Source organism: Colwellia sp. 12G3, from assembly GCF_002836775.1.
Taxonomy (GTDB): Bacteria; Pseudomonadota; Gammaproteobacteria; order Enterobacterales; family Alteromonadaceae; genus Colwellia.
Window position 1 is genome coordinate 1 of the sequence record NZ_PJAQ01000009.1, and the last position, 115343, is coordinate 115343.

The 115343-nt window shown below is 37.4% G+C and carries 93 protein-coding genes, 5 tRNA genes and 4 pseudogenes; 76 read left to right on the forward strand and 26 right to left on the reverse strand.

Features of this window, described 5'->3' with window-relative positions:
- Window positions 1-178 precede the first annotated feature (178 nt).
- The 19 genes and pseudogenes from CXF71_RS03310 to CXF71_RS03400 form a co-directional block, all read left to right on the forward strand.
- Window positions 179-1711 (forward strand): oligosaccharide flippase family protein, encoded by a 1533-nt coding sequence (locus tag CXF71_RS03310; RefSeq protein ID WP_232771367.1) that lies wholly within the window; start codon window positions 179-181, stop codon window positions 1709-1711.
- Window positions 1708-2766 carry an NAD-dependent epimerase/dehydratase family protein gene (locus CXF71_RS03315; RefSeq protein ID WP_101231569.1) on the forward strand — a complete coding sequence of 353 codons (1059 nt, stop codon included), beginning with the start codon at window positions 1708-1710 and terminating at the stop codon, window positions 2764-2766. The genes CXF71_RS03310 and CXF71_RS03315 overlap by 4 nt, the downstream gene beginning before the upstream one ends.
- A 291-nt stretch (window positions 2767-3057) precedes the next feature.
- The gene (locus CXF71_RS03320; RefSeq protein WP_101231570.1) at window positions 3058-4290 is read left to right on the forward strand and encodes a glycosyltransferase; all 1233 of its coding nucleotides are present in this window, start codon (window positions 3058-3060) and stop codon (window positions 4288-4290) included.
- Between the two features lie 77 nt (window positions 4291-4367).
- Window positions 4368-5246 carry a glycosyltransferase family 2 protein gene (locus CXF71_RS03325; protein WP_101231571.1) on the forward strand — a complete coding sequence of 293 codons (879 nt, stop codon included), beginning with the start codon at window positions 4368-4370 and terminating at the stop codon, window positions 5244-5246.
- Window positions 5243-6394, forward strand: coding sequence for a hypothetical protein (locus CXF71_RS03330; RefSeq protein WP_101231572.1), 1152 nt, complete (start codon window positions 5243-5245; stop codon window positions 6392-6394). Before CXF71_RS03325 ends, CXF71_RS03330 begins: the two co-directional genes overlap by 4 nt.
- 1 nt (window position 6395) lies before the next feature.
- Window positions 6396-7571, forward strand: a complete 1176-nt coding sequence (locus CXF71_RS03335; protein ID WP_101231573.1) for a glycosyltransferase — start codon at window positions 6396-6398, stop codon at window positions 7569-7571.
- The gene (locus tag CXF71_RS03340; RefSeq protein ID WP_101231574.1) at window positions 7561-8088 is read left to right on the forward strand and encodes an acyltransferase; all 528 of its coding nucleotides are present in this window, start codon (window positions 7561-7563) and stop codon (window positions 8086-8088) included. The genes CXF71_RS03335 and CXF71_RS03340 overlap by 11 nt, the downstream gene beginning before the upstream one ends.
- A 20-nt stretch (window positions 8089-8108) precedes the next feature.
- The gene (locus CXF71_RS03345) at window positions 8109-9395 is read left to right on the forward strand and encodes a phenylacetate--CoA ligase family protein (RefSeq protein ID WP_101231575.1); all 1287 of its coding nucleotides are present in this window, start codon (window positions 8109-8111) and stop codon (window positions 9393-9395) included.
- A 53-nt stretch (window positions 9396-9448) separates the two neighbouring features.
- Complete coding sequence (locus CXF71_RS03350; protein ID WP_101231576.1) at window positions 9449-10219, forward strand: glycosyltransferase family 2 protein; 771 nt, start codon at window positions 9449-9451, stop codon at window positions 10217-10219.
- A 9-nt stretch (window positions 10220-10228) separates the two neighbouring features.
- Window positions 10229-11143 (forward strand): NAD-dependent epimerase/dehydratase family protein, encoded by a 915-nt coding sequence (locus CXF71_RS03355; RefSeq protein ID WP_101231577.1) that lies wholly within the window; start codon window positions 10229-10231, stop codon window positions 11141-11143.
- Between the two features lie 33 nt (window positions 11144-11176).
- Entirely contained in the window at window positions 11177-11743 is a 567-nt protein-coding gene (locus tag CXF71_RS03360; RefSeq protein ID WP_101231578.1) for a sugar transferase, read from the forward strand.
- Between the two features lie 2 nt (window positions 11744-11745).
- Entirely contained in the window at window positions 11746-12912 is a 1167-nt protein-coding gene (locus CXF71_RS03365) for a nucleotide sugar dehydrogenase (RefSeq protein ID WP_101231579.1), read from the forward strand.
- A gap of 62 nt (window positions 12913-12974) precedes the next feature.
- Window positions 12975-13409 (forward strand): annotated as a pseudogene (locus CXF71_RS03370) (SDR family NAD(P)-dependent oxidoreductase); the annotation flags it as partial.
- A 405-nt stretch (window positions 13410-13814) separates the two neighbouring features.
- Window positions 13815-14714: a UTP--glucose-1-phosphate uridylyltransferase GalU gene (galU, locus tag CXF71_RS03375; protein WP_101231580.1), complete on the forward strand. Its 900-nt coding sequence runs from the start codon at window positions 13815-13817 to the stop codon at window positions 14712-14714.
- A gap of 569 nt (window positions 14715-15283) precedes the next feature.
- Window positions 15284-15592 (forward strand): annotated as a pseudogene (locus CXF71_RS03380) (UTP--glucose-1-phosphate uridylyltransferase); the annotation flags it as partial.
- Between the two features lie 321 nt (window positions 15593-15913).
- Entirely contained in the window at window positions 15914-16249 is a 336-nt protein-coding gene (locus tag CXF71_RS03385) for a helix-turn-helix domain-containing protein (protein ID WP_101231581.1), read from the forward strand.
- The gene (locus tag CXF71_RS03390; protein ID WP_101231582.1) at window positions 16243-17562 is read left to right on the forward strand and encodes a type II toxin-antitoxin system HipA family toxin; all 1320 of its coding nucleotides are present in this window, start codon (window positions 16243-16245) and stop codon (window positions 17560-17562) included. Before CXF71_RS03385 ends, CXF71_RS03390 begins: the two co-directional genes overlap by 7 nt.
- 1012 nt (window positions 17563-18574) lie before the next feature.
- Entirely contained in the window at window positions 18575-20515 is a 1941-nt protein-coding gene (locus CXF71_RS03395; RefSeq protein WP_101231583.1) for a nucleoside-diphosphate sugar epimerase/dehydratase, read from the forward strand.
- A 329-nt stretch (window positions 20516-20844) separates the two neighbouring features.
- A pseudogene (locus CXF71_RS03400) lies at window positions 20845-21233 on the forward strand (UTP--glucose-1-phosphate uridylyltransferase); the annotation flags it as partial.
- Window positions 21234-21375: 142 nt separating this feature from the next.
- Here the strand turns inward: CXF71_RS03400 and CXF71_RS03405 are convergent.
- The 3 genes from CXF71_RS03405 to CXF71_RS03415 form a co-directional block, all read right to left on the reverse strand.
- Complete coding sequence (locus tag CXF71_RS03405) at window positions 21376-21762, reverse strand: hypothetical protein (protein ID WP_157826687.1); 387 nt, start codon at window positions 21760-21762, stop codon at window positions 21376-21378.
- 384 nt (window positions 21763-22146) lie between these two features.
- Complete coding sequence (locus CXF71_RS03410) at window positions 22147-22455, reverse strand: type II toxin-antitoxin system RelE/ParE family toxin (protein ID WP_101231585.1); 309 nt, start codon at window positions 22453-22455, stop codon at window positions 22147-22149.
- Window positions 22456-22716 (reverse strand): type II toxin-antitoxin system Phd/YefM family antitoxin, encoded by a 261-nt coding sequence (locus CXF71_RS03415; RefSeq protein ID WP_101231586.1) that lies wholly within the window; start codon window positions 22714-22716, stop codon window positions 22456-22458.
- Window positions 22717-23948: 1232 nt separating this feature from the next.
- Between CXF71_RS03415 and CXF71_RS03420 the strand changes: the two genes are divergently transcribed.
- The 6 genes from CXF71_RS03420 (at window position 23949) to hepT (ending at window position 29573) form a co-directional block, all read left to right on the forward strand.
- On the forward strand, window positions 23949-25073 hold the full coding sequence (locus tag CXF71_RS03420; RefSeq protein WP_101231587.1) for an ISAs1 family transposase: 1125 nt from the start codon (window positions 23949-23951) through the stop codon (window positions 25071-25073).
- Between the two features lie 172 nt (window positions 25074-25245).
- Window positions 25246-26148: a UTP--glucose-1-phosphate uridylyltransferase GalU gene (galU, locus tag CXF71_RS03425; protein ID WP_101231588.1), complete on the forward strand. Its 903-nt coding sequence runs from the start codon at window positions 25246-25248 to the stop codon at window positions 26146-26148.
- Window positions 26149-26951: 803 nt separating this feature from the next.
- Complete coding sequence (pgi, locus tag CXF71_RS03430) at window positions 26952-28601, forward strand: glucose-6-phosphate isomerase (RefSeq protein ID WP_101231589.1); 1650 nt, start codon at window positions 26952-26954, stop codon at window positions 28599-28601.
- Between the two features lie 230 nt (window positions 28602-28831).
- Window positions 28832-29218 carry a type VII toxin-antitoxin system MntA family adenylyltransferase antitoxin gene (gene mntA / locus CXF71_RS03435; protein ID WP_101231590.1) on the forward strand — a complete coding sequence of 129 codons (387 nt, stop codon included), beginning with the start codon at window positions 28832-28834 and terminating at the stop codon, window positions 29216-29218.
- A gap of 1 nt (window position 29219) precedes the next feature.
- Complete coding sequence (locus CXF71_RS21795; protein ID WP_269800795.1) at window positions 29220-29372, forward strand: hypothetical protein; 153 nt, start codon at window positions 29220-29222, stop codon at window positions 29370-29372.
- An 18-nt stretch (window positions 29373-29390) separates the two neighbouring features.
- Entirely contained in the window at window positions 29391-29573 is a 183-nt protein-coding gene (gene hepT / locus CXF71_RS21800) for a type VII toxin-antitoxin system HepT family RNase toxin (RefSeq protein ID WP_269800796.1), read from the forward strand.
- A 419-nt stretch (window positions 29574-29992) separates the two neighbouring features.
- On the opposite strand, the gene CXF71_RS03445 is transcribed toward hepT, so the two are convergent.
- The 4 genes from CXF71_RS03445 to cmoA all read right to left on the reverse strand — a co-directional run bounded on the left by CXF71_RS03445 (window position 29993) and on the right by cmoA (window position 34619).
- Window positions 29993-31114, reverse strand: coding sequence for a patatin-like phospholipase family protein (locus tag CXF71_RS03445; RefSeq protein WP_101231591.1), 1122 nt, complete (start codon window positions 31112-31114; stop codon window positions 29993-29995).
- A 62-nt stretch (window positions 31115-31176) separates the two neighbouring features.
- A complete protein-coding gene (locus CXF71_RS03450; RefSeq protein WP_101231592.1) occupies window positions 31177-32535 on the reverse strand; it encodes an anti-phage deoxyguanosine triphosphatase in 1359 nt (452 codons plus the stop codon).
- A 298-nt stretch (window positions 32536-32833) separates the two neighbouring features.
- Window positions 32834-33802, reverse strand: coding sequence for a tRNA 5-methoxyuridine(34)/uridine 5-oxyacetic acid(34) synthase CmoB (gene cmoB, locus CXF71_RS03455; protein ID WP_101231593.1), 969 nt, complete (start codon window positions 33800-33802; stop codon window positions 32834-32836).
- Window positions 33803-33884: 82 nt separating this feature from the next.
- The gene (gene cmoA, locus CXF71_RS03460; RefSeq protein WP_101231594.1) at window positions 33885-34619 is read right to left on the reverse strand and encodes a carboxy-S-adenosyl-L-methionine synthase CmoA; all 735 of its coding nucleotides are present in this window, start codon (window positions 34617-34619) and stop codon (window positions 33885-33887) included.
- A gap of 95 nt (window positions 34620-34714) precedes the next feature.
- Between cmoA and CXF71_RS03465 the strand changes: the two genes are divergently transcribed.
- From CXF71_RS03465 to ruvB, 5 genes are all read left to right on the forward strand, one after another.
- Complete coding sequence (locus tag CXF71_RS03465; protein ID WP_101231595.1) at window positions 34715-37615, forward strand: transporter substrate-binding domain-containing protein; 2901 nt, start codon at window positions 34715-34717, stop codon at window positions 37613-37615.
- 149 nt (window positions 37616-37764) lie between these two features.
- Window positions 37765-39570 carry an aspartate--tRNA ligase gene (gene aspS, locus CXF71_RS03470; RefSeq protein WP_101231596.1) on the forward strand — a complete coding sequence of 602 codons (1806 nt, stop codon included), beginning with the start codon at window positions 37765-37767 and terminating at the stop codon, window positions 39568-39570.
- A 157-nt stretch (window positions 39571-39727) separates the two neighbouring features.
- The gene (gene ruvC, locus CXF71_RS03475; protein WP_101231597.1) at window positions 39728-40255 is read left to right on the forward strand and encodes a crossover junction endodeoxyribonuclease RuvC; all 528 of its coding nucleotides are present in this window, start codon (window positions 39728-39730) and stop codon (window positions 40253-40255) included.
- Between the two features lie 127 nt (window positions 40256-40382).
- Window positions 40383-41018 (forward strand): Holliday junction branch migration protein RuvA, encoded by a 636-nt coding sequence (gene ruvA, locus CXF71_RS03480; RefSeq protein WP_101231598.1) that lies wholly within the window; start codon window positions 40383-40385, stop codon window positions 41016-41018.
- Between the two features lie 137 nt (window positions 41019-41155).
- Window positions 41156-42169, forward strand: coding sequence for a Holliday junction branch migration DNA helicase RuvB (gene ruvB, locus CXF71_RS03485; RefSeq protein ID WP_101231599.1), 1014 nt, complete (start codon window positions 41156-41158; stop codon window positions 42167-42169).
- 307 nt (window positions 42170-42476) lie between these two features.
- On the opposite strand, the gene CXF71_RS03490 is transcribed toward ruvB, so the two are convergent.
- Window positions 42477-42986 carry a DUF2062 domain-containing protein gene (locus CXF71_RS03490; RefSeq protein WP_101231600.1) on the reverse strand — a complete coding sequence of 170 codons (510 nt, stop codon included), beginning with the start codon at window positions 42984-42986 and terminating at the stop codon, window positions 42477-42479.
- Window positions 42987-43121: 135 nt separating this feature from the next.
- Between CXF71_RS03490 and CXF71_RS03495 the strand changes: the two genes are divergently transcribed.
- The 5 genes from CXF71_RS03495 (at window position 43122) to kdsB (ending at window position 49943) form a co-directional block, all read left to right on the forward strand.
- On the forward strand, window positions 43122-45746 hold the full coding sequence (locus tag CXF71_RS03495) for a DNA internalization-related competence protein ComEC/Rec2 (protein WP_101231601.1): 2625 nt from the start codon (window positions 43122-43124) through the stop codon (window positions 45744-45746).
- Window positions 45747-45960: 214 nt separating this feature from the next.
- Window positions 45961-47772, forward strand: a complete 1812-nt coding sequence (msbA, locus tag CXF71_RS03500; RefSeq protein ID WP_101231602.1) for a lipid A export permease/ATP-binding protein MsbA — start codon at window positions 45961-45963, stop codon at window positions 47770-47772.
- A gap of 11 nt (window positions 47773-47783) precedes the next feature.
- Entirely contained in the window at window positions 47784-48815 is a 1032-nt protein-coding gene (lpxK, locus tag CXF71_RS03505; RefSeq protein WP_101231603.1) for a tetraacyldisaccharide 4'-kinase, read from the forward strand.
- 73 nt (window positions 48816-48888) lie between these two features.
- A complete protein-coding gene (locus CXF71_RS03510; RefSeq protein WP_101231604.1) occupies window positions 48889-49086 on the forward strand; it encodes a Trm112 family protein in 198 nt (65 codons plus the stop codon).
- A gap of 2 nt (window positions 49087-49088) precedes the next feature.
- Entirely contained in the window at window positions 49089-49943 is an 855-nt protein-coding gene (kdsB, locus tag CXF71_RS03515) for a 3-deoxy-manno-octulosonate cytidylyltransferase (protein ID WP_101231605.1), read from the forward strand.
- Between the two features lie 216 nt (window positions 49944-50159).
- On the opposite strand, the gene CXF71_RS03520 is transcribed toward kdsB, so the two are convergent.
- On the reverse strand, window positions 50160-55202 hold the full coding sequence (locus CXF71_RS03520) for a diguanylate cyclase (protein WP_101231606.1): 5043 nt from the start codon (window positions 55200-55202) through the stop codon (window positions 50160-50162).
- 421 nt (window positions 55203-55623) lie between these two features.
- Window positions 55624-56220: a ubiquinone anaerobic biosynthesis accessory factor UbiT gene (gene ubiT / locus CXF71_RS03525; protein ID WP_232771368.1), complete on the reverse strand. Its 597-nt coding sequence runs from the start codon at window positions 56218-56220 to the stop codon at window positions 55624-55626.
- Between the two features lie 166 nt (window positions 56221-56386).
- Here ubiT and ubiU point away from each other — a divergent pair, with 166 nt between their 5' ends.
- From ubiU to CXF71_RS03545, 4 genes are all read left to right on the forward strand, one after another.
- Window positions 56387-57382, forward strand: coding sequence for a ubiquinone anaerobic biosynthesis protein UbiU (gene ubiU / locus CXF71_RS03530; protein ID WP_101231607.1), 996 nt, complete (start codon window positions 56387-56389; stop codon window positions 57380-57382).
- Between the two features lie 153 nt (window positions 57383-57535).
- Window positions 57536-58417: a U32 family peptidase gene (locus tag CXF71_RS03535; RefSeq protein WP_101231608.1), complete on the forward strand. Its 882-nt coding sequence runs from the start codon at window positions 57536-57538 to the stop codon at window positions 58415-58417.
- Window positions 58418-58471: 54 nt separating this feature from the next.
- The gene (locus tag CXF71_RS03540; protein WP_101231609.1) at window positions 58472-59623 is read left to right on the forward strand and encodes a cupin domain-containing protein; all 1152 of its coding nucleotides are present in this window, start codon (window positions 58472-58474) and stop codon (window positions 59621-59623) included.
- Window positions 59624-59863: 240 nt separating this feature from the next.
- Window positions 59864-60595, forward strand: coding sequence for a pseudouridine synthase (locus tag CXF71_RS03545; RefSeq protein ID WP_101231610.1), 732 nt, complete (start codon window positions 59864-59866; stop codon window positions 60593-60595).
- A gap of 79 nt (window positions 60596-60674) precedes the next feature.
- Here CXF71_RS03545 and CXF71_RS03550 read toward each other — a convergent pair whose 3' ends face one another.
- The 3 genes from CXF71_RS03550 to mfd form a co-directional block, all read right to left on the reverse strand.
- Window positions 60675-60962, reverse strand: coding sequence for a DUF1244 domain-containing protein (locus CXF71_RS03550; RefSeq protein ID WP_101231611.1), 288 nt, complete (start codon window positions 60960-60962; stop codon window positions 60675-60677).
- 77 nt (window positions 60963-61039) lie between these two features.
- Window positions 61040-62773: a CsiV family protein gene (locus CXF71_RS03555; protein WP_101231612.1), complete on the reverse strand. Its 1734-nt coding sequence runs from the start codon at window positions 62771-62773 to the stop codon at window positions 61040-61042.
- A 147-nt stretch (window positions 62774-62920) separates the two neighbouring features.
- Window positions 62921-66562: a transcription-repair coupling factor gene (gene mfd / locus CXF71_RS03560; protein WP_101231613.1), complete on the reverse strand. Its 3642-nt coding sequence runs from the start codon at window positions 66560-66562 to the stop codon at window positions 62921-62923.
- Window positions 66563-66732: 170 nt separating this feature from the next.
- Between mfd and CXF71_RS03565 the strand changes: the two genes are divergently transcribed.
- The 8 genes from CXF71_RS03565 (at window position 66733) to galE (ending at window position 75794) form a co-directional block, all read left to right on the forward strand.
- Window positions 66733-67254 (forward strand): TlpA family protein disulfide reductase, encoded by a 522-nt coding sequence (locus CXF71_RS03565; protein WP_101231614.1) that lies wholly within the window; start codon window positions 66733-66735, stop codon window positions 67252-67254.
- A 195-nt stretch (window positions 67255-67449) separates the two neighbouring features.
- The gene (locus CXF71_RS03570) at window positions 67450-67788 is read left to right on the forward strand and encodes a ComEA family DNA-binding protein (protein WP_101231615.1); all 339 of its coding nucleotides are present in this window, start codon (window positions 67450-67452) and stop codon (window positions 67786-67788) included.
- A 483-nt stretch (window positions 67789-68271) separates the two neighbouring features.
- Window positions 68272-69171: a sulfate adenylyltransferase subunit CysD gene (cysD, locus tag CXF71_RS03575; protein WP_101231616.1), complete on the forward strand. Its 900-nt coding sequence runs from the start codon at window positions 68272-68274 to the stop codon at window positions 69169-69171.
- 71 nt (window positions 69172-69242) lie between these two features.
- Complete coding sequence (cysN, locus tag CXF71_RS03580) at window positions 69243-70643, forward strand: sulfate adenylyltransferase subunit CysN (protein WP_101231617.1); 1401 nt, start codon at window positions 69243-69245, stop codon at window positions 70641-70643.
- 418 nt (window positions 70644-71061) lie between these two features.
- Entirely contained in the window at window positions 71062-72804 is a 1743-nt protein-coding gene (locus tag CXF71_RS03585; RefSeq protein WP_101231618.1) for an SLC13 family permease, read from the forward strand.
- 104 nt (window positions 72805-72908) lie between these two features.
- Window positions 72909-73538 (forward strand): adenylyl-sulfate kinase, encoded by a 630-nt coding sequence (cysC, locus tag CXF71_RS03590; protein WP_442871914.1) that lies wholly within the window; start codon window positions 72909-72911, stop codon window positions 73536-73538.
- 87 nt (window positions 73539-73625) lie between these two features.
- Window positions 73626-74618 carry an acetyltransferase gene (locus CXF71_RS03595; protein ID WP_101231619.1) on the forward strand — a complete coding sequence of 331 codons (993 nt, stop codon included), beginning with the start codon at window positions 73626-73628 and terminating at the stop codon, window positions 74616-74618.
- Between the two features lie 150 nt (window positions 74619-74768).
- Window positions 74769-75794: a UDP-glucose 4-epimerase GalE gene (gene galE, locus CXF71_RS03600; protein ID WP_101231620.1), complete on the forward strand. Its 1026-nt coding sequence runs from the start codon at window positions 74769-74771 to the stop codon at window positions 75792-75794.
- Window positions 75795-75854: 60 nt separating this feature from the next.
- On the opposite strand, the gene rrtA is transcribed toward galE, so the two are convergent.
- Window positions 75855-76478 carry a rhombosortase gene (gene rrtA / locus CXF71_RS03605; RefSeq protein WP_101231621.1) on the reverse strand — a complete coding sequence of 208 codons (624 nt, stop codon included), beginning with the start codon at window positions 76476-76478 and terminating at the stop codon, window positions 75855-75857.
- A gap of 134 nt (window positions 76479-76612) precedes the next feature.
- On the opposite strand from rrtA, the gene CXF71_RS03610 reads away from it, so the two are divergent.
- The 10 genes from CXF71_RS03610 to CXF71_RS03660 all read left to right on the forward strand — a co-directional run bounded on the left by CXF71_RS03610 (window position 76613) and on the right by CXF71_RS03660 (window position 91971).
- A complete protein-coding gene (locus CXF71_RS03610; RefSeq protein ID WP_101231622.1) occupies window positions 76613-77269 on the forward strand; it encodes a tRNA-uridine aminocarboxypropyltransferase in 657 nt (218 codons plus the stop codon).
- 290 nt (window positions 77270-77559) lie between these two features.
- Window positions 77560-79320, forward strand: a complete 1761-nt coding sequence (gene ggt / locus CXF71_RS03620; protein WP_101231623.1) for a gamma-glutamyltransferase — start codon at window positions 77560-77562, stop codon at window positions 79318-79320.
- Between the two features lie 194 nt (window positions 79321-79514).
- Entirely contained in the window at window positions 79515-81137 is a 1623-nt protein-coding gene (locus tag CXF71_RS03625) for a methyl-accepting chemotaxis protein (protein ID WP_101231624.1), read from the forward strand.
- Window positions 81138-81292: 155 nt separating this feature from the next.
- Entirely contained in the window at window positions 81293-81898 is a 606-nt protein-coding gene (locus CXF71_RS03630) for a hypothetical protein (RefSeq protein WP_101231625.1), read from the forward strand.
- A gap of 183 nt (window positions 81899-82081) precedes the next feature.
- Window positions 82082-86251 (forward strand): thrombospondin type 3 repeat-containing protein, encoded by a 4170-nt coding sequence (locus CXF71_RS03635; protein WP_101231626.1) that lies wholly within the window; start codon window positions 82082-82084, stop codon window positions 86249-86251.
- A 304-nt stretch (window positions 86252-86555) separates the two neighbouring features.
- Window positions 86556-87605, forward strand: coding sequence for a 3-oxoacyl-ACP synthase III (locus CXF71_RS03640; RefSeq protein ID WP_101231627.1), 1050 nt, complete (start codon window positions 86556-86558; stop codon window positions 87603-87605).
- 2 nt (window positions 87606-87607) lie between these two features.
- Window positions 87608-88549 (forward strand): alpha/beta fold hydrolase, encoded by a 942-nt coding sequence (locus CXF71_RS03645; protein WP_442871913.1) that lies wholly within the window; start codon window positions 87608-87610, stop codon window positions 88547-88549.
- A 69-nt stretch (window positions 88550-88618) separates the two neighbouring features.
- Window positions 88619-90346 (forward strand): olefin beta-lactone synthetase, encoded by a 1728-nt coding sequence (gene oleC, locus CXF71_RS03650; RefSeq protein ID WP_101231628.1) that lies wholly within the window; start codon window positions 88619-88621, stop codon window positions 90344-90346.
- 36 nt (window positions 90347-90382) lie between these two features.
- Complete coding sequence (gene oleD / locus CXF71_RS03655) at window positions 90383-91516, forward strand: 2-alkyl-3-oxoalkanoate reductase (RefSeq protein WP_101231629.1); 1134 nt, start codon at window positions 90383-90385, stop codon at window positions 91514-91516.
- A gap of 53 nt (window positions 91517-91569) precedes the next feature.
- A complete protein-coding gene (locus CXF71_RS03660) occupies window positions 91570-91971 on the forward strand; it encodes a thioesterase family protein (RefSeq protein ID WP_101231630.1) in 402 nt (133 codons plus the stop codon).
- 58 nt (window positions 91972-92029) lie between these two features.
- Here CXF71_RS03660 and CXF71_RS03665 read toward each other — a convergent pair whose 3' ends face one another.
- Entirely contained in the window at window positions 92030-92782 is a 753-nt protein-coding gene (locus CXF71_RS03665) for an SDR family oxidoreductase (RefSeq protein WP_101231631.1), read from the reverse strand.
- Between the two features lie 178 nt (window positions 92783-92960).
- Between CXF71_RS03665 and CXF71_RS03670 the strand changes: the two genes are divergently transcribed.
- Entirely contained in the window at window positions 92961-93641 is a 681-nt protein-coding gene (locus CXF71_RS03670) for a hypothetical protein (RefSeq protein WP_101231632.1), read from the forward strand.
- Between the two features lie 168 nt (window positions 93642-93809).
- Here the strand turns inward: CXF71_RS03670 and CXF71_RS03675 are convergent, their stop codons facing one another.
- The 4 genes from CXF71_RS03675 to CXF71_RS03690 all read right to left on the reverse strand — a co-directional run bounded on the left by CXF71_RS03675 (window position 93810) and on the right by CXF71_RS03690 (window position 95263).
- Window positions 93810-94106 carry a hypothetical protein gene (locus CXF71_RS03675; RefSeq protein ID WP_101231633.1) on the reverse strand — a complete coding sequence of 99 codons (297 nt, stop codon included), beginning with the start codon at window positions 94104-94106 and terminating at the stop codon, window positions 93810-93812.
- 124 nt (window positions 94107-94230) lie between these two features.
- Window positions 94231-94563 (reverse strand): hypothetical protein, encoded by a 333-nt coding sequence (locus CXF71_RS03680; RefSeq protein ID WP_157826688.1) that lies wholly within the window; start codon window positions 94561-94563, stop codon window positions 94231-94233.
- Window positions 94564-94650: 87 nt separating this feature from the next.
- Window positions 94651-94935 (reverse strand): hypothetical protein, encoded by a 285-nt coding sequence (locus CXF71_RS03685; RefSeq protein WP_101231635.1) that lies wholly within the window; start codon window positions 94933-94935, stop codon window positions 94651-94653.
- A gap of 115 nt (window positions 94936-95050) precedes the next feature.
- Window positions 95051-95263, reverse strand: a complete 213-nt coding sequence (locus CXF71_RS03690) for a GDCCVxC domain-containing (seleno)protein (RefSeq protein WP_101231636.1) — start codon at window positions 95261-95263, stop codon at window positions 95051-95053.
- A 164-nt stretch (window positions 95264-95427) separates the two neighbouring features.
- On the opposite strand from CXF71_RS03690, the pseudogene CXF71_RS03695 reads away from it, so the two are divergent.
- Window positions 95428-95835 (forward strand): annotated as a pseudogene (locus CXF71_RS03695) (tetratricopeptide repeat protein); the annotation flags it as partial.
- A gap of 753 nt (window positions 95836-96588) precedes the next feature.
- On the opposite strand, the gene trxC reads toward CXF71_RS03695, so the two are convergent.
- The gene (gene trxC, locus CXF71_RS03700) at window positions 96589-97023 is read right to left on the reverse strand and encodes a thioredoxin TrxC (protein ID WP_101231638.1); all 435 of its coding nucleotides are present in this window, start codon (window positions 97021-97023) and stop codon (window positions 96589-96591) included.
- A gap of 345 nt (window positions 97024-97368) precedes the next feature.
- Here trxC and CXF71_RS03705 point away from each other — a divergent pair, with 345 nt between their 5' ends.
- The 4 genes from CXF71_RS03705 (at window position 97369) to CXF71_RS03720 (ending at window position 100309) form a co-directional block, all read left to right on the forward strand.
- Window positions 97369-98043: a hypothetical protein gene (locus tag CXF71_RS03705; RefSeq protein ID WP_101231639.1), complete on the forward strand. Its 675-nt coding sequence runs from the start codon at window positions 97369-97371 to the stop codon at window positions 98041-98043.
- 345 nt (window positions 98044-98388) lie between these two features.
- Window positions 98389-98574: a hypothetical protein gene (locus CXF71_RS03710; RefSeq protein WP_101231640.1), complete on the forward strand. Its 186-nt coding sequence runs from the start codon at window positions 98389-98391 to the stop codon at window positions 98572-98574.
- Between the two features lie 646 nt (window positions 98575-99220).
- Window positions 99221-99934: a hypothetical protein gene (locus CXF71_RS03715; RefSeq protein WP_101231641.1), complete on the forward strand. Its 714-nt coding sequence runs from the start codon at window positions 99221-99223 to the stop codon at window positions 99932-99934.
- A 171-nt stretch (window positions 99935-100105) separates the two neighbouring features.
- Window positions 100106-100309 (forward strand): hypothetical protein, encoded by a 204-nt coding sequence (locus CXF71_RS03720; RefSeq protein ID WP_101231642.1) that lies wholly within the window; start codon window positions 100106-100108, stop codon window positions 100307-100309.
- Between the two features lie 40 nt (window positions 100310-100349).
- On the opposite strand, the gene CXF71_RS03725 is transcribed toward CXF71_RS03720, so the two are convergent.
- Window positions 100350-100661, reverse strand: coding sequence for a hypothetical protein (locus CXF71_RS03725; protein WP_101231643.1), 312 nt, complete (start codon window positions 100659-100661; stop codon window positions 100350-100352).
- 215 nt (window positions 100662-100876) lie between these two features.
- Between CXF71_RS03725 and CXF71_RS03730 the strand changes: the two genes are divergently transcribed.
- From CXF71_RS03730 to CXF71_RS03740, 3 genes are all read left to right on the forward strand, one after another.
- A complete protein-coding gene (locus CXF71_RS03730; RefSeq protein WP_101231644.1) occupies window positions 100877-101311 on the forward strand; it encodes a CBS domain-containing protein in 435 nt (144 codons plus the stop codon).
- A 139-nt stretch (window positions 101312-101450) separates the two neighbouring features.
- Window positions 101451-105596, forward strand: coding sequence for an ATP-dependent RNA helicase HrpA (hrpA, locus tag CXF71_RS03735; RefSeq protein WP_101231645.1), 4146 nt, complete (start codon window positions 101451-101453; stop codon window positions 105594-105596).
- Window positions 105597-106050: 454 nt separating this feature from the next.
- Window positions 106051-106350: a PilZ domain-containing protein gene (locus CXF71_RS03740; protein WP_101231646.1), complete on the forward strand. Its 300-nt coding sequence runs from the start codon at window positions 106051-106053 to the stop codon at window positions 106348-106350.
- 118 nt (window positions 106351-106468) lie between these two features.
- Here the strand turns inward: CXF71_RS03740 and CXF71_RS03745 are convergent, their stop codons facing one another.
- Window positions 106469-107659, reverse strand: a complete 1191-nt coding sequence (locus CXF71_RS03745) for a class I SAM-dependent methyltransferase (protein WP_101231647.1) — start codon at window positions 107657-107659, stop codon at window positions 106469-106471.
- A 152-nt stretch (window positions 107660-107811) separates the two neighbouring features.
- On the opposite strand from CXF71_RS03745, the gene CXF71_RS03750 reads away from it, so the two are divergent.
- On the forward strand, window positions 107812-108081 hold the full coding sequence (locus CXF71_RS03750; RefSeq protein WP_101231701.1) for an acylphosphatase: 270 nt from the start codon (window positions 107812-107814) through the stop codon (window positions 108079-108081).
- Between the two features lie 54 nt (window positions 108082-108135).
- On the opposite strand, the gene CXF71_RS03755 is transcribed toward CXF71_RS03750, so the two are convergent.
- From CXF71_RS03755 to CXF71_RS03770, 4 genes are all read right to left on the reverse strand, one after another.
- Window positions 108136-108345: a DUF1653 domain-containing protein gene (locus CXF71_RS03755; RefSeq protein ID WP_101231648.1), complete on the reverse strand. Its 210-nt coding sequence runs from the start codon at window positions 108343-108345 to the stop codon at window positions 108136-108138.
- A gap of 35 nt (window positions 108346-108380) precedes the next feature.
- A complete protein-coding gene (locus tag CXF71_RS03760; protein ID WP_101231649.1) occupies window positions 108381-108827 on the reverse strand; it encodes a hypothetical protein in 447 nt (148 codons plus the stop codon).
- A gap of 145 nt (window positions 108828-108972) precedes the next feature.
- Window positions 108973-109953, reverse strand: a complete 981-nt coding sequence (cysK, locus tag CXF71_RS03765; protein ID WP_101231650.1) for a cysteine synthase A — start codon at window positions 109951-109953, stop codon at window positions 108973-108975.
- 144 nt (window positions 109954-110097) lie between these two features.
- A complete protein-coding gene (locus CXF71_RS03770) occupies window positions 110098-110520 on the reverse strand; it encodes an META domain-containing protein (RefSeq protein WP_101231651.1) in 423 nt (140 codons plus the stop codon).
- A 313-nt stretch (window positions 110521-110833) separates the two neighbouring features.
- Here CXF71_RS03770 and CXF71_RS03775 point away from each other — a divergent pair, with 313 nt between their 5' ends.
- The 9 genes from CXF71_RS03775 to CXF71_RS03815 all read left to right on the forward strand — a co-directional run bounded on the left by CXF71_RS03775 (window position 110834) and on the right by CXF71_RS03815 (window position 115113).
- Window positions 110834-111568: a DUF599 domain-containing protein gene (locus tag CXF71_RS03775; protein ID WP_101231652.1), complete on the forward strand. Its 735-nt coding sequence runs from the start codon at window positions 110834-110836 to the stop codon at window positions 111566-111568.
- A complete protein-coding gene (locus CXF71_RS03780; protein WP_157826689.1) occupies window positions 111561-112049 on the forward strand; it encodes a DUF2919 family protein in 489 nt (162 codons plus the stop codon). The genes CXF71_RS03775 and CXF71_RS03780 overlap by 8 nt, the downstream gene beginning before the upstream one ends.
- A 63-nt stretch (window positions 112050-112112) precedes the next feature.
- Window positions 112113-112883 (forward strand): DNA polymerase III subunit epsilon, encoded by a 771-nt coding sequence (gene dnaQ / locus CXF71_RS03785; protein WP_101231654.1) that lies wholly within the window; start codon window positions 112113-112115, stop codon window positions 112881-112883.
- Window positions 112874-114238 carry a TIGR03503 family protein gene (locus tag CXF71_RS03790; RefSeq protein WP_101231655.1) on the forward strand — a complete coding sequence of 455 codons (1365 nt, stop codon included), beginning with the start codon at window positions 112874-112876 and terminating at the stop codon, window positions 114236-114238. Before dnaQ ends, CXF71_RS03790 begins: the two co-directional genes overlap by 10 nt.
- Window positions 114239-114414: 176 nt before the next feature.
- Window positions 114415-114491 (forward strand) — tRNA-Asp (locus tag CXF71_RS03795).
- A gap of 65 nt (window positions 114492-114556) precedes the next feature.
- Window positions 114557-114633: transfer RNA gene (locus CXF71_RS03800), tRNA-Asp, on the forward strand.
- Window positions 114634-114699: 66 nt separating this feature from the next.
- A tRNA-Asp gene (locus CXF71_RS03805) sits at window positions 114700-114776 on the forward strand.
- Between the two features lie 66 nt (window positions 114777-114842).
- Window positions 114843-114919: transfer RNA gene (locus tag CXF71_RS03810), tRNA-Asp, on the forward strand.
- A 117-nt stretch (window positions 114920-115036) separates the two neighbouring features.
- Window positions 115037-115113 (forward strand) — tRNA-Asp (locus tag CXF71_RS03815).
- The last annotated feature ends 230 nt before the right edge of the window (window positions 115114-115343 follow it).

Sequence of the window (115343 nt, forward strand, 5' to 3'; positions counted from 1 at the left end):
ATATATAGGGAATTTAGGTAGACGACCAAGAATAGGGGCAAATTTAAGGTGCGAGATCTTTTTATTGAGATTTGAAATATTCGTAATCTCGCCTCTAGTTTTAGGTCGATAACTATAAAAAATAAAGTTAATAGAGTGGAAATGAAAGGTCTTAGCTTTCACTTTCATGTGAGTGAAAATGATAAGTAAAAAAATATTTAAAAACACATTAATGCTTTATTCTAGGCAGATATTGTTAATTTTCATCAGTTTATACACTGTTCGTGTGGTTTTAAATGTCCTGGGTATAGAAGAGTATGGCGTATTTAATGTAGTAGCAGGCATCGTTACGTTATGCTCTTTTTTAACTAGCAGTATGTCGTCTGCTACGCAGCGTTTCTTTTCATTCGCCTTAGGGAAAAAGGATGAAAATTTACTCAAATCTACTTTTAGTGTGAATTTAGTTATATATGCGGGTATTGGACTTCTGGTCGTTGCACTACTAGAAGGAGGCGGACTTTGGTTTGTAAAGAACCATTTGAATATCCCCCTTGAAAGAACCGATTCAGCTGTTGTACTGTATCATTATACTGTCCTGTCGTTTCTTTTTTCTGTTATTACGGCCCCCTTTAGAGCCATAATTATTGCTCATGAAGATATGCACTATTTTGCGCTAGTATCAATAATTGAAGCACTTATGAAACTGGCTGTTGTATTTGTATTATTATACCTGCCTTGGGACAAGCTGGAACTGTATGGCTTACTGCTCCTTTTTGTTTCTATAATTAATGCAATTATACATCTTCTAATTTGTATGTATAAATATTCTGAATGCCAATTTAGAATATTCTACTGGGATAAATCTTTAGTAAAAGAAATATTTTCATTTACGAGCTGGACGTTATTTGGTCAAGTTTCTACGGTCGCAAGATTCCAGGCAGTGACGATTCTTTTAAATCAATTTTTCAATCCTAGCGTTGTTGCTGCACGCGCGATTTCTGTAATAGTGTCATCTCAAGTAAATTTGTTTTCCAATAATTTCAACACAGGGTTGTATCCTTCAATAATTAAAAGCTACGCAAATAAAAATGAAAAAGAACTTTTTTCACTCTTATTTAATGGCTCAAAACTAACGTTTTTTCTTATGTGGGTATTTGTTTTGCCCTTGCTTGTTGAAATGAACACGGTTTTAACATTGTGGTTGAATATAGTACCTGAACAAGCAGTATTATTTACCAAGTTAGCACTGATTGAATCGTTGATCTTTTCTATTAGCCTTCCAATTTCAACCGCAGCGCGCGCGCCAGGTAAGATAAAACGTTATGAGTTAACTCTAGGAGTTATGCAATTAGGGATATTTGCTATCTCTTATCTGGTTCTAGAAATGGGATACCCTGCATTTAGTGTGTTCGTTGTGGCTATTACCATGAATATATTTATGTTTGCTGCTCGCTTAAGCATGGTTTCTAAGATGATTGGTTTATCGATAAGGGCTTTTATCCAAAGAGTGTGCATCCCAGTTGTACTTGTGATCATTACATCAGCCTTACCAGCACTAACCATAAGTTATATGTTACCTAAGGGAATTATATATTCAATTTTAAACGTTGCTAGTTGTATTCTAATATCTTCTGTAAGTATGTATTACATTGGCCTAGAACCTGTGTGGCGTAAAAAGATCCGTAATATGATTATTAATAAAGTTAAAGTATCTGCGGAGGTTATAAGATGAAAATTCTTATTTTAGGTGGTACAGGGGCGATGGGAGCACACTTAGTTAAAGTTCTGGCTGGTAATGGGCATTCTGTTTATGTTACTTCTAGGTCTATGCATAAACCTCAATCTCAAATAAGCTACATTTTAGGTAATGCTCAAGACTATGCGTTTTTAAAGGGAATATTAAAAAGGCGTTGGGATGTGATCGTTGATTTCATGCTTTATTCCACATCGAGCTTTGAAAGGCGTTTAGATTGTTTATTGGATGCAACCGAGCAGTATGTTTATATAAGTTCTTCAAGGGTTTATGCAAACTCGGAAGAGCTAATTACAGAGGATTCTCCTCGTTTGTTAGATGTTACAACGGATAGTGTGTACCTTTCTACAGAAGAATATGCTTTATCAAAAGCTCGTCAAGAAAATCTGCTTTTTAATTCTCGTAAAAGTAATTGGACAATAATTAGACCTTATATTACGTATAGTGAAGAAAAGTTGCAATTAGGCGGGTTACAAATAGAGGCTTGGTTATATAGAGCATTGCATAATAGACCAATTGCATTTTCTGTCGATATCAATAGCAAGGTTACTACTTTGACCTACGGCTTAGATGTAGCGAAAGGTATTAGTGCTATTATTGGGGAAAAGAACGCATTAGGTGAAGCTTTTCATATTACCAGTCAAGATTCAGTTATATGGAAGGATGTATTAAGTACATATATAAATGTGTTGGGTGCTCATTTCGGTAAAAAACCAGAAGTGATATTACAAAGTATGGAACAATTTAGTGCATGGAATACAGGGAAGTATCAGATAAAATATGACAGACTATTTAATCGAAGGTTTGACAATAGCAAAATCGAAAAATATGTTGACACCTCTGATTTTGTTGATACTGCTACTGGGCTGAGAATGTGTTTAGAGAGTTTTTTAGAATCGCCTAAATTTATATGGTTAGATTGGCGAAAAGAAGCTATTAAAGATCGGCAGTTAAATGTGAGAGCACCTTTAACGGAATTGCCTGGTCTAAAGCAAAAGATAAAATATTTTATTTTTAGAAATACTCCTATTTAAATAGGTTGTAATTAAGAGTCTTATGAATAACTCGTATACAAAGGAAATTAACGCGTAAGTGATTATATCCTTGCTAAAATTTCACGAAATTAGAAAGATTATTATGTCACCTAGAGTTACGAATATTTCATTCCCAAGTCAATATTTATTGTATGTAGGGTCCACATTACTATTATCTGCCAGTTTTTACTGTTTTGGCAGCTATAAATTTAAAGGTTATTTAGTTTCTTTGCCGAATCTATTTTCATTTTTAAATTTTTCACTGCTCGTAAATAACAAAAGAGACCAATAATGCGTATCGCCGTTTTCTCTAATAGTTTTCCCGTTCTTTCTGAAACCTTTATTATCAACCAGATTGTTGGTTTAATAAAGTTGGGTGTTGAAGTTGATATTATCACTAACGAAATTTTACCGCATGACGTTATGCATAGTTCAGTTAAGGATTATTCCCTACTAGAGCAGGTGAAATGCATTGGGATCAACTCTAAGATAAGCAGGTTAAAAAAGATAAGATTAACAGCTTTTAATATTATGGGACTAATTTTCAAAGGAAAATTAGAGTCTGTTTTAAATGTTGTGTTTGATAAGTACCTGACAATAAATCAAAAGTTTAATTTGATATCTGCATTAAAAGTAATAAAAAACGAAACAATAAAATACGATAATGTTATTTGTCATTTTGGTGTTAATGGTTATTACGTATGTAAGATGCGAGATTTAGGGTTGATTTCAGGTCCAATATCTACGGTGTTCCATGGATTTGAAATTAGTCACTATGCCACTGTTACTCGATATTTACCCCAGTATAAACAGTTGTTTGTTAAAGGCGATTTAATGCTTCCTATTAGTGAGTTATGGGAAGGGAAATTGATAGAGTGGGGCTGCGAGGCGTTAAAAATTAAAGTCCATAGAATGGGGATTGATGTCAATGACTTTGAGTTGAGAGATTCATTGTCTACTTTTTCATTGCCATTGAAAATAATTCAGGTAGGCCGTTTAACGGAAAAAAAGGCCGTTTTAGATTCAATCAAAGCTGTTGCAATATCCTCAAAAGAATTCCCTGTAGAGCTTAATGTTATAGGTGAAGGTGAATTATTTGTACAAGCCAAAGACCTTATAGAATCATTAGGTGCTGAAAAATATATTCATTTACTTGGACAACAGCCTCAGAACGTTGTAAAGCAGTACCTTAATGAAGCCGATGTGTTTCTTTTACCTAGTGTAAGATCTAAAAGTGGGGATATGGAAGGTATACCTGTTGCTCTTATGGAAGCTATGGCAAAAGGTTTAATTGTAGTTTCAACTTATCATTCAGGTATACCTGAGCTTATAGAAAATGAAATTTCAGGTTATCTGGTAAAAGAGCATGATATTAATGAACTAGTGACCTGTTTAGCCAAAATTCAAGCCTTACCTCAAGATAAAATAACAGAAATTCGTATTAGTGCACGCTCCATTTGTCTTGAAAAATATAATAATGATACTTTAAATTACAATGTTTTTGGCTTATTTAAAGCACCTTAACTAACTGGATTTATAAATAAATAGTCTTATATATTAGGTATATCTAATGTGTTTTTTAAAATTAAGTGAAATTTCCTATGCCTAAATCTTTAATAAGTGTCATTATTCCCTTTTATTCTCAAACTTCCGGTTTATTGTTAAAAGCGGTTAATAGCGCCTTATTACAAAGTATACCAGTGGAGGTTATTGTCATTGACGATGCCTCGCCTATTTCAGCCGAGAGTGAATTATTCTCACTCAACGGAGATCCAAGGGTTAATATTATAAAACATGAAGTCAATCGCCATGGCGGTATTGCTCGTAATACCGGTATTGATAATGCGTCTGCTGAGTTTGTAGCTTTTTTGGATTATGATGATCTATGGTATTCAGATAAACTTGAAAAGCAGCTGAAACTTTTCAATGAAAAATCGACAAATTTAACTGAATCAGATAAGTTAGTTATCTATTCTCGCTGTAAGGTTATTGATGGAAAACGTGAGTTTGTTAGGCCCATTAGAGCTATTTTGAAAGATGAAACGGTTGGAGAGTACCTTTTTTGTGCAAAGCAAATTATTCAGACGAGTGGAATATTTCTGAAAACAGTAACTGCTAAATTAGTTAGGTTTGATGATTTGAAGCGCCATCAGGATTATCAGTTTTGTTTATCTTTAGAAGCACAAGGCTGTTTATTTTTTATGTTGGAAGAACCCAGTTATGAGTTTATACAAATCCCGAAACTTAATGACTACATATTTTCAATGGAGTGGTTAAATCTGTATGACAGTTGTCTTAATAATAAAGCAGAACAAGGTTTTAAATCTTTAGTGTTAATACGATCAATGGTTTCTCATAGGCATTTTAAAAAGGCTTTTATTTATTCACTCCAAAATAAATTATTTTTAGCATATTTTAAGATTTGTAGTATCAAACTAATAAAAAAAATATTGTTTTATATAAGTTTGGTTAAAAGATGACGGGAATGGTATTTGTATTTTCTTTTGTAATCTTAATGCATCTAATGGCAATATTTACGACTCAGTATTTTGGTTTTACTAAGCAATTATCCTACGAAGTCGTTGTTTACTCCAGCATAGATGTTTTTCTTAGTTGTTTAGTTGTTTTTTTTGTTTTAATTCGCTTTAAAGGTTTTTTTAAAGATGCGGAGTCTAGTTATAAAAGGACATACTCTCAATTTTTCGAAGGCCACCTGGTTTTACTTTTAGTTTTAGTTCTAATTGCTGCTTATCAAGCGTATTCATCAATTGGCCTAATCTTATCAGGGATCGCACGTCATCAACTTTTACAAGAATATGACCGTGGTGGTTTACTGTATATGTTTACAAGTGGTTTTTTTAAAATGCTTGTTCCAATAGTATTTTATTTTGCAAGTAGTAAAAAAGTTAAGTTTTTGGCTGTTATTGGTTTGATTTTTGTTGTTGCGATTACCGCCTCAAGGTCTGAATTAAAATACGTAATTAATTTCTACATTATTTTGATGCTTTTCTCGTCCAGTAGAAATCAAATCGCTAGGGTTTTTGCCGTAGTTGTTGTTATGATATTTTTTGCCATATTATCGACTATATTTCTACAAAATAGGCCTATATCAGATGGTTTTTTTGCCGTAGTGGACATGGCTATTTCAGTATTTCAATATAGAGCTTATTCCTATTATCTTGCTGAAATCCCACTTCAGATAACAGATCCGATTTATAAAGTTATGTATCCATTTTTTGGCTATATTTCAGAAATTTTTATTAGGTTTTCATTTGGTAGTATTAACGCTATTGATTCTGAGTTTGTTGGCTATCTTCATTATCTAGGATCTAGCCCCACAACAGGCAGACCATATTTAGCAAATGTTCTATACCCATGGTGGAGTTGGTTTGTTGGAGTTTTTGGTATAACAGGTTTAATAATTAAAGCTATCTATTGTTATTTATTATTAGCATTTCTTGCGAGTCAGAAAATGTTGTTTACTATAATTATCTTAATTGCTTTTGTCTTGCTTGGTACTGGTGGAGCACACCCTCTTCTGACACTAACCCATGTTTTAGCTATATTTTCTTGTGTTATCATAGATTTGATTGTTCTGTTGAGTCATAAATATAAATTAAAGGTTTAAAATGAAAATCATTGCATTCGTTGGAGAAACATTCAGCGATTATAAAAATAAACAATATACAAAACCAACTTCAATCGCGTTTCTTCAGGATGCTTTTGGCGTTGTAAATGTATGTGCGGCTTCTCCGTCTATTAAAGTTACGGATAAGCCTGAAAGTTACAGTACAGTAGTTGATGATTCAAAGTTTTATACTTTTCCTCGTTATAATTCAACAAAACAATTTTTCATAAACTGCCTAACGCAAAGAGGGTTTTACAGTAATTATGTAGCTCTTGCCGATAAGGTTATCAAGGAAAATGATGGTGAATTATTTTGGATAAGAACACCGTCAATTGGCAGTATAGTTTTCGGGCTAAGGGCTCTAAAAGCTGATCAAAAAGTATTACATCATATGTGCGCCGATGCTTCTAATACTTGGAAAGATGACAAATATAAAGGTGTAAATAAAGTAGTCGCTTTTTTAACCTCTCGATTTATTCGTATTTTACTAAAAAAAATATGCTCTCACAAAAATACCATTAACTTTTGTACGGGTGATGTATTAGAACGTTTTAGTCGAAAATATTCTAAAAACACTTATCAATTTGTCGATGTTATGGTTAAAAGTTTAAATGTGGAACCAGAAATAAAAGATGAAAGTTCCGAATGTTTGAATTTACTTTTTGTTGGTCGCATGGTTGAGGATAAAGGGATTTTTGACTTAATTGAAGCTGTAAAAATACATCGAGGAAAAGTTGGTTTAACTCTAGTTGGTGATGGACCTGATTTAAATAGAGCCAGAGAATTAGTTGGTAAATACTCTTTAGAAAAATATATAACGTTCACTGGGCAATTACCACATGAATCATTAGGGCCGTTATTTGCTAACGCTGATTTAATAACCGTTCCTTCTAATAATAATTATGAGGGTTTTCCTCGGGTGATAATGGAAGCCTGGTCATATCATAAACCCGTTATCGTATCTAATGTTGGTGGAATTAACGCGTTAGTAGAGAACAATAAAAATGGCTTGATTATTTCTCCCGGTTCGGTTTCTGATTTAAGCAATTCAATTGCAATTTGCCTAGAAAACAGTGAAATGTTTGAAACAATTAAACTTGGAGCCCAAAATATGGCACAAGTTTCAACTCAAGCTTATTGGATTAAAAAAATGAAAGAGGCTTTAAATGACAGTTAAAAATAACCACTTGTTTTGTTTATTATATTCCTGGTTAATTAAGTTAATTACTGCTTTCCTTCCCGACCAGAAACACATTATGAGATTTAGAGGTTGGCTATATTCATTTGCGATGAAAAAATGTGGAAATAACTTTCAAGTCTCAGCAGGTACTAAAATTTTTTGCCTTCAAAATTTAGAAGTTGGAGATAACGTATTTATTGCTACAAATGTGGTTATAAATGCCGGAACTTCAATAACTTTAGAGGATGAAGTGATGCTAGGAATCGCTTCGATACTCGTCTCAGGGAATCATACCTTAAATAATGGTTCGTATCGTTTTGGAGCGATGCAGCGATCACCTATTGTAGTGGGAAAAGGGAGCTGGATCGGAGCAAATGTAACTCTTATAGCTGGTTGTAATGTTCCTCCTGCATCACTCATAGCAGCCAACTCTGTTGTCGTTGGAAAGCTTATCGAGTCTGGTGTTTATGCTGGGATACCCTCTAAGTTGATAAAAACAAATGTCATTGGTTAATATTGGGATATACACAGCACATGCTAAATAAATTGATTTTTAATTTAGGGATATTGATTCGAAACCCTACATATACAAAAGCATTCAAAGACTTAAAGTCAACAGAATTTAGTTCGGTTGAAGACTTGAATCAAATACAATTAATTAAAATAAAAAAATTTCTTTCTTTTGTAAACGAAAATAGTAAATTTTATAAAAAAAAATTTAAAGAGGCTGCAATTGATGTTACTCAAATAACATCATTAAGTGATATACAATGCTTGCCTATAGTAAGTAAAAAAGAATTAATTGATTTTAATGATGATATTCATACAACACCTAAAGTAAAATTTAAAAAAACTTTTTTCTCTGAAACATCAGGCTCTAGTGGTGAAGCCCTTACTTTCTATAAAAATGAGGAGTGGGATTCTTACAACCGTGCTTCTATTGCTAGAGGAATGAGTTGGTATAATGTAAACCCTTGGGAATATAATGGTTATTTTTGGGGATATTCATTTTCACTTATTCAAAAAGTTAAAATTCAAATTTTTGACATGCTTCTTAATCGCTTTAGAATGTTTTCTTATTCAGATAAAGAGTTAGATCGCTTTATTAAAAAGCTAAGGAAAGCATCATATCTTCATGGTTACAGCTCTATGATTTATGAAACGGCCCGTTTAGTCAATGCAAAGGCTATTTCACTTAACAATTTAAAGTTGATTAAAGGAACATCAGAAAAGATTTACGACCATTATCATGAAGAAACTAAAAAAGCTTTTGGTAAAAAAATTGTCAGTGAGTACGGCTCTGCAGAAAGTGGAATTATCGCTTTTGAGTGCCCTAATGGCGAAATGCATATCAATGAAGAAACTTGTATTGTTGAGGAAGTTGACGGTGAGATATTAGTTACTAATTTATTGTCATATTCGTTCCCTATAATTAGATATAAATTGGGTGACTTTATCCAGTTAAGTCGAAAAAAATGTGGCTGTGGTAGAAATCACCGAATTTTATCTAGTGTTTTAGGGCGTGTAGGTAAAAATATTATTGGTAAAGATGGGGAAGTTTTTCCATCTCTTACTTTGTATTATATATTCAAAACATTAGCGTTAGAGTATGATATAAAGCTTAATTATAAGGCTGCTCAGTATAACTCGGGTGATTTAAATATTAAAATAGACTCTCAAGTAAATGATGAAACTCATAACTTAATTATGAAGGTATCAGCTAAATACTTTGGGCAGGCATTAACCGTAGTCATTCAAGATAATGAGGTAATTCATTCGAAGGATAAAAAGCTCAAGGATTTTGAGTCATTTATCGAATAGTATGGATAATCACCAAATAAATATATTGCTAATAGAAAATAATTGGATATTTAATGAGTAGTAAAGAAACAACAATAATCACCCCTATTTATAACGCCGAAGATTTTTTAGCCGACAGTTTAGATTCAATCCTTAACCAATCCTATCAAAATTGGGAGGCTATATTAATAAACGACAATTCGACAGATGGTTCTCTTGATATTGCTAAACGCTATGAACGCTTAGACTCTCGGTTTAAAGTAATCAATAAAAATGAAAGTGGTGGCGCAGCGAAGGCCAGAAACTTAGGCATTGAATTAGCGCAAGGGCGGTTTATTGCTTTTTTAGACAGCGATGATATATGGCATCCTAATAAGTTAGAAAAACAAATTTCATTTATGAAAAATAATAATGTCGATTTTAGCTTTACTGCATACAATTTTATCAGTGAAAAAGGCGTTCTTGGTGATTTTGTTGCCGTACCCAATGAAGTATCATATAAAACTCTGCTCAGAGGAAACATTATTGCTTGCTTGACCGCTGTTTATGATACAAAAAAACTTGGTAAAGTGTATATGCCGGATATTTTGAAAAGACAAGATTTTGCCCTTTGGTTAAAAATTACAAAGTCAGGTGTAAATGCTATTGGGATTAACGAGTCATTGGCTCACTATCGACTACGAACCGGTAGTTTATCTAGTACTAAGTTTAATACGATGATGCATACTTGGGGGGTATATAGAAATGTTGAAAAATTAAGTGTTTTGTCATCATTGAAATATATTTCCAGTCATCTAGCTGGCGCAATAATAAAAAGGATTAAAAATAAACTACGCAAAACGTAGGTATTTAATATGAATATTTTAATTACAGGAGCATCAGGCTTCGTTGGTAGTTCACTGTTAAAGCATATAAAGTTTGCAAATATAACCGCTATTTCTCGAACTAAACAGGTAAATAGTGAAAATGTACACTGGGAACAGTTGTCATTAAAGGGTTTAATAAAATCTGAATTATTGCTCACTAATAAATATGATACTGTTATTCACTTGGCGGCTAAAGCACATGCACTTAAAGAACATGTATCACTAGCCGAGTATCGAGAAGTAAACCGTGATCAAACTATTACCCTGGCGGAAAGGTTAGCTATTAATGGTATGAAAAGGTTCGTTTTTATTAGCTCTATAGGTGTTAATGGGTCGCATACTCCAATAGGCAGTCCATTTACAGAACATACGAAAGAACATCCGCATTCCGATTATGCTATATCAAAATTTGAAACTGAAGAAGAATTAAAAAAACTTGCTGAAAATATGAATTTTGAACTGGTTATAATTAGACCTCCTTTAGTTTATGGTGAAAACGCACCTGGCAATTTTAAAAACCTGCTTAACCTAATATTAAAAGGTTTACCTTTACCATTTGGGCTGGTAAGTAACTCACGCAGTTTTGTTTCAGTAAATAATTTATGTGATTTTATTGCCTTAGTGACTATTCATTCTAAAGCTGCAAATGAATTGTTTTTAATTTCTGATGATGAAAATATCTCTACCAAAAAACTAATTAAGACTATTTGGCAAGCAAGAAATATTAAATCATTTTTAATTCCTATCCCAATTTTTATTTTTAGACTTATATTCAAAGCCATTAGCCGTGAGTCAATGTCAATTCAGTTATTTGATAACTTAGAAGTTGATAATTCTAAAGCTAAAATTTTATTGGGCTGGGTTCCTAAAGAAACAATGTTTGATGTTTTTAAACAATCTTAACGTTACATTATATTAAATAACTAAGAAATAAATATGACCCTTTTACTAATTCGACTATTAGATTTCCTTTTTGCCTTCTTTGGACTTTTATTTGGTTTTCCTGTTTTAATTATATTAACCATTATTGGTTACTTTGATACCGGCTCTCCTATATTTATACAAGAGAGAGTAGGGCGTAATAAGAAGCCTTTTAATTTGATAAAGTTTAGAACCATGTCTGTTGGTACTGCTTCTGTTGCAAGTCACTTAGCATCAAGTGCATCAATAACCAAGTTTGGTAACTTTCTACGTAAAACCAAACTTGATGAATTACCACAGCTTTGGAATGTAGTTAAAGGCGAAATGAGTTTAGTTGGCCCTCGCCCTAACTTGTTTAACCAAGAAGAGTTAATTAAGGAACGTGCCTCTCGTGGTGTATATAATGTTCGCCCAGGTGTTACTGGTCTTGCTCAAGTAAATGAAATTGACATGTCTACCCCAGAGTTACTTGCTAAAACTGATGAAAAAATGATCTCAACATTATCGTTGCTGGGCTACTTTAAATATATTTTACAAACTGTCACTGGAAAAGGAAGTGGCGATAGGGTTATAAAGGATTAATTATGAAAATAGCAATAGCAGGAACAGGATACGTCGGCTTATCAAATGCCATGTTATTAGCGCAACACAATGAAGTTGTTGCTGTTGATATTATCCCTGAAAAGATCGATTTACTAAATACGGGTCAATCACCAATTGAAGATACAGAAATATCTGATTTTTTAACTAATCGTGACTTGAATTTTAAAGCAACGTTAGATAAAGAAGCTGCTTATGCGGGTGCTGATTATGTAATTATTGCAACACCAACAGACTACGACCCTGAAACTAATTACTTTAATACCTCTTCAGTCGAGTCGGTAATTAAAGATGTGATGGCTATTAACCCCTCGGCATGTATGGTGATTAAATCAACGGTGCCTGTTGGGTATACTGCACGTATTAGAGAAGAGTTAGGCTGTGAAGGGTTAATTTTTTCCCCTGAATTTTTGCGTGAAGGCAAAGCACTTCACGATAACCTTTATCCGTCACGTATTATAGTGGGTGAAGATTCAGATCGAGCACGTAAATTCGCAGAGCTTTTGGTTGAAGGTGCTTGGAAGAGCGATATCGATGTTTTGTTTATCCGCTCTACGGAAGCTGAAGCGGTTAAGTTATTTTCGAATACCTACTTAGCGATGCGAGTATCCTACTTTAATGAACTTGATACTTATGCTGAAGTCCATGATTTAGATTCTCGTCATATTATTGATGGCGTGAGTTTAGATCCCCGTATAGGGAATCATTACAACAACCCTTCATTTGGCTATGGCGGTTATTGCTTGCCAAAAGATACTAAGCAGCTACGGGCAAACTATAAAGATGTGCCTAATAGTATTATTCGTGCCATTGTAGATGCTAATAGCACTCGAAAAGATTTTGTTTCTGACTCAATTATTTCAAGAAACCCTAAAGTTGTTGGTATTTATCGTTTAATTATGAAAGCAGGCTCAGATAACTTTAGAGCATCATCCATTCAAGGCATTATGAAGCGTATTAAAGCTAAAGGTATTGAAGTGGTTATATATGAGCCAGTAATGGAAGAAGATGAATTCTATCATTCAAAAGTCATTAAAGATTTATCTGAATTTAAAGCAATGTCAGACGTAATTGTTTCTAACCGTATGGTTGATGATTTAAATGATGTTGTAGATAAAGTTTATACCCGTGATTTATTCGGTAGCGATTAACATATCAAAAGAAATTTCGAGTAAAATCCCGCTTACGATATGTGTCTTGAATGACATTTATAATGAAATATTTAGTGACCGGTGCTGCTGGCTTTATTGGTAGTGCTGTTATTGAGCGTTTGTACGCAGCAGGACATGATGTAATTGGTATCGATAATATCAATAACTACTACGATGTAGCGTAAAAAGATGCGCGATCAACGCGAATAGATCATGACGCTTCTAGTTTTATCAAAATGGATATTGCTGATCGTGAGATTATGGTTCAGTTATTTAAAGCCCAACAGTTTGATAAAGTAGTACACTTGGCTGCCCAAGCAGGTTTACGTTATTCTATTGAAAATCCGATGGCTTATGCAGATAGTAACTTAATTGGTCACTTAAATATCTTGGAAGGTTGCCGTAACAACCAGGTAAAACATTTAATTTATGCCTATTCAAGTTCAGTTTATGGCCTTAATAATAAAGTACCTTTTTCGACTAAAGATACGGTTGACCTAGTTAATATAGCCGACTTGTCGCTTAAAATGATTCGACTTTCAGACTTGCCGGTATTGGATAAGAAAAATATAGATGGCGATATTGAAATAAAATTCACGGGTTTAGGCCCAAGTTAGAAACTATTTGAAGAATTCTTAATTAGTGATGATATTAGTCAAAAAGACCATCACCTTATAATGTCTCCGCATGAAATGTGTTTTCCATGGTCTGAACTTGAAACATATTAATTAAACTTGATGATGCCTGTAATCAGTTTTCACATGAAGAAATTAGACTATTATTATTACAAGTCCCTACAGGGTTTGTTCCAAAAGATGGTGTTTTCGATTTAGTTTGGCAAGCCAAAGAAAGTGCTTTAAAAAATTAGTGTAAGTATAAATAAACATAACTCTAGGATGAAAATGAATAAGAAAATAACCAAAGCAGTAATCCCTGTAGCAGGATTAGGTACTAGGATGTTACCCGCTACAAAAGCTATCCCAAAAGAAATGTTACCTATTGTTGATAAACCAATGATTCAATACATTGTTGATGAATGTGTTGCAGCAGGTATCAAAGAAATTGTATTGGTAACTCATTCTTCTAAAAATGCGATAGAAAATCATTTTGATAAATCTTTTGAACTTGAAACGACTTTAGAAAAACGGGTTAAACGACAACTGCTTGAAGAAATTCAAGCTATTTGTCCTAAAGGCGTAACTATTATACATGTACGCCAAGGTGAAGCTAAAGGCTTAGGTCATGCGGTTTTAAAAGCGCGTCCTATTATTGGAGAGTCTCCTTTTGTCGTAGTTTTACCTGATGTGATTTTAGATGATTCTTCAGCAGATTTAAAAACTGAAAATTTAGCGGCAATGTTAACGCGTTATAATGAAGTTGGTCATAGTCAAATCATGGTTGAGCCTGTGCCAATGGATATGGTCAGCAGTTATGGTGTTGCCGATTGTGAAGGTCATGAGTTAGCGGCTGGTGAGTCTAAGACGATGACTGCTGTTGTTGAAAAACCACCTGTTGATGAAGCGCCTTCTAATTTAGCTGTTGTTGGTCGTTATGTATTGTCAGAGAAAATCTGGGATATGCTTGAGTTTACGCCGCCTGGTGCAGGTGATGAAATTCAGTTGACTGATGCGATTGCTACTTTAATGAAGATTGAAACCGTAGAGGCATTTCATATGACGGGTAAGTCACATGATTGTGGTTCAAAGTTGGGTTATATGAAGGCTAATATTGAGTATGGTTTACGTCATGCTGATTTGGCTGATGATTTTAGGGCGTATTTGAATGAGATAATTAAAGCTTAAAGCTTAGGGGTTTGGTGTTAAGGGATATTTTACCACCGAGGTCACTGAGGCTGACAGATCTCCACGAATAATAATAACAGGACTTGGGCTCTAGAATCAGTTGTCTCAATGCTTCTATAACGTTAAGCCAGTGCTTTGTTAATAATTTATGGTATTTATCTTTATAGGCTCTTAACCCGATAAATTGATTTGATAGGACGTGGTTGGCTTAATTTTTCAAGGCAGGTGTTACCTCTTAAAGTCAATTTCCGCTTCTGTTTTGTTTTCATCGAATAGTTAAATTTTGACTTCCTGTAAAAGATTTACAACTGTCGTCACTGTCCTGTTTGATTTGCGTGAAAATCCAGATGGAAAATGTGTCTCATTGGAGGGTATTTTGTGGGAAAATTGTCTCATGGAAATAATGGTTGATTAAAGTCTTTTGTTATCAGTGGCTTACTGTGGTGTTAAAACAAGCCAATATGAGGGGCTATTGGCATATGAGTAAGCGCTTAATGACAATATACCTAAAAGTTGTTGAATTCGTTGACTGGTATGGAGCGTTTTACAAAAAGTAGATGGTAACTGCTGTGGTGGAGAAACCTCCCGTTGATGAAGCGCCTTCTAACTTAGCTGTGGTAGGTTGATATGTGTTATCAGAGAAAATTTGGGACATGTTAGAGTTTACCCCGCCTGGTGCTGGTGCTGAAATTCAATTGACTGATGCGATTGCGATGCTTAATGAAGATTGAAACGGTTAGGCGTTTCATATGACGGGTAAGTCACATGATTGTGGTTCTAAGTTGGTTTTCATGAAGGCTAATGTTACCTATGGTTTACGTCATCCTGAATTGGCTGATGACTTTAAAGTATCTTTATCAGAATTGATGGCTGCGTGATTTAATGTTTTTATAACACTTTTATGCGCATAAAAGTGTTATTTTTATTCGCTTTGTTGCGCATAAAAGTGTGGATGGTGAGCTGTCATAATGGTAATAAAATAGTGTCGTTTAGACGCTATTTTTATTGATTCGGTTTATACTGATGTTTAATTGTCGCTAATCATGCCTTTAAGGAGTTTAAGTGGGTAATATTGACTTAAACATCCCTTAAAGGGTTTTAACGGGGTGTTTCTTGATGTTTTTCAAGTGATGTGTAATACTCCCTTAAAGGGTTACATGTATGACATATCCACTTTAAAGCATTCTTTAGGAGTTCTTATGGTATTTGATGCCGTCACACCTCATGCCATTGCAACTGAATTAGGCGATAGAATTAAAGTTGCTCGACTTAATGCTGACTTAACACAAAAAGAGTTAGCTGAAAAAGCTGGACTATCACTTAAGGCAGTAACGAATAGCGAGAAAGGAACGTCAACACTTGAATCCTTCATTGCTATTTTGGTGGCGCTTGAACTGACGGAACAACTTAATTCGTTTATACCTAAGCAAGAGATATCACCTGTTCAACTTGCTAAGCTGCAAGGCAAAGAACGTAAACGAGCAACAGGCACTAGTAAAGCACTCACTAAACCTAAGGATACGCCATCATGGTAAAAGAAGTCATAACCGTAAAATATAAACATCATGATGTCGGCGCTGTAAGTTATGACACAGAAAATCAAATTGGTTCGTTCGAATATTTTCCTAGTTTTATTATAACAGGTATTGAGCTTTCGCCAATAAAAATGCCTTTGAGTAAAAAAATCTACTCCTTTCCAGAGTTAGATTATCCAACATTCAAAGGTCTTCCGGGACTAATTGCAGACTCATTGCCAGATGACTTTGGTAACGCTGTAATGAACGCGTGGATAGCAAGTAAAGGTAAATCGACAAACGATATTACTCCGCTACAGCGATTACAGTATACAGGCATGAGAGGTATGGGCGCATTAACCTACGCACCAGCCACTAGACGTAAAAACCTGAATGCCTCACAACCTATACATATAGAATCACTTGTTTCTATTGCTCAAGAAGTCTTAGATAAACGTGAGCAGTTTAGCGTCAACTTGAACAAGGGCGATCAAGAAAATGCTGAAGCCATGATGTCACTTATGTCTGTAGGAATGAGTGCTGGTGGTGCAAGGCCAAAAGCTGTACTGGCATTTAACAAGGATTTTAACAAAGTTCGCTCCGGCCAAACTGACGCACCTGATGGGTTTACTCATTACCTAATGAAGTTTGATGGTGTAAGCGAACACAATAAAAACAAAGAAACATTTGGTGACCCATTAGGTTATGGCGCAATGGAGTATGTATATCATTTGATGGCAAAAGAATGTGGTATCGATATGATGCCATGTCGTTTGCTTAATGAAGGTGATCGCCGACACTTTATAACACAAAGGTTTGATCGAAACGGTAATGATAAAGTACATGTACAGACTCTCAACGGACTAGAGCATGTCAGTTACAAAAAAGTAGGCTCGTATTCTTATGCCGAGTTACTTGGTACAGCGCGAAAGCTAAATTTGAGTCCTAAGGATGCTATTCAGCTATTTAAACGAATGGTATTTAATGTTGTGTCTAGAAATCACGATGACCATGCTAAGAATTTTGGGTTTATTCTTGACCACGAAAATAATTGGCAATTGGCTCCTGCTTACGATTTAGCCTATAGCTACAAACCTGATAGCCTTTGGGTCAGCAAACATTGGATGACACTCAGTGGCAAGCAAGACAACTTTACTAGAGCTGATTTTCATAGCTTTGAAAAACTCAGTCCTGTTTTCAGTAAGCGAAAGATAGACGATATTTTAGATAATAATATTGAAGTAGTTTCAACGTGGAACAAGCTCGCCTTGGAACAAGACGTACCTCAAACCTTAATAAGAGAGATAAGCCAAAATTTAAGGCTTTTCATCTAAACGCGATTAGTGAACTACCCAGTGATCTTTAATCGATGGGGAGTTCACCAATCACTGATTGGTTAAGCTCTAATATAGCTGGTTATATGGGAGACCTAAGACCTTTAATATATATTTTTTCAAATTCGACAACTAAAATTGATTTATAAGTGAACTACCCCGCGACTAAAGATCACGGGGCTTCTGCAAACCTAAAACTAGGCTGCTTCTTTTTTCTCAGATCCCACACCAAACTTTGATTGCTCAAATACTTTCGTTTTATGAGGTGATTTCTGCTGAAATTTGGGCAGCGCCCTAGCTAATATCCCATTATCTTAATTAAAGCAATATTGTTGTACATAACCAATTCATTGCTATAATCACTTGCAATTAAAGTTATCTAAATTCATGGGATTACATTTTATTATATAAATTAAGTCATATGAGCTGTCGGATTTACGTTCCAACCTTGGATTGTAGGTTGGCAACTAAAACTGAACCACTATTTGTGATGCGCTAATTAATAGTAGATATTCTGTGGACTTGATTAATATTGAGTTGTAGGGAAATATGTTGGGTCAATCTTACTTGCCAATATACGCTAAAGTGGCTCAGTTTAGCGTGCCAATGTAACTGGTCATGTTGCTTACTCTAGGTCTGCTGTATGACGGCAACACAACGTCAGTACCGTATAAACAGTGACATCAGCTAACGTTGCCAAGCAGTGCTTCATGTCCATTTTTTTAGTATTGGCCGTAACAAGGGCTGTTATACAGTAAGGGTATAGCTAACAGCAGGTGCTGTTAGTATACCCTTACTATTGTTTTACCGTGTTCGGTTGTTTAACTAGTGATTTATAAATTTTTGGACTACATTTTAAAACGTATAAACCAAGTTAAAATACAGTAAAGATCGTAGATTCGTATATTTATATGTATAATGCATACTTTTGTTGCCTTTACTTGCCTTTACTATTAATCGGCAAGTGGGATGATATAACTTCACCATGATCATTTGGATTTAATAAAATAATATGATTTTTTCTCCTTCCCCAATAGATGCCTTATTTAGAGCCCCTCGTTTAATTAAACGTGTTATTAGTGTTTTTGCTGATTTATGTTTTGTTGGTATTGCCTTTTGGGCAGCGATTATGGTGAGGGTAGATTCCTTTTCTATTTTTAGTAATTCACAATTTTGGTTGTTACTTTTTTCTTTAATGCCTATCACCGTGCTTATTAACATAAAGCTTGGGCTCTATCGTGCTGTTATCCGCTTTATAGGTACCAAAGCTGCTACATCAATTGGGATCGCTGTTGTATTTTCTACCGTTATCTTAATTTTATTATCTTACTATTTACATGTTCCTTTACCTAGAACCGTACCTATTGTGTTTGCTGCTTTTTTGATGATATTGATCGGTGGCAGTCGATTTGTTTTTAGGGCATTGTTATCTAATAAAAGTAAAACCAAAGAGCGCGTTATTATTTATGGTGCTGGCTCTTCAGGTCGTCAACTAGCACGTTCATTAATTCAAGGTAATGAATACCTTCCTGTTGCTTTTATTGATGATGATGTACGTATTCAAAAAAGTGTTGTCTACGGTATTACTGTGTTTAATCGTAGTGACATAGATGCATTAATTATTAAATATTCTGTTAACAGAATTTTATTAGCAATGCCTAGAGAAAGCAAAAAACGTATTGCTAGAGTATTAGATAAGTTAGAGAATTTATCCGTTGAAATATTATCTATTCCTGGCTCTGCTGATTTAGTGAGTGGTAGTGCTAAAATTGATGAGCTACATGAAGTATCAATCGATGACTTACTTGGCCGTGATCCGGTTCAGCCTAACCAGGATTTATTACAAGCAGATATTCGCAATAAAGTTATAATGATAACAGGGGCTGGGGGGTCTATCGGCTCAGAACTTTGCCGTCAAATTTTACAACAGCATCCTAAAAAAATTGTGTTACTGGAATTATCTGAATTTGCTTTATATAAAATTAACGGTGAATTACAGATAATGGCTAAAAAATTAGATTATGATCTAATTATTGTGCCTTTATTAGGCTCTGTTCAGCAAAAAAATAGATTGTTAACTGTTATGCGTACCTTCGCTGTGCAAACCATTTATCATGCTGCAGCCTATAAACATGTACCTGTAGTTGAACATAATGTTATTGAAGGTGTTCGAAATAATATATTCGGCACCTTATTTGTCGCTGAGGCCGCAATTGAAGCACAAGTAGAAACGTTTGTTTTAATCTCTACCGATAAAGCCGTTCGCCCAACTAACGTAATGGGTACAACAAAACGCATGGCTGAACTGGTTTTGCAGGCATTAGCAGATCAAATAGCTAAAACTAAAGGTAAAACTCGTTTTTGTATGGTGCGTTTTGGCAATGTATTAGGATCATCTGGTTCGGTAGTGCCCTTGTTTAGAGAACAAATTAAGAGTGGTGGCCCTATTACGGTAACTCATCCTGAAATTATACGTTATTTTATGACTATTCCTGAAGCCTCACAGTTGGTTATTCAAGCGGGATCTATGGGGAAAGGCGGCGATGTCTTTGTTTTAGATATGGGTGACCCGGTTAATATTTCAGATTTAGCCACTAAGATGATCCACCTGTCGGGATTAACCGTTTTAGATAAGCTTAACCCCGAAGGTGAAATTGCTATTGAATATACCGGTTTACGGCAGGGTGAAAAGTTATTTGAAGAATTATTAATTGGTGATGATATAACTCAAACTGATCATCGTAGAATTATGTCAGCCCATGAGAGCTGGTTACCTTGGCCTGAACTTCAACAAATATTAGTTAAACTTGATGAAGCTTGCCACCAGTTTGACCATGAAGAAATCAGACGATTATTGCTACAAGCACCCACTGGTTTTGTACCCAAAGATGGTATTTGTGACTTGGTTTGGAATGCTAAAGACACAGAAAAAGACAATTATAAAGTTGTTTAATGGTATGTTAATTGCGTTATTAATTACCTTGTTAACAGGAAAGGGCAATCTAATAAAGTCTTTTCCCTGAATGTTTATGTTGGTTTACTTCAACCCTGATTAGGACTTTCAGGGATGGCAAATACCCTAGACCCGAGAATGTGTGTTTTAAGTACTGTAAGCTCAGGGGTTGGACCTATTTTACATTGTAATAACGTCAAATTTTGCTAAGTAGTTGATTTTTGTTAAACGTTGCCTTCCTCTCTAGTGAACGGAACTTCCCCATTTTTCCTTTGTTACATCGTTTTAGCTATAAAAAACATGACATGCTTTGATTAAATACATTAAGGATGAAAATGTCAAAAATAATTAGAAAAGCAGTAATCCCCATAGCAGGCTTAGGCACACGTATGTTACCTGTAACTAAAGCCATCCCAAAAGAAATGCTCCTATTGTAGATAAGCCTATGATCCAATACATAGTGAATGAATGTGTTGCAGCAGGTATTAAAGAAATTGTCTTAGTTACCCATTCGTCTAAAAATGCTATCGAAAATCACTTTGATAAGTCATTTGAATTGGAAACCACCTTAGAAAACCGTGTGAAACGTCAATTACTTGATGAAATTCAAGCGATTTGTCCGAAAGACGTTACTATTTTACATGTTCGTCAAGGAGAAGCGAAAGGATTAGGGCATGCGGTGTTAAAAGCTCGTCCTATCATCGGTAATGAACCTTTTTGTTGTTGTGATATAAAGCTGATTGTCAGGTTGAAGGTCTAACCTAACCTAACTTGACCTGATGTAGGCATAGTGCTTTTTAGTTTTTCGATATCTAGTATTGTAAGCGCAAGTTTTACTGGAGTATCAATTGGCTCTGTCATCATAATCGATACTTCGTGCGGGCTTTCGTCACTATACAGATAACATGCACGTGCATTTTTTCCATCAACTCAATAGTAACCGACTGGTAGTTTTGCCTGGGTAATGGCTCGTTTGTGATTTGAGTTAATAGGTGGTTAAAGGCCTCTTGCTCAAACGCCGTGCTTGTCTCATCCTGAAGCATTTGTTCAGATAAATCCGATAGGTATTCTCCCCCTGAAAAATCTTCTTTGCAATAACGCGTTAATGGATCATCTATTATCTCAATAGCCTTAAAACTCACTTCCTCATCCGTTATCGTGATGGTTAACGATGAGCTGTGTTTTTTACACAGGGTTGTTATGTCCAATAAGCGTAAGTTGTTCAATAAAAATGTCGCAGGCATCATTGTACCTTCTACTATGATTGGAAACTCTTTTTGAAGTACAGTGGCATTTTGGTTTAAGGTGACGGTGAGGTACGTTTGGTTAACATGCAACAACGTCAACTGATCTGTTGATTTTCAGTATTAAGTGGTATCAATAGTGCTACGTCTAGAATAAATAAATTTACCAATAATAAAAATCTAGCTTTTGCTAGATTTTTTCATTTTTAGCGCTGTATTTAAAACTCCGATAAGTTGTTTAAAGAAGCAGCAGTACATGAAGTTTTCGTCAAACGTCAGTTGCTTGATGAGGTGCCTTAACGAATAGCGTGCACGTCTAGTAAAATGACTAAGAAAGATGAGTAATCGCTTTCTATTCATATGTAACGGGTAAATTTATAGACTTAATTATTGATGTTTTCGGTTAGCTATATGTTTTTCTGGCACCATATTTTTATGTAAAACAGCAAATACGATTAAATAATTATTATCTAACGTGTAATAAATAATATGGCTAACATAGGGGAAGCTAAAAGTTGTTAGTGAAATATCGGTTCTTTGAATTCCTATAGAAGGACTGTCAGATAATAACTGTAATGTTTTCTTCAGCTCTTGTAGATACTTTGTCGATTGTTCTCTTTCCCACGTTTTTAAGGTATATTTTCTGATGTTAAGTAAATCTGCGCGAGCATCTTGTGTAAACTTATATAAAAGCATTTAATCTAATTTTCCTGCTATCAAATCAGACATAAATTGTTCACCTTCAACTAAATTACCATTTTCTATATCAAGTTTAGCTCTAGCAGCTCGTTCTTGTAACAAAGTGAATTTAACTTCTTCCATTTGTTGATATTCATCCATTGAAATTACAACAGCAACGGGTTTACCGTTTTTGTTGATCTGAACCGGCTCGCGTTGGGCCTTTAATAGCATATCCCCAAACTGTGTTTTAGCATCATTTGCAGTAAGTGCTTGCATTGTTTATTACTCATTATGGTTAATAACAACAGTATAGTCGAATCGTTCGAAACAATCTATTTGAACTGAGTTAGTAGTGCTAACGATTATATGAATAATATATTAAGTCGACCTATAGCTAAGGATATATAGTTAATTTTCAATAGATTATGTTTGCACAGGAGTTTGACCCTGGGTTCAATGATTTTAAATAATTGATCCCACTTATCTATTATGAAAGTTTTTTGATGAAATAAAATCTAAAATATCGGCTTTAATTCAGCTGTTATGTTTTCTTCTATTGCTCATTGGCTATGTTAACAGTTGGGTTGTGATAAAAGATTATGCGAATTAGTACGGATTTGTTAGTTGTTAAGTGTAGTGCTTACCGGTTGAGATCCTGAATCAAGTTCAGGATGACGATGGTTAGTTATAGTTGTGAAAAGATAATACATCAGGGACTAGACATGTTTGCCCGCGGATTTACGCGGATAAGGTCAAGGGATAGGTCAAGTATTGACCATTAATCGAACCTCTTGGGTCATTTCGTCATACTCGAGTTGTCTTGTCGAGTATCCAGTTTTTGATTTTTAAACGATTAAGTGAATGGATCCCCGACAACAAACTTCGATGTATGGACTCCCTTCCCTTACGGGAGTAACGTAATAAGCGTCAAAACTTTTACCCAGGAGCCCATACATGTTCAATAATAACGTTATCGCCATAGATTTAGCATAAACTTCTTTTCATGCCTGTAATTTAAACAAACATAATTAGCTTACCACCAACAAAGAATTCACTCGTAAGAAACTGCAAGAGTGGCTAATTAAACAGCCTAAATCAATTGTAGCAGTTGAAGCATGTGTTAATTGCGTTATTAATTACCTTGTTAACGGGAAAGGACAAGCTAATCAAGTCTTTTCCCTGAATATTTATGTTGGTTTACTACAACCCTGATTAGGTCTTTCAGGGATGGCAAAAATCCTAGGCCCGAGAATGTGTTTTTTAAGTACTGTAAGCTCAGGGATTGGACCTATTTTACATTGTAATTCCGTCAATTTTTGCTAAGTAGTTGATTTTTTGTTAAAGGTTTCCCTCCAGGGAAACAGCATGAAACACCTTGATATATAAGGGCTAGAATAATATTGCGAGAATAGTAAAAAATAATTTTTATCTATTCATTAATGATTTAAAGATCGACTTGTAGATCGTTTTAGCTGTGTTCAAATGAGTTTCTATTCAAGGAAACTTTTATGACAACACAAAATAACCCATTCCAACATTTTACAGAAATTACTGATTATCGACAAAAAGCAAAAGTTAAACACAAGCTTTCGGATATCATTCTATTAACTATTTGTGCTGTAATTTCAGGTCAGGATGGTTGGAGTGGTATTGAAGATTTTGGTCATGCCCGAAAAGATTTTCTTAAACGATATGGAGGCTATTTATTTGGCATTCCAGATGCAGATACCATAGCGAAGGTTATGGGACGAATAAGCCCTAATGCGCTACAAAGATGCTTTATTAGTTGGATGCAAAGCTGTCATACTTTAACAGATGGCGAGGTAATAGCCATTGATGGTAAAACAGCCAGGGGCTCATACAATAAATCAAAAGCTAAAGGTGCTATCCATATGGTTAATGCGTTTGCTACACGCAATGGCATGAGTATTGGTCAGGTAAAAGTAAATGCAAAAAGCAATGAAATAACTGCTATTCCAGAATTACTTGAACTCCTTGATGTAAGAGGGTGTTTGATTACAATTGATGCGATGGGCTGCCAAAAAAAGATAGCTAAAAAAATTGTAGATAAAGGTGCTGATTACCTTCTTGCGGTTAAAGGAAACCAGGGTAAGTTAGAGGGTAAATTTGATCAATACTTTAAGATTGAAATGCTTCAAAAATTCGATGGCGATAGCTATAGTACACAAGAAAAATCTCATGGTAGAAAAGAAACTCGCTTAGCAATTGTTAATGATGATTTATCCGTTCTTGGAGACTTGGAATATGATTGGCCGGAATTAAAAACAATGGGGATCGTTGTTTCATTTATAGGGGAAAAGGATGTTTTATCAGAAGATGACTTTTCTGTGCGTTACTATATTAGTTCAAAAGCACTGGATACTAAAACATTGCTGAACGCATCCCGTTCTCATTGGGGTGTAGAAGTAATGCATTGGTCACTAGATACAGCATTTCGAGAAGATGCTAGCCGTATTCGAGTAGACGATAGAGCTGAAACCTTCGCAAGGATCCGCCAGTTGGCTTTAAATTTGTTAAAGTCAGAGAAAAGTTTTAAAGGTGGTATCCAGCGTAAGAGAATGAAGGCTGCGATGAGTGAATCTTATTTGAGCAAGGTTCTAGCAGCCCTTTAAAATCAGATGTGTTCATGCTGTTTCCGTAGGTTTCCCTCCTCTCTAGTGAACGGAACTTCCCCATTTTTCCTTTGTTACATCGTTTTTGCTATAAAAAACATGACATGCTTTGATTAAATATTTAAACTATAACTATTGAAATAGTTATAGTTTAAATACATTAAGGATGAAAATGTCAAAAATAATCAGAAAAGCAGTAATCCCCGTAGCAGGCTTAGGCACACGCATGCTACCAGCCACAAAAGCAATTCCCAAAGAAATGCTCCCTATTGTAGATAAGCCTATGATCCAATACATTGTAAATGAGTGTGTTGCAGCAGGTATTAAAGAAATTGTTTTAGTTACCCATTCGTCTAAAAATGCTATCGAAAATCACTTTGATAAGTCATTTGAATTGGAAACCACCTTAGAAAACCGTGTGAAACGTCAATTACTTGATGAAATTCAAGCGATTTGTCCGAAAGATGTAACTATATTGCATGTACGTCAAGGTGAAGCTAAAGGCTTGGGGCATGCGGTGTTAAAAGCTCGTCCTATCATCGGTAATGAACCTTTTGTGGTTGTTCTACCTGATGTCATTTTAGATGATTCTACCGCGGATTTAAAAACTGAAAATTTAGCCGCAATGTTAACTCGCTATCAAGAAGTAGGTGGTTATAGCCAGATAATGGTTGAACCTGTTCCTATGGACAAAGTGAGTAGTTATGGCGTGGTTGATTGTGGTGGATATGATTTAGCTCCCGGTGAGTCTAAAGCGATGACTGCTATTGTAGAAAAGCCTCCGGTTGATGAAGCGCCTTCAAATTTAGCAGTTGTTGGTCGTTATGTCCTATCTGAAAAGATTTGGGATTTATTGAAGTTAACACCACCCGGTGCGGGTGATGAAATTCAATTAACAGATGCTATTGCTATGTTGATGGAAAAAGAAACAGTAGAAGCATTCCATATGACGGGTAAATCACATGATTGTGGTTCTAAATTGGGTTATATGAAGGCAAACGTTGAGTATGGCTTGCGTCACCCTGAATTAGCGGATGATTTTAAGGCATATTTGCAAGAAATAGTTAAAGGTTAGGATTTCTGTTTTTAGGTACTTTGGTATTTTAGACACTAGAGATTTAAGAGATATTTTACCACCGAGGACACAGAGGGACTTCGTCCTGCACCGAGAAGAGACTAGTGATAAAGTGATCTTATTGGATAAGTGATTTAAGGTACTAGAGATTAAGTGATGAGTTATCTCATGGATTCAAGACACTAGTTATTTTCACCACCGAGGACACCGAGGCTTCGCTACATCGAGAAGAAATAAAAGCTTAAGTGATGAGTTAACTTGCTATGTAGCTAGCGTAGGAGTTCATTAATTACGTAATCTTGGAGGTGTTTGATCGAAGATCCATTGTTTTTAGTTTGGCTGTGGTTGGTAGGGATGAAGACACTAGTAAATTTTACCACCGAGGACACCGAGGCTTCGCTACACCGAGAAGAAATAAAAGCTTAAGTGATGATTAACTTGCTATGTAGCTAGCTCAGGAGTTCATTAATTTCGTCATCTTCGAGGTGTTTTATCGAAGATCCATTGTTTTTAGTTTGGCTGTGGTTGGTAGGGATGAAGATACAAGTAATTTCACCACCGAGGACACCGAGGCTTCGCTACACCGAGAAGAAATAAAAGCTTAAGTGATGAGGTAATAGCATGGATTCACGATCAGAGACTTCGAGAATGACACCTCCTGAGTAGATGTTGTGACTAGTAGGGTTATTACCACTGTGGTTAAAAATTCTGCGCACTGCAACTAAAAGATATTAGTAATACAATCAAATGGAAAAGGATTTCTGAGTCATACTCTAAGGTATGTCCTAATAAAAAAATCATCTATGAATATTAAAAAAATCACATCACTAGCACAAAATGCTAAGAGTCGTTCTATCGTTTCATTGTTCGATCATAAAGACAGAGCCAATGACTTTTCTTTGTCTACTCCTTATTTATACCTCGATTATTCCAAGCAAAATATTAATGAAGTTGAGCTTGGAAAATTAGTTGAGATAGCCAATGAGGCTGGTTTATCAGAAAGCATCACGAATCAGTTTAACGGCGATAAGATTAATAATACTGAAGAACGGTCAGTATTACATACGGTTCTTAGAGCGCCTAAAGAGATTAAAAAACGAGTATTAGGTGAAAAGCTTGCCGGTGAGGTTGAAGCGGCAGAACTGCAAATGCTAAATATTGTTAATGATGTACAAAACGGCATTTTAACGAGTCAATCAGGTCAACGTTTTACCGATGTATTAGCTATTGGTATTGGCGGCTCATATTATGGAGTCAAAGTAAGTTTATCTGCTTTAGAGCATTACCGTGACTTAAGTTTAGCTGTTCATGTTATTGCTAATGTCGATGGTGGGGCACTTGAAGAAAAGCTCAAGAAACTGAATCCTGATACTACCCTTGTTGTAGTCATTTCTAAGACATTTACCACACAAGAAACCCTGCTAAATGCAAAAGCAGTCAAGCAGTGGATGTTATCTTGTGCATCTGTAAAAGGCTCACAAGTTCACAATACAGCAGCTATCATTGAAAAACAGTGGTTTGCGGTAAGTAGTAATATTGAAGCAGCAAAAAGTTTTGGCATTAATGAAAAGCATATTCTTCCCATGTGGGATTGGGTTGGCGGGCGTTTTTCACTTTGGTCAACGGTAGGTTTACCACTTGCGCTGGCCATTGGTAATGAAAACTTTAGCAAGTTAAAACAAGGTGCACATGAGATGGATGTGCACTTTAAATCAGCAGACTTTAAAAACAATATGCCGGTCATTATGGCATTACTTGGTATTTGGAATCGTAATGCACTTGAATACCCAACTTTAGCTATTTTACCTTACGCGCATTCATTAAGAGCTTTACCTGGCTATTTACAACAAACCGATATGGAAAGTAATGGTAAATCTGTATCGAGGGAAGGTGATAAATTAACGTGGTTAACTGCTCCGGTGGTGTTTGGTCAAGAAGGTACCAATGGGCAACATGCTTTTATGCAATTGATGCATCAAAGTGATGACATCATTCCTACAGACTTTATTGTTGCTTTAAAAGGTCGAAGCCAATATACCGAGAACCATAAGGTGCTTGTAGCCAATTGTTTTGCTCAAAGTGAAGCTTTAATGCAAGGTAAAACATTAGCACAGGTTAAAACTGAGCTTTTTGATTCCGGTTGCTCTTTGGAAGAAGTAGAACGACTTGCTCCTCATAAAACGATGAAAGGGAATACACCAAGTAATACCTTGGTGATGGAATCACTGACTCCGGAGACAATAGGGTCTTTACTTGCGTTATATGAACATAAAATCTTTGTTCAAGGAGTGATATGGCAAGTGAATTCTTTTGATCAATGGGGCGTTGAATTAGGAAAACAGCTGGGAGCAAGAGTTTTGGCGGCAATGGATGGTGGTGAAAATGATATGTTATCAGCTTCTAGTCAGAGTCTTATTGCTCGGTTTAAAGCTGATTCAACAGTAAGGAATTAAGACACTAGTGATTATTCCCTCCGAGGTCACAAAGGGGCTTCGCGCTTCACCGAGAAGAGATAATTTAATGGGGTCTCGGTCAGATACTTCGCTAGACAGATAAGCCTAAAAAACGCTGAGATGCACTAAACTATGGTTTTTAAATAGTGTCTTTCAGATTGGATTTTTCTTGTATAGATCATTTAGTATATAATGGTCATAGTTCTCTTAATCTCTTATAAGACTTTATAATGGCAATTGATTTTCACTCTCAGCTTATTAATATTTGTAGGCAACATTTTCCTGATATAAAGCTGTTATATTTATTTGGCTCTCATGCAAGTAACCAGGCACATGCCAACAGCGACATCGATTTAGCTGTGTTGTTAACGAAAAAAATATCCACTGTCACTCGCTGGAATATACAGCAAAAACTAGCATTAGAGCTTAATATCGACGTTGATTTAATTGACTTATTGTCAGCTTCAACAGTTATGCAAAATCAAATCATTAATAAAGGGATTTGTTTGTATGATATGGCTGATTATAAAAATACTTTCGAAATGCAAGTGATGTCTATGTATCAGCATTTAAATGACGAACGGTCGTCATTATTAACAGCATTTAAAGGAAGCTAGGATGGATGATGTTTTATTAAATAAGTTATCGACTATTACACGTTGTTTAAAGCGTATTCGTGAAGTTTATGCCGAAGCAGGGGTGAACTTTGTTAATGATTACACACGACAAGACTCGGTTATATTAAACTTGCAGCGTGCTTGCGAAGCTTAAATAGATATTGCTAATTATTTGAATAAAAAAAATCAATTAGGTTTACCACAAAGTAGTATAGATAGTTTTCAGTTACTCTGTTCTGCTGGATTTATTACAGTTTCTGTTGCGACTAACTTAAAGAAAATGATTGGATTGCGTAATATTGCTGTGCATGACTATAAAGAGTTAAATATAGATATTGTTGAAGCGGTAAATTAATAATCATCTTGTTGATTTTGAAATGTTTAGTGATGAAATTAAAAAGGAACTTTAAGTAAAATCCCACCACCGAGGTTTCGCTACACCAAGAAGAGACAAGGACTTAAAGTGACGAGGTAAAATAAACTGAATGCTTTTCAGAAATTAATGGCCGTGCAGGTTTAAGTCACTTCCTCTGTGTAGCGCGAAGCGCCTCGGTGCTCTCGGTGGTAGATATTTAATATCTTTAATCATTTCAAAGCAAAAAAAAACAGCACCATTCACCACCGAGGACACCGAGGCTTCGCTACACCGAGAAGAAATAAGGGATTAAATGCATAGATAAGTTAATGGATTCTCGATCAGAGACTTTGCGAATGACGACTGGTTGTTACGCAATGAGCCTTCCATTAAGTATCTTTGAAATTATAGCGTGACAGCTATGGCTGAAACGCCTTTACCTTTGTTATATCCTGATTTACTACAAATTCATTAAAACATTCTGCTAACTTATCTGTTTCTTCAAGTACCTTTAACCAATACTTAATCCGTGTTGACGCATCAAGTTTAGTGAAATCAGTTCGGTCGGGTATCTTCTTAAAAGGTAATGATTTAATAAACTTTGCAGATGGGGCAAGCAGTACGGTATTTTCATAACTGCTGTTTAGTACTTTACGGTTTGAATTTTTGTCAAACCATCCTGCTTTGGGGACTGAGCTAAAATGAGGATACAGGGTTAATCCCTGATCTATAACGGCACTATCACTATCACTATCACTTTCGCTTTTTCGTTCTAGTGTGTTCGTATCAGAATTACTATTGCCCAATGAAAAATCAAAATGATAATCAATTATACCGCCATCTCGATAGCTACCCTTTGTTGAACCCTCAATATCTTTGATGCCCGACATCACCATAGGTATTGAACCTGAAGCGAGTAGAGCACTTTTGATATTTTCAGGAGTTAAGGTTTGGTAAAAATTACTGAAATTATATGGGTCGTTTATAAGTAAACGGCTTGTTGGGTGTTTAAAAATATAACGTTGATATTGTTTACTGAGCAGTCTTCTATCAACTTTGTTCAGTAAGATGCTATTAATTAAACCAGCGCCTTGCAATATCTTGTTATCAAACGACGTTAAGCCATTACATTTTGCTACTAAAAAATGAGCTTTGAAAATCTTATTGTTGATAACCTCATTAGCTCCATTTTTAGCAAATAAATGCTCAACAATATTCACTGCTTGGGCTGATATTTCTTGTGGACTTGGTTTGGCTGAATATACAGTATTAGCATAGGTGTAAGCTAAGCGCTCAATGGCTTTTACTGGCGTGTTTTGTGTCAATGCAGCAGCGCGAAAGGCACCAGCACTTGAGCCAATTAAGTTAAGTTCTGTGGTTCTATTTTTGAAAAAATCACCGAAAAGGTACTTATCTAAACCAAACAATGTAAACCATTTAGGACCACCACTAGCACCGAGAAAATTAGTGAATAGCTCTTGTTTAAAGCCTTGCTCTTGAATGGTTTTTAAGGCGTTTTTTCCTGCGTATATCTCTAGCATTGCTGCAATAATCTCATTTTATAAGTATGGTTAACTTGCCTAAAGTTGTAACTAAAAATTAGCTAAGTTAACTGATAATCTGACGCGCCGTGGGCATTAAATAGTGACTGATAAAGACGTGTGGCGTAATCATCTGTCATGCCAGCAATATAGTCGGCTATTATTCGATGTGAGTTCTGCTGGTTATTTACAGCTTGTTGCCAGCGTTTAGCGCTATTGCTTGGCAGTAAGCGCATAGGATCGGATGATAACGCTTCAAAAAGTTCCATTACTATTTGTTGCCCTCTATATTCCAAACGCTGAAGACTGGTTAATTTAATAACATAAAAGTATACGAAATCTTTGAATATTTGTAGTACTTGTGATGTTGTTGTCGATAACGTGGCATTGTATCGTAATAATGGCTCGACAAAGTTTATATCATCTTGTTCGTTTAAATCGGTCAATTTGATAGCCGTAATCAAATAGTTGACTAAGCCGCCAATTGCGTCTTTTTGTAAATGATGATGATCACTAAAAAGCTTTGATGTTAAGGTTTCGCTGTATTCTTGCAGCCAAACATCGTCAATTTGTTGTAGTTTTTTTATCACTTCACGGTCAAAATCATTTCGGTTGACTACTTTTGTGACTATGGCGTCTTCAAGATCGTGAATGCCGTAAGCAATATCATCGGCTAGTTCCATAATGGAACAATCAAGTGACTTAAAACGGGTTTTATGATGCTTATTTGTGTCTTGCGCTGTATCTTTTTGACCACTTATACTTTGGAATAAAACACGGTCGTTCGCTGATAGTGGTTCAAGTATCCAGTTAATAATATCTTCATCGTCGGTATATAAGCCTTTTGGCGGATGCCACTCATCGGCTTTAAGTTGTCGAAAGTTACCAACAGTGTTTAGTTTTGTCTTTTTATTAAGCGTTTCTATTAATTGTGGATATTTCATTAAACCAAGTAGTGTTCTTCTGGTTAGATTCATACCAAAGTGTTCACTAAAGGTTTCTAAGCGCGCTACTATACGCAATGTTTGACCGTTACCCTCAAAACCACCATGATCTCGCATCATATAATTCAGAGCTATTTCACCGCCATGTCCGAAGGGGGGGTGGCCAATGTCATGGGCTAAGCAAATGGTTTCTATTAAGCTATCACTACTAGGAAAAAGGGCATCACATAATTCGGGGAATTTATAGCGTAGTTGTGCGGTAATGCCAGAGCCTATTTGTGCAGCCTCTAATGAATGCGTTAAACGCGTACGATAGAAATCACTTTGTCCACTACCCATCACTTGGGTTTTAGATTGCAAGCGACGAAAAGAGGCCGAATGCATTATTCGAGCACGATCTCGTTGGAAAGGATCACGGTGGTCTTGTTGCCTGTTAGTCACTTTTTTAAGTCGTCTTGCTAACCAAACATCATTCATAGCTATCCTTAGTAAAGCTGGCCGAGGTTATATAACTTGTTGAGTTACTATAACTTACATCATTTACTTTGGCTTATGTTTTCTCGGTGTAGCGCAGCCATTTTGTAATGGGACTAGATATCTACCACCGAGAACACCGAGGGACTTCGTCCTACACCGAGCAAGTGAACTAAGACATAAGAAAATTAGGGATTTAATTAAGGTATCCTCAATATTTTTTATATTTTATGATTAATTAATCTTTTGTGTTTTATCGGTGACCTCTGTGACCTCGGTGGTGGATTGTGCTGTTTTAATCTTAAGCATTAGCAATAAATATGGCACGTTTAGGGGCAGGGTAACCTTCTATCGTTTTACTACTATCATTCGGGTCAAGAAAATCTTGCAGAGATTCAGTATCAATCCACTGTGTTTTTCTTTGTTCATCTAAGGCGGTGATGTCAGTATTTACCACTCGCACATTAGTAAATCCACATCGCTCTAACCAAGCACACATGGCTTTTTCACTGGGTAAAAACCAAACATTGCGCATTTTTGCGTAACGCTCACCTGGCACTAATACCGTATTTTCATCACCGTCAACAATGAGTGTCTCTAATACTAATTCACCACCTTTCACCAATTGTGCTTTTAATTGATAAAGAAAGTCGATAGGAGAACGTCTGTGATACAACACACCCATGGCAAACACAGTATCAAACGCTTTTAACTCAGGTAATTGTTCAACACCCAATGGCAGTAAATGTACTTGGCTATCATCAATAAAATGTTTTATTGCATTAAATTGCATTAAAAATAGCTGAGTTGGGTCGATACCCACGACAAATTCAGCTCCTGCGCCGCGCATACGCCATAAGTGATAACCGCTGCCACAACCTATGTCTAAAACATACTTACCAGTGAGGTCGCCGATATGTTCAGCTAAACGATCCCATTTAAAGTCACTACGCCACTCGGTATCGATGTGTAAACCATGAATATGGTAGGGACCTTTACGCCAAGGTTTAAACTTTTTCATTAAATTTTCAAGACGTTTAAATTGCCCCTGATCTAGATCCCCTAATTCGCCAACTTTAACGGTATTCACTATATCAGTGGCTGAATTAGCATTTACGATAGGTAATGCATCAAGGGTTTTTTGCCAATGCTTGAATTCACCATGAAGATTATTTTCATGCCAATGACTCAATTGTGCAGGTAAAGTATTTAACCAATGGCTTAAGCGATTGGTTGCAATTTGCTGGTAAAATTTATTGAACTGGTTCATAGAATTCTAATTTGTCGTTTGAATGTGTCGTATATGTTTTTTAGTTGCCCTTTATTAATTAATGGCAACTATTTTGATAACACTACTTAATAGCGATCAGCGAAGTGAAGTTGAAACATTGAAACCATAACGATGCATGGCCAAAACCTGCCTGGGCTAAACGTTCTTTATGTAGCTCAAGTGAATCAGTTAACATTACTTTTTCAAGAGCGCTGCGTTTTTGAGCAACTTCTAATTCACTATAACCATTATCTCTTTTGAAACTATGGTGTAAGTCGATTAATACATCATCAATAACGTTATCATCACTGGATATTTTTTCAGACAAAACCAGTAAACCACCGGGGTTTAATCCCTTAGCGATAGTATTTAATAGTGCTTGTCGTTGTGATTTTTCAATAAACTGTAAAGTAAAATTTAGCACTACCATAGACGCATTTTCTATTTTGATATCTTGGATGTTACCTTCAATAATATTTACAGGAGTATTACCTTTAAAAGCATCAACATGCATTTTACAACGTTTTACCATGTCGCTAGAATTATCCACACCAATAATTTTACAGTTGCTAGCAGTAATTCCTTTTCGCATGGCAAGTGTTGCAGCACCTAAAGAGCAGCCTAAATCATAAATATTGCTATTTTCTTGGACAAAGTGTTGGCTAAGTCGACCTATAGTGTCGATAATAGTATTATACCCGGGCACTGAACGAGAGATCATATCGGGAAAAACTTCAACGACTTGCGCATCAAAAGTAAAGTTTTTTACTTGTTTATGGGCTTGTGAGTAAATTAAATCGGTATCAGAATCATGCATTGTCTTTGCTATAGTCACTATTGTGTTAAGTTAGTATCAATAAAGGCTTATTTTAACCGATCTTATTAGCAACGCTATATTTATAGGGTGTTTTTTTGAATTTTTTTTATAGACAGACCAGTTACTTTATTTTAATAACATTGTTTTTGGCTATTTTAAGTCAAACAGCGCTGGCAACAAACGCGGTCAAAGAAATTAGCAAGCAGGCAAACACAGACACTTTGGCTGTTACGCAACCATTAACTATTGCGATTAATGAAACCTCTTTCCCGTACCATTCTATTGATGAAGAAGGTAATGCCATTGGTTTGATGGTAGATATGTGGCGTCTATGGGCTAAAAATCAGCACGTTGAAATACAGTTTGTTGTGCTACCTTGGCAAGAAACGCTCGATGAAGTAGCCAAAGGCAACATTGATATCCATAGTGGTTTATCCATTATTGATTCAAGGCGAGAAGCAATGCTGTTTAGCCAGCCACTCTTTTCTATTTATACTCACCTTTATATAAATCAACAGCTTAATAATATTGACAGCATAGTTGATTTAAAACCCTACAGTATCGGAGTCGTAAAAGGTTCAGCACATACTGAAAATCTTCGAAAGTATCACCCTGATTTAGCATTAAAAACCTATAATAACCGCCACGATTTATACCGTGCTGCCTTGAATAATGAAATTTTAGTCTTTACAGGTTTAGAAAAACTCGCCGATAACTTCCCTGATTACGATAACTTAAGAAAGCGTTTTCCTGCACACAATGTTTTACGTTATCAACAAGGTGATTATGGGGTTGCGGTTGCTAAAAATAATGTTGCCTTAATGAGTTTTATCGAACAAGGTTTTGAAAAAATATCAAGACAAGAACGCGCTGTCATTGAGCGAAAGTGGTTAGGGTTAGATAAACAAAAAGACAGTTTACTTATCGCTTTTTCATCACATTACCCACCTTATATGGGCGTTAGTCCATCGGGTGAGCCCCAAGGGTTATTGATTGATGTATGGCGTTTATGGTCTAAACAAGTGGGCATTAATGTTGAATTTGTCGCCCGTGATATGACTGAATCATTGGATCTTATCGCGGAACAAAAGGTAGATGTTATTTTGGCTTACCCTGATCATGCTAAAATACCAGAGGAAGCACTGTTCGCTAAGCCAATTTATTTATCCGATGTTCAAGTCTTTATTAGTGAAAATGTTAAAGATGTTCAGGGTAATAGCATTCACTCCCTCGAGCAATTTAGTCAGCAGTTTAGTGACAAGGTTATTGGCGTTTGGCATAACTCAACATTCAAAGAGCAACTGTTAGTGCAATATCCGCAGTTGAATGTTCGCTATTTTAACAGTCTTAGCGCTATGCTAAGTGCTGCTGAAGAGGGCGAAATAGCCGGCATAGTCGGATTAGTTGACTTAATCAATGCAAAATTAGTGCAAAGTAACTTACAAGCGCTATTTTATCGATTAGCTAGTCCCGTTATCACCTTGAAGTTATCACCTGTTATTCATCATGAAAATAATAAATTGATAGACATTATTAACCAAGGTTTTAATGAGTTAGACATTAATTCGCTTATGAATATAGAAGGCAGATGGTTAAACGGTAATTCGAGTGAATATTATTATAAAAAGCAAGCACAGCAAATCAGGCTAACTGAAGCAGAGAAAGTTTATTTAAGCAGCCATGAAAAAATTAAATTTGGTCTTATCAAGAATTTATCGCCGGTTGAATTTATTGACGACAATGGAACGTTTTCAGGTGTTAATCGCGATATTATTAATTTAATTAGTGATAGAACGGGTATTGAATTTGATTATAAAGTTTTTGATAATTGGCAGCAGTTATATCAAGCATTATTAAATAATGAAGTCGATGTACTTGGCAGTATTACGCCAACACAAGAACGCGAAAATCTTATGTTATTTACTGAAAGCTATTGGCAAATGCCATGGGTAATGTTGCATCCACTATATTACGGCAGGAAAACAAAACTGGAAGACTTTTATGGTAAGCAGGTGGCTATTGTCAAAGGCTACTATTTAATAGCCTGGTTAAGAAAAACACACCCTTTAATCACGTTTAAATTAGTTGAAAATAGAGAACAAGCCTTAGCTGCACTTCAGCAAGAACGTATTGATGGTTTCATCACCACTATGGCGTCGGCGACACAACTATTGAAGCAAGAAAATATTCTAACGTTAATGATATCTATGATGGAAGATGTCAGCCTAGATAAAAGTCATTTTGGTATAAATAAAGAGTTACCGGTACTGAAAGATATAATTAATAAAGGTTTATTATCGATCACTGAGAAAGAGAAACAAATCATTTACGACAATTGGTTTACTCTCGCCATTAAAACAGGACTCGATAAAAATGTTGTTTTACAGGTTGGCGCGCAGATTGGCGTAATAATTTTATTGGTACTTGGCGTTATTGTCATGTGGAATAGACGATTACAGATTGAGATAAAACATCGAGAGCAGCTTGAAAAAATAATGAAACACATGGCAACACATGATGAGTTAACTGGCCTTGCTAACCGGGTATTATTAAAGGATAGATTGAGCACTGCTATAGCCTTTCATCAACGTCAATCGCTGCAAATGGCGGTATTATTTATTGACTTAGATGGTTTTAAAAATATCAACGATACTCATGGTCATGATGTAGGTGATGAATTATTGCAACAAGTTGCGGTTCGTTTGCAAGGCTGTGTGAGAAGTTCAGATACAGTAGTGCGCTTTGGCGGTGATGAATTTGTGTTGCTACTCACAGGTTTACATAGTCCTAATGAAGCCGCTTATGTTGCAGAAAAAGTATTAAGGCTAATGCAAAAAGAGTTTGAGCTGTCCAAAATCAATGCCTTTATAGGCTGTAGCATTGGCATTGCTATGTATCCAGATGATGGTGATAACGATACTGAGCTGCTTAAAATTGCTGATACTATGATGTATAAGGTCAAAGCTGCCGGTAAAAATCATTATCTTTTTAACTAAAACCCTCTTGAAGTGCTTTAATTTACCCATCCGCTTGTTCTGGGGTGACATTAACAATCTTTGCTTTATAATATGGCCAAAATTATCGTAACAAACGTCAAATAGCGTTTGTTAATCAGTTTAATAGAATTGGTATAAGGCAAAAATACATGCGCAGTCTTTATTGTGGTGAGGTCAATGAGTCTCACATCGGGCAAGAAATAACTTTATGTGGTTGGGTTAACAAACGTCGTGATTTAGGTGCCGTGATCTTTTTAGATTTACGTGACCGTGAAGGCCTTGTGCAAGTTGTTTATGATCCCGATTTACCTGAGGTGATTAAAAAAGCAAACACGTTACGTAATGAGTTTTGTGTACAAATAAAAGGTAAAGTACGTGCTCGCCCAGAAGGCCAAGTAAATAAAGGCATGAAAACTGGTGGCATTGAAGTACTGGGTTTAGAACTTACCATTTTAAATAAATCTGCGCCTTTGCCATTAGATTCTAACCAAGTTAACTCTGAAGAACTTCGCTTAAAATACCGTTATTTAGACTTACGTCGTGTTGAAATGACCGAACGTTTACGTTTCCGCGCTAAAGTAACGTCTGCAGTACGCAGTTCATTAGAGTCTTTAGGCTTTTTAGATATTGAAACACCTATTTTAACTGCGGCTACTCCTGAAGGTGCACGTGACTATTTAGTGCCAAGTCGCACCCATAAAGGTCAATTTTTTGCTTTGCCACAATCACCACAATTGTTTAAACAATTGCTAATGATGTCAGGTATGGAACGTTACTATCAAATAGTTAAATGTTTCCGTGATGAAGATTTACGTGCCGATAGACAACCAGAATTCACACAAATAGATATTGAAACCTCGTTCATGAGTAGTGATCAGGTTATGGAAGTAACGGAAAAAATGATCCGTGATTTATTCCAAACAATGTTAAATGTTGATCTAGGTGACTTCCCGCGCATGCCTTATTCTGAGGCAATGACACGTTTCGGTAGTGATAAACCTGATTTACGTAATCCATTAGAGTTAGTTGATGTTGATGATATTTTAAAAGAGGTTGAATTTAAAGTATTCTCAGGACCAGCGAACGATGAAAATGGTCGTGTCGCAGTCATTTGTCTACCTCAAGGCGCAGCTAAGTTCTCACGTAAGGGCCTTGATGAATTAACAAAATTTGTTGGCATTTACGGCGCAAAAGGTATGCCTTGGTTAAAAGTTAATGATATTGATGCTGCTCTTTCAACAGGTGTTGAGGGTTTACAGTCACCAATTTTAAAATTCTTATCAAGTGATGAAGCCATCGCTTTGTTGAAACGTACTAATGCGAAAACTGGCGATATCATTTTCTTTGGTGCAGATACATATAATGTCGTTACTGAATCTTTAGGTGCACTTCGCCTGAAATTAGGTGAAGAACTTGATTTACTTCAAGGCGAGTGGAAGCCTCTTTGGGTAGTTGACTTCCCAATGTTTGAAGAAGTTGATGGTCATATGCATGCTATTCATCACCCATTCACGGCACCTACAAATTTAACGGCAGAGCAGTTAGAAGCAAATCCTGTTGGCGCTTTATCTGATGCTTATGACATGGTCTTAAATGGCTGTGAACTTGGCGGTGGCTCTGTACGTATTCACAATCAAGATATGCAAGCAGCAGTATTTAGAATATTAGGCATTAGTGATGAAGAAGCACAAGAGAAATTCGGTTTCTTACTTGAAGCACTACAATATGGTGCGCCGCCACATGCTGGTTTAGCTTTTGGCCTAGACCGATTAGTTATGTTAATGACGGGTGCTACTTCAATCCGTGATGTAATGGCTTTCCCGAAAACCAATACAGCGGCTTGTCCATTAACGAATGCACCGGGCAAAGCTAACCCTGAACAGTTAAAAGAATTGGGTATTGCCGTTCTTGAAGAAAAGAAAGCTGAAGAAAATAAAAATTCAGAAGAAGCATAAAAAGTTAGCTACTTATCAATAGATAAATAGTCACTGTTGAAAGCTCTGATAATACTTCAAATTAGTCATGTTAATGCAGCTATAACTTATGTTTTAGCTGCATTTTTTATGGCGTTATTATAACGTAACATTAAAATATAAATTAAGAGATTTTCCGTTGACAATAATATTAGGCATTGACCCTGGTTCACGCTTTACTGGCTATGGCGTTATCAAGCAAGATAAGCAACACTTTACCTACCTTGGTAGTGGTTGTATCAAGGCGATGAGTCAAGGCGAAGATTTAGCTTCACGTTTACAAACTATTTTTGCGGGAGTCTCTGAGTTAATTATTCAATTCAAGCCTGATATGTTTGCCATTGAACAAGTTTTCATGGGAGTCAATCCTGGCGGGGCATTGAAACTTGGTCAAGCAAGAGGTGCCGCTATTGTTGCGGCAACCAATTCAGGGTTAACTATTGCGGAGTATTCAGCAAGACAAATTAAGCAAGCTGTTGTTGGCACTGGCGCAGCCGATAAAAGCCAAGTTCAACACATGGTAAAAACTATCTTAAAGTTACCTGGCACGCCTCAAGCTGATGCCGCCGATGCCTTAGCTGTGGCGCTGTGTCATGCTCATAGTCATACGAGTATCGCAAGACTAGCTGGTCAAGCCACTAAAACGGTTAGAGGTCGATTACGTTAACTCACTTACTTACCCCAATTAAGCAATTCCCAATATACTACCGCGGATGTTAATTAGGTGAATACTTTACTGTATAAATATATAGTGGTATTATCTTAAACATTAATAATAGCCCTTGGTACTTGTTGTGATTGGTCGTTTACGTGGCACGCTTGTCGAAAAAAATTCTCCTGAAATATTAATTGAATGTGCGGGTGTTGGCTATGAAGTCACTATGCCAATGACCAGCATTTATGCATTACCTGAGCTCGACCAGCAGGCGATTATCTATACTCATTTTGTCGTGCGTGAAGATGCACAATTGCTTTACGGTTTTGCCAATAAAGTAGAGCGTAAGTTATTCCGCCTATTGATAAAAGTGAATGGTGTTGGTCCAAAATTAGCGTTAGCCATTTTATCAAACATGTCTGCTGATCAATTTGTTAGTTGTGTTCGTCATGATGATATTACCGCGATTGTAAAAATTCCCGGTGTGGGTAAAAAAACAGCAGAACGCTTACTGATTGAAATGCGTGATCGATTAAAGGACTGGCAGGCACAACAAATACACTTAGTTAGTGATGATGGCGTAATGCCTGAGCAATTTTCTGCTGATCTGAGTCTAGATAGTACCTTTATTAGTGATAACAAAGGTGATGCTATTAATGCCTTATTATCACTTGGCTATAAGCAAGTACAAGCAGATAAAGCGGTTAAATCAGTATACAATCGTGGCATGTCTAGCGAGAATATTATTCGAGATGCGTTAAAGTCAATGTTATAGCAACATTCCCTGCATGTTTTAATAGGGAATTCAAAAGGAATAATGCTCTTATTCCTGATTACAAAGTTAGATCCTCAGGAAACATTTCGAGGATGACAGATTGAAAAATCAATCATATTTTAGAACTTAGGTAACCTATGATAGAAGCAGATCGTTTAATTGAACCAATTGCCTCGGTAGAAGATGAAAGGGTAGATCGTGCCATTCGCCCTAAAATGCTACAAGATTATACCGGTCAAGAGCATGTTAAAGCGCAAATGGAAATATTCATTCCAGCGGCAAAAAATCGTGGCGAACCTTTAGATCACCTACTTATCTTTGGCCCACCAGGGCTAGGAAAAACTACTTTAGCTAATATTGTTGCTAATGAAATGGGCGTTAATATTCGTACTACTTCAGGACCTGTTTTAGAAAAAGCAGGTGATTTAGCGGCATTGCTGACGAATTTAGAAGAAAATGATATTCTTTTTATTGATGAGATTCACCGTCTAAGTCCTGTCGTTGAAGAAATACTCTATCCCGCGATGGAAGATTATCAGTTAGATATTATGATTGGTGAAGGACCTGCTGCCCGTTCTATAAAATTAGATTTACCGGCATTTACTCTTATTGGCGCTACCACTCGGGCAGGTGCACTAACATCACCACTGCGTGATCGTTTTGGTATTGTGCAGCGGCTAGAATTTTATAATGTTGCAGAACTCTCATCTATTGTTAGCCGTTCTGCCCATTTTTTGAATTTAACTATAGATGAGCAGGGGGCTTTTGAAGTAGCTCGGCGCTCACGTGGTACACCACGTATTGCTAACCGGTTATTACGGCGAGTACGTGACTATGCCGATATAAAGTCACATGGCGTAGTTAATCAACAAACCGCCTCAGCTGCATTAGACATGCTAGAAGTTGATAGTGAAGGCTTTGATATTATGGATAGAAAGCTATTGCATGCCATTATTGATAAATTTATGGGTGGACCTGTTGGCTTAGATAATGTTGCAGCAGCCATTGGCGAAGAGCGAGAAACCATTGAAGACGTATTAGAGCCTTTTTTAATTCAACAAGGCTTTTTACAGCGAACGCCACGCGGACGTATTGTTACCGATAGGGCGTACAAGCACTTTGGCCTTATTAAAGAGCCGTCAGCAACTTAATCAGTAACTAATACCAAGTTGATTAATCAAAAGATTATCAGATACAAAAATGCCAGCAAATTGCTGGCATTTTTTTTTGCTCGAAGAGCACTTTTAATAATAATACCAATCACACAAACTAAGTGATCATTTCTACTTGTTAAAAGTAATAATTACTGCGTTATTTATTTAATAATTAGAACAACTAGTTAGTTAAATAAATGCCTTGAACTTATCACTTTTTCCTACGTATAAAATAGGTCACTTAATTAATGTAATTGGTATAACAACTCTGAGACTTATAAATTAAGTGGTTATTTCAGCTCGATTATCGGTGTGGACGACTTTTCCATGCTTTAATTGTTTGGTAACGCCACATTGCTTGTATAACTAAATAGCCTAATATTGAAAATATCAAGGCAAGTACACCACAGCCGACTAAAAACGCAGGTCCTATGGTTGATAGGCTATCTAAAACCCATTGCCAACTTGCGTGAAAGGCAAAGTCTTGCTCAGGCACAGCTAATATCCACGTACCTACCAAATAGCAGGCGTAAAATATAAAAGGCATGGTCAGTGGATTTGTTATCCAAACCAATGCAATGGAAAGGGGGAGATTTGCATGTACTATAATGGCAGTACCGGCAGCTAAAACCATTTGAAATGGCACTGGAATGAAAGCAAAAAATAAACCAACGGCAAAGGCTTTAGCGACAGAGTGACGGTTTAAATGCCAAAGGTTGGCATTGTGGAGTAAATTGCCAAAGATTTTGAGATATTTGTTATCTTTTATCGTTTGATGATCTGGCATCATACGTTTGATGATTTTTTTCGGCATATACTTCTACAGGTCCTTTGACTAAAAGTTAGTGTGCTAAATAATTTACATAGATTGCTTAGTAAAGTAATCAGTAATGTCCGTAGATATTATCGTGCTAAATAAACCGTAAAACATAAAAGGATTTATATCACTATGGATTGGTGGTTACTGACATTTTTTCTTGGTGCTGTATTGTCCCTATTTTTGCCGGAAGTGCCAGCGCTTTTTCAGCTATTTTTACTTCTTTGTTTTGCTGTTGGCTTTTTTTCACATAAAAAATTACGGCGTAGCTCCGGATTATGTTTTGGCGCTTTATGGATATTATCCCAAGCTTACCTCTATCAGGGCCAGTTACCAAACAACTTCATTGATCAAATGCAAAATAAACAGCCCTTTGTTGTTGAAGGAGAGGTACTTAGTATACAAGTTAAACCATTAAGTATCTTGGATGATACCAACGCAGGAAGCTCTACTAGGCAGCAGTATGACGTCACGAAGCGATTTAATTTTCGGGTTAGTAAGGTTAATCAACAACACCTTAAAATTCCATTTGTTATTAGATTAAGTTGGAATAAATCAAGTGTTGATGTATCTCAAGGGGGAAATCTTCTGCTGAACGTTAAGCTAAAGCCTGCCCATGGTTTAGCCAATATAGGTACTTTCAATTACTTAAGTTGGCTAAAATCACATCACATTGTTGCTACCGGTTATGTGGTTAACCCGAGAAAATCTAAAACCCCAACCCCAACCCCGAAAAATAGCCTTGAGCAAAAGTCTCATGCGAATACTGACTTTAACTATTCAAAAAACTCAAAAATATTAGCAGATAACAAAGTGTTAATTGACAATGTTTCCTTTAGGCAAGTCCTGCTTGAGCACTATCAAGGTTTAACGCCAAACCATCAACTTACTCCTATTTTATTAGCATTAACTTTTGGCGAACGTAGCTTACTCTCTCCTGAACACTGGCAAATATTACAAGCGACTGGCACTAGTCACCTTATTGCTATTTCTGGTTTACATGTAGGATTACTTGCTGGTAGTTCATTTTTTATCGTGATGTTATTTTTTCAATATCTACCGTTAAAAAACCCTCACTGGCAACGGGGTAATATTCGTTATATTGCTATTGCCGTGAGTGTATTACTCGCAACTATATATGCTTATTTAGCGGGTTTTTCCTTACCAACACAGCGCGCTTTAGTGATGTTAAATCTGTACTGGCTTAGTCGATTAGTTGGCATAAAACTTTCACCTAAACGATTAATATTATTGACGTTATTCATTTTGCTAATTATCAGCCCCTTCAGTTTATTAACGGCTAGTTTTTGGCTATCTTTTTATGCCGTGGCAATTATTTTTGTAACATTATGGCGATTTAAGTCATGGTTATATAAAGGCTCTACACTTTGGCGTTTTGTGAAAGGGCTGTTTGTTATTCAAGTAGCTCTTACTGTCATGTTAATACCTATTACCGCATTATTTTTCCAACAGATGTCGCTGGTTAGTTTACTTGCGAATATCATTGCAGTGCCTTGGATGAGCTTTTTTAGTATACCTACTGCTCTTGTCTCAGTGTTGTTGGTGCCGTTGAATGAGTCATTAGCCCAATGGTTTATGATGGTTTCATTGGAATCATTGACTTGGCTTTGGCATTATCTTGATTTCATTAGCAATATACCCAATGCAATTATTTCACTATCCTTAGCGCAACAACTGATCGTGTTAATTCTAGGTATTGCTGCTTTTTTGATGCTTTATCTTTCGCCATTTATTTGGCATAGGCGATTAACAAAAAGCGCCATATTGTTAATGAGTTTAGCCTTAAGTTTGAGCTTAATAAGTATTCCGTTCCCTAGTTTTTCTACGGTAAACACCTTCTTTAGCTCAGTAGATAAAAAGGATAATACAGATGAAAACACTGACTCAAAAGAGTATGACGTTTCGCCATGGCAAGTTGTTTTTTTTGATGTTGGACAGGGCTTGTCGGTGTTAATAAGGCGTAATGGACATGCTATTTTATATGATACTGGTGCAGCATATCCCAGCGGTTTTACGCTTAGTGATGCGGTGATACTGCCATACTTGCAATACTCAGCGATTAATCGGCTTGATAAAGTGATCCTTAGTCACAGTGATAATGACCATGCTGGAGGTATTAAAATCTTGATAGACAATATTATGATTGATGAAATTATCAGTAATGATAAAAATATCGTTAACTCAGGTAAGGCTATTTCACCTACAACTGTTTCAAGCTTGATTCAGGTACCTATTAATGATTGTAACTCAAGCCAGAGTTTCTCTTGGCAAGACCTAAGGTTTGATATCTTATGGCCTTTAGCTTTAAAGGCATCTGAGATAATGACTATTAATACAAAGCAAAAAAATGATGATTCATGTGTCATTTTAATAAGTGATCATCAAGGACATAAACTGCTGTTAACTGGTGATATCTCCGCTAAAGTCGAGCATGTTTTGTTAGAACTGTATCCTTTGCTTAGTGCTGATATATTGCAAGTACCTCACCATGGCTCAAAAACATCATCAAGTCAGGCCTTTCTTAGTCAGTTGTCACCTAAAGTCGCGTTAGTCAGTGCCGGTTATATTAATCGTTGGTATATGCCGGTAGCTGAAGTTAAACAGCGCTACCATGATGCTAATATAACATTATTAAATAGTGCTGAGCTGGGGCAAATAATAATAACACTTGATGAAAATGGAATAAAAACGAAAAGTTATGTTGAAGATTTACGCCCCTTTTGGTTTAGTCATTAGTTCTTTTGGTGAATACTTTTAAAAGCAAAATTTAGCCCTCTATATATTCAGCGTAGCGGTTTATCTTGCGATTGATCTTGTTTTGGTTATAGTTTTTGTTGGTTGTCTCATCAATTCACGGTAAAATACTTTTTTGATAATGTATGCATGATAAAAGTTAATGTTTTATCAATTTTCCTTCTAGGTAATTTAAATACCCGAGTAATCATAACTAATGGCATCTCCTTCACAAAATAACGCCTCAACCTCTTCACAAGATTCAAACAATGCCACGGCATGGCAAAATTTTAAACGGTTAGTAAGTTACGCAAAACCTTATAAACTGGGTTTTGTCGCTGCAATTATAGGCATGCTTGGTTATGCCGCCATCGACGTATATTTCCTCTCCAAATTAAAACCACTCGTTGATGAAGGTCTTGCGGGGGCTAATACTGATTTTATGAAATGGGCGCCATATTTTATTATTGCGGCTTTCATGGTTCGAGGGGTAGCACACTTTGTCGCTAACTATTGCCTCGCTTGGGTGGGCAATAATGTTGTTGCCGATTTAAGACAGCAGCTTTTTGAGCATATTATGTCAATGCCAGTGGCTTTTCATGATCAAAAGTCTACCGGCTCACTCATTTCAAAAATAACCTTTGATACGGAGCAAGTATTAAACTCGGTCAGTAAGTCTATTTTAACCATGGTCCAACAAAGCGCCTTTGTTATCGGTTTACTCGGTTTGATGTTTTATATGAGCTGGCAATTATCCGTAATCTTTTTGTTAATAACGCCGGTTATCGCCGTGATTGTTAGTGTGGTATCAAAACGCTTTAGAAAAGTAAGTAAAAATATTCAAGGCGCGATGGGAGATGTTACTACCGCAGCAGAGCAAACCTTTAATGGTCATAAAGTGGTATTAACGTTTGGTGGCCAACAACGAGAGTTCGCGCGTTTTGCTCAAATTAATAAGCATAATCGTCAACAGCGTATGAAAATGCAGGCAACAAGATCTGCTAGTGTCCCCATTATTCAAGTGATAGCCTCGTTCGCTTTAGCCTTTGTTTTTTATGCCATTACTTCAGATACACTACGAGATGATATTTCGCCAGGTACCTTTGTCGGTATTATTACCTACATGACTATGTTGCTAAGACCCTTAAAAATGCTGACTAATGTTAATGCTGAATTTCAACAGGGTATGGCTGCATGCGTTAGTATATTTTCGATACTCGATCATGAAAAAGAAAAAGACAATGGTGACAAAAAACTTGATAGAGCCTCTGGGACTTTATCTTTCAAGCATGTTGATTTTGCTTATGCAAAGGCTGACACAATGACTTCAAGCGATAACGAGCAAGAAAGTAAACTCGCGTTAAGTGATCTTACTTTTGACTTAGCGCCAGGGGAAACCTTAGCGTTAGTTGGCCGTTCAGGCAGCGGTAAATCAACGGCAAGCTCATTATTATTACGTTTTTATGATGCTACTGCTGGTGAGATATTAATTGATGAAACTAATATTGAGCAATTCCTATTAAAAGATTTACGTAAGCAGTTCTCTTATGTTTCTCAACAAGTTGTCTTATTTAATGATACTTTAGCCAACAATATTGCCTACGGTAAACCTGACGCAACTGAAGCTGAAATTATCGCTGCGGCGAAAAGTGCTCATGTGATGGAATTTGCTGAAAATATGCCTCAAGGGCTTGAAACCAATATAGGCGAAAATGGCGCCTTACTGTCAGGCGGTCAACGTCAACGGGTTGCCATTGCTCGCGCTTTGTTATGTGATACACCTTTCTTGATTTTAGATGAAGCGACTAGCGCGTTAGATACTGAATCTGAACGTCATATTCAAGACGCTTTACAAACATTACAACAAAATCGTACCTCAATTGTTATTGCGCATCGATTATCAACTATCGAAAATGCAGATAAAATCATTGTTATGGACCAAGGTAAAATTGTTGAGCAAGGCAATCATCAAAGTTTACTTGCCAAAGAAGGCGCCTACGCTCAGTTACATAGCTTCCAATTTGAATAAGGAAGTCTAGTATGCGCTTAATTGAAAAGGTTTGGTTTAACAACCACCCCGCTAAGTGGCTATTGGTACCATTACTACTTCCTGTGTCGGCTCTTTTTTGGCTGCTTAGCTCACTTAGGCGTCTCAGCTTTAAATTCGGTTTATCAAAATCCTACCAAGTTAGTAAGCCGGTTATCGTGGTGGGTAATATTGGTGTTGGCGGTAATGGCAAAACGCCTATTGTTATTTACCTTGTTGAATTGACTCGTTCATTGGGTTTAACACCTGGCGTTATTTCTCGAGGTTATGGTGGTCAAGCACCGCATTATCCTTATCTAGTCAATGAACACTCTACGGCAGTAGAAGCCGGTGATGAGCCAATACTTATTCAGCAACGTTGTCAGGTAGCTGTTGCTGTAGGAAGCGACCGTATTGCTAGTGCAGAGCTACTTATTGCTCAAGGTTGCGATATCATTATCAGTGATGATGGTTTACAGCATTATCGCTTACCGCGTGATTTAGAACTTATCATTGTCGATGGAAAACGTTTATTTGGTAATGGCTTATTATTGCCTGCTGGTCCATTGAGAGAAGGGCAGTGGCGTTTAAAACAAAGTGATTTGGTTATTTACAATGGTAAAGGCTATAACGGTAAAGAAGCAAGCGGCATCCAAGACAAATTATATCCGTCTTTACACATGTCATTGTTGGCCACAGAGGTCTGTAACTTATATACCAACGCTCGCATTAACTTAATTGATTTTATTACGGTAAATTCTTCAGTCAATGCTATTGCAGGCATTGGTGCACCACAACGATTTTTCGATACATTGACCGTAAATAAACTAAATATAATAAATCAACAAAGTTTTGTTGATCATCATAGTTTTACCCTTGCTGACTTCAACGCTTTTGATGATAATATACCGCTATTAATGACTGAAAAAGACGCGGTGAAATGCCGTGGTTTTTGTAAAGCCAATTGGTGGTACTTACCTGTAGATGCAACTTTTAGTCAAACAGAGCAACAAATATTACGAGATAAGATAATAGCCGTAAGTTAATGTGGCATTTATAAAATATAAAACTAAACATCTAACAAATAACTAACATATAACTAACCAGTGAGAAACTATCATGGCCTTCGATACAAAATTAATGGAAATCCTTGCCTGCCCAGTATGTAAAGGTAAGTTAGCTTACGATAAAGAAGCGAAAGAGCTTATTTGTAATTTTGATAGACTTGCTTACCGTATAGAGAAAGATATTCCCGTATTACTCGAAGGAGAAGCACGAGAGCTTAATGTTAGCCAGTCAACTGAGCAAGGCAGCTAATTATGTCTGTCAGTAGCAGTACAGCAACAGACAAAGCAGTAAGCGATAAATCGACAGGCGATACTAGCTTTGTTGTTGTCATTCCTGCTAGATTTCAATCATCCCGGTTACCTGGGAAGGTGTTAGCTGATATTAACGGCAAGCCTATGATCCAATGGGTTGTTGAAAAAGCACAGCTAAGTGGTGCGCGCCAAGTGATTGTTGCAACAGACAATGATGAAGTCGCTGCAGTTGTTAGTGGCTTTGGCGCCGAGGTTTGTAAAACACGTGCAGATCATCAATCAGGTACTGAACGCCTAGCGGAAGTCATGGCGAAATATCAATTCAGTGATGATGAAATTATTGTTAATGTGCAAGGTGATGAACCTTTCATTCCACCGGAAAATATTGCCCAAGTAGCCAATAATTTAGCTAATCAACAACAAAATAGTCGTGTAGCGCGCATGTCGACGCTGGCTATTAATATTAACTCTGTTGAAGAAGCTTTTAATCCTAATGCGGTAAAAGTAATCCTTGATAAGGATGGTTATGCTTTATATTTTTCACGCGCTACTATCCCTTATGATAGAGAGCGTTTTTTAAATTCCGATGCAAATACGGACAAAAATATTCGCGCAATCGGTGACTTTTATTTAAGACATGTTGGCATTTATGCTTATCGTGCTGGCTTTATTAAAGACTATGTCAATTGGCCAACAAGTGAGTTAGAGCAAGTTGAAGCACTAGAACAGTTAAGGGTTTTATATCAAGGTGAGAGAATTCACGTTGCAGTAGCAAATAGCCATGTGCCAGTTGAGGGTGTTGATACACCTGAAGATTTAGCAAAGGCAAGGGCATACGCTGCCAGCTTGGATTAACCTGTATAGCCTATTGATAAGTATTTGATATCAAAATATTTTGTAGGTTGTTTAGTCGTACTAACCTAGATGATTTTTATCGAATAATCATCTAGGTCGATTGGTTCTTGGAGCAATGGCTCTAAGCACAGTTATCAACTTTATACACCCTATACAAAAATCAACGATAAAACGCTTATCGCTAGTCTCTTATTCATGCTCAAAATTAACGAGTATTTAGAGTTCCGAAGAAAAAGTATATTGATCTCGACCCTTTGCCTTTGATTGATATAAAGCCGAATCTGCATGCTTTATTAATGTAGCTGGATTGCCATTAGGTAATGCTTTTATTGTCGCGATACCAATACTTATGGTGACATGTTCGGCATTGTCTGAAAATTGATGTGGAATGGCCAAATCCCTAATTTTGTTCATACAATGTTGTGCAAGACTTTCAACCGTACTTTTATCCGATGTAGACATTAAAATAGCAAACTCTTCACCGCCATAACGAGCGACAAAATCATTTTTACGGGCGACTACCGAACTTAATGCTTGCGCGATTAACCTTATACAGGAATCGCCCTCAAGATGGCCGTAATTATCGTTATAGGCCTTAAAGTGGTCTATATCGATCATCATTAATGTTACCGAGCTGAATTCTCTAGAGGCACGACTCCATTCTTTGTCTAGGGTATTATCAAATTCACGGCGATTAAAAATACCGGTTAGACCATCTTTAATCGCTAATAATTGCAATTCTTGTGTACGCTGAGCGACTTTCTTTTCTAGTGTTTCATAATGCCGTGCATTAATTAAAGAAATAGCCGCTTGTGCTGAGATAAGCTCAACGGTATCTTTATGTTTTTTTGTAAAAGCGTGCTCTGTGAGGTTGTTTTCCAAATAAACGATAGCGATTAATCTACCTTGAGCGGTAATAGGTAAGCACAAGACCGATTTAGGGTTATTCATCCGTAAGTAACTATTATTAATAAAGCGAGGGTCTTCGCCTGGTTTATCTATGATCAACGTTTTCATCGTTTTTTGGGTATAACGGATTAAGGTCTCGGGTAATAAAGGCTGTGCTGCCGCATCAACATCATTAAGATTAATGTTATGTAATTGGCTATCAATAGAGGCAGAAAAGTCATTGATAGAACCGACTATTTCTACTATCAATTGTCCTTCTTCGTTAATAATAATCGCACCATGCTGAGCTCCTGCATTCTCCATCAGTACACTCATCATTTTTTCTAATAATGAGTTAACATAAATTTCTTCTGATAACAGCTGATTGGCTTTTATCAGTGAATGTAAATCAATGGATTGAGCTTGATCAGTGACGGTATTGTGTCTTGAATGTTGTAAACTGCCAACCAATGGAATAACACCACTGATTGAATTGAATCGTTGTTGCGACCATTGATCTTCTATCTGAGTACATTTGGCGGTAGCTCCCCAACGAGCATAAAGATAATGTGCGTCTTTAATACAATTTGCAGCGATTCGTATTTGTCCTAAATCTGCCCAATATTTGGCATAGCGTTCGTTAATCAGTGCTTCACAATGAATGAAATTAGCTATTTCAACGGCATCCAGTGCTTTGGCGTAAAATTCAGTTGCTAGGGCATCTTGCCTTTGCACTCTGGCTATCTCTGCCGCGAGTAATAAATGTTTATGTGAATAATTTTTGGGGCTATCAAAGGACCATGTTTGAAACTGCTCACAGATTTCCTGTGCTTTAGCTAAGTGATCTGTAGCATCTTTTTTATCGAGTAAAATTAATGCCAGGTAAAACAAGCTTTCTGTCATTTCTGGAGTGTCTGGTAAAAACATGCAGACAATATCAATATTTTTAATGCATAACGCTTGTAATACTTTGTCATTCATAAAATATGCATGACGGAGCGTTGCGAAAGTATAAAAAGCCATATCCATCGACGGAGCATGGAAATCATCATTAAAATGTTGCTCTACGTTGAATGATTCAGTGTTTAATGAGCTAATACCTGACGAGGGAGAGATAAGTGTTTTTCCTTGCAAGGCTAATACCGATTGATAAGCACCTAGCAATAGAAAGTTTATGGTCGCAGGTTGTTGTTTTTTAATTAAAAAAGCTAATCCTTGTTCAATATCTTTTTGTAATTCATCTAATTGCACACCTTTAATAAATTTGTTACAAGCCTTAAATAAAACGCCATAACCTGCGAATACAAGGTTGGTTCCTTCTTCTCCCCAAGCTATTATTTGTTCTTGAAAAACATAAGCATTTTCAATGGGTTCACACCAATGCTGATAACTTGAAGCAAAATATTGATAAATAGTTGCTCGGTGATATTTACTTTCCCATAAGTCAGAAACACTTTTTGCTAGTTTACTCATTTGGTAACACGCAGGATACTTTTCACCCATCATAGACATTGCCGTCGCATACGCGGCATAACCAATGGAGCTGAGTTCACATTGACCATATTCTAGGGTTAAACACACCATGTTACAGGCGTTAGTAGCGTAAGAACGGGCGCAGCCCGATAAGTAAAAAGCGGAAGCTAAAGCGTTATGAATTTCCATTCGCAGCAAACAATGCTCATCAGTCATCTTCGTTGCGGCTATTAATTGTCTATCAGTATATTGATTGCGTAAATTTTGTGTGGCGGTATAAGTCGTAACTACTTGTTGTTCAGCTTCATTTTCGGTTGCCGGGAAGTTAACATTCAACAGTGCTAAGCCACCCATTAATACCTCAATGGCATCAGGAAAACTTCCGCGTGATTGAAATTGGTCTGCCTGCACTAAAATGAGGGCTATTTTTTCTTTATGTGTTGGAGCACTTTTAATACTATTAAGAAATAAGGTACGTGCGGTTTCGATGTTACCAGCTAAGAACTCAGTTTCTATTAATCCTTTGACTATGGCTAACGTTTGCAGCGGCTCATTGTCCCATGAATCAATCGGTAAATGTTGCTTTGCAATGCGAAAATAACTGGCTGCTGCGTCGTAAGTGGCAGCATTTTTACTTTTTAATCCTGCTCTTAAATTTAACGTGACGATTTGTTTTAATTCATCAGGTTTATCGATGATATTGATGGCGCCATTAAGTACATTGAGTAATGTGAAAAGGTTAACCTCTAATTCTTCTTCTGTTATATTTTCTAGCCAATGTTTACCGATATGCCATAATAATTTTTCACGACCTTCTTCAGGCGTTAATTGATAAGCGGCTTGTTGAACTTTATCGTGTAAAAAACAATAGTAAGATTGGCTTAAGCTAGATTCGTCATCAATAAATTGATAGTACTCATCTTGCGGTAATATGAACCCCGCTTCGAGTAGTGGCCACAGTGTTTTTGCGGTTGTGAGGGTATCGTATTTACACACGGATGATAATTGGTGCAGGCTAAAACTACGGCCTAGGTGAGCTGCGATAGATGCTAGTAACTGTGTTTCACTATTAAGTTGTCTAAATTTTTCAATCATTAAATCAACAACATTATCGGTCATTGAGTGTTTATTTATTTCATCAATACACCACTGCCATACCCCGGTTTTATGGTTATAGTTAATTGTACCTTCTTGAAAAATAGCCAATAAAAATTGTTTAAGGAAAAAGGGATTACCGCGTGTTTTTTTGAAACATAACGTAGCCAACGCCGATACATCATCAAAATCACACTGTAGTGTACGGCACAGCAATTGCTGAACATGCTTTAGTTTTAGCGGGAGAAGATGTATTTTCGTTAATGCATTGGCTTGCTCTCTTTTTTGTAAAGCAATGTGAAGTGGATGCGCCTCATCGACTTCATTATCGCGGTATGCACCAATAACATATAAACCATTTTTATTACTATCGTTCACTTGCTGTTGTAATAGGTTCAATGTAGGCATATCAATCCACTGCAAGTCATCAAGAAATATAACCAAGGGCTGCTCTTTAGAATACAGCACACTGACAAAATCAATAAAGACCATATTTAATCGCATTTCAGATTCAGCCGGTGGTATTACCGTTAATGCGGAAGTAGGTCCAATAATTAGGGCGAGATCGGGTAATAACTCAGTGATAATGGTGGCATTATTACCTAGCGCCAATTTTAACTTAGTACGCCATTGATTGAGCTTTTCACTACTTTCACTTAACAAATGTTGTAGAAACTGTTGCAGCGCTTCAATTAAAACCAAAAATGGTTGTCCACGGTTGTATTGATCACATTTACCCATGATAAATAAACCATCTGTAGCGATAATGTTCTTTTGTAATTCATGCACTAACGCTGATTTACCTACACCAGAATAGCCACTGACCATAGCTAACTCGGTGTGTCCTGTGCATGCGCGATCATAGGCTTCTAAAATAATCGCAAGTTCATTTTCACGGCCGTAAAGTTCATTCGATACATTAAATTGAAGAGATACATCAGAGACCGCCAAAATGAAGTGTTCAATTGCGTTGTTCTTGTCCCATTGATCGAAACATTTATCTAAATCATATTGTAATCCATAGGTACTTTGGTAACGATTCTCAGGCGACTTGCTCATAAGTTTGCTGATTATCGAGGAAATTACCGATGGAACACCATGTTTTATATCCGTTAAAGGCTCGGGTGTTCGAGCAATATGAGAGTGTAATAAAGTCATCGCGTTTTGCGAAGTAAAGGGTAAATGTCCGCTGAAAAGTTCATATAAAGTGACGCCCAGCGAATAAAAATCGCTACGATAATCTACTTGTATGTTGGTACGCCCTGTTTGTTCAGGTGAAATGTATTCAAATTTCCCCCATAGGTCATGATTAAGTACTTTAATTTGTTTATGACTAAGACGAGTGGCTAAGGCAAAATCACACAGTTTTAATTGCATGGTAGCGGGATCTATTAAGATATTACTTGGGTTAATATCTCTATGGATTAATTGTAAGCGATGAACATCCGCTAAAGCTGAAGTTAACTGGCAAGCAATATGTAAACGTTGGCGGAACGTTAGTTCGTTAGTTGCTATGAGGTTACTCAAGGTTGTTGACGAAAAATCCTCTAGTACCAATATATGGCTGTTTTGATGTCGTTTCAAAGCGTGGGCTTTAATTACCCATTTTGAATTAATAGCGCGTAAAATTTTAAATTCATTTTTCCAGCGAGAGTCTAGTTCTATGGAGGGGTAATCAGTGTTTTGGTATTTAATAATAACGGTGGGCTCGTCAAACTCAGCATTGTTAGGGATAACACGTGCCACCACCGTATCTTGGTAAGAATAGAGTATGTTTTTTATTTCACATTGGGATAGATTCATTAAGACTACTAACCTTTAATTACAGCGCTTACATAGCTGACTTATTTAATCCGATATATCCCTTACGAATTAATGAGAACACTGTTTTTTTTATTGCATAGTGGATGATAAGCAAAACGAGTTATTGCGAATCATCACTGTAAACTATAGTCTCTCTTCTATCAAATATCCGTTTAAATAAACGAAATAAAATAAGAAAAGTGGTTTTAACTGGCCTTTACATAAATAAAAATATCTTAATGTTTTTCAATCATACTAAGAAAACTATGGTGCTTATTAGCTGAAGTGGAGGGAAATTTTATCCGGCGGGAAATAATTACCAAGCCACTATCTCTGTGAAGATAACAAGAAATTATATGGTAGTTGGTTCAAGTTAGTGGTTAATTTAACGTGGATTGACCTTTTGCTATACCACCTATGTTCAGCTTTTTACTAACGCAAGTTCATCATGGGTGTTTTGTAAAAAGCAGGCGCCAAAATCGACTAGATCATGAACAGAGCTCGGTAGTTGTTCAATATCAATCGCATCAATTAAGTTTTTAACTTCTAGACCTAGTTCAGTATCGCCTTCAATTTTTAAACGACGTTGAAAAAATAAGGTATCTGGATCTTGCTTACGACCTGCAATCAATATTAAGTCATCCCCATTTGCACTAAAACTAACATCTTCAGCAATATTATCTTTGGGCGATGCCATAATTAATTGGTCTTGATCAAAGCTTAAGCACCAAGTTAACTGTAAGTCGGTAATTGAAATCTTTAGCCACTTACCTTGTAAAAACTCAAAATCACCGTCCGTAATTGCTTCACTAAAAATAGAATGTAGCGCAGGAATTAGTAGAGACCTTTGCGCGCTAAAAGGCACAAAACGCAAACTGGGCTGCAAAATCTTTGGCATCATCTTGAGTAATTTCTCTTTGACTTGTAAAGGGAGATTTTTCTCAATAAGTGATAATGAGGGAACTAGACTTGTCGTTATCACTTGTCTAAGAGGTAATAACATGGGGAGTTTCAGCATTTACATATACTCTATCGTAGCTTCATAGCGGTAGCTAATTCTAGCAATACTAAAAAAGTAATTAATATCGCAGATCAAGTTTTCTTTAATACACATCAATAAATAACAATGATGAACAACCTACACTGCTTAAAATTATTTTTTCTAATAATGGTTAGGAGTTGATGTGGAGTTACTTTGTCCTGCTGGTAATTTGCCGGCACTAAAAACAGCAATAGATAATGGCGCCGATGCGGTTTATATCGGTTTAAAAGATGACACTAACGCTCGTCATTTTGCTGGCCTTAATTTTAATGATGGTAAGTTAGCAAAAGCTGCCGATTATGTGCATCAACGTGGTAAAAAATTACACGTTGCTATCAATACCTTTGCACATGCAGGTGGCGAAGAACGTTGGCAGAAAGCGGTAGACAACGCTGTTGCTATAGGCACTGATGCGTTAATTATTGCCGATTTAGGTGTGCTTGATTACGCCGCAACAAAATATCCTGATGTTGAACGCCATGTATCAGTGCAAGCTTCGACAACAAATCTCGAAGCGATTAAATTCTTTAAAAATAACTTTGATGTTCAGCGCGTTGTGCTACCTCGAGTATTGTCTGTGCAGCAAGTTAGGCAGTTAGCTAAAACTAGTCCCGTTCCTTTAGAAGTGTTCGCTTTTGGTAGCTTATGTATTATGGCAGAAGGACGCTGTTATTTATCATCCTATATGACAGGGGAGTCACCTAACACGGTTGGTGCGTGTTCTCCGGCTAAATATGTCCGTTGGCAAGAAACGGATAAAGGCTTAGAGTCTCGCTTAAATGGTGTGTTGATCGACCGATACCAAGCGGATGAAAACGCGGGATATCCGACACTGTGTAAAGGTCGTTTTGAAGTGGATAATAATGTTTATCATGCGCTAGAAGAGCCTACCAGCCTTAATACCTTAGAACTTATTCCAGACTTAATTGCTATGGGCATAGTGTCGGTAAAAATTGAAGGCAGACAACGTAGTCCTGCCTATGTGGAACAAGTCGCTAAAACGTGGCGTATGGCATTAGACAGATACCAACATAATCCAGAAAACTTTGCTGTAGAAGGCGCTTGGATGAATACCTTAGCAAATCTATCTGAAGGCTCACAAACAACCTTGGGTGCTTATCACCGTAAATGGCAATAATTGTCACTTAGCTTGTCGCTGTATAGCGCTATTACTTCGTCAGAAATACTCGTTGACGGGCGTCAACTCCGTGTTACTTCCTTGAAATAACACCATACAGCTTAAAGCTAATCGCAATTAACGTAATGAAAAATATTAGAATTAGGAAAGACTATGAAATTTTCTCTAGGGCCAAGTCTGTTTTTCTGGCCGAAAAATGACGTGTTAGACTTTTATCAGCAAGCAAAACAGTCAAGTGCCGATATCATTTATTTGGGCGAAACAGTTTGCTCTAAAAGGCGTGAACTTCGCGCTAAAGATTGGCTCGGCTTAGCGCAAGATGTAGCCAGAGACACCAATAAACAAGTGGTTATATCAACCATTACTTTATTAGAGTCTCCTGCTGAAATTCAAGTATTGAAACGTTTGTGTGACAATGGCGAATTTTTGATTGAAGCCAACGACTTAAGTGCAGTACAAATAATGCATGATCTCAAAATGCCTTTTGTTGCCGGACCAGCGATCAACTGCTACAACTTATCTACGCTTAAAATCTTGTTAAAACAGGGGATGACACGTTGGTTAATGCCCGTTGAACTCAGTGGCGATTGGTTGAAAATACTATTAAACCAAGCGATAGATGCGGGTATTAGGCAAGAGTTTGAGTGTGAGGTGTTTTCTTGGGGATATTTACCACTGGCTTATTCTGCCCGTTGCTTTACTGCGCGCTCTGAAGATAAGGCTAAAGATGATTGTGAATATTGCTGCATTAAGTACCCAGCAGGTCGAAGAATGAATAGTCGCGAAGGAGAACGAGTTTTTGTGCTCAATGGTATTCAAACTTTGTCGGGTTACCAGTATAATCTCATCAATGAAATACCAGCTCTTGATGCAATGGGTGTAGATATCGCCCGAATTAGTGCTGATAGCACAGCAGCTTTTACCCAACTTGATAACTTTAGAGAACAACTCGTTCATCCAACGATAAAAACACTCGACGGTATCGCTGAATGTAATGGTTTTTGGCATAAAATTGCTGGCATGTCCGTGGCTTAGTACTAGCAGTAGTTAAATCAGTTAAAATAACTCTATAAGAATAATGAGAAACCTATGTATACCTTAAATTTGAACCAAATGACTCAGCAAGAATTTCTCGATGAATACTGGCAAAAAAAGCCGGTAGTTCTTCGCCAAGGATTTAAAGATTTTGTTGACCCTATTGCGCCTGACGAGTTAGCAGGTCTGGCGATGGAAGAACAAATAGAGTCTCGTTTGGTTCATAAAACAGAAGGACAATGGCAAGCGGCTTTTGGTCCATTTGAAAGTTATGAACACTTAGGTACCCAAAATTGGTCGCTAGTCGTTCAAGCACTTGATAATTTCTCTGAAGAATCGGCAGAAATTATTGAAGCATTCAGATTTATTCCCCACTGGCGCTTAGATGACTTGATGGCGAGTTTTGCCATGCCAGGAGGAAGTGTTGGTCCACATAAAGATAACTACGACACTTTCATTTGCCAAGGCTCAGGTAAGCGTCACTGGCGAGTAGGCGATAATAGTAACCATGTAGAATTTGCTGCGCACGAAGCGTTATTACATGTTGAACCCTTTGAGGCTATCATCGATGTAGAACTTGAGACGGGAGACATTTTATATATCCCGCCAGGATTCCCTCATGAAGGCATATCCCTTGATACGTCAATGAGTTTTTCTGTCGGTTTTCGCGGAAATTCTGCAGTAAGTGTACTCAGTGCTTTTGCAGATCATTTAATTGATAATGATAAAGGCAGTCAATTATTAACTGATCCTGATCGACAGGTTGTTAGTCATAGTGGCGAAGTAAGTAACAACGATTATGCGAGTATTAAGTCACAAGTTCAGAGTTTATTGGATGATGACATTAGTTTTAAAAAATTCACCGGTCAGTTTTTAACGGCAGCGAAACATGATCTCGATATTTTAGTTCCTGATGAACCATTTGAGCTTACTGAAGTGAGTAACTTACTTAATAGTCATGCTATTAAACGTTTAGGTGGTTTACGTGCTTTTTATTTTGAAGATACTATTGAACAAGGTTTGTGTTATATCAACGGCAGTGAATTGGCTTTTTCAGCCGAAATCGCCAATGGCGTGAAACTGCTTTGCGATAAAGTCATGTTATTACCTGATGACCTTTCCGACTGGAGCCGCAACGCTGCTTTTGTTGAATTAGCGGCTGAATTATTGAACCAAGGTTACTGGTACCTAGCTGAAGTCGAATAGCTAACTACTTAACATTAACCAAGAGTAACTACTGAGTATTCCCAGTGTAGTTAGCCTTTTAAAATCCTGTAAGAGTAAGCTGTAAAAGTTTGTTCCGCAGGATTTTTTATAGCTACTATTAGCTTTTCGAGCGCTTCATTTAAAAGAGTTAGTAACTAAATACGATTAATTATTGCTTGTTGATAGGCAATGCGGATAATAGCGCATTATTTCATTGACTGTAAGGCTTTGCTTGCCAATATGCGCCTAGATAAATTCATCTGTAAAAGTACTGAACTCACCCGAACTGAAGCTAAAAAAGTGCTTAAAAGTGGCGAAGTACAGGTTAATGGTGAGGTCGCTAAAAATGCGGCTATGCAAGTACATGAAAATAATACTATCACTATTGATGGTCAACAACTGAGTGCACGCGGCTCACGCTATTATATTTTACATAAACTAGTTGACACTATTTGCTCAAATGTTGACGAAGTTTATCCCTCTATACTGCATTCTATTGAAGTAGATAAAGCCTTTGATTTACACATTGCCGGGCGATTAGATGCGGATACTACGGGATTGGTATTGATCACCGATGATGGTCGTTGGTCACATAATGTCATTTCACCGAAAAAGCAATGCCAGAAAACTTATCGCGTATGGCTTCGCACAGAAATTGATGATGATAAATTATCCACTTTAGTGGCTAAATTTGATAGTGGCCTTCAGCTTCAAGGTGAAGACGGTTTAACTCGACCAGCAATATTAACGCGAGTAGCACAAGCAGATTTGGTTGATGAAGAGTCCTACAAAAGTGAAGTATTGCTTACCATTACTGAAGGTAAATACCATCAAGTTAAGCGCATGTTTGCTGCGGCAGGTAACAGGGTTGTGGGTTTACATAGAGAACAGATAGGAGACATAACCTTGGGGGATTTGGCCCCAGGGGAGTGGCGTGAATTAACCGAAGATGAAATAGCTCAGTTTTCATAAGGTTGGGTATTTAATCCCCTGTCTTATATTGCATAGGATAATGCACAGGGGACTAAATTAACTTCTATCGGTTAAAAACTTACTTTTTATTTAACGCATTAAATTTCGCCATTTGCTCTTCGGTAGCAGGTAATTGATGCTTTTCTTTCCATTCACTGTAAGGCATACCGTAAACTTGTTCGCGCGCAGTATCGATATCAACATCAACACCTAACTTTTCTGCTTCGTTAACCGTCCATTTACTAAAACAATTACGGCAAAAGCCAGCTAAGTTCATTAATTCAATATTTTGCACGTCTTTACGTGAATCTAAATGCGCAAGTAAACGGCGAAATACCGCTGCTTGAATTTCAATTTCTTTATCCATTTTACTAACCCTTATAATGATTTTTTTGACAATATTATGTTGATAATTTTGGTTTATATTGTCTGCTTATTGATACTTTATTTCTTTGATTGACTAACGGCTTCATCAGCTGGTTTGCTTGGATCAAAACGTCTGATTTGCACTATCATACCAATATGAGGGTGGTCAAAATAATGGATCTCGCCGGTGATCACTCGGCGATCTTGTTTAAATGAGATAATATTATTTTGATTTAATGTTTCGTTATTATTGTTTGTTAATTTTTGCTTAGTCGTTAACACGGATGCTTTATCCGATGAATCAATAATATTAAATTCGGTGTTGATATAGAGGTAATGATCTAAATGTACTTTGAAAAGTCCATCTATCGACCAAGGTTGTAGTGGTGCAGTGATGTCGACGTGCTTATCCGTTGTGCTCTTTAGATTTAATTGCAGTTCTTTGGCGGTAATCTCAGATGATAACTGAGCAACAATTCGTTGAATAGTTTCTGCATTTTGAATTGTCCCATTAGCAGCCTTTACAAGGGTGCTAGTCTCACTCGTTTTTTCAGTATCAGTTTGATTATCTAATAAGGAAAACTGCTGAAATAGTTTATTAAGTTGCTGCTGCTTGGCTTGTTGACGTAACTGTTCAGCTATCGACACCTCGTTTATCGCTTCAGCATTGTCAGGGGTAATGTTTGTAGTAATATTTTCAGTAGCTTGTGTTGTTTCATTGATGGCTAAACTCATTTGACTATTGAACAGTGCTTCAGCTTGCTGTCTTTGCTCTAAGATAGCTTGTATCTCAAGCGCCTGCTGCTCAGACTCTTTTTTCGCTATTGCTTGTCGGTAACCTAAGTCTAGATTCTCACCGGCATATAATCTTATTGCTTTAGTTTGTCTACTACTCTCACCGACTTGGCGCCAACCTAGGTGTAATAATGGTGCATAGTTACGAGAGCGCTTGATGCGATTAGCAATAGATTTTAAACGTAATGAATCTTGGCTAATTAAGTAGGGACTATCACTTGCCCAAGTAATTTCACCATTTTCATCGTCTTGCCATTGCTCAAGTCCACTGATGGTCTTTGCTATCTTTTCAACAGGAAAACCATCGATACTAAAGTGTTCGAGCTGTTCAACAGTTAAGTGTTGCTGGAAAAAATCAGCCGGTATGACGCACAATGGCGTTTGGCTACTGATCGGATATTGGTTATATACGGGTAGCTCAATAGTGGGTTCAATACTGTTGAAGTAAGTTGGGTTATTTGCTTCACTCAGACCTTGTTTAACCGAGCTATCTAAATTGTCGCTTTCAGTTTCACTTAATGCGGCTGTAAGCACAGTCACTGACATGTTAGATGGCGAGATATTTTCTTTATTCTCTGCTATTTGAGGCGGAGTGACATTGTTCCCACGTTCGTTGTTCGACTGAAGGGGAATGGTATCGGTATCACTACTATCAGCTTCGCTACTTTCATTATCCTCATTATCAGCCCACAGAGTACTTGGCGTGATGTTATAAGGTAATTGGGTTGCTGGTTGCTCACAATTAGGTAGTAATTGTTTTAACGAGGTTATATTAGGCTGTAAATAAGGCGTTAATAAGTCAAGAGCTCGTCCCTTTTTAGCACTTAAATCGGTAGCTGAAAATTGCTCAGGATTTTCTGAATTATTTGATACTTGTTTAAAAAGAATGATCTCAATTTCAAACCAACGAGCTTGTTCATCAGATGATGATTCAGTGCTTTGTGTTGCCAAAGCACTATGACTTGTTAACAAGCATAATGAGATTAATGCAGGGGTAAGAATTGAATGGTATTTCATTAAAAGTCCGTGTTTAAAGGCAAATTTATATCAGTGACAAGTAGTCATTTGTTAATTTTTTGTAGCTTATTTGAGCCATATTATTACTGACTTGAACAAGCAATGCATAACTGCAGTGTACTTGTTCAAGTTTACCATTATAAGTAATTATTTGGCTAAGTCATTTAAGATATTAGTAATTAGGGTAAAGCGCTTTTGAGAATCGTCATTGGCTTTGACAAACTTGAGTTTACTCGCGCCAGCCATACTGTAGACTGCAGGATTCTTTTGAATTAAACCAATAATTAACATAGGGTCAACACTCGTGCTATCACTAAACTCAATAGAGCCGCCAGTCGCACTTGCCTCAATCCTTGATATACCAATGGTCTGCGCTTTAAGACGTAGTTTAGCTATTTGTACCAAATTTTTACTTGGCTGAGGTAGTAAACCAAATCGGTCAATTAACTCCACTTGTATATCATCCAACTCATTTTTGTTTTTACAGCTAGCGATACGTTTATACAAGCTTAAGCGCAGGCTAACGTCAAAAATATAATCATCGGGCAGCAGGGCAGGTATACGTAGCTCAATTTCAGTTTGCGTAGACATCACTTGGTTTAATGATAATTGCTTACCTTCTTTGAGCGCTGCCACAGCATGGTCGAGCATTTCCATATATAAACTAAAACCAACTTGGCACATTGAGCCACTTTGATCTTCACCTAATAACTCACCCGCACCACGAATTTCTAAATCATGTGTCGCTAAGGTAAAGCCAGCGCCTAAATCTTCCAGAGAGGCGATAGCATCTAAACGTTTTTTAGCATCTTTAGTAATACGCTTTTCATTTGGCGTTAATAGGTAAGCATAGGCTTGATGGTGTGAGCGACCAACACGGCCACGCAGCTGATGTAATTGCGCTAAACCAAGATGGTCAGCTCTGTCCATTATGATCGTATTAGCACTAGGTACATCAATACCTGTTTCAATAATGGTGGTACAAACAATCACGTTAAAGCGTTGATGATAAAAATCACTCATAATGCGCTCAAGTTCACGCTCGCGCATTTGCCCATGGGCAGTAACCACTCTCGCTTCAGGCACTAACTTTTGAATGTCAGCAGCTGTTTTATCAATAGTGTCAACATGGTTATGGAGGTAATAGACCTGACCGCCACGAAGAGTTTCACGTAAAATCGCTTCTCTGATTAACGCTTCATCGTGCTCACGTACAAAGGTCTTTACTGCTAATCGTTTCGCCGGCGGCGTAGCAATAATAGATAAATCACGCATACCGCCCATGGCCATATTTAAGGTACGTGGGATAGGGGTTGCTGTTAATGTTAAAATATCAACGTTACTGCGTAATTGTTTGATTTTTTCTTTTTGCTTAACGCCAAATCTGTGCTCTTCATCGACCACAAGTAAGCCTAAATCTTTATATTTTATGCTGTCTTGCAGTAACTTATGGGTGCCGATAAGAATATCTACTTGGCCTGACTCCACTCTGGCAATGACTTCTTTTTGCTCTTTAGCGGTTTTAAAACGTGATAAGACTTCCGTTACCACGGGCCAGTTGGCAAATCTATCTCTAAAGTTTTCATAATGCTGTTGAGCAAGCAATGTCGTGGGTACGAGTATTGCCACTTGCTTACCATCGTTTACCGCAACAAAAGCGGCACGCATAGCCACTTCTGTTTTACCAAAACCAACATCACCACAAACAAGTCTGTCCATGGTTTTAGGTGAAAGCATATCGCTTACAACGGCGTTTATCGCTTGTTTTTGGTCAAAGGTTTCTTCAAAACCAAAACTGTCACTAAACGCTTGGTAGTCTTGCTTATTACGTTTAAAACTATGGCCATAATTACTGGCACGTTTAGCGTAAATATCGAGTAATTCAACGGCAACATCACGGACTTTTTCTGCCGCTTTTTGCTTCGCTTTACTCCAGGTATCAGTACCTAATCGATGTAGGGGCGCATGATCACTATCAGCACCTGAATATCTGCCAATTAAATGTAAAGCGCTGACGGGTACATAAAGTTTGGCTTCATTGGCATAACTCAACATTAAAAATTCGGTGACTATGCCGCCATTTTCAATGGTTTGCAGACCTAGATATCGACCAATACCGTGTTCTATATGCACAACAGGCTGGCCAATAGTTAACTCAGCTAGGTTTTTGAATAAAGCATCGGCTTGTAAATCTTGCGCTTTGGTACGTCGTCTGGCTTGAGAGACATGATCGCCCAATAACTCAGCTTCAGTAACCAGTGCAATAGCATTCTTTTGACTATTACCTTTGGCTTGAAAGGAGAAACCTTGCGTTAAGCTATTGACGGTAATACCAATGGTATCGGTAGCGTTGATAAAATCGTCGATGTTATCAAACTGTGCTGGTTTAATATTGTCACGTTCAAGTAACTCAAGCACACTTTCTCGGCGTCCTTGGCTTTGCGCAATAAAAAGCACTTTGTTTGGCGTGTCTTTACTGGCAATAAATTGATTAATTAATTCGAACGGCTGCTTTAGTTTATGATTAATGGTTAAGTCGGGCAGCGGTTTAACATCAAAGCATATCTCACTACTTTTACTTTTAACGTCATCTCTTTCGGTGTCAGCAGTATCTAAAGCAAGACTAGCCTTATCCTCTGTTAAAACAGGGGTTATCAACGCTTCTGTTGCAATAGTGATACGGTCAAAAGGTTTTAAGGCGCTGTAAAGTGAGTCGGCGGTTAAAAACAGTTTTTCAGGGGGTAATAAAGGGCGTGTAGGGTCGTAACGTCTATTTTCATAGCGATAATCAATATCAAGCCAGTATTGTGTTAAAGAGTGTTTAATATCACCGCTAATAACAACAAGCGTATTTTCGGTTAAATAATCACACAGGGTATTACTTAACTTTGTTGTAGCTTTATCACTGTCTTGATTTTTATCAACATTACTATCAATAGTGTTATCAAAAAAAAGTGGTAAATAATATTCAATACCCGGAGGTAAAATACCATTACTGACTTTGTGATAAACAGATTCTTTATGAATATTGCCCTGAAATTGTTCACGGAATTGGTTGCGAAATAAGCTGATGCCGGCTTCGTCTATAGGGAATTCGTGCGCGGGTAGTAAATTAATTGCATCAATTTTTTCTTTTGAACGCTGGCTTTCTGGATCAAAAAGTCTTATTTCATCAATTTCATCATCAAAGAAGTCTAAACGGAAAGGTTTATTACTGCCCATAGGGAAAAGATCTAAAATGGCGCCTCGAGCCGAAAACTCGCCATGCTCTAGTACTTGATCAACATTACGATAACCACTTGCTTCTAGCGCTTGTCGCATTTGATGTAAATCTCTTTTATCGCCTTTTTTTATTATTAAGCTGTTCGCTTCAATGTACTGTTTAGGTGCTAATTTTTGTACTAGAGTGGTTACGGGCACGATAATAATGCCAGATTCCATACGTGATAATTGGTATAAGGTCGCAAGTCGCTGGGAAATAATGTCTTGATGTGGAGAGAAATTGTCATATGGCAGTGTTTCCCAATCAGGAAAAAGACAAATACTGACCTTGTTTTGGCTCCCTGTTAAGTTATCACTTTTGGCTAAACTGAGCAGTTCTTGCTCAATCTTTAACGCTTGCGGAGTATTATTAGTAATGAGTAATATCGGCGTTTGCGCTGTTTGTGCTGCTTGATACAGAGCAAAACTACTACTGCTGCCATGCAAATTATGCCAACTTTTCTTATCAGGGTTTTTGCCGCGGCGCTTGGCCAATATAGGGGTTAATAGGCTGCTTGCTTTACTCATGATTTCCTTACACTAATTACAGACAATAATAATAATGAGCGCTATTCTAATTAAGCTATGGCAAAAGCGCTAGTAGATACGTATTTTTGTTTTGTTTGTTGGAAAATAGTTATATTTAAGGTTAAATACTTGGTAGTTAACAAAATTCAAACTATTTAAGGATATTTTTCATGGTTAAAACGTCAGTAAGTAAATTTAAGCGGTTATTTTTTATTGCGAGTTTAGCGGTTATTTTGTCTGCTTGTCAGGCGTTACCATTAAATCAACCAACGGCCGTTGTTCACGATGAGTACGTAAATTCAGGGGATACATTACCTATTGCAAGTATTACTACCATTGATGGTGAAGTATTAGATTTTCAGCAACGGGGGAAACGTAAATTGGTTATTTTGTTTGCCACTTGGTGTCATGATTCTAATAATTTACTTAACGCGTTGAATAGTTCACCTTTACTTGATAATGATAATATTGAAATCATTGCCATTGCGCGTGAAGAAGATACAGAAACGGTTACTACTTGGCGTGATAAACGTGGCATTAAAGTGGCTTTAGCTGTTGATAATGATCGTAGTATTTATAAACGTTTTGCTTCCGGTGGCATTCCGCGTTTAATCACCGTTGGTGAAAATAATAAAATTATCAAAATGAACTTAGCTGAAGGTGAACAACAGTTAGAGAAAATTATTTGGTAATAGAATAGCTTGGCAACAATTTAGTCTTAAATAGTCCTATCTGATCCTATGAGAGCAAGCCAGTAATAGTTTTATGACTTTTGACAAAAAGCAGTTATCCATCTAAACCTAATAATGACTGTTAAGTTGCTACAGGATTATTTATTAGCCGGTGAGCAGTTATTTTTTAATGTATTACTTTACAAGGAATGAAAGATGAATAATAAGCCAAAACACCTCAATATGACGTTGTCTGCACTAACCCTAGGCGTTATTTTACTCGTTAACTCTTCATTAGGTTTTGCGAAAGAGGTTAATGTTTCTGCATCTGCTCAAGGGCAGAGTTCAGCAGTAATAAAACAACAAGTTGTTAACCTGAACAAATCAACAGTTGAGCAGTTGCTCACGCTAAAGGGCGTAGGCAATACAAAAGCGCAAGCCATTATTGCTTATCGACAGCAAGTCGGTGGTTTTAAATCAATTGATGAACTCACTAAGGTTAGTGGTATTGGTGACAAGATTGTGAGTCAAAACAAAACGAGGTTAAGTATTTAAAAAGGAAGTAATGAATACACACTTTAAAAAGTCAGCTTAGGCTGACTTTTTAGTTTTTGCTACTATTTAACCTGAACTCTGGATAAGCAGTACTTGCTCAACATTGCCATTTTGTGTTTCTTATCGTTAAACGCATATAAATAGCCCGCTATTCATAAGCGTCTTGCCTTGATAGCGCAGACATTTAAACAGTGATGGGATATTCAACGACTCAGACTTTGTTGATGTTTTTTATTGGAAATTTAAGTGATTGATTTAAATGTAAAATAAAGTATTCATTGTTCATGATTTAGGTTGTTTATTATACTCGTTTGACATTAATTTCAGAGGATATAAAAACTAACGTTACGGTAGATAATAAAGAGTTATTAATTCCTATACTTATTATTCCTTTTTGGTATATAAAATGCGTTTCTTATATGGAAAATAAATCTATTTATGGCATTATAGACTTATTAATTTTTCATAAAGTTTATATTAGCAATGAATCTAACCCATTTAAAAACACTTGAAGCTGAATCTATCCATATTTTTCGTGAGGTTGCGGCTGAATTTGATAATCCCGTGATGTTGTATTCTGTCGGTAAAGACTCGGCAGTATTACTACATTTGGCTCGTAAAGCGTTTGCGCCAGGTAAAATACCTTTCCCGTTATTGCATGTTGATACCAATTGGAAATTTAAAGAGATGATTGCCTTTCGCGACAAAATTGCGAAAGAGTATGGTTTTGAATTACTTGTCCATCAAAACCCTGAAGGCATTGCAATGGGCATGGGTCCATTTACGCACGGTAGTGCAACACATACTGATGTCATGAAAACTCAGGGCTTAAAACAAGCACTAAACAAATACGGCTTTGATGCTGCTTTTGGTGGTGCACGTCGCGATGAAGAAAAATCACGTGCGAAAGAGCGTGTCTATTCATTCCGTGATGAAAATCATCGTTGGGATCCAAAAAACCAGCGCCCAGAATTATGGAACATCTATAACGGTAAAGTGAATAAAGGCGAAAGTATTCGTGTTTTCCCATTATCTAACTGGACTGAACTTGATATTTGGCAGTACATTTATTTAGAAAGTATTCCAATTGTGCCGCTTTATTTAGCTGAGAAACGTCCTGTTGTTGAGCGTGATGGTACCTTAATCATGGTTGATGATGACCGTATGCCAATTGGTGAAGACGAAGAAGTTCAAATGAAGAGTGTGCGTTTTAGAACATTAGGCTGTTACCCATTAACAGGCGCAGTTGAGTCAACGGCTAATACCTTGCCTGAAATTATTCAAGAAATGCTATTAACGAAGACCTCTGAACGTCAAGGGCGCGTGATAGATCACGACAGCGCCGGTTCAATGGAAAAGAAAAAGATGGAAGGCTACTTTTAAACATTAACAGCTAAGCCCCATTTTACGTTATAGCACTTTTATTTGATGAAATATTTCCGAAGGAAGAATTTATGAGCCACCAGTCAGAATTAATTGAAGACGATATTCAAGCTTATTTAAAGCAACATGAAAACAAAGAATTAGTACGTTTCTTAACGTGCGGCAGTGTAGATGATGGTAAAAGTACCTTAATCGGTCGTTTGTTGCATGATTCAAAGATGATCTTTGAAGATCAACTTGCTGCCATTGAAAAAGATTCTAAAAAATCAGGTACAACCGGTGAAGCAATCGATTTAGCCTTACTGGTTGATGGTTTACAGTCTGAACGTGAGCAGGGCATCACTATTGATGTCGCTTATCGTTATTTCTCAACGGATAAACGTAAGTTTATTATCGCTGACACTCCTGGCCATGAGCAATATACCCGTAACATGGCTACTGGTGCATCAACGTGTGATATTGCGATTATCTTGATTGATGCCCGTTATGGCGTACAAACACAAACGCGCCGTCACTCGTTTATTTGTTCGTTATTAGGTATCAAGAACATTGTTGTTGCAGTAAACAAAATGGATTTAGTTGATTACTCGCAAGAACGCTATCAAGAAATAAAAAAGGATTACCGTGAATTTGCTGAGTCACTTGAATTTACCGACGTACGCTTTGTGCCATTATCAGCACTAAATGGCGATAACGTAGTAGAAGAAAGTGAAAACATGTCTTGGTACCCTGGCGCTACGTTAATGAAGCTGCTTAATACCATTGATGTTAAGAAACAAGAAACGTTCACACAACTACGTTTCCAAGTGCAGTATGTTAATCGCCCTAATCTCGATTTCCGTGGTTTTGCTGGTACGATTGCCTCAGGTCATGTATTGGTTGGCGATACTATTGTTGCGTTGCCATCAGGTAAAGAAAGTGTGGTAAAAGAAATTGTCACTTATGATGGTAATTTAGAACGTGCTGACAAAGGTATGGCTGTAACACTAACCCTTGAAGATGAAATTGATATTAGCCGCGGCGAAATCATCGTTAAAAAAGGTGGCTTACCGGTATCAGCGAAAGAGTTCAGCGCAACCGTGGTATGGATGCATGAAAATGAACTTGAGCCGGGTCGTGAGTACTTTATCAAGCACGGCAGCAAAATGACCACAGGTCATGCACAAGAAATAGTTAGCAAGTATGACGTTAATACCATGGAAAGTTTATCCAGTTCACAGTTAGCCGTTAATGACATTGGTATCGTTAATTTTGTTGCCAGCGAAACCCTACATTTTGATGCTTATGCAGATAATCAAGGCACGGGTGCTTTCATTATCATTGACAGGTTAAGCAATGTTACTGTGGGTGCCGGCATGATAAACCATGCTATTGATGAAAAAACGCAAGAATATTCAGCATTTGAGTTAGAGTTAAATGCGCTAGTACGTAAGCAGTTCCCACACTGGGGTGCACGCGACATCACGAAATAGATTTTGAATAGTTACTAACCATTCGCCTTGTTGCTGAAGGGTCCAATTTATGCGTCAAAAGTACTCATTGACTCACGTCAACTCCGTGCTTTTTTCTTTAATACAGATATCATTAAGTTTGTGATCTTGTTGTGCACAGGAAAAATAAATCAGGGCAAGGCGCTCGAGTGACCAATAGCTGGCTATTGGGATTGAGAGCAACGCTGACCTGGAGTATTTTAACCAGCACAAGAGAGCAATAATTTAATGATATTGGTATAAATTGAACATTTTAGCTTTAAGGTGAATGATTAGTTTTATCAATTGAGAGGCGATACTCTTAACTGTTATGAACTCAAGACAAGATGCATTCTGCATTGTCCAATAAATAACATCCAAGTCACGTCGACGTACATATTTCCTTAGGATACAAAATTTAATGACAATAGAACAGTGGTTGATGATAGGTGTGTTTATTGCCACTTTTATCAGCTTAGTTAAATACAGCCATGTACCAGAGCGTGTTTTTTCTGTGACGGTATTGTTGTGTTTAACACTGTCGTTTGTCAGTGTTGACGACATTTTAACCAATGCCGTTAACCCTGGTCTTGTCACCCTTGTTTTATTGGTGTTGTGTTCATTCGCTTTTGAACGTACCAGTATTTTAAGGCGTTTGTCTGCCGGCGTTTTTAACGGTTCAAAAGTAAAATCTACCTTACGTTTATTGCTCGGCACTGCCTTGGCATCAGCGATAATGAGTAATACGGCGGTGGTGGCAACACTCATCAATACCGTGAAAAAAAACAAATTAATTAATGCCGGAAAGCTCTTATTACCGCTATCGTTTGCCGCTATTTTAGGGGGAACGCTAACGTTAGTGGGCACCTCGACCAACCTTATTGTAAACAGCTTATTGATTAAACAAGGGCATCAAGGTTTTGGCTTTTTTGATTTCACCTTAATTGGTCTAGCGGCTTTTGTTTTATGTTTATTTGTTATTTTAGTGCGCAGTCGTTCTTTACCTAATTTAGTTGATGATGATTTAGCCACCAATGACTATTTGCTCGAAGCGGAAGTTGCGCTATCTTCAGCCTTGATTGGTAAGACGATTGAAGATAATGGCCTGAGAAATTTAGACTCTTTATTTTTAGTTGAAATAGTACGACAAGGTCGATTAATTTCCCCTGTTTGCCCAGAAGAATGTGTACAAGCGAAAGACAAGCTTATTTTCAGTGGTGATATCTCAAAAGTACTGACATTGCAGCAATTTGATGGCTTAAACTTATATGCAGAGCAAGGTAATTTACTGCGAGAGAATTTATTACGTGATAATTTAACGGAAGTCCTGGTTAAAGCGGATTCAACCATCGCAGGAAAAACGCTTAAGAAAGCCGGCTTTCGAGCACGATTTGATGCCGCTGTTGTTGCGGTACGTCGAGAAGGTAGTGCCTTATCAGGAAAACTCGGTGATATTGTACTACAACCGGGTGACTTCCTAGTATTAGCGGTAGGGCAAGATTTTACCACCCGACCTAATTTATCTAAAAACTTTTACATATTATCAGGCCATCAGGCAGATAATATGCTCAGCGGTTGGCGTGATTACACCACGGTTTGGGGTTTTATTGCCAGTATTCTGGTCTCAGTTTTTACACCATTACCACTGATAAGTTGTTTATTTATTTATTTGGCTTTTATCATTTTTAGTGGTGCATTATCGGTTAATGAAATTAAACGTCGCTTTCCCCTCGAAATTTGGATGATAGTATTAGGTGCGCTCACGTTAGCATCAGCCTTCGAAAATACCGGTATTGCGGGGATGTTTGCGCAGAATATTGAAGACTATTTATTTGGTCAAAGTATCTATCTTGCCTTTATCATTATCTTTGTGTTAACGCTGATAATGACAGAACTAATTACCAACAGCGCTGCAGCGGCATTAGCATTCCCTATTGCGTATAATATTGCCTTAGGACTTGGCGTTGACCCGACACCGTTTGTAATGGCGGTAGCCTTTGCGGCAAGTGGTAGCTTTATTAGCCCTTACGGTTATCAAACCAATGTTATGGTGTATAACGCCGGTAATTACCAATTAAAAGACTTTGTCCGTTTTGGTTTACCTATTTCATTGATTTATAGCACAACGGTAATTTTGGTTATTCCCATTGTTTATCCGTTTTAATTTTCCTGTTACCTTGGTCCCGAGTTCTGAATATAAATGACCTTGATGACACCCCACTATAGAGCCTATCTAGAATGACTGAAGCTAAAATGACAACAGCTAATATGAAAACAGGCAGTATGCAAACCGAGAATACCGTATGGCATAACCAACAAATCAGCAAGGTACAACGTGCTGAGTTAAAACAACAAAAACCGGCACTACTTTGGTATACCGGTTTAAGCGGCTCAGGTAAATCAACCGTTGCCAATGCTGTTGATGCGTTGTTATTTAAACTCGGTTGTCATAGCTATTTACTCGATGGTGACAATGTTCGTCACGGTCTTAATGGCGATTTAGGTTTTAGTGATGAAGCGCGTATTGAAAATATTCGCCGTATTTCTGAAGTGGCTAAGTTATTTCTTGATGCTGGCCTTGTGGTTTCAACCGCCTTTATCTCTCCCTTTGCCAGTGATAGAGCGTTAGCTAAAGCTAAACTAGAAGAGGGTGAATTTATCGAAGTTTTTATTGATACCCCTATCAGTATCTGTGAGCAACGTGATCCCAAAGGCTTATATAAAAAAGCACGTGCAGGGGAAATAAAAGACTTTACCGGTATTGACTCAACATATGATGTTCCAGCATCTCCAGAAATTCACGTGAAAACGGCAGAGCAATCTGTTGAACAATGTGCAGAGCAAATTGTTGGCTATTTAATGGCGCAAGGTTTTATTAGCAAAGCTGATTTAAGCTAACAATCAGTCACATTTGAATTGAATGTTAGTTAGCTATTAATTCGCAATTCGTAGCTGTTTTACAAGATATAATAGGGATTTTCCACCATGCATTATGATGTATTTAATGGCGATGCCGACGGCATTATTGCTCTACTTCAGTTACGTTTAGCCAAACCTAAAGAGTCAGTGCTTATTACTGGCGTTAAGCGTGATATCAGCCTGCTAAAACAAGTAGATATCACCACAGCGACTTCAGTAGCGGTATTAGATATTTCTCTAGAAAAAAACATTCAACCGTTACAAGCGTTACTCGATAAGCAAGTTGAGGTGTTTTATGTTGATCATCATAGAACAGGTGAAATCCCTAATTCAGCGAAGCTAACTACGTTACTTAATACCGATGCTAATACTTGTACTAGTTTGTTAATCAATGATTTTTTGCAAGGTCAATATGCCAGTTGGGCAATTGCCGCCGCTTTTGGCGATAATATGCAAGCCTCAGCAACAGCACTTGCTGATAAAACTGGATTGACCAAAACAGAGCAAGCACAGTTAAATGAGTTAGGTATTTATATTAATTACAATGGTTACGGTGCCAGTGTTGACGATTTACACTTTCATCCCGCTGATTTATACCAAGCATTGTTAAAATACCCCGATCCTTTTACCTTAATTAATGAAAAAGGCTCACTTTTCTGGCAATTAAAACAGGCCTATTTAGCTGATATGGCTAAGGCACAATCAGCAAAAGTGATCAGTGAACAAATTAGCGTAAAAGCGGTGCAGTTAGCTGATGAAGCTTGGGCAAGACGAGTGAGTGGGGTATTTGGTAATGATTTAGCCAACCAATCACCTGATAGAGCTCATATTGTATTGACCTTAAATAAAGAAAATAAGCCTACCGAAGAGCAGGAAAGCCCTTCACTCAGCTATACTGTGAGTTTACGTGCCCCGTTAAATAACAAACAAGGCGCGGGCGATATTTGTTCTCTATTCCCAACCGGTGGTGGCAGAGCCGCAGCAGCAGGGATTAATGTTTTACCCGTTGGCAGGTTAGAAGAATTTATTGAACAGGTTAAAAACTATTACCAAGGTTAGAAGCCACTCTCCGGGTTAGGAATAAGGATCTAGCTAAGAAAACGCTATTAAAGTGAAAAACTACGCGTTAAAATAGTCATCATAATATTGTACTGTTTTATTATATTTCACAGAGATATTTCAAACAGTTAATGACAAGAGTAGGGATATATGAGTTTATTAATCACAGGCGGTACGGGTTATATTGGTAGTCATACCGTTGTTGAGCTATTGCAGAGCAGCAATGAGCAAGAAATTGTTATTGTGGATAACCTATCTAACTCTTCAACCAAAGTACTTGAACGCATTGAGAAAATCACCAACAAAACGGTTACTTTTATCAAAGCAGATATTTGTGATGCGGATGCACTAGAGAATGTTTTTAATCAACATAATATCGAAGCAGTAATTCATTTTGCCGGGTTTAAAGCGGTAGGTGAATCTAATGAAATACCACTGGCTTATTATCAAAATAATGTTTCCGGTACGATAACCTTATTAGAGGTTATGGCTAGACATCAGGTAAAGAACTTAGTGTTTAGTTCTTCAGCGACAGTTTATGGTAATAACATTTCGCCATTAAATGAAACTATGCCGACCTCTGCAACCAATCCTTATGGGCAAACAAAATTGATGGTCGAACATATCCTTTTTGATTTAGCCAAAAGTGATGCGTCTTGGTCGATTGCTTGTTTACGTTATTTTAATCCAATTGGCGCACATCAATCAGGTTTCATTGGTGAAGACCCAAATGGTATCCCAAATAATTTATTACCTTATGTTGCACAAGTAGCCGTAGGGCGTTTGGCGCAACTACAAGTATTTGGTGATGATTACGATACGGTAGATGGTACCGGCGTCCGTGACTATATTCATGTGGTTGACTTAGCACAAGGGCATGTAAAAGCGTTAGAAAGCCTTGCTCATGCTAAAGGTACTATAAAAGGTTGTCAGGCGATTAACTTAGGTACAGGTAACGGTACTTCTGTTTTAGAAATAGTGAATACTTTTAAAGAAATTAGTAAACAAGCTATTCCTTATCAAGTCGTTCCGCGCAGAACAGGTGATTTAGCCACTGTGTATGCCGATGCTTCTTTAGCAAATGAATTATTAGATTGGCAAGCTAAGCTCGATTTAACCGCGATGATAGAAGATACTTGGCGCTGGCAGTCTGAAAACCCAAAGGGTTTTAATTGAGATTAATCGTATTAACTGCTACATAAAAAGACCATTGGCTTACACCTTTGGTCTTTTTTATTATGGGCCTGTTTGAGTTGCGCAACGTTGTTTTTTTATACTGATGATGACATAGCAACAGCTGAATATTAAGCCACCTATTGCGCCCCACAAATGCGCATCAATGGCTACGTTGGCATCAATCAATGCCGATACTTGCTCACTAGCCCCGTAAAATTGTTCATGTGCTATTTTAAGCCATACCCCGATAAATAATAAATAGCCTGTTTTATCTTTATGTCGAATATCCATGATAGCGCCAAAGACGAAAATACCGTGCAATACTCCTGACAAACCTACATATTGATGGATTTGTGGGGAGAAATAAAATAGGCCCGCACTACAAACTAACGCAGAAGTAATAAAGAGTAAGCTGTAGTTTGTTAAAGTATAAAAATGTCCATGCAAAGCCCACAGAAGTATTAATGCGGCTAAATTTAATAATAGATGAATGCCGTTGGTGTGAAGAAAGTGTCCCGTGAAGGTGCGCCATAATTCGCCTTGGCTAATTAATTGATATTGATAAACGAAAAGACGGTCAATTTTATCATTGAATAAATAGGCCAGAACAGCGAGCAAAGCAATAGTCACCACTAGTAGGCTGTGTTGCTTGTTCAAAGGAAGATTTTTAAATGTTAATGTCATTTTATTAATGTAGTCGTTAAAGGTTATCAGTGATTTATTGAGTGTTCAGCAGTTATTGATTTATAAAGTATTTATATATTATCAATAAAGTATACAATGGCTGCTTTATTAATTGCGCTTTAATTTACTCTTTTATGTCTCGAACACTTTGTTTTACTTGTCAGCGGCCTCAAAAAGCTTGTATTTGTGCTTTTTCCGTAGAGATAAAAAATAATATTCATGTTGTAGTGCTGCAACACCCAAGTGAAGTATCACAAACGAAAGGTACAATTACTTTATTAGCGAAGTCATTACAATTTTGCCAAGTTATCGTAGGTGAGAGTTTTGATGATGAAGCCTACTTTTTAAAGGTGATGGAGCAATACCAAGCCGTTTTACTTTATCCAGGAGAAAAAGCACAAACCCTCACTCAAAATTTGGTAGTGCAATTGACTAAACTCGATCAAAACGCTGAAAAATCACGGGTCAATGCTAAATTCAAGCCGCTTTGCTTAGTGATACTTGATGGCACCTGGAAAAAAGCTTATCGCATGTTTATGTTGTCACAAACATTACAGCAATTACCTCAAATTTGTTTACCTGAACATCTTGCAAATGCAGGGAAATATCACATTCGTAAAGTCGCTAAGAAAAATGCTTTATCAAGTTTAGAAGCAAGCTGTTATGCTCTAGCTCTCTTAGAGGCAGCTAGTGACTTTGATGATATTAGCGCTGACCAGGCGGGTAAATATCAGCCGTTACTGAATAAATTTCAAGCCTTTAATCAGTTCCAATTATCTTTTAGGCCCTAGTATACCCGTTCCACTTGAAGAGGCAGGATTCAGCTGGAATTATAAACGCCTTTAGGTAAGGCATTGGATGAGGAGAATGGTTGTTCCCTTATCGAAATCAATAACGTAACATAAAGCGTTTATAAAACAGCCCTTTGGGGAAGCCTGAGCAAACCATATTCGTCGTTACATTTGTTTTTAAGGGAATAACCCTTAACAAAAAAATGTGCCTTGATTATGGTTCGCTCAGGTTTCCTGAAACGAGCATCTTCAAATGAAGCGGGTATATACCAATATTTCAAGGAAACCGGATGATTCATAACTCATTTTTATTACGCATTAGTTCACTCACATTGGTTGTTGCGCACCTTTTACTAAGCCAAGTGGTACAAGCAAAACGTGAGGTTCGTGAACCCGAAGCAGCAACTGGTTTTAATCAAAAGCAGGCGGTGTCTGCCAAGCAATATATGGTGGTCGCTGCTAACCCTTATGCCAGTCAAGCAGGGTTGGATATGCTTGAAAAAGGCGGCAGCGCCGTTGATGCTGCCATTGCGGCACAGCTAGTTTTAAGTTTAGTAGAACCGCAATCATCAGGTCTTGGTGGTGGTACCTTTATGCTACATTGGCACAAAAAAACACAACAATTAACCACGTATGATGGTAGAGAAACTGCGCCTCAGGCAGCAACCAGTGATCTGTTTCTAGATAAAAATGGTAAACCACTTCGTTGGGCTGATGCGGTTGTTGGTGGGAAGTCTGTTGGTGTACCGGGATTACTTGCTGCGCTTAATAAAGGGCATGAAAAATTTGGGGTACTGCCTTGGCAAGTATTGTTTCAACCGGCAATTAAGTTAGCCGAAAACGGTTTTATTGTATCGCCGCGTTTGGAAAAGTTACTGGGCATGAATTTTAATCCGGGTATTCATCTTTTACCTGAAATTAAAAACTATTTTTCACCCAATGGTATTGGCATTAAAGCCGGCGATACTTTAAAAAACCCTAAGTTGGCTAAAGCACTGCGTAGTATTGCTAACGAAGGCGTAGATGTTTTCTATAAGGGCTGGATTGCGAAAAAAATTGTTGAAAAGGTACAAAACTCAGCTATCTCACCTGGGCTGTTAAGTCTTGATGATATGAAAATGTATCAAGCGAAAGAACGCGCTTCTGTTTGTGGTCCTTATCATCAATATAAAGTCTGTGGCATGGCGCCGCCAAGCTCTGGGGGGATCAGCGTTATTCAAATCTTAGCGCAATTACAGTCCTTTGAGCTTTCGCAATATCCACCTAACTCATTACACGCGGTTCACTTATTAACGCAAAGTGCGAGGTTAGCTTTTGCTGATAGGAACAAATATATTGCCGATAGTGATTTTGTCAGTGTACCCGTCCAAGGCTTATTAGCTGCAGATTACCTAGCTAAACGTGCTGCTTTAATTGATGAAACAAGTGACATGGGACAGGCTTTAGCGGGTAGTCCAGAAAATAGTTTGGTGCTTGGTAATGATAACGCTATTGAAAGGCCATCGACCACTCATTTGGTCGTGGTTGATAAACAAGGTAATGCCATATCAATGACCAGTAGTATCGAAAATGGTTTTGGCTCAGCACTCATGGTGCAAGGTTTTATTTTAAATAATCAATTAACTGACTTTTCACTGGCGCCAAAGCGAGATGGAAAATGGGTAGCTAACAGAGTTGAACCATTAAAAAGGCCTCGTAGTTCAATGGCTCCAATGATGGTGTTTAATGAAGATAATTCATTACGTTTGATTGTTGGTGCGCCCGGTGGAAGTCGCATTATTAATTATGTAGCGCAAACTATTATCGGGGTCCTCGATTGGCAGTTGAATGTACAGCAGGCCATTAATTTGCCTAAAGTGACTAACAGAAATCATGTAACCACCCTAGAGTTAGATACTGATATTGCCAAACTAAAACCAGCGCTTGAAGCAAGAGGCCATCAAGTCAAAGTTAGCGCATTAAATAGTGGTTTACATGCTATTGAGGTCACTAAAAATGGACTCGTTGGTGGGGCGGATCCACGTCGTGAAGGTATTGCGTTAGGGCATTAATACTCTCGGACAAACACGCATATTTATTCCTATAGTTACGTTCTATTAACGGTGAATTTTACCTTGTTAGTGTTATTTTGTGCTTCAATGCTAGTTTAGTTAGGTAACTATTTAAATAAGATAATTAATCCCCTAGTATTTTAATGGTGAGCCGTTATTATTAAAAGGATAATAATTCAACTATAGGTGGTTATATGCGCTTAAAAGCAAAGATCTTAGCTTTTGTCATCGTATTATTTTTATCTTTACTCAGTGTCGCTATATTAGGACTACAGGTATTAACTCGAGCTAGTGAAACGGATAACATCGCTCGCATTAACCAATTAATGAAATCTACAGCCAATATTGTTGAGCAGTTTGAGAAACTCAGTGACAATGAAGAATTTTCTGAGCAGCAAGCAAAAGGCTTCGCCAAAGAAATGCTTAGAGAAAATAAATACCATGACTCTGAATATGTTTATGTTGTTGATGAAAAACTTAATTTTATTGCAACCCCACATGACCCTCAATTACATGGCACCAGCTTTAATGACTTTAAAGATGCGGACGGCCAAAGCATTGGCCAATTAGTCGCGAGTTTAGTTGGTAATAAAACAAATCAAATTATTACTTATCACTGGAACTCTGAAAGAGATGGTCAAGTTGTTGATTTAACGTCTGTTGTGCAAAAAACACCTAAATGGGGCTGGTATATCGGTACGGGCATCAGTTCTGCCGAAGCTGACGCCCGTTATTGGGGGACCGCTAAGTGGTTACTCTCCCTGTCTATTCTTATTGCTGTGGTGTTATCTACAGCGCTCGCTCGTTTTGGTTTATCGTTAAATAACGCCCTAGGCGGTGAGATAGGTGACGTTCATCAACTGGTTTTAAAAGTATCTCGTGGAGACCTTAAACAAGACTCCAAGTTTAGTGATGCAAACAGTGAAAGTGTCGTTGGTGCTATTAATTATATGCAAGCAGCTCTGCAAGGTGTTGTACAGGGTATTAAGGGGGTTGCAGATAACTTGCATAATCAAACCGATGACGCTGAGAGAAGGGCTGGGGAGCTTGATGATTTAACCAGAGCTATGAATGAAGAGACCCAAATGGTTGCTTCTGCCATTACAGAGCTAACGGCATCAGCAAGTGCAGTTGCCGAACATGCGCAGCAAACGGCTGACTCAGTTGTTGAAGCTGAAAAACAGGGGGAAACGGCTAATATCTTAACGGATGAAGCATCTAAAACGATTAATTTACTTGAAAATCAAATTGAAAACGCGGGTGCTAATATTCAGTTACTTGATGATGAAGTAAAAAATATAGCTAACGTATTAACCGTTATACAAGGTATTGCTGAGCAAACGAACTTATTAGCACTCAATGCGGCAATTGAAGCGGCAAGAGCTGGTGAGCAAGGGCGTGGGTTCGCCGTTGTTGCCGACGAAGTTCGTCAGTTGGCACAAAGAACTCAGACCAGTACTGAAGAAATTCACCAAATGATTAATAAATTACAAAGTGCGACAAAAGAAGCCAAGAGTTCAGTGAGCCAAAGTATGGAGACCAGTGAGCAAACAGTTGAAAAATCTCAACAAGTCTCTCTACAATTGCAGCAAATAGCGAACTCTTTAGGTGAAATATCACAAATGACCCACCAAATATCAACGGCAGCAGTTGAACAATTATCGGCTGGAGAAGATACCGCTCAACGCATTGTAAATATTTCTGATACAGCGAGTAATACTTCTAGTGTTTCTCGACAAGCTCAATCGGCAGCGCATGAAGCACAGCAATTAAGTGTTAATTTAGAAGTTGAAATTAATAAATTTGCAATGGAGTAAATTAATTAGTCGTATAAATAAACTCATCACGTTTGTTGAGTTTATTAAAAGTAGAGATAATTACCACAGCAAGCATCACTATTGGTGTGGAAATTGCTTTATTCTATTTATTAGTAGTCCCCTAAAACCGACAAAATGTTGGCAGGAGTAGTATAGTGACAGCGAAAAAATTTCCACATATAGCTCATATATTATGTCTTTTTATCGCTATATTGACGAGTAAAAGTCATGCGTTAGAAAGCTCAGTACAACTGCATAAAGTAGATCAAGATAAAAGCTTTGGTTATAGCCTTTCCATCGGAGATGAATTTTTTAATCAAAAAGCCTTTAATTGGCAAGTAAGTTACAACCGCCTTGAAAACGTAGTGATTGGTGATTTGGATAAAACAAGTGGTGTTTGGGATGAAGCTGACTTTGATTTTACTCTCCAAACCATTGATCTATCTTTAGGCTATCGTTATTACCCAGAATCATACAATAAATTTATCAACAGCCTAATGGTTGAATTTCAATTGGGCGCAGCCATTAACTTAGGTGAGCATAAATTTGTTTTTCGGCCTGATTTTGATCGAGATGATGTCTACTTTGCTGAACAAGGTGATATCAATCCAGTAATGTCCATTTCCTTGCAAAAAAGTTTTACTAAAAACTCTGCGATACATATTGGTTTTAAACATTATCCAAGTTACTCAGATTTTGGCAGTATCAGTACTGTGTTTATTGGTTTTAATTATCGTTTTGGTCGTCAAATTGGTTACTAGTGTTACGTATTAGTAACACTTTAATTGTTCAAGTTTTCAATAAATCAGCCGATAATCAGATGTCGGTGTAAGCTGCTCTATTGAGTTAAACTTACGAGTATATCTATCACCTAGTAATTTTTACTAAGGTTCGTTGACAATAAAATCTGCTCTTTGAGCTGATAACCTCCTTTGGAGAAACGCGTGTTGAAGTATAAAATACGTTGCTTTAAATTTTTAAGCATACTTACATTAATCATCAGTAGTAGTGCTTTTGCCATTGATACCGATGGTGATGGCTATGATGATGCCGTTGATCTATTTCCCACAAATCCACTTGAATGGATTGATACCGATCTTGATGGCATTGGCAACAACTCCGATCCTGATATTGATGGTGATGGACTGCTCAATGGTTATAGTTCTCCTTTTGGCTTTGACAATAATGATGATGGCGACTTAGTTATCAATTTCTACGATCCTTTTCCAAATAACCACTTTGAATGGCTAGATACCGATAAGGATGGTTTAGGTAACAATGAAGATACCGATGATGATAATGACGGGATACCCGATTTACTTGATGTGTTTCCTATTAATGCATTAGAAAGCATAGATACTGATAACGATACCATAGGTGATAATGCCGACAGTGATGATGATAATGATGGTGTTATTGATGTATATGATGTTTTTCCACTTGATCCACTAGAAAGCATTGATACAGATTTTGATGGTGTTGGTAATAATACCGATACCGATGATGACGGTGATGGTGTGATTGATGAAGACGATTTTTTTCCACTTGATGGTACTGAATCACTCGATACCGACGGAGATGGTCTAGGTAATAACGCAGATGCCGACCGAGATGGTGATGGTGTCATTAACGGTAATGATATATGGCCGGATGATGTCACTGAATGGTATGACACTGATGGCGATGGTATCGGCAACAACACAGACCTTGACGATGATGATGATGGGGTTGATGATACCTCCGATGCATTTCCTCTAAATGCAACTGAAACTACCGATACAGATAATGATGGTATTGGTAATGTTGCCGATGGCGATGATGATGGTGATGGTGTACCTGATAATCTTGATAAATGTGGTCTTGACCCATTAGAAAATTTAGATACCGATGGTGATGGTATTTGTGATGGTCCTGACACGGATGCAGATGGTGATGGTTCTGATGATATTGATGATGCTTTTCCTCTTGATTTTTTAGAACAACTCGATACCGATAATGATGGTTTAGGTAATAATAGCGATAACGATATTGATGGTGATGGTGTTGATAATGTTACAGATAAATTTCCATTAGATGCATCTGAATATAGTGATACTGACGGTGATTTAATCGGTAATAATACAGATGATGATGATGATGGGGATGGTGTTGTTGATACCCTTGATGCCTTTCCCCTCGACCCTGCTGAAACAGGCGATTTAGATGGTGATGGTACGGGTGATAACGGCGATCCAGATCGTGACGGTGACGGTATACTAAATGGCGATGATGCGCTACCGGATGATTTTTCAGAAATTATTGATACCGATGGTGATGGTATCGGAAATAATCTAGATAACGATGACGACGGTGACGGCGTTTTAGATGGTGCGGATGCTTTCCCTTACAACAAAACTGAAACAACAGATACTGATGGCGATGGTGTCGGTAATAACAGTGATGCTGATGATGATAATGATGGCATTGTTGATGGCAATGATGCATTTCCTCTTGATATTAATGAATACTTAGACACTGATGGTGATAATGTCGGTGATAATACTGATGCTGATGATGATGGTGACGGTGTTGATGATGGTGATGATGCTTTTAGACTTGATGTTAATGAACAATTAGATACAGACGGCGATGGTATTGGTAATAATAGCGATAGTGATGATGACAACGACGGTTACCCTGATGCAGTTGATGCTTTTGATACTAATGTCTTAGAATGGTTTGATACTGACAGTGATGGTACTGGCGATAATGCCGATACTGATGATGATGGTGACGGCGTCATTGATAGCGAAGATGCCTTTAGACTTGATGTCAATGAGTGGCTAGATACAGACGGTGATGGTATTGGTAATAATAGCGATAGCGATGATGATAACGATGGCTTTATTGACAGTGAAGATGACCTGCCGCTAAATCCACTTGAATGGCTAGATACTGACAACGATGGTGTTGGTAATGTTAGCGATCAAGATGATGATAATGATGGTGTTGTTGATGCTTTAGATTTGTTTCCCTTAAATGCAAGCGAATTTGAAGACAATGATAATGATGGTTTAGGTAATAATGAAGATAGTGATGATGATAATGATGGCGTTACTGACAGCCTAGATGACTTTCCGTATGATGCGAAAGAGACAAATGATAGTGATGGCGATGGTGTTGGTGACCTACTTGATACCGATGATGATGGTGATGGTACTTTAGATTATTACGATCAATTACCATTAAATCCAAATGAGCAGCTAGATACCGATGGTGATTTAGTAGGTAACAATGCGGATCTTGATGATGATGGCGATAATATGCCAGATGAGTTCGAGTTATTATATAACTTTGATCCATTACAAGCATTTGATGCGAGTTTAGACACTGACTTTGATGGTATTACTAACGCGGCAGAAGCCTTAGCAGGTACTCATCCTTTATTTGATGATTACGCCCCCATTATTACTCCACCACAGGCCGTGCATATCAATGCAGAGCATACTTTTACCTTATTAGACTTACAGCGATTAGTTAACTTAACTAATATCACTGTTAATGATGGTCTAGATGGTAGAAACTGCTGTGGTTTGACGGCGCTTGGTTTTGAAACGGGTGCTAAAAATATCAGCTCTGGTTTAATCCCAATTCTTTGGCGCGCGGTAGATAATGCTGGGAATATTGCCACGGTTTCACAAGTGTTAAATATTCATCCGTTAGTGAACCTTTCTTCAGACCAAATTGTTGCTGAAGGCGGTGTGGCTCGAGTTGAGGTGGTTTTGTCTGGTAATGCGCCAGCCTACCCTGTGACTATACCATTGACCATTACCGGTAGTGTTGATAATGCGGATTATAATCTTGCCGATAATAAAATAGTCATAGCGCAAGGTACTACTGGTTTCATCGATATTAATATCAATAGTGACTTCCAACTAGAAGGTGAAGAGCAGCTCATTGTGAGCTTTGAGCAAGGTGTCAATGCAGGCGTAAATGCCAAGCAGGTTTTTACAATTTCTGAAGCCAATGTTGCGCCGAGTATCAAGCTAGCCGTTTGGCAAAAAGGCATACAAGTACCTAGCGTTGCTATACATGATGGTGATGTAACCATTGTTTTAAGCATTAAAGATTCTAATGTGCAAGACACCCACCAAGTTGATTGGCAAATCCCCGACTACTTGAACGCCGTACTTTCAACTGATGAATTACAACTAGTATTTCCAGCGGATGGTGTAAATCTACCTGAAGAAAATAAAGGCCTCATTAATCTTAGTGTCACGGTAACTGATAGTGGTAATACAACCAATAGCGGTAGTGAAGAGTTGTCACAAACTAAGCAGGTATTCTTACCTTTACTGGCGAGTCAACAAACATTGCGTAGCCTTGATAGTGATAGAGATGGTATTAGTGATATTGATGAGGGCTTTAGCGATGAAGACTCGGATGGTTTACCCGCTTATATGGATAATTCAACCATCCCTTACTTACAGCCATTACATATTAATGCCGCGGTGGTAAAGTTAGCCGAAACTGAGCCAGGTTTGCAATTAAGGTTAGGTAAGTTTGCACTATTGCAAAGCTCTGACGGTGTAGCACTTTCTCAACAAGAGATTCTAGATACCGGATTAGTTGAAAAGGACAGTTTAGAAAATACCTTGGGCTATTTCGATTTTGAAATACATAACATTGAGCCATTCGGTCGTTCAGTTGCTATTGTTTTACCCTTATCGGCTGCCATTGTTGAATATTCGGTTTATCGTAAGATAAACGGTGAGGAACAATGGACTGACTTCGTTGAAGACAGTAATAATGCTATCGCCACGAGCGCTGCCGTAAATGGTGTTTGTCCACCACCGCACAGTGAACTTTATCAAGTAGGGCTTAATGTCGGTGATATTTGTCTAAAATTATTCATTGAAGATGGCGGCGCAAATGATAGCGACGGCATTGCCAACGGGGTGATTGATGATCCTGGCGGTATAGCTGTGGTTGATAACGATACTATATCACTTGACGTTACCCCTGAAAAATCGAGCAGTGGCAGTCTTTCTTTATTCGCTTTGTTAGTTTTATTTTTAATGTTGATAGCTAGATTACTTCAACCAAAACATCTAATTATAGCGAGAATGAAATAGTGAGTTAAGCACTAGCATTTGTATTCAATTATCAAGGCTCTCATTATGAGGGCCTTTTCATTTGAGTTTACGTTTCATAAGTATTATCTATAATAAATGAACTTAAGTGCAGATAATTTACGGTAGATTATCGATAAATCATATTTTTGGTTGAATCCTTGCCATATTCTTGCTCAAATGGCGCCCCATAGTCATAAATAATTAACATTGGTTACTTAACGTGCTTTGTCCTCATCAATACATCGGTGGAATGAAAACAGCATTGCAACAGCTAACCTAGACATAATAAGCAATAGCCACTTAAATGAAATATTCCCGCGTCTTTATTAATAGCTTAGCGTATGAACTGGCCCCTGAAGTGGTAACCAGTTCAGAGCTTGAATCTCGCTTGACCCCGTTATATCAAAAGTTTCGTATTCCAATGGGGCAACTCACAGCATTAACTGGGATTGAGGAACGCCGTTGGTGGCCAACCGATCATATGCTTTCAGATGGCGCTATTGTTGCTGCACAAAAAGCAATGAATGAAACAGGTATTGATGTGGCAGATATAGGCGCGGTTGTTTATACCGGCGTCTGTCGTGATCAACATGAGCCAGCTACCGCTTGTAGAATAGCCGCTAAGCTTGGCGTGTTAAAAAACACGGCAATTTACGATATCAGCAATGCTTGTTTAGGCGTGTTATCAGGTATTTTAGATATTGCTAACCGTATTGAGCTTGGACAAATTAAAGCGGGCCTTGTGGTCTCGTGTGAATCAGCACGTCACATTGTAGATGTAACTATTGATGACATGCTCGCCGATCCAACCATGCAAAATTATGCGCGATCTTTAGCGACATTAACGGGAGGCTCAGGTGCTGTTGCAGTATTATTGACTGATGGTACTTTAAACCTAGATACAGACCGAAATCATCAATTGTTAGGCGCAAGTCACTTATCGGCACCCGAACATAATAATTTGTGTCAATGGGGCTTAAAAGAAGTCGGTCCACAATTATTTCGTGAATTTATGCGCACAGATGCGGTAAGTTTACTAAAAGAAGGTGTCTCGTTAGCGAAAGATACCTGGGAACACTTTTTAGAACAACGTGAATGGGTTGAAGAAAACGTTGATAAAGTTATATGTCATCAAGTGGGCGCCGCTAATCAAAAGAAAGTATTAACCGCCTTAAACATCCCAGCGATAAAAGAATTTCCAACGTTTAAGTTACTTGGCAATATGGGTACGGTTTCTTTGCCGGTAACAGCAGCTATGGCGCATGACCAGGGTTTTTTGAAAAAAGGCGATAATGTCAGCTTCTTAGGGATAGGCAGTGGTTTAAATTGTATGATGTTAGGGCTTAAGTGGTAACTATGTTAGATAACATGACAGATAAAATAGTAGATAAGGTGTTAGCCGATACGTTAACAAAGTCATTCCCATTTAAACGTAATTACATTAATCGTAATGGTCATCAATATCATTATGTTAATGAAGGACAGGGCTCTCCGGTTGTCATGGTTCATGGTAATCCGAGTTGGTCTTTTTATTACCGTAATTTAGTGACACAATTAAGCCAAAATCACCAGTGCATAGTGCCAGACCATATTGGCTGTGGTTTATCTGATAAACCCAGTGATGAGGGTTATGATTACACCCTAGCTAATCGTATAGATGACTTAGCAGCTTTACTTGACCATTTAGATGTAAAAGAAAATATTACCCTTGTAGTACATGATTGGGGCGGAATGATTGGTATGGGGTATGCTGCGCGCTATCCTGAACGTATCAAACGTTTGGTTATTTTAAACACCGGAGCTTTTCATTTACCTAAAGCTAAAAAGCTACCGCCTGCATTATGGTTAGGCCGTAATACTATTGTCGGAACGTTTTTAGTACGCGGTTTTAATGCTTTCTCAAGTATTGCTTCATACATTGGCGTAAAGCGAAAGCCAATGGCCAAAGAAATACGCCAAGCTTACGTAGCACCTTTTAACTCTTGGAAAAATCGTATTTCAACCTTGCGCTTTATTCAAGATATCCCGTTAAAAGAGGGGGATAGAAACTATCAGTTAGTTTCTGACATTAGCGATAGCTTAGCGCAGTTTAATAAGTTACCTATGCTAATTTGTTGGGGCTTACAAGATTTCGTTTTTGATAAGTATTTTTTAGAAGAGTGGCAACAACGCTTTCCTGATGCAAAAGTACATGCTTTTGATGATTGTGGTCACTACATTTTAGAAGATGCCAGTGAAGAAGTAGTGCCTTTAATTAGTCACTTCTTAACGACAAGTGAAGCGCAATTAGTTAAATAGTCATTAACTCATTGTAATTAACTCATTCGCAGTTAACTTCATAGGAATGCATACAAAAGGAAAGGGTAAATGACAGAGACTACCGACAGGTCTAACCAAGCTAATTTATGTCGCCACCTCGCCCATGCAGCAATAGCAACGCCCACTGCGTTAGCTGTTGCCGTGCAAAAAAATCAACGAGGTAAGCTTACTTATCAAGAAATTGATTTTGTTACTTTGCACCAGCGCAGTGATGAGATTGCCTATGCGTTAAATGCTTACGGTCTTAAATCAGGCATGAAAGCAGTGTTGATGGTAACGCCTAGCATTGATTTTTTTGCTTTAACCTTCGCTCTGTTTAAAGCGGGTATCATTCCCATTTTAGTTGACCCAGGCATGGGCATTAAAAACCTTAAACAATGTTTTATTGAATCTGCACCTGATGCGTTTATTGGTATCCCTAAAGCACATATCGCCAGAGTATTATTTCGTTGGGGCAAAGGTAGCGTTAAAAAACTCTTAACCGTTACTACCGGCAGTTCAAGCGAAAATGTGTTCGCTTCATTGATTGGTGGCATCAGTTTAACAACGCTACTAACCCGATATCCTATTCAAAAAAGTGCTTTATCAAATAAAGAAGCCATTTTTTCCATGGTGAAACTCGCTGATGATGCTATGTCAGCCATCTTATTTACCAGTGGCAGTACCGGTACGCCTAAAGGTGTGGTGTACAGCCATAAAATGTTTGAAGCGCAAATTACCGCGCTAAAAGAAGATTATGCGATTAAACCCGGCGAGCGTGATTTAGCAACTTTCCCATTATTTTCATTATTTGGCCCAGCATTAGGTATGGCCTCTATTGTTCCTGATATGGATGCCAGTAAACCGATAAAAGCTAATCCTGACTTTATCTTTGCGGCCATTGAAAAATATCAATGTAGCAACTTATTTGCCAACCCAGCGCTCATTGAAGTACTAGGGCAGGCGGGCACGACAAAGGGTAAGACAACCAAGCTTAATAGTTTAAAGCGTGTTATTTCTGCAGGCGCTCCGGCCACGTTACCTTCAATAGAAATATTTACTCAACTACTTAGTGATGGTGTGCCGGTATTAACTTCGTATGGCGCGACTGAATCACTGCCTCTGACTAAAATTTCCAGTGACGATTTACTCAAAACAAGCCATATTACTGATACTGGCGGCGGAATTTGTGTCGGTGCGCCAGTTAATGGTGTTGAACTCAGTATTATCGAGATTAGTGAAGAGGTCATTGAAACGTGGCATGACAGTTTAGCCTTACCAATAAACACTATTGGTGAAATTGTTGTTAAAGGCGATATAGTCAGTCAGCAATATTATCATCGAGAATTAGCGACTGCGCAGGCTAAAATTATTGATGCGGATGTAGTTCGACACCGAATGGGCGATTTAGGTTATCTCGATGAATCAGGCTTGTTGTGGATGTGTGGACGAAAAGCACATCGTGTTGAAACTCAAAAGAATGTCTTCTTTTCTATTCCTTGTGAGCGAATATTTAATACCCACAAAGCTGTGAAGCGTAGCGCTTTAGTGGGGGTTAAAATAAACCATAAACGTGTGCCACTTCTGTGTGTTGAGTTAACGGATGAAGCTAAAAAAGATAAAAGTTTTGATGAGTCAGTGCTTTTTTCATCATTAAAAATTTCAGCGCTTGCTCATAAGCAAACATCAGCCATTTCTCATTTTTTAATTCATGAAGATTTTCCTGTGGATATACGCCATAACGCCAAGATATTTCGTGAAAAACTGGCCGTGTGGGCTCAGCAAGAACTTGACTAAATTAGCGTGTAACTTGAGCTTAACTAGAACTTAACTATGATTGAAGAAACGAAAAATAGTGACGACAGCATCTACACTACAGTCCATTTTAACGAAGCTGTTCAACAAGCACTTAGTGCACTTTCAGGGCAAACTAACCATGTGTTTGTTACTGGGGCTGGTGGGTTTTTAGGCAAGGCTATTTGTCGACTACTGCGTTTGGCTAATATTAAAGTGACAGGTTTTGCTCGAGGTAATTATCCTGAGCTTACCCAAATGGGCGTTAATATGGTCCAGGGTGACATTACCGACTTTGTTCGCCTTAAAGAGTCGATGCAATCATGTGATCTAGTTTTTCATGTGGCAGCAAAAGCAGGCGTTTGGGGCAGTAAAGACGATTATTTCAAGCCTAATGTGCAAGGTGCTCTAAACATTATCCGAGCCTGTCAGGAACTAGCTATCACTAGCTTAGTCTATACCAGTACGCCGAGTGTTACCTTTGCTGGCGTTGATGAAGCGGGCATTAATGAATCACAGCCGTATGCGACAAATTTTTTAAATTTTTATGGTGAATCTAAAGCCTTAGCTGAACAACAAATATTAGCTGCTTCAACAACCTCTAATCAAAGCACTGTTCAAGACTCTCATCAAGTTAAGTCGTTAAAAACTGTGGCGTTACGTCCGCATTTAATTTGGGGTCCAAATGACCCACATCTGGTCCCGCGGGTATTAGAACGAGCCCGAGCCGGCAAATTAAAGCTTGTTGGCAAAGAAGATAAACTCGTTGACACCATTTATGTTGATAATGCTGCGTATGCGCATATTTTAGCGGCGATTGAATTAGCAAAGCCTAATTCAAATTGTATTGGTAAAGCGTATTTTATTAGTAATGATCAGCCTATTACTATGGCCGCGATGCTCAATAATATTCTTCATTGTGTTGATTTACCTCCAGTGACGAAAAGAGTGCCCAGCGCTGTTGCCTATGCCGCTGGCGCAACGTTAGAGTGGCTCTATAACGTATTGAAGAAAAAACAAGAACCAATAATGACACGCTTTGTTGCCAAACAGCTTTCGACCAGTCATTATTTTGATATAAGTGCTGCTAAAAAAGATTTTGGTTATACGCCGATTATATCGATGGAAGAGGGTATGAAACTTCTTAAAGCATCGTTAGTAAGTGCTCAATAAGTCGTTAGGTAGCCAGTGTTTTGCAATGAAACTTAGGAATTTAATTACGTAAAATGAGTAAAATTTATCATCACCCCGTGCAAATCTATTACGAAGATACCGATCATTCAGGCGTTGTCTATCACCCTAATTTTCTCAAATATTTTGAGCGTGCGCGTGAGCATGTGATTGACAGCGACAAGCTGGCAACTTTATGGCAGGAAAAAGGTCTAGGTTTTGCCGTTTATAAAGCCAATTTAACCTTTCAAGATGGCGTTGAATTCGCTGAAATTTGCGATGTACGTACCAGTTACCAATTTGACGGTAAATATAAGACCTTATGGCGACAAGAGTTATGGCGCCCTAATGCTAGCAAAGCAGCGGTCATTGGCGATATTGAAATGGTCTGCCTAGATAAACAAAAACGCCTGCAACCGATCCCAGAAGAAATACTTACGCCACTTTCTACAGGATAAAACTATAGTGTAGGGGAAACGGCTAGATAAGTCAGTGTAGGCCTCATATCCATAAGGCTTACAACCCCCCAGCTAAATCTAAAAAATTACCGGTCGAAAAGGATGACTTCTCACACGCCAGCCAGTAAATAGCCTCAGCTACTTCCCCAGATTGTCCACCTCTTTGCATTGGAATAACATGCTTTAACCTTTCTATACGTTCAGGCTCTCCGCCATCGGCATGCATATCGGTATAGATCAAACCAGGACGTACACAATTAACTCGAATGCCTTCTGCAGCAACTTCAAGTGATAGCCCTTTAGTTAAAGTGTCTATTGCTCCTTTTGACGCCGCATAATCAATGTATTCGTTGGGCGAGCCAGAACGCGCAGCAGCAGAAGATACGTTGACAATCACACCACCTGAACCATCGCGCTGAGTCGACATACGTTTAACTGCTTCACGGCAGCATAAAAAATAGCTGGTGACATTATTGGTTAGGATCGAATTTATCCGTTCAGCAGTCATATCTTCTAATCGCGACTGTTTTTTTAAAATACCGGCATTATTAACCAACACGGTGACAGTGCCCAAAACTTTGTCTACGGTAGTAAACAGTCTTTCTACATCACTTTCGAAAGATACATCGGCTTGCACTGTAATGCACTGACCACCATCAGCGGAGATTGATTTAGCGACTTGGCTGGCTGATTTTTCATCTGATTTATAATTAATACAAACTGCATAACCGTTACGGGCAAAAAGCTTTGCGGTTGCTGCGCCAATGCCTCGACCTGCACCGGTGATTATTGCTACTTTTTGTTTACTCATTAATAATCCTTTTTAAAATCGCATGGCTATTGTGCCATATTCAGCTATTTATTTGGTTGAATAACCATATTATAACCTCCTCTTATTGTCGACAATTAATTGCCTTGTAGTATGTTATTGTTGTAATTGATTTGTTATTAGTTATAATTGTCGACAATATTATCTTTGGGTGCTTTTTATGTGGTATGATTTTTTTGGTGTAATAAATACGTTGTTTATTTTTGTTAGTTTATATGGCGTGTATTTACAGCTAAATAAACTTTGGCTAAGAAAGATAAACGGAGAGAAAAAGGTGACCGATATCTTATCGGTAAATCAATTTACTATGAGCTTTTTAGCTTACTTCTCCTTCTTTGTTTATGGCTATAGTCTTGATATATTTAATCATTATATTGTTTGGCCAAGACTAATCGCCTCTATTTTGGTGGTAATGATATTGTTTGAAATGTGGCAAGACAGAAAGTCTAAAGCATCGCTTGCCAGCCTAGTATTAGTGATTTTCTGCTTTAGCTTAGGCGTCACAGGTCTAACTCTGAATGAGACTTTTTCTGATCACAGTAAACAAGTGTCGACAATACTCATTGTAATGATCACCTTGTTACTGGCTCAAGGGTACAGTCACCAGATTAAACTTATCGTTAGCTCCGGAAAAACAGGGGCTGTTGATATTCGCATGAGCCAGTTTATTTTATTAATGGATATTTCAACCATCGCTTTTGCAATAACAATGGGCATGGACCAAGGTTGGCCACTAATCTTGTTGGCGACAGTGAGCGGTATAACAAAACTCATTATTATGTATTTGTTTCGCTGGACTGGGAATAGTCCAATAGCTAAAATTCGTAGTGAGCAAGGTTAACTCTATTTTATAGGATGTTTTAAAATTAACTTAGCGTAGGGAATAAATAGTAGGTAGTGGGGATTTACTTGTGCGATTGAAAGTAAGTTATTCATTAGATAAACATTGCTGGCTGGTCTATTTAAAAGTATGGACAAAGCCAGCTTATTTAGTGCTGTTGAGTGGCTGTTATAGGCAAGTACTGCGAATTAGTTCACTTTGCTTTTTAACTTCATTAGCATTTTTATCTGCTTGAGCAATAGCGACATCAATTTTAGCCGCGGTACATTTATCTGATAACTCTTTGTTCATCAGGTAACTTTGATCTTTCTGTTGTTGAGTTAAGCCTTCAGCACCACTGTATTGATCTCTATCTTCTGGTGCTCTGTCTTGTTGATAGGGAGGTGGTTGACTCGCGCCACAGGCTGATAATAAAACAACGACTGAAATTGGTATTAATTTATTGAACAACGTTTGATACTCCATGTATATATCCTTATTTAATGTATGCAGTTAACACTGAAATGGCTCCAAGCGCCTAAACATACATATTGATTAGTAACGGGATCCCTGCGACGGTTAGCATTCCCCGTTAATTACTGTGACCTTTTTACCATACTCTCCATTCTTCAGTGACATCCCCAACAAATTCTATATTTGCCGCAGAGGTTACTTTTTGAATGAACTCACAGATGTCTTCGCGTTGACTTGCATCGATTAAACAATCATCACAGCTTTCATTTAATGTGTTTAACGATAAAACTAAGGCTTTAATATGCGCTTTAGCGCTATCTTGTGTTTGGATTTCTGACTCGATAGCTGACATAAAATCTAGCAGGGTTGTGATACAAATCGTCACATCCTCAGAGGTATAGTCAGCTTCATCTTCTCCTTCAATGAAATCTAACATGTCGTACTGAATACTTTTGAGTAAATTCTTCACCTAACTCTCCGGGCGAAATAACGGCACATAAGTAATGATTGGCTAAACTCAGTTTGGGCAAATCATTCAATTTATAGTGCGGTCTTATTATTTAATAACGGCAACACCAGGAACTTCTGAGACTGTTTTAGCTTCAGCACGTTCAATAATTTTTAATAAGGTGGTTTGAATAGTTTCGTCTTTTCTAGCGTCATTTTCACTGGAAAAGGTTTGCTCTTGAACTGCAGCCCCTTCTTCTTGGACAAAACCCACGACAACATTTGTTGCGCAATTAACGGATTCACCAAAATAAGACAGTGATATTTGAGGGTAACCCTGAAATCCCTTTTTGACTCTTTTTGCTATACGTTTTGTCGATTTATCTAAATTCATAATAGGTATCCAGAAGAAATATAACACCTCATTAAGAGGCTAAAAATTACGGCTAACTCTGTGGTATTGAGGCTAGCCAATTGTTTTGTCTCTGATTAATAGTATTTTATACCAATTAATTACAACAAGCCCTGTTTTCTTGAATGGGGGGACACTTCACTGTACCAAATGAGCAATAAACACAACAATCACCTGCTAGCGGTTTAATCACTTTATGACACGAGGTGCATTCATAATAATACTGGCATGCATTTGTTGGCATAACTTCTTTTTTATCAAAGCCGCATTCAGGACAAGTAATCACTGATTCTAAAATTATTTTGCTCATACAATACCTTTATTTGAGGATTGGATTATGGTTGGTTTATCTCAGCGACACTAACCGAGTTTACGTTTTGATTCAATATTTCTTCACAACATCCTGTTTAGTTTTACGAAAAGTATTATAATCCCCATAAGATTGTTATGAACAAATATAAAGTAAGGTAGATCATGAATACAAAAATATACAAGCACGTACACTCGTTAGCTAAAGACTTAATGCAAGCGGTTCATAGAAAAAATCAAATTCGCTTCGATGAATGTTACGCAGAATTACAGAAAGTATGTGACGATAATGATGATACCGATAAAGATCATCCTGTTCAGTGGGAAACACTCGCTGATTTTACTGATGATTTAGCACTAGCTATTACTATTTACGAAAAAGCATTACTAAAAGCTGAAGCTATTAATTCAAAAGACTTTCTCTCATCAGTTGCTTTTGCTATCGCGTCATTACAAGTAGAGTTAGGTGATAAATCAAGCGCTATTGAGCATCTAAAAAATGCTAAAATTAACAGTAATAAAATTGCTGATAAAGACTTAAAAGCTGAAATAGAAGCCTTATTAGAAGAATTAGGCGGAGTAGCTGAAGTCGTTGAAGAAGCGGAAATAGAAGAAGTGCCAGCAACGGAAGTAGAAGCACCTGTAAAATTGAAAGCATGGAAAGATATACAATAGTTAACCCTGAATACGCTAACTAAAAAGTCACTCGATTATCATAATCTGATCTACGCTACGGACACAGCGTTTTATTTAATAATAAAAGCTGTGTTTTGAGTAGGCTTGAGTAGGTTTGGAGTACTAGCTTTAGCGAAAGAAGTGAGTGTTCAGTACATAGAATATCAAAATCAAAGATAGGGACGTAATACTAAAATAGGTACGCCCTTATTTTCTCAACATTGTTAATATTTAAGACTTTTAAAGCGTCTCATTGCAATAACGCGCAATGTAAAAATAGCCAAGATTAACTTCCTCCACTTTTCTAAGGCTCAACAGGCTCAGTTCGATTTTCATCGATAACTGGCTCTAGTAGAGTCTCTAGTTCAAAAAGAGTCTTTGTGATTACATAATCTTACAGGTATCTTCTTCTGATATTACCGTTACACCTAAGCATTGAACAGTTTCATTAGTAATGGCGGCACGGCGGTTGCCAAACCATTTCCATGTAGTAAGACTATCGTAAGCTACACCCGTTGTGCTATTAATCGTAATTCACTTAGTAATAACTTAATGCGTCTATATTTAGAGCATAACTCACTAACAATGAATGACATTCAGCATAAATCCTGCTGTATTTCTATTTAGGTCAGTGATTATCGAGTTATGGGATTACTTAGATATTTTATGTAAACACTGAACTATCCACTGCTTCATTTGCATTTCATTCAGACCACCAGAGGTACGGTCAATCTCTTTACCGTGGTGAAAAAAGACTAAAGTAGGTAAGCTGCGAATATTTGTATCAGCTGAAATCTTTTGAACTTGTTCTGTATTTACTTTGGCGAACAGCGCCGAAGGAGACGATTGCGCTACTTTATTATAGATAGGCGCCATGCTTTGACAGGGACCGCACCAGCTAGCCCAGAAATCAACAATGACAGGTAAATCATTACGTTCAATAAAAGGGTAAAAAGTATTGGCAGTCAACTCCGTCGGTTTGGCTGAGTAGACGCTTTGTTGACACTTACCACACTTGCCTTTGTTATAATCTTTATCATCAGGGATGCGGTTGGTGGTAAAACAGTTAGCACAAACAATATTCATAATATTCCAGTAAATAAGATTATCTCTTTTAAGTGAGGGAATTTTACCTGATTAGTTTTCAGCAGTTAATTATTATCTTCATTTATCCATATCAGTTTAGGTCAGGCGTTAAAATTCATATCCCAGGGTTAATTTAATTAGCTAGTGTACGGTGGTATATTGTATGCAATAATGAATTTTCATTCAATATAACAACAAAGAAATTTCTATGAATAAATTATCAATGTCACTTGTGGCAATTGCGCTATCTACAGTTATTAATGCGTGTAGTAATAACGTGAATGGCGATGCTGTTGAATCAACTCTGTCTATCACAGCCCCACACTTAATCCTATGGTTGCTCAAGTGTTAGCTACCGACATTGAGCAGCTATGGAGCCAAGATTTTGATCATTATCAGCAGGGTTTACTACAAGCGGTTGCGGAACAAATTTCAATTGAGGCGTTAAAAGGTGACTTAACTAATGATAAATTAGAGAAGCTTACTTTCTATCTGAGAATTTATAGTAGTTTTGGCATAGATAAAGATTGGCCTGAGCAAACCGCTGTATCTGTTAATACCGCATTAGTAAACCTACACAATATGACTGGTTTTTTTGAAGTGAGCCCAACAACAGCAAGGTTACATGAAAACTATGCTGTTGCTTTATACCGTTTATATTTCTTAGCCCCTTTACAGCCTTTCACGAATGAAAATCATCAAAATGATTATAGAAAGCTGGCACACTATTTAAAAACAGACTTCTTTGATGGTTATAAAAAGTTATTAAATGACTCAGGTGAAAAATACTCAGCAGAGTTTAACCAATGGTTAGTGAAACATAATGCTAATTATGTGGCAGAAGAAGAAGAAAGAAACCCACAAAAGCCACGTCAACTTTATCGTTATACCTATAAAGACTATTTACAGCCAGCCCATTTAACTGAAGATAAGTTACATATGCATTGGCAGTATTGGCATGAAAATGCCTTAAAAGCATCAGACAATAAAGTTGCTAACACAAACAGTACTGCTAAATAGAGTATTGTTGTAGTGACATAGTTAAGTTAACAGTCAGTTTTTCACTTAACTTATTTAAATACGGACAACTCAATGCTATACCTAGCTCTATTTTAGAGAGTATTAGGTATAGCATTTTTTTTATCTCGATTGAAAGAATGACAAAGAGGTATAACGTTCATCGTTTAACTCCTAAATTGCAATATTCGAGTTGCAAAATGATAATTTCAACATTTAATTTAGCTTGCTAAAAAAAACGATATAAAAATCAATGACAAATTTAACTGATATTCTGGCATTGTTGATGCAATGTACTACAGTAGTAACGCAAGTTTGCGAAGCTATTATTAAGTTGAGGGTAGTCATATGTTAAACAAAATGAGTATGAGCAATAGACGAATGATCATGTCAGTAGAAATGCTGAATGTTTATCAACAAGATGCCAATAAAACGGGTCAAGATGATGAAGGGAGAAATGAACAAAACAGACAAAATACTGATGCGTTATACGAGCATGATGACAACCCTATTTATGAATTGGGCTATAACTAGAAATAGCTACTTGCGATAAAATACATGGTTTGGTGTTTTCAATAAATCCAGTATCATTGATTATTTGATGCAGGAAATAAGTTATTCACGCTTTGATTAAGGCAGTATGAACACAGCTATCGTGGTATTAGGCTCGACCAATGTATGAACAAGGTAGCCTTTTATCCACTGCTTTAGTCTGTTGAGCACAAGCGTTCATTGACTATAAAACATGTCTCCATGTGACGTTTATTTTTCCATGATTTTTAGGGACACATTAACAACTCTGATATTCATCGTGGAAATCTAGCCTGTAATATCCCCTTGAAAATAACGATACATAGACAATTTATGAATGAAACTATTGCAATAGTAGTCTCAGTAGATGACTTATAATATAAGGATGCTCTTAGGGGGAGCTGAGCGTACTTATCAAGCAACCAGTAAAGGAATACTTAGCAGTCTTTAATACTTTCAATCGCTTATTGGTGTACGAACTTTACCGGAACAGGGGAAACTAAGAGTAATATAACCACTAAATAACTTTTCTAGGATCAGACTAAACCAGAAAAAGCATAGGTATGCTTTTGTCTTATCTTACATCAATATCTAAGAGTAATAGTTAGGATAATATTACCTCAAGTTATATTAATTATTGGTGAGTATTGTGTCAGAGTTGTTCAACCTACCGCGTTTATCAGCTGCAAAAATTGTGAGTTATGCTTTGGTTTTTATTGCAAGCTTACTAATCTTCTTTATCTCGCAAGTTATTCAGTTTTACCTCGGTGCTTATAACCTTTCCACCATGTATATTTCTTTTTGTGCAGGCTTTATTCTATTTATTCCCTTGGTGAGTCTCGTTTTACATCCTTTGTTACTGAACAAGGCCGGTAAAAGTGAAACTTTTCACTTTAGCGCCTTACTGGCAAATATCGGCTTAGTGTGCGTGGTGCAGTTTTTATGTTTTCTTATTTGGATGACTGATGCAGTTGCTCTATACAGTTTATATGTTGATCAACACTCTTTTTTAGCAAAAGTATTTGATATACAGACGAAAACCAAGGGAGATATGACGTTTGAATTTTATTGCTTTAATTTTATTTTAGCCTGGCTGTTTGCGCTTTTGTCTCTAATTGTCGGCGTACTACCTTGTTTGATCGCTCGCTTAGATAATTATGGTGTCGTAGGAGATTTTGTTGCCTCTTTCTCATTTGGTAAAAAGCATAAAGTGTTACTGTGCTTTTATGCCTTGTTAATCGCTAGTTCGGTATTGCTGCCTTTATTGTATGGCAAGTATCTTTTTTTAGTGCTGTTTCCTAGCGTATTAGTTTGGGTCTTTAGTAGATTGAACCAAAAATACTTATTGTCGTCAATTGCATAACAACGATCTTTCGCACAATATGCATTGACTCTACCAACGTTGATGGAGCGGCTATAAATGCGTTAATGAGCCAGTGTTAGTGTAGTGAAGATACACTGCTATAATTATTACTAGGTAATGAAAGTAAGGTGTCAAAATAGCTAGGTACTTTGACTCTTTAAGGAGGTTTACATGGTTTCATCAATTGATGGTAACGGCTCAGTAAGTAAAGTGTTACAACAACAGCGACAGCAAGTCGATAATCAGCAAGAAGAACAACGAGCTAAAGATCAGCAACAAGAAATTAATCGACAGGCGCAAGAAAATTCAGCCGCAGAGTCTAGACGAAATGATGCAGACAATCGTAAAGGTCGTTCTGTGGATTTAACCGCTTAACTCATTCAGGTTCAATGCAAGTGTTTTAACCGTGATGCGGCTATTGGTTGGCTTGTTTTTTCCTAAAAAGAAAGGCTTTATCGCAAGCAGGTAATTCATAAAAAAGTGGTGCGCCATTTATCCTGTTGCCGTTATAAGCCTTAGCTTCTATTTTGCAGGCTGATTCGCTCTTTTTAAATTTTTGACGACATTCCTGATAAATTTCACTTCTTCTTGGCTTTAATGCAATTTTTCTGGCAGCTTCACAAGCTTTATCCAGTTCTATTTGCTCTGAGTTATGAGCAAAAGCCACTGAAAATAAGCTATTGACGACGATGACCAATGTAAACAAGAGAAATAAATTGGGTTGCATATTGGGTTCCTTGTAATAAGTATTAACACTTACATTATTGTTGTTTAAGAAAGTGGACACGTCTAGTTAGTAATAATTTAATAAAGTTATAATTAAGACAAGTAAAAGTTGGTTTTTTGGCAAAGGCTTATCTACAGTTATCATTAAAGCACACATGTTTTTATCATAATAAAGTACTAAATAATAATTTAGTCAGGGGTTAAAAGGAATATCATATGCAGAGCCTAAAAATTCAAGAATATATGAATCACTATCCAGTCACTTTTACCGAAAGCATGTCCGTTGATGAAGCTTCATTACGTTTCTTAAAAACGAAGCAAATTGGTGGTCCGGTAATTGATCAAAACTATAAAGTACTTGGTTTTATTTCAGAAGGTGATGTTTTAAAGAAAATGTTAGAAACCCTCTATTTCAATGAAAATGTAGCGAATGTTAAGGATATTATGCGTAAGGAGGTACTTTCAGTTAAACCATACGATAGTATTATTGAGTTGGGACAAGCCATGATAAGAGATAAACCCAAAGTGTACCCTGTGATTGATGACGACGGAAATTTACTTGGTACTATCTCTCGAAATGAGGTTTTACAAGCTTGTTATAAATACGGTAGGGCAAGGACCTCTATTGAGAAGGAACATGCGGCGGTGTGATTTTGATAGGGAAATTTAAATTTAAAGGAGCTGTGGAGCTCCTTTTGTGTATTCAAGAGTTTATTTATAATGCTTTACTCGCTGTATTTATCGTTTATTACTGTTAAAATATTCTTTTTATTTTCTATCCGAGTTTGTTTTGTCTGTTTCAATTGATTCTGCGATTACGTTATTTTCCCATCTACAAAGCCTTTTTGAATTACTGCCTCAAGTAAAAAATTGTGATGCAGTACGCTTTAAAAAAAGGTTAATGAACCTTAAAAAATTAATTGCTCAAGAGGCGAGGGGCAAGTCACCCAATGAATTAGCGACTTTGCCGCTATCAGCAAAACAAATGAAGTTGCTTGAGCCATTACAACAACACATCCTCAAATCTATTCAAGATAAACAGCAAAAAATTAAAAACTTACCCAAGATTACTTATCCTGATGGCTTACCTATTTCAGATAATGCTGCGCAGATTTCCGCGGCTATTGAAGCTAATCAAGTGGTTATTATTGCCGGTGAAACGGGATCAGGAAAAACGACACAAATTCCCAAAATTTGTCTGGCACTCGGTCGTGGTGTTGATGGACTGATTGGTCATACTCAGCCTAGGCGAATTGCGGCACGAACGGTTGCTAATCGTATCGCAGAGGAGTTAGGCACGACAGTAGGTGAGCAAGTTGGCTATAAAGTTCGTTTTAATGACCAAGTTAGCGAACAAAGTTATATCAAATTGATGACTGATGGTATTTTACTGGCTGAAATGCAAAGGGATCGGTTATTACTTAAATACGACACAATTATTATTGATGAAGCTCATGAGCGTAGTTTAAATATCGATTTTATTTTGGGCTATTTAAAACAAATCCTAGTAAAACGACCAGACCTTAAGTTGATCATTACGTCGGCGACTATTGACCCGCAACGATTTGCGAAACACTTTTCCAGTAAAAGTGGGATTCCTGCGCCTGTTATTGAAGTCTCAGGTAGAACATTCCCTGTTGAAATGCGCTATCGACCACTAAATGATCGTATGGTGACCGATGAGGACGATCAATCCCCTCAGGACGTAGATATTATTAGTGGTATTTTGTCGGCTGTCGATGAGCTGAGTGAATGTGGCCAAGGAGATATTCTTGTATTCCTCAATGGTGAACGTGAAATACGTGATACCGCAGCTGCACTAACTAAAGCCAATTTACGCCATACCAATATTTTGCCGCTTTATGCCCGTTTAACCGTTAGTGAGCAGAATCAAATATTCAAACCTCATAGTGGACGAAACATTGTCTTGGCAACAAACGTTGCTGAAACCAGTTTAACGGTACCAGGTATTAAGTACGTTATTGATCCCGGTACGGCGCGTATTTCACGTTACAGTTATCGAACTAAAGTACAGCGTTTACCTATTGAGCCGGTTTCACAGGCCAGTGCTAATCAACGCTCTGGTCGTTGTGGACGTGTTTCTGAAGGTATTTGTATTCGTCTTTATTCTGAGGATGACTATAAAAGTCGTGCAGAATTTACAGATCCTGAAATTTTACGCACCAATTTAGCTACCGTTATATTGCAAATGCATGCGCTAGACTTAGGTGATATTGCTAATTTTCCTTTTGTTGAAGCTCCAGATAATCGAAACATCACCGATGGTGTGCGTTTATTAGAAGAAATAGCAGCCGTTGAAAGCCTAAGTAACTCTAACAGCAGTACGGATAAAGATAAGTCGACTAAAGGTAAACAGTCTACAACAGCAACACAATTGACAAAATCAGGGCGTTTGTTAGCAAAATTCCCGATAGATCCACGTTTGGCTAAAATGGTTATTACTGCCATTGAATTTGGCTGTATAGAGCAAATACTAATAATTGTTAGCGCCTTGAGTATTCAAGACCCACGCGAAAGGCCACATGAAAAACAACAACTAAGTGATGAAAAGCATAATCGCTTTAAAAATAAAACGTCTGATTTTATAAGCTTACTTAATCTGTGGCAGTATATTAACGTTCAGAAAAAAGATCTAACACAAAATCAGTTTCGCAAACTATGCCAGCGTGAGTACCTATCTTATGTACGCTTACGTGAATGGCAAGATATTTTCAGTCAATTAAAACTCACCTTAAAAGAACAAAATATAGCACTCACATCTGTAGATTATCGTTTTTCAATGCCAAGTGGTCAGCAAGCTCAAGAAGTAGGCTCAGCAGTTGATAAGGAAAAAGAAAGTGAGCAAGACTCCGTATTAACACCTGTGCATCAAGCATTATTATCGGGTTTACTGAGTCATATCGGTCAACAAGATGAAAACCGCGAGTATAAAGGCGCGCGCGGTATGAAATTTTTTATATTCCCAGGCTCAGCGCTCACTAAAAAGTCACCCAAGTGGTTAATGTCGGCTGAATTAGTGGAAACGAGCAGGTTATTTGCTCGTATGAATGCCAAAATCGACCCTTTGTGGCTTGAACCGCTGGCGCAACATCTTGTTAAGCGAAATTACAGTGAACCGCATTGGGAGAAAAAACAAGGCGCGGTAATGGCCTTTGAACAGGTGACTCTCTATGGTTTGAGTATTGTCACCAAACGTAAAATTAATTTCAATACCATTGAACCCGCAACTTGTCGTGAGATATTTATTCGAGAAGCACTTGTTAATGGTGACTGCGTCATTAAAGAAAAGTTCTTAAGCAAAAATCAGCAATTGGTAGAAAGCATAGAAGAGCTTGAACAAAAAGCGCGTCGAAGAGACTTTTTAATTGACGAGCAACACTTGGTTGATTTTTACAGTGGAAAATTGCCTGATACTATTGTTTGTCAGCGTAGTTTTCTTGCTTGGTGGAAAAAAGCCAAACAAGAAAATGCGTCGTTACTCGATTTTACTAAAGCGTTTTTATTGAATGAATCAGTCGATGAGTTAAGTGCTACCGACTACCCAGACTTTTGGCAACAAGACCGTATTACGCTACCGTTGACTTATCATTTTAGTCCAGGTGATATTGATGATGGTATCAGCGTAATTATACCTATCGCCTTATTGAATCAAGTACAAGATATGGGCTTTGATTGGTTGATCCCCGCATTACGAGATGATCTTGCTATCGCTTTAATTAAAGCATTGCCTAAAACACTCAGACGTAACTTTGTCCCAGCACCCAACTATGCGCAAGCGTGTGTAGCGGCAATGCCCGCTGAGCAGGGAAGTTTGCAACAAGCGTTAGCAAAGCAACTATTGCGGATGACAGGCGTTCGATTACCAGAAGAAGCTTGGCAAGACATTTCTCTGCCAGTGCACTTAACCATGAACTTTCAAGTGGTAGATGATAAAGGCGACCTATTAAAGCAGGGTAGAGACCTTAATGAGCTGAAAGCTGAGCTACAAGGTAAGGTTAAGGCATCAATTAAGAAAGTCGCTGAAAAAGGCATTGAGCAAGCTGATTTAACTCAATGGGATTTTGGTGCATTACCTAAAGGTTATGAAAAGAAAATTGCCAATATTACCATAAAAGCTTTCCCTGCTTTAGTGGATCATCAAAGTAGCGTGGCTATTGAGCTTTTTGAGCAAGAGCAACATGCGCAGGAAGCGATGTTAAAAGGGATCAGCCGACTGATATTGTTGAATATCCCAACGCCATTAAAATATTTACAGGAAAAACTGCCTAATAAAGCCAAATTGGGCTTGTATTTTAATCCTTTTGGTTCTATCAATGATCTTTTACAAGACTGTATTCAAGGGGCATGTTTGTCTTTGGTACAGCAATTTTCTCAGCAACAAAACAATGGTCAGCTTCCTCGAGAAGAAAAACAATTTTCACAGTGTTGTGATTATGTCAGAGCTGAAATAGCTGATTGTGTGTTAACTGCAGCGATTAAAGTTGAACGTGCGTTAACTTTACGTCATGAAGTGACTAAAAAAATGAAAGGGAGTGTGCCTTTAAATGTTATCCAATCTCATGGTGATATTAAACAGCAATGCGAGCAGTTAGTGTTCAAAGGTTTTGTCAGTAACTCGGGTTTAAGTAAACTTGATGATATTATTAGATATTTACAAGGAATGTTACGTCGTTTAGAAAAATTGCCAAGTGATCCTAACCAAGATAGGCTAAAACTTATTGAAGTAAATAAAGTTAATGAGTTGTATCAAGTTATTATGGGTAAACAAAGAAAAGATAAACCGATAGAGAGTGAATTACTCGCTACGCGTTGGCTGATTGAAGAGCTTAGGATTTCATTGTTTGCACAAAATTTAGGTACCTCTGCCCCCATATCAGCTAAGCGAATTTTAAATCACTTAAAAGGTTTCGCTTAATTTATACCAAGTTGATTAAGTTCTTTCCCACTCAGCGAGAATTAAAAGGCTTAGAGACAAGGCATTGATTGATGAGAATGGTTATTCCCTTCTCAAAATCAATAACGATGTGTGTAAGCCTTTTAAACTCGCCCTTGGGAACTTACTCGATGCCCATTAACTTCGTTAAATTAATTTGATTTAGAGTGACTAAACCGAAATGAATTTTCCTTGTTATTGAACATCGAGTATAGCTCTGAGTTGGGAAGAAATTTTATCAAATTGGTATTAAACTATAAAAGTGTATGTATTGACGGAATTTTCAAACTTAAATAATTATACAGCCGTTATCATTCAAGCGCTTCTTTGATTGGTAACGGGTATATATGTTCACTTATTTACAGCAGTTAGTTGACACTACTGTCTTTGCTCAGTATAAATAATAAGGTTATAAATAGTCTGCTTGGGAGGGCAAATGAAAGGTTTTGATGATAAACGTGATTTTTACCGGATGATGTTAAATAGTGACGTTACGGTTACCGTGATAGATGACGAAGTAAACAGTCAACTTTCTGCTACCTGTCGAGACTTAAGTGCGACAGGAATGGCATTTGAAATCGAGCATCCATTAGCCATTTCCACACAGGTAAGAGTGAAAGTAGACTCAGCTGGCAGTCAGGTGCAAGCACTTGATATTAGTGGCAGAGTGGTTCGTATTGAAGAAGAAAGCAATAATTGTTATCTCATCGGTATCACCATCGAAGAAATCGACTAACGAGCATACTCTAATCTCTATATAGAAAAAGCCAGATTAAGTTCTGGCTTTTTGCTTTTCAGTTTTAATTTTTCAGATTAGACCGCTAAAGTGCAGGGATAAACTGACTATTATCTTACTATTCAACTTGGCAAACTAAACCTTTTAAATAATAACCTTCAGGGTAATTAGAAGAAATAGGATGATCTGCAGCTTGTTGCAAACGTTCAACGAAATAAGCTTTTCTTTTCGCATCTAAGGCGGCATCAGCAACAACTTTTTGAAATAAACTTGCTTCCATTAAACCTGAGCAAGAGAATGTTAACAATAAACCGCCAGGATTTAATAACTGCATGGCTACCATATTGATGTCTTTATAGCCACGACAGGCACCTGTTAATTGCGCTTTCGATTCAACAAACTTAGGTGGATCAAGGATTATCATATCAAAGGTACGTTTTTCTTCACGGTATCTTCGCAATAATTTAAATACATCTTCTTTAACGAAAGAAACATTAGCATCCGATAGACCGTTTAAGGCAAGGTTACGTTCGCCCATATCCAGCGCAGCTTGCGATACATCAACATTAATTACCTCTTTGGCATTATTTGCCGCACAGTGCAATGCGAATGTACTGGTATATGAAAAGCAATTTAATACTGTTTTGTCTTTGGCAAATTTACCTGCAGCAAGCCTTGAGTCACGTTGGTCTAGATAAAAACCTGTTTTATGACCTGTGGCTATATCAACATGGATTTTTATGCCGTGTTCTTCAATGATACATTCTGTTGAATCTTGCGGCTCTGTTAACCAACCAGTAACAGGCTCTAAGCCTTCTTTTTTACGCACATCAACATCTGAACGTTCATAAATATGACAACCTGGGTAAAGCTCTGTTAAGCAGTTTACAATGGTATAGCGATGAAAATCTGCACCAGCGCTAAGTAACTGACATACGATGAACTTATCATATATATCAATAGTTACACCGGGTAAACCATCCGATTCACCAGCAATTAAGCGATAACCGGTTAAGTTTCCTTGGGCAATAAACCAATCACGTCGTGCTTGAGCACTTTGTAACTTAGCAAGGAAAAAATCACGATTAATTTCTTCATGCTCGTCAAAGCTCCAAACTCGAATTCTTATTTGAGATTCAGGTGAATACGCACCTTTTGCTAACCAATTACCTTTACTATCGAATACATCAACAGTATCGCCAAGCATAGGGTTACCTTTGATTTTGTTTACTGCTTTCGAAAAAATCCACGGGTGTTTACGTAATAAAGATTTTTCACGACCAACATTTAAAGAAATTCTTGCTGACATAGGTCTATACTTACTTTTGATGAATAAATAACGTCGTAATAAATAAAACGTTAGTTACTCTGTGAAAGAGGAATTTGCGCCGATTCTAGTCAATGACAGGCTTAGGTGCAAACTTTACTGATAATAATACCGATTTAAGAAGAGAAACATGTATGAATGTTAGCTATATTGCGCATATTTCAGGTAGGGTACAAGGGGTTTATTTTAGAGCCTCGTCTCAGCAACAAGCCATTGAATATAGTTTAAGTGGTTATGCACGTAATTTAGCCGATGGCGATGTTGAAGTATTACTGTGCGGTGAACAAGAGAATATTGATAAAATGCTTGCATGGCTCGCTCAAGGGCCTGAACAAGCAAAAGTGACGGGCATTCAACATAAACAAATCCCTTGGACAGAGCATCACTTCTTCTCTATCGGTTAAACCCTAAAGCCCTGCGCTTAAGTATTTGTCTTATCTATGATACGAACTGTTGTGTTATGGCTTTACAAAACTGAAGCGCTTTAGTGTTTTACCCTCTCGCGCTATAGTTTCATCAAACATGGCTAACGGGCGTAGCCAAAGATCATCTTTATTCTCTGCAGGGTGATATACCACCATATATTCTTCAGTTTCACTGTGTCGAGCAAGATGAAGTACACGGTAGTAATTACCTTTAAAGTGTTGGTATATACCTAATTTTAACATTATTTTATCTTATGAGTAATTTACAATAGTTATTTTTAAAAAGGGTCTTTTAATACTTTATCAATAAACCACTTGCCATCACGTTGGACAATACCCAAGCGTTTAACATCTTTAATCCGATTGTCTTGATAATAACCATCAAAATAGATGGTTATATTCGCCTGACCTTTAAATTGTTCTCGTACTTTAACCCCAGCACTGTCTGGCTTTATTTCAACCTTATCGTAAGACATATTAAATAAGTGGCGAGCTACCGCACTTGATGTACGGTAATGGAGAATAAGTCGAGCTAACTTAGGATTACAAACAGAGGCGGCCTTTTCAATGTTTTTCTCATTATATAGGGCGTCAAAAAAAGCAATCGCAACGGTTTCTGGGTTATCAACCGTAGTGATTTTTTGTGGGTCATCTTCCCCACAAGCCGTTAATAAAAAAACGGAGCAAAATAACAGAGAATAGAGAAAGGTTTTTAAATAGCGCATTGAATTTTAGTCAGAAAAGTAAGCATTATTCTCAATAGTAACGTAATTGGTTTGCTAAAGTGAAGTTAAATCTCAGGGCTGATTAGCGAAAAAAGGCACCTAAGTGCCTTTTTTAAATATAAATATAAACTTGTTCAGTAATTAATTACTGAACAAGTTCTTTATCGCTAAAGCTCTCAGTAAAAAGTGCACTTGATAAGTAACGTTCTGCTGAGCTTGGTAAAATCACTACAATATTCTTACCTTTGTTCTCTGGACGTTCAGCAAGACGCTTGGCTGCTACAACAGCTGCGCCAGATGATATGCCAGCAAGGATGCCTTCTTCTTTCATTAAGCGATGCGCCATTGCAAATGCATCATCATTTGATACTAGTTCAACAGCATCGACCATATCTAAATCTAAGTTGCCAGGAATAAAGCCAGCACCAATCCCTTGAATTTTATGAGGGCCGGGAGTTAACTTTTCACCAGCAAGGGCTTGAGTAATCACTGGAGAGTCTATAGGCTCAACAGCAACAGTAGTGATTGCTTTGCCTTTAGTGAGTTTAATATAACGACTTGTACCGGTAAGTGTACCGCCAGTACCAACACCGGCAACAAAGATATCGATGTTGCCATCAGTATCGTTCCAGATTTCTGGACCAGTAGTTTCTTCGTGAATTTTAGGGTTAGCTGGGTTATCAAACTGACCTAATAAAACATATTTTTCTGGATCTGAATCTTTAAGCTCTTGAGCTTTAGCTATAGCGCCACCCATGCCTTTAGCACCATCGGTAAGTTCAACCTTTGCACCTAAAGCGATAAGTAATTTACGACGTTCTAAGCTCATAGTGCTCGGCATTGTCAGCGTTATGCCATAACCGCGTGCAGCAGCAACAAACGCTAATGCGATACCTGTATTTCCACTTGTAGGCTCAACAATTTCTTTTCCAGGTTTTAATAAACCTTTTTCTTCAGCATCCCAAACCATGCTTGCGCCAATACGACACTTAACACTGAAACTCGGGTTTCTTGCTTCAATTTTGGCATAAACATTAGCGCCATTTTCAGCACCAATCACGCGGTTTAATTTGACTAGTGGTGTGTTACCAATGGTTGTAGTGTTGTCTTCGAAAATTTTAGACATTTTGGATCCTGTAAATTAGTTACGTTAATTAGCGTAAGAGTAGCTAGTTGTTATAAAAAAAGAAGTGATATTTTGTTATAACTTATATTGCTATTTAGCAAAAAGTTTAAAAAACTCATTTCTGTATATTACATCAAAGTTAAGTTATTGCTTTGTTCTTTTTGCCTTTAATTGCAAAGAGCCTTGTTGGTCGAACATTGATAATTGGCCATTATATAATTGGAAGCGTTTAACTTTGCTAAGTGCTTGTAAGACTAATGCTTCTTGATCCATCAACGCTGGCAAGCACATTTTTCGAGTGGTTGCTATTGGACCTATATTTATAGAATTGTTTTGCGAACTAAAGCTGGTTGATATGTTATTACAAGATGCAGATCCGCTTAACGTATTTTCCAAAGTAAATTTTAATTGAACGATACTTCCAGTAATGACAGGGTTACCGTTAATTGAACCAACAAGCCAATTGCCTGTTAATGTTTCGTGGGCAGGAATGCTAGAGGAACTATTGCAAGCTGTTAGTGTGATCAAGATTGCAACTAATAAGGCTAGTCGTTTAATATTTTTCATAGAAATTCCTATATTGCGCCATGATTATTAAAATATCAAAACGACTTAGTTTATTATAGTGCCAGTGTTATTCAATTATTTATAAAACTCAAGTGCTTAGTTAGTTCTGTCATGACATTTTATTCAGGTATGTTGTTTTTAAAGTAAATATTCAAGGTTACTTAGACCATTACTTTAATATAGACGAGATACTAAAGCATACGTTACGTTAAAACTTACCTTTTTATCTATCAAATGAAGTTGTTGGTCAATAAAAATTGTTGGCGTATAATCTTATTTTTGCATATCAGTGTTATGTCTTGAGGAATTAAACTTGCCCTTTACCCTAGTCGATATTTTAGCTTTATCTGTTTTTATTGTTGCTTGGTATGGTTATACCGTATTTGCACGAAAAAAGGCCAAGACAACCGACTGTATTGCTCGATCGTTGCATCAACATCGAATTCATTGGATGTATGAGGTCATTTCACGTGAATTTAGAGTTTCAGAAGCGGCTTTACTTGCTAACTTGGAACGTAATATTGCTTTTTTTGCTTCTAGTACGCTTTTAATCCTTGCGGGTATTTTTACTTTGTTTGCCAAAGTGGAAACATTAGAGGTGGTTATTTCTTCACTACCTTTTGCTACGGATGTTAATCACTTAGCAATACAATTAAAACTCACTTTGTTAGCCTTTATTTTTGTAATCTCTTTTTTCCAATTTACCTGGTCTATGCGTCAATACGGATTTTTAAATGTAATGATAGGGGCAACGCCTTTCGATCTGTCGGGGAAAAATGAGAATTTAACCGCGTATGCAAAGCAAATGGCCATTGTGCAAGATCAAGCGGCTCACTCTTATAATTATGGGTTAAGATCTTATTATTTTGCGCTAGCGGCAATATGTTGGTTTTTCCATCCATTCTTATTTGTCATTATGAGCTTATGGGTAGTTTATACCTTGTATACAAGAGAATTTAACTCTAAGGCTGTTAAAGCTATCACTACCGCTCATCATTTGTTGCATCAAGAGCGACAGTTGAAAAATGAGAAAACACCCGATGCCTAAAAAATATCAAGAATACTCCATTGAAGACTTTGATAAATTTGACTGCTTAAAATTATCAAAGCGTTTTTATTTGGTATTGTTATTTGTTTTGCGTGGTTATTTAGTATGGCTTATGTCTGTAACTAATATGAAAGACAGAGTGGCAACCATGCAATGGATATACCCAGAAACAAGCTTGTTTTTTCTAAGTCTGATATCTGGGGTTATTGGTTTATGCGTTGTTGTTGTTATAAGTTTCCGTCGACCTAATTCAGCAAATTGGGTTAAAGTCATTTGGCCCTATTGCCGAACAATGTTGGTAGTTGCATTAATTTTTGACTTTAGCATTAACCTTATTGGTTTTTTCTATTGGCAATTGACCTCAATGCCATGGTTAATCTGCCAAGGACTCATTGTCTTTGCTTTAATTACTTTATGTTTTACCAGTAAACGTATGCAAATTAACTTAACCGAATTTCCTCAAGCTTTACCCGAAAAATAATGGTCAAATCTGAATTCAAGGAATAACGTTAACCGTGATAAATATTACAAAGAAGGCTCACCAGTGAATAATACAACCGATACTCAAAACTCAGAGAAAGATAAGCGATTAATCATTTTAGATACAGAAACTACAGGTATCAATCCGAGAGAAGGGCATCGCATTGTAGAAATTGGCTGTGTTGAAATGATCAATCGTCAATTAACTGGACGAACTTATCACGCCTATATAAAACCCCTTGACCAACGGGGGCAAGTATTCCAGATGGAGCAAGAGGTTATTAATATTCATGGTTTAACCAATGAATTTCTTGCAGACAAACCCATTTTTTCCCAAGTTGTACACGAGTTTATTGATTTTATTCGTGGTGCAGAGTTGGTTATACATAATTCCAAGTTCGATGTTGGCTTTATGGACCATGAGTTCTCTTTGTTTAACTCTATGGGGCGAAGCCAAGATAAAGTACCGATGACCGAAGAGATCTGTACTATTACCGATACCTTGAAAGTATCAAAAGATGAACTGGGCTCTCCAAAAACATTAGATTATTTAGCGCGATTTTACCGCGTAGACAAGTTAGTCGACCGGACATACCACGGGGCACTAATAGATGCCCAATTATTGGCGTATGTCTACATTGAAATGACGCGTAAGCAATCAAGTTTCAATTTGTCGGCAGGTGACGGCGCTAATGCCGATGCTAATGCAATTAGAAGAGTTTCCTCGACTCGTAATAAATTAAAGATTATTACTGCTTCGGCCGATGAATTAGAAGCACATGCCGATCGAGTAGCCGTTATTGCTAAAAAAGGAGGGGATCCACTTTGGAAATAAATAAGTATCATTATTTAAATTTACCATCAGTTAAAGCATTAAGGCTGATTGCTTATCTGATTATTTTTGTTGCCTCGTTCAATGCTGGCGCATTCTTGACTAGTGATGCAGAAAGCAATAATGAAGAGAATAAACTGAGTAAAACTAAAGTTGAATACTATCAAAAAGATAATATAACAAACCAAGTTCCTTATTTTGATAACCGCTTTCGTCTTGATGCTAACCTAGAGGAAATAACGCTAATATTTTATCGTAAGAGTGGTAGTACACCTATTATTCTTATAAGACCTGATGGCAGTAAAATAAGAGTCAATGAATTCGACCATGAGAAAGTTCAATGGTTTGATGACAGTACATTTGACATGATTAAGATAAAAAAACCTATGCCAGGGCCTTGGCAAGCCGTAGGGGATATTTTACCAAATAGTCAAATATTGGTGGTCTCTGATGTGAAAATTTCAGTAGAGCCGTTACCTGAAATTGCTTTTTCAGGTGAAACACTAAAAGTAGAAGGTAGGCTTTTTAATGGTGATGAAGCTATAGATAGCCCCCATTTCAAAAAGGTTGTCAAACTAGATGTTAATTTCTACAGCACCAATAACTCACTTTATGAAAATTTTGGTGCTGATGCTATTAAGGTGACCTCTTTTCGTGATGATGGTCGTGGTTTAGATGAATACGCCAATGATAATACCTTTACCGGTGAATTTATTCTAAATTTTGCAGCAGGAGAGTGGCAGCCGGTTTATTTGGTGAAACTACCCATGGCAACTCGCGAGTTAAGACAACAAGCTATCCTTTTACAAAAAACACCGATAGAAATTAGTGTTGTCAAATCGGAAGACGTCGAAAAGCCTCATCAATTACGCTTAACTATTGATCCAAGTTTTGTAGACCCTAATAGTTTAGTTTTCCAAGGAAAGTTTACGTTCCCAGATCGACAAGTGGAGCCTTTTTCTATTATGGAAGAAGATGGCGTAAATAGAATGACCACTATTACCAATACAGAGCCCGGTCTTTATCGAGTAAATGTTAGTGCCTTTGGTAAAACAATTACAGGCCGAGAGTTTCGTCTAGTGGTACCCGAGTTCAGCTTTAATGTAGAAACAAGCCTTAATGAGCTTAATGCGGGCGCAGATTCAAATGCTGATGAGGCACTTACACTAATTGAAACTACCGATACGTTACTTGTTAATGCAGAACAAGATAGAACAGAGGCTTTATTAGCTCAAAAAATAGCGCAAGATGAAAAAGAACAAGAAACTTATATCATTATCGCCGTTGGTAATAGTGTCGTTATACTGATTGCAGTTGTTTTGTTCTTCATTTTACGTAGGAAGAAGAAAACAAAATAAGGCAAATTATCTTTTTATAGACGTATAACGACTAAAATATGCTTGTAAATTCATCAGATTGCTCTTCAAATGCTCAGGCAATAAATTTTATTAAAAAAGTGGTTGACTGCGCTGCATCATAACCGTATTATCTCGCCGCATTCAACGACATGTTGTTGATGCAGACAAAATGTTGCGGAGTGGTAGTTCAGTTGGTTAGAATACCGGCCTGTCACGCCGGGGGTCGCGGGTTCGAGTCCCGTCCACTCCGCCAATTTTGTAAAATCATCATAATTGATGCGAAGAGAGCTTCGTTAAAAACTCAATACAAAATGTTGCGGAGTGGTAGTTCAGTTGGTTAGAATACCGGCCTGTCACGCCGGGGGTCGCGGGTTCGAGTCCCGTCCACTCCGCCAATTTTGTTAAAATCATCATAGTTGATGCGAAGAGAGCTTCGTTAAAAACTCAAAACAAAATGTCGCGGAGTGGTAGTTCAGTTGGTTAGAATACCGGCCTGTCACGCCGGGGGTCGCGGGTTCGAGTCCCGTCCACTCCGCCAATTTTGTTAAAATCATCATAGTTGATGCGAAGTGATATTCGTTAAATTATCAAAGCAAAAAACAGCGGAGTGGTAGTTCAGTTGGTTAGAATACCGGCCTGTCACGCCGGGGGTCGCGGGTTCGAGTCCCGTCCACTCCGCCAATTTTGTTAAAAATAATCATAATTGATTCGGGTTGTAAGTCCTGCTAAAATTTAACGAAGAAAAAGATCGTAATAAATGAATTCGTTCAGTTAATATGATTTATGAGCAAAGATCGCGGAGTGGTAGTTCAGTTGGTTAGAATACCGGCCTGTCACGCCGGGGGTCGCGGGTTCGAGTCCCGTCCACTCCGCCAACTTTGTTTAATGTATTAGTCTACTAATCATTCCTACATATATTAATCCTTTGTATTCCCTTTATAATTTCTATTCAAAAAATATATTTACAACTTATCCCTAGGTTGTTATTTAATCAATAATTACTCTACGCTAGCTGTAAATTAATCAATATTTATACCTTTCAAATAAATAATTCTGCCCCTTTTCATCTTTTTGAATCATTCCTGTAAAACCTATAAATAAATGT

Excerpts from the sequence above, each read along its gene's own strand:
- CXF71_RS03755 (WP_101231648.1), bottom strand. The coding sequence starts at position 108,345 with ATGTTAAAATTAGGTATATACCAACACTTTAAAGGTAATTACTACCGT.
- CXF71_RS03335 (WP_101231573.1), top strand. The coding sequence starts at position 6,396 with ATGAAAATCATTGCATTCGTTGGAGAAACATTCAGCGATTATAAAAAT.
- CXF71_RS03330 (WP_101231572.1), top strand. The coding sequence starts at position 5,243 with ATGACGGGAATGGTATTTGTATTTTCTTTTGTAATCTTAATGCATCTA.
- CXF71_RS03725 (WP_101231643.1), bottom strand. The coding sequence starts at position 100,661 with ATGCAACCCAATTTATTTCTCTTGTTTACATTGGTCATCGTCGTCAAT.
- CXF71_RS03730 (WP_101231644.1), top strand. The coding sequence starts at position 100,877 with ATGCAGAGCCTAAAAATTCAAGAATATATGAATCACTATCCAGTCACT.
- ubiT (WP_232771368.1), bottom strand. The coding sequence starts at position 56,220 with ATGCTGAAACTCCCCATGTTATTACCTCTTAGACAAGTGATAACGACA.
- CXF71_RS03610 (WP_101231622.1), top strand. The coding sequence starts at position 76,613 with ATGTCTCGAACACTTTGTTTTACTTGTCAGCGGCCTCAAAAAGCTTGT.
- CXF71_RS03445 (WP_101231591.1), bottom strand. The coding sequence starts at position 31,114 with ATGCTAGAGATATACGCAGGAAAAAACGCCTTAAAAACCATTCAAGAG.
- CXF71_RS03595 (WP_101231619.1), top strand. The coding sequence starts at position 73,626 with ATGCATTATGATGTATTTAATGGCGATGCCGACGGCATTATTGCTCTA.
- CXF71_RS03510 (WP_101231604.1), top strand. The coding sequence starts at position 48,889 with ATGGCCTTCGATACAAAATTAATGGAAATCCTTGCCTGCCCAGTATGT.
- CXF71_RS03365 (WP_101231579.1), top strand. The coding sequence starts at position 11,746 with ATGAAAATAGCAATAGCAGGAACAGGATACGTCGGCTTATCAAATGCC.
- cysC (WP_442871914.1), top strand. The coding sequence starts at position 72,909 with ATGAAAACAGGCAGTATGCAAACCGAGAATACCGTATGGCATAACCAA.
- CXF71_RS21795 (WP_269800795.1), top strand. The coding sequence starts at position 29,220 with ATGGATGATGTTTTATTAAATAAGTTATCGACTATTACACGTTGTTTA.
- CXF71_RS03410 (WP_101231585.1), bottom strand. The coding sequence starts at position 22,455 with ATGCTTTTATATAAGTTTACACAAGATGCTCGCGCAGATTTACTTAAC.
- CXF71_RS03360 (WP_101231578.1), top strand. The coding sequence starts at position 11,177 with ATGACCCTTTTACTAATTCGACTATTAGATTTCCTTTTTGCCTTCTTT.
- CXF71_RS03565 (WP_101231614.1), top strand. The coding sequence starts at position 66,733 with ATGGTTAAAACGTCAGTAAGTAAATTTAAGCGGTTATTTTTTATTGCG.
- cmoA (WP_101231594.1), bottom strand. The coding sequence starts at position 34,619 with ATGCATGATTCTGATACCGATTTAATTTACTCACAAGCCCATAAACAA.
- mfd (WP_101231613.1), bottom strand. The coding sequence starts at position 66,562 with ATGAGTAAAGCAAGCAGCCTATTAACCCCTATATTGGCCAAGCGCCGC.
- galU (WP_101231588.1), top strand. The coding sequence starts at position 25,246 with ATGTCAAAAATAATCAGAAAAGCAGTAATCCCCGTAGCAGGCTTAGGC.
- CXF71_RS03490 (WP_101231600.1), bottom strand. The coding sequence starts at position 42,986 with ATGCCGAAAAAAATCATCAAACGTATGATGCCAGATCATCAAACGATA.
- kdsB (WP_101231605.1), top strand. The coding sequence starts at position 49,089 with ATGTCTGTCAGTAGCAGTACAGCAACAGACAAAGCAGTAAGCGATAAA.
- ruvB (WP_101231599.1), top strand. The coding sequence starts at position 41,156 with ATGATAGAAGCAGATCGTTTAATTGAACCAATTGCCTCGGTAGAAGAT.
- CXF71_RS03760 (WP_101231649.1), bottom strand. The coding sequence starts at position 108,827 with ATGCGCTATTTAAAAACCTTTCTCTATTCTCTGTTATTTTGCTCCGTT.
- CXF71_RS03550 (WP_101231611.1), bottom strand. The coding sequence starts at position 60,962 with ATGGATAAAGAAATTGAAATTCAAGCAGCGGTATTTCGCCGTTTACTT.
- cmoB (WP_101231593.1), bottom strand. The coding sequence starts at position 33,802 with ATGAACCAGTTCAATAAATTTTACCAGCAAATTGCAACCAATCGCTTA.
- CXF71_RS03350 (WP_101231576.1), top strand. The coding sequence starts at position 9,449 with ATGAGTAGTAAAGAAACAACAATAATCACCCCTATTTATAACGCCGAA.
- CXF71_RS03345 (WP_101231575.1), top strand. The coding sequence starts at position 8,109 with ATGCTAAATAAATTGATTTTTAATTTAGGGATATTGATTCGAAACCCT.
- CXF71_RS03645 (WP_442871913.1), top strand. The coding sequence starts at position 87,608 with ATGTTAGATAACATGACAGATAAAATAGTAGATAAGGTGTTAGCCGAT.
- CXF71_RS03520 (WP_101231606.1), bottom strand. The coding sequence starts at position 55,202 with ATGAATCTATCCCAATGTGAAATAAAAAACATACTCTATTCTTACCAA.
- CXF71_RS03690 (WP_101231636.1), bottom strand. The coding sequence starts at position 95,263 with ATGAGCAAAATAATTTTAGAATCAGTGATTACTTGTCCTGAATGCGGC.
- CXF71_RS03535 (WP_101231608.1), top strand. The coding sequence starts at position 57,536 with ATGAAATTTTCTCTAGGGCCAAGTCTGTTTTTCTGGCCGAAAAATGAC.
- CXF71_RS03325 (WP_101231571.1), top strand. The coding sequence starts at position 4,368 with ATGCCTAAATCTTTAATAAGTGTCATTATTCCCTTTTATTCTCAAACT.
- pgi (WP_101231589.1), top strand. The coding sequence starts at position 26,952 with ATGAATATTAAAAAAATCACATCACTAGCACAAAATGCTAAGAGTCGT.
- CXF71_RS03405 (WP_157826687.1), bottom strand. The coding sequence starts at position 21,762 with ATGATGCCTGCGACATTTTTATTGAACAACTTACGCTTATTGGACATA.
- CXF71_RS03450 (WP_101231592.1), bottom strand. The coding sequence starts at position 32,535 with ATGAATGATGTTTGGTTAGCAAGACGACTTAAAAAAGTGACTAACAGG.
- oleC (WP_101231628.1), top strand. The coding sequence starts at position 88,619 with ATGACAGAGACTACCGACAGGTCTAACCAAGCTAATTTATGTCGCCAC.
- CXF71_RS03625 (WP_101231624.1), top strand. The coding sequence starts at position 79,515 with ATGCGCTTAAAAGCAAAGATCTTAGCTTTTGTCATCGTATTATTTTTA.
- CXF71_RS03355 (WP_101231577.1), top strand. The coding sequence starts at position 10,229 with ATGAATATTTTAATTACAGGAGCATCAGGCTTCGTTGGTAGTTCACTG.
- cysK (WP_101231650.1), bottom strand. The coding sequence starts at position 109,953 with ATGTCTAAAATTTTCGAAGACAACACTACAACCATTGGTAACACACCA.
- CXF71_RS03660 (WP_101231630.1), top strand. The coding sequence starts at position 91,570 with ATGAGTAAAATTTATCATCACCCCGTGCAAATCTATTACGAAGATACC.
- mntA (WP_101231590.1), top strand. The coding sequence starts at position 28,832 with ATGGCAATTGATTTTCACTCTCAGCTTATTAATATTTGTAGGCAACAT.
- CXF71_RS03640 (WP_101231627.1), top strand. The coding sequence starts at position 86,556 with ATGAAATATTCCCGCGTCTTTATTAATAGCTTAGCGTATGAACTGGCC.
- CXF71_RS03665 (WP_101231631.1), bottom strand. The coding sequence starts at position 92,782 with ATGAGTAAACAAAAAGTAGCAATAATCACCGGTGCAGGTCGAGGCATT.
- oleD (WP_101231629.1), top strand. The coding sequence starts at position 90,383 with ATGATTGAAGAAACGAAAAATAGTGACGACAGCATCTACACTACAGTC.
- ggt (WP_101231623.1), top strand. The coding sequence starts at position 77,560 with ATGATTCATAACTCATTTTTATTACGCATTAGTTCACTCACATTGGTT.
- CXF71_RS03750 (WP_101231701.1), top strand. The coding sequence starts at position 107,812 with ATGAATGTTAGCTATATTGCGCATATTTCAGGTAGGGTACAAGGGGTT.
- CXF71_RS03495 (WP_101231601.1), top strand. The coding sequence starts at position 43,122 with ATGGATTGGTGGTTACTGACATTTTTTCTTGGTGCTGTATTGTCCCTA.
- msbA (WP_101231602.1), top strand. The coding sequence starts at position 45,961 with ATGGCATCTCCTTCACAAAATAACGCCTCAACCTCTTCACAAGATTCA.
- CXF71_RS03675 (WP_101231633.1), bottom strand. The coding sequence starts at position 94,106 with ATGGAGTATCAAACGTTGTTCAATAAATTAATACCAATTTCAGTCGTT.
- aspS (WP_101231596.1), top strand. The coding sequence starts at position 37,765 with ATGCGCAGTCTTTATTGTGGTGAGGTCAATGAGTCTCACATCGGGCAA.
- galE (WP_101231620.1), top strand. The coding sequence starts at position 74,769 with ATGAGTTTATTAATCACAGGCGGTACGGGTTATATTGGTAGTCATACC.
- CXF71_RS03585 (WP_101231618.1), top strand. The coding sequence starts at position 71,062 with ATGACAATAGAACAGTGGTTGATGATAGGTGTGTTTATTGCCACTTTT.
- CXF71_RS03545 (WP_101231610.1), top strand. The coding sequence starts at position 59,864 with ATGCGCCTAGATAAATTCATCTGTAAAAGTACTGAACTCACCCGAACT.
- CXF71_RS03395 (WP_101231583.1), top strand. The coding sequence starts at position 18,575 with ATGATTTTTTCTCCTTCCCCAATAGATGCCTTATTTAGAGCCCCTCGT.
- CXF71_RS03420 (WP_101231587.1), top strand. The coding sequence starts at position 23,949 with ATGACAACACAAAATAACCCATTCCAACATTTTACAGAAATTACTGAT.
- CXF71_RS03390 (WP_101231582.1), top strand. The coding sequence starts at position 16,243 with ATGGTAAAAGAAGTCATAACCGTAAAATATAAACATCATGATGTCGGC.
- CXF71_RS03720 (WP_101231642.1), top strand. The coding sequence starts at position 100,106 with ATGGTTTCATCAATTGATGGTAACGGCTCAGTAAGTAAAGTGTTACAA.
- CXF71_RS03670 (WP_101231632.1), top strand. The coding sequence starts at position 92,961 with ATGTGGTATGATTTTTTTGGTGTAATAAATACGTTGTTTATTTTTGTT.
- cysD (WP_101231616.1), top strand. The coding sequence starts at position 68,272 with ATGAATCTAACCCATTTAAAAACACTTGAAGCTGAATCTATCCATATT.
- CXF71_RS03740 (WP_101231646.1), top strand. The coding sequence starts at position 106,051 with ATGAAAGGTTTTGATGATAAACGTGATTTTTACCGGATGATGTTAAAT.
- CXF71_RS03310 (WP_232771367.1), top strand. The coding sequence starts at position 179 with ATGATAAGTAAAAAAATATTTAAAAACACATTAATGCTTTATTCTAGG.
- CXF71_RS03385 (WP_101231581.1), top strand. The coding sequence starts at position 15,914 with ATGGTATTTGATGCCGTCACACCTCATGCCATTGCAACTGAATTAGGC.
- CXF71_RS03540 (WP_101231609.1), top strand. The coding sequence starts at position 58,472 with ATGTATACCTTAAATTTGAACCAAATGACTCAGCAAGAATTTCTCGAT.
- rrtA (WP_101231621.1), bottom strand. The coding sequence starts at position 76,478 with ATGACATTAACATTTAAAAATCTTCCTTTGAACAAGCAACACAGCCTA.
- trxC (WP_101231638.1), bottom strand. The coding sequence starts at position 97,023 with ATGAATATTGTTTGTGCTAACTGTTTTACCACCAACCGCATCCCTGAT.
- CXF71_RS03570 (WP_101231615.1), top strand. The coding sequence starts at position 67,450 with ATGAATAATAAGCCAAAACACCTCAATATGACGTTGTCTGCACTAACC.
- CXF71_RS03745 (WP_101231647.1), bottom strand. The coding sequence starts at position 107,659 with ATGTCAGCAAGAATTTCTTTAAATGTTGGTCGTGAAAAATCTTTATTA.
- CXF71_RS03320 (WP_101231570.1), top strand. The coding sequence starts at position 3,058 with ATGCGTATCGCCGTTTTCTCTAATAGTTTTCCCGTTCTTTCTGAAACC.
- CXF71_RS03555 (WP_101231612.1), bottom strand. The coding sequence starts at position 62,773 with ATGAAATACCATTCAATTCTTACCCCTGCATTAATCTCATTATGCTTG.
- CXF71_RS03685 (WP_101231635.1), bottom strand. The coding sequence starts at position 94,935 with ATGAATTTAGATAAATCGACAAAACGTATAGCAAAAAGAGTCAAAAAG.
- CXF71_RS03780 (WP_157826689.1), top strand. The coding sequence starts at position 111,561 with ATGCCTAAAAAATATCAAGAATACTCCATTGAAGACTTTGATAAATTT.
- CXF71_RS03340 (WP_101231574.1), top strand. The coding sequence starts at position 7,561 with ATGACAGTTAAAAATAACCACTTGTTTTGTTTATTATATTCCTGGTTA.
- CXF71_RS03415 (WP_101231586.1), bottom strand. The coding sequence starts at position 22,716 with ATGCAAGCACTTACTGCAAATGATGCTAAAACACAGTTTGGGGATATG.
- galU (WP_101231580.1), top strand. The coding sequence starts at position 13,815 with ATGAATAAGAAAATAACCAAAGCAGTAATCCCTGTAGCAGGATTAGGT.
- CXF71_RS03710 (WP_101231640.1), top strand. The coding sequence starts at position 98,389 with ATGTTAAACAAAATGAGTATGAGCAATAGACGAATGATCATGTCAGTA.
- CXF71_RS03315 (WP_101231569.1), top strand. The coding sequence starts at position 1,708 with ATGAAAATTCTTATTTTAGGTGGTACAGGGGCGATGGGAGCACACTTA.
- cysN (WP_101231617.1), top strand. The coding sequence starts at position 69,243 with ATGAGCCACCAGTCAGAATTAATTGAAGACGATATTCAAGCTTATTTA.
- lpxK (WP_101231603.1), top strand. The coding sequence starts at position 47,784 with ATGCGCTTAATTGAAAAGGTTTGGTTTAACAACCACCCCGCTAAGTGG.
- CXF71_RS03770 (WP_101231651.1), bottom strand. The coding sequence starts at position 110,520 with ATGAAAAATATTAAACGACTAGCCTTATTAGTTGCAATCTTGATCACA.